Below are 115,343 nucleotides of genomic sequence, written 5' to 3'. Positions count from 1 at the left end.
GACCGACGCCGGTTTAGCCCGGGCCCGGGAATTGGTCCGCAAACACCGGATCTGGGAAGTGTTCTTAGCCGACAAACTGCACTACGCCATGGCGGATGTGCATCAGGCCGCAGATATTTTGGAACATGCGACCGACGACCGGTTGGCAGATCGGTTGAACGAGTTTCTGGGCCGGCCCAAACGCTGCCCCCATGGCGGCATTATTCCTGGCAATTCGGGCATCGAAGATGACTCGGATATCACCCTGGGCACGCTGGCCCCGGAAGATAGTGCCACCCTGCAGCGGGTGATCGACAATCACGATTTTCTTAAATACTTTGAGGATTTGCAGTTGCGGTTGGGCGAGCGGCTGACCGTCGTGAAGAAAGAACCGTTCAGCGGACCTTTTATTGTGCAAACGAGCGACCGGGCCACCGTGGCGATTTCTGAAAACGCGGCGGGCTACATGTTCGTCACCGACGTGCACTATCACACCAAGACACCAGACCAAAAGACAGAATAATCATTGTGCTAAGGGGGATTACTGCTGATGTCAGAAAAACCAGATCATATTGCTGTTCGCGGGGGCCGGGTGCACAACCTGCGGAATATTGATGTGGACATTCCCTTGAATGCCTTCACCGCCATCGCTGGACTCTCCGGGTCCGGCAAATCGTCGCTGGCCATGGGCATTCTATATGCTGAGGGCTCGCGGCGTTATTTAGACGCCCTGTCAACGTATACCCGCCGGCGAATCAGCCAGGTGGGCCGGGCCGACGTCACCGCTGTGCACCATATCCCAGCAGCCATTGCCCTGCGTCAACGGCCCAACGTGCCTAACGAACGCTCCACCGTGGGCACCATGAGCGAAAGCCTGAACGTGCTGCGGTTGATGTTTTCCCGGATCGCGTCCCATCGCTGTCCCAACGGCCATCAGCTGCCGCCGAGTATTAAGATTGCCCAGGCGGCCGCAGTGACCGGTGAACACATGGGCGAGATCACCTGTCCCATTTGCGGCGTCACGTTTCGGCCGCCTTCCGCCGAGGACTTCGCCTTCAATTCAACGGGCGCTTGTCCCACTTGCGGCGGCACTGGGGTGCTGCGCCAGCTGGTGCCGGAGCGGCTGATTCCGGATCCGACCAAGACCATTGATGAAGGCGCTGTGGCCTCTTGGCGCTTGCCCGGCCGCAACTTTATGCCGGACGTCGCCCGGGCCATCGGCGTGCGCACCGATGTTCCGTTTGATCATTTGACGAAGAAAGAACAGCACACCGTTCTCCATGGGGCGAAAAAAGGCTATCCAGTGGATCTGCCCAGCGCCAACGGACGGGTGTTCCACATGAACAATGCCTTGTTCGAAAACGCCTACAATGCGGTGGAAGACACTGCAGCGAAGGCCACCAACGAGCGTACCTTGGCCCGCTTGGACCGGTTTTACGCAATGACCGTATGCCCGACCTGTCACGGCAGCCGTTTCAATCCCAAGTTGTTCACCGCTTTGATCAACGGCCAAAATATTGCTCAGATCAGTCATCTCACCCTGAGCCAGCTGCAACACTGGAACGATGAACTCGCGGATACATACGATACCGAAATGCGGGCGCTGGTCAAAAATCTCAGCCGAGAGCTGCGCGGATCTTTAAAACCCTTGCTGGATCTCGGTCTGGATTACCTCACCCTGGACCGGGCGGGCAACACCCTGTCGACTGGGGAATTGCAACGGCTCCAGCTGGGCCGCACCCTGCGCAGCGAAACCAACGGCGTCCTCTACGTCTTGGACGAACCCAGTGTTGGCCTGCACCCCGCCAACGTGGCCGGGCTGGTGGGCATCATTCAGAAACTGATTGCCCTGGGCAACACCGTGGTGGTGGTCGATCACGACACGAATCTGCTCAATGCAGCTGACTACATGGTGGAAATGGGCCCCGGGGCCGGCCAAGACGGCGGCACGGTGATCGCCCATGGGTCGCTGAACCAAGTGGCGGCGAGCAAAGCGTCTCATATCGCGCCCTTCTTAACGGGCCAAGCACCGGTGATCGTGCGCCAGCAGACCGCCCCGGACCAGTTAACGGTCCACGGCACGATCCACTTGGCGATCAACGACTACAACAATCTCCATGGGGTCACCATTGATCTGCCTAAGCGCCGGCTGATCGGCATCTCCGGTTTCTCCGGGGCCGGCAAGACGTCGCTGATCCTGGATAGTCTGATCCCCGCGATCAAAGCCCAGCGCAAGCACGAGCCGCTGCCCCGCCAAGTTACGGCATTGACAGCCAAGGGCATCCGCCGTGTCGTCAGCGTGAACTCCGTACCCGTAGGCAAGAATGCCCGCTCCACTGTGGCCACCTATTCCGGTATCTTCGACCATATCCGAGCGCTCTTTGCGCAAACACCCGCGGCCCAGGCCAAGGGCTGGGATGCGGGCCACTTCTCCTACAACACAGAGGGCGGCGTTTGTCCCAACTGCGGCGGTACAGGGACGATTTCTTTGGATATCCAGTACCTGCCGGATATGGTTGAAACCTGCCCAGTTTGCCACGGTAAACGCTATAATCCAGAAACCTTGGCGGTGCAGTGGCATGGCCTGAGCATCGCCGATGTGCTGGATCTGTCGATCCGCGACGCGCTGCCCCTGTTTCAAGACGATCCGGCGATCGCCGCGATTCTGCAGCATCTGGCCGATATGGGACTGGGCTATCTGGTCTTAGGCGAAAGCACCCCGGCCATCTCCGGCGGCGAAGCCCAGCGGCTGAAGCTGGTCACCGAAATGGGCCGCAACCAAAAGAGCAGCCTCTTTGTCTTCGACGAACCCAGTGTCGGCTTGCATCCAGAGGACGTTCGGACCCTGCTCAAAGTATTCGAATCATTGCGGGAACAAGGTGCGACGATTATTTACATCGAACATGATCTGGATATGCTGGCCAACGCCGACTATCTGGTGGATCTTGGTCCCCGGGGCGGCGATGCAGGCGGTAAAATCATCGCGGCCGGCACCCCACAGCAGGTCGCCAAGACGCCAGCCAGTATCACCGGCCGGTATCTCGCGAAGCACCTGCATTAAACTCGGCTATAACCTAAAAGGCACTGCCCACCTGGAATTAATTAATTCCAAGCAGGCAGTGCCTTTTGTATATCTGACTTTATTCGCCCTTGCGGCCGCCGGAATACAGGCTGTCCAAGTGCTGCTGGTACCAATCCAGCCACTGGGCCTCATCGCTGGAATTCGGTGCCCCGTGCTGGTCGATCAAGGTATTGATCAATTCTTCCAGTTCCGCCCGCTTCTCACGAATCAGCGCGGTCTTCTTATCTTCGTGGTTAAAGTAGCTGCTCAGCTGCAGCACTTCATTGATGCTGGCCATGACATAATGGTCATCCCATTGGCTGATCTGATCCAACTCTTCGTTCTGCTGTTCTGCCAGGTAGAAATCCACAAACGCATTCAGTACTTTATCGCTGACTGCCTGTTGTTCCCCATTGTCACTCATCAATTAGGTCCTCCTTAAAATATTCCGAGACGCTCCTAACTTCAGTGTAGGGCGAAAAATGACAGAATTCAAGCGCCCGCACGTGCGCGTCGGTGATCGATCCACGCACCGACGGCAAAGCCGAGGACAGCAGGCAATACCCAGCCGAAACCGGCCTGATACAGCGGCAAAATTTCGCCCCAGTGCAGCAGGACCGCCAACACGGACCAATGCTGCAAGCTCGCCGGCAGCCCCGTGATGACGTTCAGCAGCGCCGGAATCAGGCCGAACATCATTGCCCAGGTATAGGTCCAGCGCTGGGCAGGCAGGAGCGTGCTGGCCAGCGCGGTAAGGATCAGGATGATGGCTAACGGATAGAGCAGGTTCAGCACTGGCATGGACAACGCAATGATGCCATCCAAACCTACGTTAGCAAACACTGCCGGCAGCCCCGCGGCAATGATGGCCCATACACTATAGGAAATCCGGGGAAACAGCTTATGCATGGATTCGCCAAAGGCTGTCACCAGCCCTACCCCAGTCTTCAAACAGGCTAAGGTGATGATGATCGCCAGCAGCCAGCTGCCCAAGCGGCCGAAATAATGTTCGGCCAATTGGGCCAGAATCATCCCGCCGTTGGCTGCCGGGGAGAACGCCCCCCGGGATTGGGCGCCGATGATCGCCAAACCAGCATAGATCACCCCCATCAGGACCATACTGATCACACCGGCGCGAATCGTATTCGCTGCGATCTGCTTCGGTTCCTTGACGCCCAATCCGCGCAGGGTGTCGATGACGACGATACCGAAGGCCAGCGAAGCCAGGGCATCCATGGTGTTATAGCCCTCCACGAAGCCGGTGTTCAACGGATGGCTGACGTATGTCCCCACCGCGGCATGGCCTAACCCGCCCAACGGCCGCAGCAGCGCCGTGAGCATCAAGACGCCTAAAAGGATCAAGAACGTCGGCGTCAGGATCTTACCGACGTACTCCATGATCCGCGACGGCTTGCGGGAGAACCACCAGACGGTGAAGAAGAAGATGACCGAAAAAACGGCCAAAACCAAAGTCTGCTGCCCCGGGGAAACAAAGCGGCGAATGCCCACTTCATAAGAAACCGTTGCCAATCGTGGGGTAGATAATAGCGGCCCAATGACCAAATACAATAATACCGTGAACAAATAGGCAAACGGCCGATTGACGGCCTTCGCCAAACCAAATACCCCATCCGTGCGGGTGATGCCAATGGCCACCACACCCAGCAAGGGCAGCCCGACCCCGGTCAGCAAAAAGCCGAGAACAGCCATTCCCACGTGCGATCCGGCTTGCTGCCCCATAAAGATGGGGAAAATCAAATTGCCCGCGCCAAAAAACATCCCAAACAGCATAATGCCGACAAATCCTAAGTCCCGTCCCCGTAATCTTGGTTTCTCCATACGTTTAACCTCCAATGTTTGGTGATAACTCATTCTACGAAGATGAGCCCTTTTTGACAACTTTTTTGCCGAGTTCGTGGCATAATAGCAGAGTTCACTTTTATTTCAGAAAGGAAGCCTCTGCCCAATGGCTCAGCACCCTAACCACCCGCCCGTTTTCCCGCTCCATGAACAGCTTCCCGCCGCCATGATCCTCGCCGGCGTGGGCGGCTACATGGATGCTTTTTCATACTTATTACATGGCAATGTCTTCTCCAGCCTGCAATCAGGGAACGTCATTTTGCTCGGCATCCACCTTGCCCGGGGGCAATGGGCCAGCAGCGGCCACTATCTGCTGCCCTTAGCCGCTTTCTACCTGGGGGCGTTTTTCATCACCCTGCTCGCCCCCTACGTGCATAAACCCGGGCAGCGGCGCACCCACATCATCGGGGTCAGTATTGAAATCATCATTCTCCTGCTCACTGCCCTGTTTGGCGCCCGCTTGCCGGACACCGTGGTCATCGCGATGATGTCGTTCACCGCCGCGATTCAGCTGAGTGTCTTCCGTAAGATGAAAGGCCAGCCGTATACGACCACCATGACCACCGGCAATATCCAGGCCAGCGCGGCTTATTTGGCTAATGCGGCACTGGGCACCTCCACCTTGGCCGGCCACCGCAGCTGGGACCGGATCGCTGTCGCGCTGGGCTTCGGCCTCGGGGCCTTCCTGTCGGCCAGCTTGGTGCCGCTGCTGGGCCAGCACGCCATCATTGGCGGGGCGGGATTGCTGGTTATCGTGCTGATTCTGCTGCTGCGGGAGAAACCTGAATTGACCGCCTAACGCAAAGAGCGGCCTGCCCAGCCAATATCAATTGGCTGAGCAGGCCGCTTTTGGTATTCCTGAAGCACTTAGGACAAGCCAGCCGCTGTCGCCGGCTGTACCACCGCCTGCGCCAAAGCTGCACTTAACCGAGCCGCACCGGTTTGAATGGCTGCCACGTCTTCACCGGTGAAGTTCAACCGGGCAGCATTTACGACACTCTTCGACGGATACAAATTGCGGGACGGAATATAGGCAATATTTTCATGGGGCAAAACCTCATCTTTAAGCAATTGGCCCATATCCACGTCTGCTGGCCCAGTCAACCAAACGAAGAACCCGCCCTGGGGATCGTTGACCTTGAAGCCCGCCGGCAAATTGCAGCGCAGGGCGTTGACCATCGCGTCTTTCTTCATCTGGTACGTCCGGCGCAGCTGGACCAAGTGGTCATCCAGACTGTTCTCGGCCAGATAATCAGAAACGGCCACCATGGTCATGAAGGGACTCTCTAAGTCCGCCCCATTCTTCAAGTTGGCAATGGCGTCGATCCAACGCTTACCGCCGGATGCCCAGCCCAGGCGCAGCCCCGGAGCCAGGATCTTCGAGAAACTGCCTAAAGAAATGACCCGGTCGTCGGTATCCAGGGATTGCAGCGTTGGCAGCTGTTCGCCGGTGAAACGCAGCCAGCGGTACGGAGAGTCTTCCAAAATGACCACGTCGTACTGCTTAGCTAAGCGCAGCAGTTCCTGCCGCTTCTTCAAGGACATGACGATACCAGTGGGATTCTGAAAATCCGGGATCGTGTAGATCATCTTGACGGGATGGGCCATCAAGACCTTTTGCAACGCATGCATGTCCATACCGTCAGATTGCATCGGAACCTCATAGTAGGTCGGGTCATAGTTATCAAAGGCCCCCAAGGCACCAAAGTAAGTCGGCGCTTCAACGACTAAGCCGTCGCCGGGGTTGATCAGCATCCGGGCCACCAAATCGATGGCTTGCTGCGCGCCCTGGGTCAAAATAATATCATCGGCCTGAGTCGGCGTACCGTCGTCCGTCAAGCGTGCCGCCAGTTGTTCCCGTAATTTTAAGTAACCCCGGTTGTCGTGGTATTGCAATATGTTTTGGGACCCGTCGGTGAAAGCGTGCTGGAAAGCTGCGCCCATGGCCGCGTTGGGGAACAGCGCGGCATCCGGGAACCCGCCGGCAAAGGAGATCAGATTGGCATCGTTGCTGGCCGCAAAGGCGTCGGCGATCCCAGCTTCTCCAGCCTTGATTGTCCGTTCTGCAAATAATTTTGTCATAATCAATGACCTCCTCTAGCGATGGGCTCCGCGGCTCATCTCAATCTCTATGAATAGCATACGGCCAGTGCTATGATTAGTAAAACTCAACTTATTCAATCTTAGATGAATTAAATTCATCATCGGAGGTCATCATGGCAGATTTTGCCTATCAAGTCTTTACCGAAGTTGTTCAACAAAAAACCTTCGTGGCCGCTGCCGCGCGGCTGAACGTCACCCCCAGCGCGGTGAGCCACTCCATTGCCCAGTTGGAAGCGACCCTGGGCTTTCCCCTATTTATCCGGCACCGGACCGGCGTCGAACTGACTCCGGATGGGGCGACCATTCTTCCCGTGATCCAGGATATTTTGAACAAAGAAGCCCAACTGCAGCAAGTCGCGGACAGCATTCAAGGGCTGAATTCCGGACTCGTGCGGTTGGGCGCATTTAGTAGTGTGTGCATCAATTGGCTGCCGGGGATCATTCAAAACTTCAAGAAACGCTATCCCCAGGTCGAGGTCGAAATCTGGCAGGGCACCTTTCCCGAAATTGCCCAGCAGGTGCGCCTAGGCAGTATCGATATCGGCTTCTCCACCCTGCCGGTGGAAGAAAACGTCCAAGTCGAACCGGTGGCGGCGGATACGATCCGGTGTGTCACCCCCGCCGACTTTCAACCCGCCAATGGCCAATTCGTCACCGGCGCGGATATCGCCCACCAGCGCTTCATCCTGCAGCAGGCCGACTACGACGGTGATACGAAGAAAGCCCTGGATCGCTACAACGTTACGCCAAACTCGCTGGCCTATTCCATCGATGACCAGTCGATCCTGTCGATGGTGGAAAGCGGCCTGGGCTTCGGCATTCTGCCGGATCTGGCGTTGCAGAAGCTGGTGGGGAACGTCAATGTGTTTCCGTTCTCCGAAACCTTCCGCCGGACGATCTGCGTGCTGACCCGGAAGGAAACGCCGGCTCCGTCGACTAAGAACTTTCTGACTGCGATCCATACGTACTTAGTGGGGGCATACGGCCAAGATTACTTAGGCCGGGACTAGGACAGATCCTTGGCGGTGGCGGCTTGCCGGCTCATCAGGAAGTAGAACGGGATGGCGACGATCAAAGCGCCTAAGCCGAGCACGGCTTGCAACGCGGTGACTTGGAACAGCAGCCAGATACTGACGGCGACAGCGACGACCGGAATCACCGGTCCCAGCGGCAGCTGGAAACGATCCGCGGCCGTCGCCCGGGTGCGGCGGAAGACCAGCACCGCCAAGCAGGTGGGAATGTATTGGGCAAACCGGGACACGGCACTGATCTGGGCCAGATAACCGAATTGTCCAGACCAGGCGATCAGAATACTGATGCCGATGGAAATGAGAATGGCCACGTACGGCGCATGCTTACTGTTGCGCTTGGCAATCATGCTGGGCATCATGTGGTGTTCGGCCAGCGCCACCCCGGAACGCGGGGTGACGTAGCTGGAAGCCACCAAGAAACCGCCCGTGGACAGCAGCGTACCCGCCGCGACCAAAGAATTACCGAAGCCGCCGGCAAACTTGGCAAAAGCGGTTTGAATCGGCGCAGTCGTGTGCCCCAAGGCGCTGGCGCCCAGGACACCCGTGCAGACGGTTTGAATTAATAAGTAGAACGCCAAGACGATTCCGACCATGATCAGCAGGGCCCGGGGCAGGTTCTTCTTTGGATTCTTCATATCCCCTGCGGCCACAACGACCCGTTCAAATCCGGCAAAGGCGTAGAACATCGTGACGGCTGCAGCTCCGAAATGACCAGCGGTATAGTGACCGTGGGGGAAAAGCGGTGTGAAGTTGCCGCCGTGAATGAAGAAAATGCCCATGGTGACAAATAGCAGCAGCGGGATCAGTTTGGACAGCGTGACGATATTGTTCACGATTTTGGACACTTTGACCCCGGCGATGTTCATCAGCGCCATCAGCCCCAGCAGCACCGTCACGGTGATATTCTTCGCCCAGATATTGGCCAGCGCCGGGAACGTCGCCCCCAATGCGGTGGCGAAGGCCACCGCCATCGTGGCTTCCGCGATGATCTGGATCGCCCAAGTGACGAAGCCGACTTCGAATCCCACGAAGTCGCCAAAGGCATCCTTGGCATATAAGTACGGCCCGCCATCCTCATCATAATAGGTGGCGGCTTGCGCAAAACACATGGCAATACTGATTGCCAGCAGCGCATCAAAGATGAGAGAAAAGATACCGGCCGTGCCCATCAGTGACGCAACCTGATTAGGGAGCAGAAAAATACCAGAACCAATAATGCCATTGATGCCTAAGAGAATGATGCTAATGAGCCCCAACTGGGCACCTTTTTCGCCATGCGTTTCCATACTGCCAACCGCCTTCTTATCAGCTATTTGTCATACGGATTTAATAGTACGGTATGGCGTGCCGGCAGTCAATAAACAAATGCGAATAAACGGCATGATTTTGTTTGTAAATCAGTTAATGTTCGGTTTTGGCAATTACAGTTTCTGGGTTTCGTCTATCCCGCTGCCAAGGTATAATGAAGACAAGCAGTTTTATAGGGAGAGGGGCATATACCCATGTGGGCATCATGGAACTGGCTGGGCGTCGCATGCTGGACGCTGGCCGTCATCATCTTGATTTTCGCTGTACACAATATCCGTAAACGCCGATTAAAAATGCTGGTTACCCAACGGCGGCATTTTTCGGCCGCTAATTTCGGTCTGGACTTGCTGCTGATCGTCATCGTCGCCGCCAGTTTCGGCACGATGATCTACGCGACTTTCTTACACACCGACACCATTGCGGACAGCAGTGCCATTCAGTTGGACTACCGCTACCGGCCGCTGGTGATGCAAACCAGAGGCGACCAGGGCTACCTGGTGCGGGTGCACAACGGCAGCGGCCATACCCCGATCCAAACGTATACGTATTGGACGGAAGGCTCCAAGTACCAGATCAACAGCCGAGATGCAACGATCTCCACGGGGAAGAAAATCGTGCCAGCAGAAGCCGCCGCATATCCTTGGCCGACGAAGTCCATGGAGCGGATGGAAAATAACACGCGGTCATCCTTTGTCGCGGTAATCAAAGCAACGTACAAGAACACGCCATTCAACGGCCTGGGCATGCACGCCGGCCGGGCAGCAAGCTACCACGAAATTATCCGGATCCCGAGCGATTTGTTCGTTTATATTGATAATCCGGCGACGAAGTAACGCCTTCGGTGCCACAACGACTCGTTTCGGCGGGTCGTTTTTTTGGCCTAATATTTTTTCCCAAACCGGCCTACCCCCTGTTCTCATTTTCAACCGGCCAGCGTGCCAACTCAGCTCGCAAGTACCGCAGTATGTCTTGCTTGTCGGTCCACCCATCTCTATGTTGTGTGCTATAAAAAAGTAAGCACAACATGTTGTACTTTCGACCCGGACGGCCTATACTTAAAAGTACGCAAACAAAGAACTGCTTGGAGGGATTCACATGAGTGAAGTCGTAATTTATACCCGTAACGGCTGTATGCAATGCCGGATGACTGAACGCTACTTAAAGGAACATAACGTACCTTTTGAAGAACGAAACATTAACGACGAGCCCCAATATATTGATCAATTGAAGGCTCAAGGCTTCCGTTCCCTGCCCGTCGTCATGGCCAAAGATGCTGACCCCATCATGGGTTTCCGGCCGGACTCCTTGAAGGCGCTGGTCGGCTAATCGGTGTACAATGGATGGATGCGCCTCATCCGGAGACAACATCAAGGTGCAGTTGCATCTTGGTGTTTTTTTTCGCCAATTTTTCCCTAAGCACTCGTAGAAAGGACAGTGGTGGCCCATGTCACTTAAGGACTTGGACATTAAAGAGGTTTCGTATTTCAAACTGAACAACGAGGTGAACCGGCCGGTGGACGGCAAGATTCCCTTGAACAAGGATAAGGAAGCCTTGGCGGCGTTTCTTGACGAAAACGTCAAACCGAACTTGAAGCACTTTGACTCGATTTTGGCTAAAATCGACTACTTAGTGGCCAATGACTACTTAGAAGAAGGCTTCATCGACAAGTATCCCCGCCAATTCATCAGCGACTTGTACCAACGGCTGGTGGATAACCACTTCCAGTTCCAGTCCTTCATGGCCGCTTACAAGTTCTACAACCAGTATGCGATGAAGACCAACGACAGTGCCGAATACTTGGAAAACATCGAGGAACGGGTCCTGTTTAACGCCCTTTATTTCGCCGATGGCGACCAGACACTGGCGACGAACATCGCCGACGAAGTCATTAATCAGCGCTACCAACCGGCGACCCCTTCTTTCTTGAATGCGGGCCGCGCGCGGCGGGGTGAATTTGTGTCCTGTTTCTTGATCCAGCTCACCGACGATATGAACAGTATCGGCCGGGGCATTAACTCCGCCCTGCAACTATCCCGGATCGGCGGCGGGGTCGGTATCGCCCTCTCCAACCTGCGGGAAGCCGGCGCGCCGATCAAGGGTATCGAGGGGGCTTCCAGCGGTGTCTTGCCGGTTATGAAGCTGCTGGAAGACAGCTTTTCTTACAGCAATCAGCTGGGCCAGCGGCAGGGCGCCGGGGCGGTCTATTTGAATGTCTTCCATCCCGACATCATCCGCTTCCTGTCGGCGAAGAAGGAAAATGCTGACGAAAAGATTCGGGTCAAGACCCTGAGTCTGGGCGTGGTCGTCCCGGATAAGTACTACGAACTGGTGCGCAACAACGAGCCGATGTATCTCTTCTCCCCATATTCTGTGGAACGTTACTACGGCAAGCCGTTTGCTTACGTGGATATCACCAAGGAATATGACAACATGGTAGCCAATCCCGACATCAAGAAGTACAAGATCCAAGCCCGGGACCTGGAGAACGAGATTTCTAAGCTGCAACAGGAGTCCGGCTATCCGTATATCTTGAATGTCGATACCGCCAACCGGGACAATCCCATTGACGGTAAGATCGTGATGTCCAACCTCTGCTCCGAGATTCAGCAGGTGCAAGTTCCGGCGCAGATCGGCGACGACCAAGAATATACCAAGATGGGCGTCGACGTCAGCTGCAATCTGGGCTCCACCAATATCTTGAACTTGATGCACTCCCCGGATTTTGGCCACTCCGTGCGGGTAATGACCCGGGCCTTGACGTATATCACCGACCACTCCAACATCGTGGCCGTCCCGACCGTGGCCCACGGCAATAAGCTGAGCCACTCCATCGGTCTTGGGGCCATGGGGCTGCATACCTTCTTGGCTGTCAACCACATGCACTACGGTTCTAAGGAAGCCCTGGATTTTGTCAGCACCTACTTCATGCTGCTGAACTACTGGACCTTGGTAGAATCCAACAACATCGCCAAGGAACACCACGAATCCTTCCACAACTTTGAGAAATCCAAGTACGCTGACGGCACCTACTTCGATAAGTACATCGACCACAGCTTTGCCCCCAAGACGGCGAAGGTGCAGGCGTTATTCAAGGATATTTTCGTCCCGGCGACAGCTGATTGGGCCGCGCTGCGGGACAATATTCAAAAATACGGTCTGTACCACCAGAACCGGCTGGCCGTTGCCCCCACTGGCTCGATTTCGTACATCAACGATACCAGCGCGTCCTTGCATCCGATCACCCGCTTAGTCGAGGAACGGACCGAGAAGAAGAACGGCAAGCTCTACTTCCCGGCGCCGCATTTGAGCAACGATACGATGCCTTATTACACGTCGGCCTATGATACCGACATGCGCAAAGTCATTGACACGTATGCCGCGGCGCAGCAGCATGTCGACCAGGGGATGAGCTTGACCTTGTTCCTGCGCTCGACCATGCCCGAGGGGTTGTACGACTGGAAGCACGAGCCGGAACAAACCACCCGGGACTTGAGCATTCTGCGCAACTACGCGTATTATAAGGGTATCAAGTCGCTGTACTACGTCCGTACGTTCACGGACAATTCGCAAGAGATTGGCAGCAATGACTGCGAATCGTGCATTATCTAAAGGAGCCCGAAATGTCTGACACAAGCACTCACTACTACAAAGCCATTAACTGGAACGCTGTTGAGGATCAGATCGATAAATCGACCTGGGAGAAATTAACCGAGCAGTTCTGGCTCGATACCCGGATCCCCTTGTCCAACGATCTGGACGATTGGCGCACCTTGTCACCCATGGAGCACACCCTGGTGGGTCACGTCTTTGGCGGACTGACCTTGCTGGATACGCTGCAATCCCAAGACGGGATCGACCAGCTGCGCAAGGATATCCGTACCCCCCAAGAACTCGCGGTGTTCAACAACATCCAGTTCATGGAGTCCGTCCACGCCAAGAGTTATTCTTCCATTTTCAGCACGCTGAATACGGCGGAAGAAATTGACGAGATCTTCACTTGGACCAACGGCAATCCATATCTGCAAAAAAAGGCCCGCACGGTCAACGAAATCTACCAAAACGGCACGCCGCTGGAGAAAAAGGTCGCCAGTGTTTTCTTGGAAACCTTCCTGTTCTATTCAGGTTTCTACACCCCCCTGTATTACCTGGGGAACAACAAACTGGCTAACGTCGCCGAAATCATCAAGCTGATCATCCGGGACGAATCCGTCCACGGCACTTATATCGGCTACAAGTTCCAGCTGGCCTTCAATGAGCTGAGCGAGGACGAACAGGGCCGCTTCAAGGACTGGATGTACGATCTGCTCTACGACCTGTACGACAACGAAGAGAAATACACCGAGATGCTGTACGGCGACATTGGCTGGGTGGACGAAGTGGAGACCTTCCTGCGCTACAACGCCAACAAAGCGCTGATGAACCTGGGCCAAGAACCCCTCTTCCCCGACACCGCCGACGACGTGAACCCCATCGTCATGAATGGTATCTCCACCGGAACCGCCAACCATGATTTCTTCTCCCAGGTTGGGAATGGGTACCTGTTGGGCCATGTGGAAGCAATGAGTGATTCAGACTATGATATCGGTCGGCCGAAGAAGGACGACAAGAAGTAGACTTTAGCAAGAAATGGAAACCGGGTACTGCCGCTGTGAATTGGCTGCGGTATCCGGTTTTTGTTTTTCATGAGCGTGACATGTTGAATCGTAATTCTTCTGCCAAATTTCCCCCGAATTACTGAAGCGTACTTCAATTAAATCCAGAATTACCAATTGAGGGAAGTATGTTTCATCAACTGGCTATTTTAAAAAAATTTGAAGTACACTTCACTAAATTATCAAAAGAGAAACAAAATCGGGTATCACGACGAACAAAACGCCGCGATACCCGATTATTCAATCCCTTGCTAAAAGTCCAGATAGAAATAGATGTCCTGTTTCCCCTCCTGCTGCGTGTGGCCATACCCGCGGGTATTCAACCCGCCGATCTGGAACCCGGCAGCGAGATAGAACCGGCAAGCGTCGATATTGTTGTCTTGACCAACCGTGTAGATCCCCGCGTACCCGCGCTGTTTAGCCGCGGGCGCAGCCTCCTGAATCAGCCGGCGGGCAATACCTTGGTGGCGATAGGCGGCATTCACCTTCAAGTCGTCCAAGTACAGATACTTGAAGAACGCCTCTTGATAGGTGGCCAGACCGACGGGTTTGTTTTGGTCGAAGGCGCCCAGCGCAAAGCCGTTCTTGGCAATCTCCGCAAACTGGTAATGTTCATCGGGAAAGGTTTGCGTGGCGGCCGAGTCAGTTTCTTCAAACCGAGCATGCCAGGCCGCGGCATCCCGCGTGACGATCATCCGCCCGTGCAAAGCAAAGGGCTCATTGGGCAGTTGCAGCGCTGGTGTGTCTTGGGCGGTCAACTGACGAATTTCTATTTTCTTATTTTCCGGCATAACCAATCACCATCGCAATCACTAGAATAATCAACACGATCGTCGTGATTGCGACATACAAAGTGTCACGCTCCACGGCGAACGCGTAAATCGACACCACGACCCGCAGAACGGGGGTCAGGATCAGCAGGAACAACCCCAGCATAATAATAGCAAAGGGCTTGAACTGCATCACGCCAGCAAACATCGCCCGGAAACCCAAGGGTACCGTATCACCGGGATAGCCGCTGCCGCCTTCAATGAACAGCGCGGCTAAGCCGATGACGATCACGATGGCGGAGACGATGACCCCGATGCGCAGAATCTGCCCGATGAGGCGTTCGACCTCGTTCATTTCTTTTTTGCGTTCTGCCATCAGATGGTCACCCCGAATCCTTTAAGCGCCATTTGCAGACCCATATAGATCAAAATGGGGATAAAAATCATCCGAATGACCCGCGGCCGCAAGTGCTGCATGATTCGCGTGCCAATCGTGGCCCCCACAAGAATACCGATCGCTAAAGGCGCAGCAATCTGGGGTTGAATCGATCCATTGAAGAAATAGACCGTTGCACTGGCCGCGGCGGTGACCCCCATCATCAGATTGGAAGTGGCGCTGGACGGTTTCAAGGGCATCTTCATGATCGTATCCATGGCAATGACTTTGAACGCCCCGCTGCCGATGCCCAGCAGACCCGAAGCAACGCCGGCCCCGTACATCATGGCGAACCCGCCGGGAACGTTTTTCACTTCATAATCCACATTCTTATGCTCGATAATGTCCCGATAGCTGCCGTTCAAGTTTAGTCTTTCTGACCACTTGTCCGGCTGAACCGGCTGATACCGCTCATCGGCCGTCCCCCGCAATTTGCGGATCATGTTCGTGCTGGAATAAATCAGCAGTAAACCGAAGAATACGTACAGCAGCGCATGGGGAATGACCCCGGTAAGCAGCGCGCCGGTGATCGCCCCAATGGTCGTGGCAATTTCTAGAAACATGGCGACCCGCAAATTGAGCAGATCATCCTTGATATACGCGATCGTTGCCCCAGAACTGGTGGCGATGACCGCGATGATACTGGCCCCAATGGCGTACTTAATGTCGATGCCCATCATGATCGTCAAAACCGGGGTGATGATCATCCCGCCGCCGATCCCGAGGATGGCCCCAAAAATACCAGCGAGCAGGCCGACGGCGGCCAATTCAATGACTTGTTGGACAACCATCGGCTAATCCTCCGTGGTCTTCTTGGCACGCGTCCGGGCAGCCGGCGTCTTTTTGGCGGTGGTTGTCTTTTTCGCTGGAGCCTTCTTCGCCGCGGTGGTACTGCGGGTCGTGGTCTTCTTGGCTGGCGCTTTCTTCGCCGCGGTGGTACTGCGGGTCGCGGCCTTTTTGGCTGGCGCCTTCTTGCGTGCGGTCGTCTTCTTCGCCGGACTCTTCCGGGTTGTCGTTCGCCGCTTCGGCGCCGGCTTCGCGGCTGCCTGTTTCGCCGCTTCGGCCTTCTCCGCCGCGGCTTTTTCTTCTGGCGTCGGGTGCTCAACTGTTTGTAAGAAATCCCACTTTTCCTGGGCCGCTTGAATGATTTGGGCCCGCACCTGATCCTGGTCACTCAAGAAGGTATCCACCGGCGCAATTTCATCGATGCGCAAATGGGAGACATTAATATCCTCCGACTCCACGATCAGGTAGACATTCACCGCCGCCGTCGCGTCCAAATCGAAGAACTGATAGAGCTTGTTGCTGTCAGCCAAGGGCAAGTTAATGACGTTCGTCTCCAAGCGAAAAGCCACTGGCACCTCCGTAGCGATATCGAGATTGGCTTGGGTCATTTCATTCGCCGCCACACTCGCCTCGAAGTTGTCAAGCAGCTCACCGAGGGCCGCGGCCAAACCGTCCTTCTTGATCTCCGCCGGCGTCTTCGTCAGCGTGATGGTGCGAATCTGTTCAGCGGGCACCATGTCCACGATTTTTTGTACTTGAATTTCCACGAGAAGTTCTCCTTTGCTTTCTACTTATTCCCCCATGGTACCACAGGGAGAAAGGCAAGAGAAAAGCGCCTGAGCAAACCAAATAATCACACAGGCACCAAATCCATAATGGCTTGGCTGACCAGCGTCGGCTTTTCCCAGTGAATATAGTGATAACTGCCGCCAGTAATCACCCGGGAACGCGGATTAGCCGTCATATATTCCGATCGAGCCATCTCAGCTGCCCGGTAGGCTTCAGTCACGATAACCGTCGGGATAGTGACCGGCAGTGTCAATGATGTTCGCGACCAAGAAAAACTATTCATTGCCTGGGTCAGCCGTTGGATATCAACCGGCTTCAGCCGGGCAATACTGTGGGTGTAGGATTGCCAAAGACGCTGTGCGGCTTCGTCTGGAAACTCCCGTTGACTATGCCCGCGCAGCCACGCTTCCATTTGGTCTTGGGTCCAATTAGCTTGGGCCGTTGCGGCCTGCTGATAGGGTGCTGTCTGGGGCGGATTCAAAACAATCTCTCGCGTTGTCGGCTCAATACCAACAAACCCAGCAACATTTTTCAGCTGTTCCGCCATCACCAACGCATAAACACCGCCAAGACTATGGGCGACGAGAATGACGCCCGCTGCCGCCTGAGTATGTATAATGTCAGCGATTGCCCGGGCTTCGTCGGTCAAGGTATAGTCCTTCACGGCTGTCCCGCTGTATCCCGTGTTCAGATAATCCACAGTCAGCCAATTGACGCTGGCCGGCAGCTGGGTAATCACATTATGATAGGTCGCCAAGGTGTCGAACTGCCCAGCGCCGCTGAGAAAGACCACCAACGGCCCGTCATCACTGATGTTGGTAGAAATCTGAAAACGTCCTAGTGCTGTCTCAATCATCTTGTTGATCGCCATGCGCATCCATCTCCACTACTCGTTAGTATGCTCTCAGTGTACCGTAAACGCGGTTGACGTTGGGAATAAATTCTAACATACTGAATAGCATCCCTAAGAAAGCTGAGTATTTCTCATGTCACCAAAAATCATCCCCATCACCAGTGACGACTTTGAATTCGTCGAAGATCAGCTGGACGACTACAATATTAAAAGCAAACCGCTCACCCAGCCCAAGCCGTTTGTCGGCTGGCGTTACGCGATCAAAGACGGCGACCAGATCATCGCCGGCATTATGGGCTATTCGTCCTACTACCGGATTGGCTACCTGGATACGCTGTGGGTTGATCCGCGCTATCGCCGGCAGGGTCTGGGGCGGGCTTTGCTGCAACAAATCGAACACGATCTGCACGACTATGGCTGCCAGGTCATCCATCTGGAAACATTTGATTTCCAAGGACCAGAGTTTTACGAAGCCAATGGCTATACCCAGTTTGGCGACTTGTACTACCCGAACGCTGACCTGCACGAGTTGTATTTTCAAAAGACCTTTGCTGAGTAGCCAAAAATCCGCCCGACAATTCCGTTTAGGTGAAATTGTCGGGCGGATTTTTGATTGCCTGGATAACTCAGCGAATGCCTGAATGCCGCCGCAAAATAGTAATGCGAATTTCATCCACAATAATCACGCCGATGGTGATGACTTCAACAAGGCAAAAGAGCAATAAGAGATAATAGATCGAACCAATACACTCCAAAACAAAGATGGTGATGCCCAAAACGATAGCAATCACAATACGCAACCGTAATTGAAACGCCCGTTGCCGTAAAATGCGCAAGGTTGCGGCCGAAATGGGAGCGGCCTGCCAATGCGCCAGGTCATTGCGCAGCTTAGCCGTTGTTTCTGCTTCACTCACGCCCGGCTTAGTCTTCGGGATACTCTGCTGAATGAGTTGTACATGAGATTCTGCTTCCTGGATCATGATAGTCCCTCCCCGTTTGCCCTTGAGATTACCACGGTCTTGGCCGCCAGTCCAGTTTTTATGCCAGCGTTACCACTTGATCAAATAGGTCTTTATTTTGCGCATGCAGCTGATGGGTAACGAAAATCACCGTCAGCCCTTGTTGTTTAAGGAAGCTGTCCTCAACCTTCAATGCACTAGCGGTATCCAAGCTGCTGGTGCCCTCGTCGATCAGCATGATGTGCCGCTGGCGCAGAATTCCCCGGGCCAGCGCCAACCGCTGCCGCTGACCGCCGGAGAATAATCGGCCGTCTTCGCCCACCGGGGTCGCCAAGCCTTGGGGCAGCTGCTGGACAAAATCGCCTAAGTCAGCCTGGCGTAATGCCGTCATGATCTGCTCATCGGAGAAAGTTTGGCCTAATGCCAAGTTGTCGCGCACGGTTCCGTTGAAGACGTAGGGCGACTGGTCAATATACAGCACATTATCGCGCAGCGACCGGCCGGCAATTTGCTTCAGCGGGACGCCGGCGACTGTCACTGTGCCTTGATAATCCGGCAGTTTGCCGTTCAGAATGTTCAGCAGTGTGGATTTGCCGACTCCGGAGGGCCCGGTAATGGCCACTTTGGTCCCGGGTGCCACCGTGAGCGAAAGGGGCTGTAAGGCCGGCTTGCTGGTGTGGGGATACTGATAACTCAACTGGGCAAGGGCAATCGATTGGGCCTGGTCGGCGGGAATAGTTCTCTTTTCTGCCGATTGATTGTCTGCTTGGGCCGCATACTTGGCGAATAACGGCTGGACAGCCTTCATTTGGGCGGCCAGCGGACCAAGGTTAGCCATACTGTTCAGAAGATTGAAGGATAGATTCCCCGTGGCCATGATTGCCCCGACTGAGGTGAGCCGCCACAGGACCAAGAGGCCAGTCCAAGCACTGATTCCCACTTGACTCACAATACTGGCCAAACCGGCGATCGACCCCATCCCGGCCTTCACCGTGTTCTGTTTCACCCGCAGTCCGGCGATTTTCCGCGCACTACCGGCAATCTGATCAACCAATCGTTGCTGCAGATTCAGAGCGAACAACGTATCGAAGCCTTGGAGAAACGACTGCACCTGGTTGAGAAAGTTTTCGTTGCCGTGGGTCACCGCCATATTGGTCTGCTTCATCGGTTTGGCCAATAATTGCGGGGCACTATACGTGATCAATCCCAACAGAATAGAGACAATGACCAGCGACCAATGGAACTGAATAAGCGCCGCCACGGTGAACCCAGTGTCGCAAACAAACTGCACAATATAGAAATAACCTTGAAAGCCCTGGTCTTCAATCATTGTAATATCATTGGTCAGCCACGACCCATAGGTGCCGGTATCGTGCCGGTGAAAATATGCATAATCACCATGAGTGATATTACGGGTGATCGTCAACCGCAGGTCCAAACTCATTTTCTGCACCAATACCCCTTCCAGGTACATCGTGCCGAATAAGAAAATGGACAAAACGAGAAATAACCCAATATCGATGCCGGTCCAAAATAGAAATCGTGACATACTCTTGGCGACCAAACCGTCAAGCACATAGGCATTAACTACCCCGTGAAAAACACGCAGCGCAGAACAGATAATGAGTAAAACCGTAACCGATAGTGTTAATCCGGTATGTTTCAAAAAGTATTGACGCATTGCCGTCCCCTTCTTTCCTTTGATCAATCACACTGTACCAAGGAGGCGGCAGCTCTTCTCAGCCGCTTGCATATCTGCAAGTCAGCTTGCTATACTGGGGCCAATATCAGGAAAGGCGGCGGCAGCGATGCCTTATGGGACTTTGATTCGCCAAATTCGCCAAGCCAAACACATTCGATTGGCCGATCTCGCCGATGAGCAGCTTTCTGAAGCACTGCTCTCCCGCTTCGAACGGGGTCAGACCGACATCACGCTGACCAAGTTTTTACACCTGCTGCATCGGCTGCATGTGACCCCGGAAGAATTCGTCTTGCTGGCTGATCAACCCCGGCGTATTGGACCAGATTTTTTTGGCCATTTTTCTGACTTCTACTTCCGGATCGATGCCAGCGGTCACATGGAAAATAAAGAAAAAGCGCTGCTGCGGGCGCAAAATCTCGTCACCGTGACTGCTCAAGACTATCGGACGGCGCCCACCCGCTGGCACCTGCTCAACTGGCGCGGCGCGCAGATCCATTTGCAGCGCGCGAAACACAACTTGGATATGCCCGATACCGCCGTGATCGATCTGACGCCCGTACAGGAGTATTTGTTGAATCTGGACATGTGGACGGCGGTGGATATGCAGGTTTATGCCTTCTTTCTCAGCGAATTGGCGGATGACGCCAACCATCTGATCCTGCAAGCGGCAGCGAAGCACATTCCAGAGCGGATGCTGGATTCGTCCTGGCAAAGAATTTTATTTCCTGCGGGTGAAAGCCAATTCATGGCGTTTATGGTGCATGGCAAGATGGCCTATGCGCGGGATACCTTGGCAATTTTAGAGCAGATCACGGCTAGATCACCCAACGCCATGGACGGTCAGGTCCACCTCATCTTTCTCACCGGCTGGCTGGCCTTCGTGACTGGTTCTGACCAGACCGCGGGCCGGCAGAAAATGGATCAAGCCATTTCGATCTTCACCATCTTAGACCACAGACTCGAAGCCAGCCGGTACCGGCAGCTCAAAGAACAGATCACCGGCGCTGACCCAACGCCTATCCTGCCGGATATCTGGCTATAGAAAAGGACCGGCCGTCCCGCGATTGCGGAACGCCGGCCCTTTTTGGCTAGGACGCGTTAAATCGAATTACTTATTTTCTTGAATGGTTTTTTCCGTCTTCGTCTGCAAATCCTTCAACCCAGCTGTGGGGTCGGACTTGTTGGTAACTGTGCGGTCGACGAATTCCAACAAGTTGTTCCGGAATTCACCGTAACCGGCAAAGATGGTGGAAGCGAATGAATAATCATTGGCTTCCGCAGCGGCCTTGAACTGCGGTACTTTCTTCAAGTAGTTCTGGTAAATGTCGCTCTTGACGCCGCTCTTGGTGACTGGCGTGTAGCCGGAATCAACGGCCCATTGGGCGGTGTTGTCCGTCTTCATCAAGAACTTCATGAACGCCCAAGCGCCATCTTGCTGGGCCTTGGATGCACCCTTGAAGACAACGTTGACGTTGCCGGCCAGCGCCGACGTGGACTTGCCGTTATAGGTGGGCACCAGCGCGGTGTTCCAGTGCAGCGTCTTGGGGGCCTGCTGCAACAGGGCTGGGATGGTGGCAGAAGAACCGATACCGAAGACGGTCTTGCTGGCTGCGAATGGATAGGAGAAGTACTTGTCTTCCTGGGCCGTGCGGGCGTAACCCTTGTTGATCAGGTCCATGATCGTATTCTCCGCGGCCACGGTCTTCGGGTTGTCCATATTGACCTTCAGCTTCGGGGTGACGAACTGGCTGCCGGCGGCATAGGCCATACCTTCCAGTTCCATATCGTAACTGCTGTCGAAGATCAAGGTGTAGAGCTTGTCTTTCTTCAGCGTATCGCCGTAGGAAGCCAATTGTTCCCACGTCTTCGGTACTTGCAGGTTATATTTCTTTAACAGGTCTTCATTGTAAAAAAGTACCCGGGTGGACAGGGAGTACGGGGTCGCATATTGCTTACCCTGATACGTCCCAGTGGCCCAGAAAGCGGGCACAATATCCTTCTTCTCAGACGCGGACAGCTTGTTGGGGCCAGAATTGACCTCGCTGTCCAGCGGCAGAAGAAGATCACTCTTAACATAATCACCAATGTTCGTGTACGGGGCCTGGGCCATGGTCGGCAAGGTCTTGGACTTGGCGGCGGCCATGATCTTTTGCTGCAGGGCATCGTAGGAGCCCTGGGAGGTCGCGACGACTTTATACTTGGTCTGCGACTTGTTGAACTTATCAATGAGCTTTTGCTGTGCCTTATCCCAGCTGCCGGTCATCCGGTGCCAGTATGTGATCGTAATCGGCTTGCTGCTCTTTGCACTGCTGCTACTGCTGGAATTACTATTGCTGGTACTGCAGCCGCCTAATACAAGAATTGCGGCCAGCGCGAGTGTCGTGACAAGCGCAAGAAGCTTAGTTTTCTTCATAATGTATGTCCCTCATTTTCCTTTTGCTGACGAATGCCAATGAACGACAATGGAAGCCATTCGCCGTTGATTTGTCCCTAGCCAAGACATCTTCATTATGCAATACATTCCAGAAAGCGTCAACGAAACTGTCCGGTAATATCCGAACATTACAGGTGGGATAGCCATGTAAGCGCTGGCAATGTTCGGATTTTACCTGCCCACTTCCTGATCTAGCCAACTTTCGCTCAAATCAGCTTGGGGGCCTGGGGATTATGGTATCCCTCAATAATAATGTCCCGCCACATCAGGAAGCGTTCGACTACCACTGGCTGATCCAAAATACGAAAAATACTGATTGCCTGATCGCACATTTCTTTACCCTGGTCGTAATCTTCCGCGTACATCACGTACCAGCCCCGCTGGAAGCGCAGTGTGGTGGCTTCCATCAATTCGCCCGTGTTGCGCACCAAGTCAGCCTGCTGGTCCAGACATTCCTTAGCCCAGGGCCGGTGACCAAATTGGATAAAGGTGCGAAAGGCGCTGGCTAAAATATTCAGCCGCAGTTTATACACCAGGGGCAGCGGCGCCTCCTTGGCGGATGCCGCCAGCGCAGTGCCCAGAAGTTGATGGGTAGTGGCCGGTTCTAAGAAGCCTTGGAATAGTTGGAAAATCACCAGCTCAAAACTGCCCCAGTTCTCAATCCCGTACAGATAACTGACCACCGGCCGGGTCATTTGGCGAAACTGCGTCATCAGCGTCGCGGTGTCATCGGTTCTACCTTGGATGTTGCTTTCGACATTCGCCCGGCTGATCGCGACAAAAATGGCCAACAGCTGGCCCCAGCGAGTGGTCTGGTCCAAGCTGGCAGCGAGTTTATCCAGCGCCGCCAAGTCGGCGGCCGTCTCCTGCCCCTCGTGGCCGGCAATCACTTGCCAGACTTGATTCAACGGTAGTGGATAATCCGCCGTGATATAGAATCCCCGCAACATATCCATCTTAACCGCTGGCACTACGCCGCGCTTGGTGGCCCGCAAGAAGAGGAATTCTTCAAACGGCACATTGATCCGGCTGAGCAGATGCTCCAGCCGGTCGAAACTGATCCGCGTCTCGCCCCGTTCAAACTTGCCGATGAACGCCACGCTGTTCATCTTATCCGCCAGCTGCTGCAGTGTGATTCCCCGATCCTGCCGCAGTTGGCGAAATAATGTCCCTTCCAGAGCCATTGTGGTCACCTTTTTTCTCATATAGTGTCATTTCAGCCACTGCCCATTCTCTCACCGGTACGCTGAAGGTACAAGATGCACCGAGAAAGGATATGAGCCCTATGCACGAATATCGCATCAACCGCGGCTACCGGGCGCTGATCAATGCCAGCTTGTTGAACGGCATCGGCAACGCCCTTTACAACATCGTTTTTGTCATCTATGCCAGCACCTTGCCCTTCAAGACCTTGGCTGTTTCCCTGGCCAGCTTTGCCACGCTGATTCCCACCTTATTGATGCTGGTCACCGGCTTCTGGGCGGACCGGGCGGCGCAAAAAACCGGGCGGATGATCATCGCCCGGGTCTTGCAATTTGGTCTCTTTCTGCTGTTAGCGCTGCTGATTCAGCAACCGGGCAGCCTCCTGATTTTTCTGATACTGCTAGCCATCAACGTGGTATCCGATATTCTTGGCCAATACGCCAACAGCCTGGAGCTGCCAATCTTCCGTCACCTCATCGCAGATACTGAGCTGAATAGTGCGATGGGCTTCCAAAGTGCTACGCAAACCACGATTGCCCTGATCTTCCAAGGCGTCGGGGCTTGGGCGATCGTGCTCCTGCAGCATAACTTTGCGTTGTTCGGAGTGATCAACGCCGTCACCTTCCTCGCCGCCGCCTTGGTCATTGCCCAGCACCGCCAGCTGCTGCGGTCCGCCGAGCCCAAACCCAGTACTGCCCGGGCGCAAACGTTCCACGCCAGTTGGCAGGTCCTGCGGGAGACAGTCCGCACCAGCCCGTTCATCGGCTTGAGCCTGATCCTCGCCTTCCTCGCTAACGGCCTGGCGACCAGCATCGACGGTTTGCAAAACGTCACCCTCCTGCGCCAGCCGCACTATTGGCTGGGCAACTACGGCAATACGATCGCGCTGCTCAGCATCGTCTTTTCCCTGGGCCTGATTGCCGGTGCACTCTTCAGTCAGGATTTTTGTCAGCACCTCAGCCTGCTCACACTGATCAGCCTGGTCCTCTTGGGGGCGGTCCTGCTGGGCGTCAGCTTCCTGCTCAACTGGGGTATCTGGGCGGCGCTGTTCCTGAATTTTGCCATGGCCTACCTGCTGGGCAAAATCAATCCCCGCTTCAGCAGCATCATGCTGTTGACGGTCGATGCCGACCATCTTGGCGCCGCCATGGGGGCCATGGTCACCGTCGTGATGCTCGGCGCACCCCTGGGTCAAGCCGTTTTTCTCGGTATTGCCAACGCGGCCGGCCCGGCACTGAGTTGGGCGATCTTCGCCCTCTGCTCTGGGCTGGTGAGTATCGTGGCTCTTATTTTCAGCCGGCGGGTGAGTGATCCGTCACTGACCATGCAGCCCGATACACTTTAGGTAAGAAAGGCCAATGGCCCGCCGTGCGATTTTCTGCACGCCAGGCCATTATTGGCGTTTCTTCCGCCAGCGGCCAACGGTACTGATGATTTCATCAATGACTACGAAGATGATTGCTATTGCGCCAACAAGACCCCCCAACAGCAAGATGCCGTAAAGTTGGACGGTTAGCTCTAACCAGAGCGTAATTGGCGCCAGTATGCAGACCGCGGCAATCTGTAGCCGTAGTTGAAAGTTGCGCGTCTGGATAATTTTTGCGGTTTTCGCTGAAACAACCGGGGCGGCGGCATGTTTCAAGTCAGCGCGCAGCTTAGCCGTCGTGTGATCGAGTTGTGCCTCATCGGCAGGCAGCAGCTGGCGGCGGTGAAACTGGTTTGATCGTCGCACCATCACCATCTCCTCCATAACCTATATTGACTGCAGTGTACCGTCTTGTGTGATTCACTGCCGCGTGATATGACTATATGCATATACTGACTGAATGGAGGATTAGAATGATTGCTGATTAAAGGATCAAATGTAAGCATCGATAATCAAGGGCCATCAAGATCCTGGGCGTTTTTTATCACGTAATACAGCTTCTCTGGATGAATCTTGATTCGAAGCAGCTGAGCACGGAAGGAGACAAACACACATTCGATTCGGTATCCTTGAAATATGAGGAGGTGAATCGAATGCCAATCAAAACACACAAGATCCGGATCTATCCCAACGCCGAGATGACTACGGTCATTGCCGAGTTGATGGACTACAACCGCTTTTGCTGGAACAAAGGCTTGGAGGCATGGAATGACATGTATGACGCGTCATTAGCCGTGGTGGACAAGAAACTGCGGCCTAGCGAGTACAAAGTCCGAGACGAGCTGGTGAAGAACAAAACCGACTGGCAGCATCAGTTTTCAGCCCGAGTGCTCCAAACTGCTGTCCATCGGCTGCATCAGGCTTGGCAGAACTTCTTCAATCCTGCTATGCCGGATGCCAACAAGCCTAAGTTCCATCATAAGCGGGATCCTAAACAAAGCTTTACAACGGATCGGGCGGTCATTACCGGCAAGCACTTGACCTTGGATCGGCCGCATGCGGCCAGCCATCGGTTCAGTACCATCAAAATGGCGGAGACTTTACGTTTTACTGGCGAGATCAAAACCGTGACGATAACCAAGCGCGGAAAGAAGTTCTACGCCAGTGTCAACGTATTGGTTGAAGACACTCCACGACTGGCTTTCTATGACTCCTGGGATATCGTCGGTATTGATGTGAACGTGGGCCATATCCGCTGGAACGGCGGAGACGTCAACACCTTCACACCACGCATGGCGGCGCTGCATCAACGCATCAAATATTACCAAAAGTGCCTGAACCGAAAACGACGGAGAAATCCCAGCGATTACCGGTCCAAGACCTATCAGCGGATTAAAGCGAAGATGAACCGCACTTACGAGCAGGTGCACGCGTTGCAGGATGATCTGATCCACAAGTTCAGCCACAAAATCATCAAAAATTATCCCGTTCCTTGTTTAGAGGATCTGGATGTCCACGCGATGATGATGGACGGGAAGAAAGTCAAAGGTCTTCAGCGCGGGCTCTTTCGCCGCTTACGCACGGCAATTGAGTACAAGGCAGCCTGGCATCACCGTCATCTGGTGATCGCCAATCGTTTCTTTCCGTCGACGCAGCGCTGCTCGAACTGCGGCTACATCAAAACCAAGGAAAGCTATGGCGGCAAGATGACGCTCCAAGGCGACAGCATTTATCACCAGCATGACGTGTATCGCTGTTACGAGTGCGGTCTTGTCATTGACCGAGACGATAACGCTGTGCAAAATTTGATTCAGTATGCGGCGGGGCTTACGCCGGAATGGGAAACCGTTCAGAGATGATTTCTAGTCGGCACTATTATGCTCCATACTCGTCTGATCCCAATCAGACGGGGGTGTCGGCAATTACGGAATTGACTAAACACACTGTACTCTCAATGGTCTAAATCTAAAGTGCCACCATAGATCAGATGTGTATACATTTGAGTACGTTTTAGAAAGCAGGTCCTGCCAGATGGACACTGGCCAAGCACTGAAAGCATTTCGCACCGCTAAACACATTAAAATGACCGACATTGCCGACGATGCCGTATCCCAGTCCTTATTATCCCGTGTTGAACGCGGCGAGACGGATATCAGCCTCAACCGATTCAATCATTTATTGCAGCAGCTCCACGTCACCCCAACGGAGTACTTTGCGGCTGTTAATTCAGCAGCACCGGCGGCAGATCCGGAAGACCGATATCTGGGCTATTTCCCCCAGTTTTCGCTCGATACAGAAACTGTTCAGAATAAGACTCGGTTAACCGCCCGATTGACCGTTGCGCAGTCCCTGGCCGCCCAGACCAAAGCAGAATACACCAACCATCCCAGTCAGTGGCGGCTCATCACCTGGCGAGCGGCGGAACTTTTTGTCAATCGCATCACTGCCCATTTAGACCCAACGCAGGTGGTCCCGGTGGACAGCACCCCGGCCCAGTCTTACTTATTGAATTTAGAACACTGGTCCTTGATGGACGTGATCCTCTTTTCTTATTTTGCCGACCAGTTAACCCCAACGATTAAATTGCGGTTGTTGCAATCCCTGTTGCACCATATCCCGAATACTGGGCTCGTCCAGTCTTGGGCATCCCTGTTAACCGACATTGTATTTGGGCTGTTTCAACAGTTCATGGTGGCCAGCCAGCTGGTCCATGCCCAAATTACACTGACCATCATGGGCCAACTTGAAAAGCGGTTCAACCAGACCGATGATGCGATTCTGCTGCTCTTTATGCAGGGGTGGCTGACGTATGTGCAAGCCAAAATCAACCAGCCGGCTGGCAAGCTGCAAATGGATGATGCCATCTCTATTCTGTCGATTCTGAACTATCCTCAAACAGCCAAAAAATACCGGCAATTAGCAGACAGAATTACCGGTATTGATTCAACGCCAATTGTTGGCGACATTACATTCAATCATTAGATTCTAGGGAAGCTGTTTTCTTCACCCTAGTCAGCATCAGCACGATCCCGCAGCATAATCGCAGTACTTGTTGAAATATGATATTTGCCGCGGATCAACCGCAGTTGCGCAGTGACGTCTGGGGTACTGTGCCTAATCTTTTCAATCTCTTGACGCACTGCCTCTTGGGCGAGCAACCGTTGAAGGGTCTGCTTCTGACGTCGTTCGTGCAAAATATAAATTGCCAAACTAGCGCCGGCTAACATCGCAAAAATCACTAAAAACATGAAATCGCCCTCTCCGCTGGTGTCTGTTGCAGTCGTCACCAGGTTAAACAAAGGCTTGCCATCTCTTCTTGCTCATCCACGAACGTGTCTCCTGTACTGTCATCATAGCGAGAGTTTCTGCCTGCTGCTATTTTAAAAATCGTAAAATTATATCAAAATATCCGTGAAACCGGCCTCCTGATAATGGTTCTCCCACTTTTGCAGGCGCTTCGTCAGCAGGTCGATCACCGGATCCTCGTCAAAAATCCGGGCAACTCTGATTGCTTCTGTGCATTTTTGCCGCCCCGCGGCTGGTTGATCCTGCTTAAACAGGAGCAGCCCCTGATTGAAAATATAAAAGATCCGCGGTGCGACGATGCCGCTTCCTTCATCCGCCAGAAAGTCTTCAGTCATGCGCAATGTCGCGGTGGCTAAATCCAAGCGATTATGGGAGACGAAAATAGAAAAATTGGTGTTGAGGATAAAGGGCACGATCTTAAAATACTCATACAGGCCAATATACGATTTGCCCCGACTCAACGCGGGCTTCATCAACGTGAACAAATCATCATCGGCCAGCGTTGGGCTGTACAGATTGTACAAGCTCAATTCCGTGACCCCCCACGTCTCAACACGACCTAAATAGCCTTGCGCCTCGGCCACCAAACGGCGGCGACTGTCCGCTGGTATGGCGGGCTGGATACCGTAGCTTTCCGTCAGATAGATCCATAGGGCGCCGGCCACCAGCCGCTCCAGTCTGCGGGTCGGGTCATGGGCATACTTTTGCAGATCAACCTGAGCAGCCATAGCCCACCCTGCTGGTGATTTGCCTTGGGTCTTTAACTGGGCCACCAGCCGGTCAACGGCAATATCGGATTCGCCGGCCAGCTGGACGTGGCGCATCTCTGTGATATTGCTGTTGATGTTGGTTAACACCTGCAGGAGTACATTAATTCCCAAATCCTGGCGGTCAGTTTCAAAGCGCGATAATTGCGCCACTGAAATGGCCTCGCCCGCCGCTTCCCGCAGAGCCATGTGCTTATCCAACCGAATCCGCCGCACGGCCTGTCCCGCCGTCATCATCATCGCCAACTCCTTTTGCATATTTGCAAATATTTACTTGATTGTATTGTACCGCCCTTATCCTATAGTCAGCAAAGAAAAGGAGATGGGCGTCATGTTCCATTACTTTAAGAAATTCTGGTTCCGTAATCTGGTGTATCTGGTGATCGCCGCGGTCCAGGCCGGCTTAACGATCGTTACAGCCCTCTTGGCCGTTGCGGAATTGAATGCCCTGATTAAATTTGATTTCAACGGTTTTCTCAAATGGACCTTGCTGGATATCGGCGCGTTCGCCCTGCTGCTTGGGATGAACTATGTGGGCGGTGTACTGCAGGCCAAGACGATTCAAAAAATGGCGAATGCCCTGCGCCGCGATATTGGGACGAAATTGAGTCAGCTGACCTACAGCGCATACCATGCCCACCAGGCCAGCGACTATAGTTCTTGGCTCAGCAACGACATCAACCAAATCGAAACGCAAGGCTTTGCCAACGTTTACGAAATGGCGGGCAGTATTCTGACCGCGGTTTTCTCCATGATCACTTTGGTCGCCCTGCACTGGGCCCTCGCCATCGCCACAGTGGGCTTCGCCGGTTTAATGATTGCCGTCCCGCTGCTGGTCCAAAAGGCCATGGCTCATGCCAGCTTAGCCGTGACGGAAAAGAACGCGGCGTTTTTGCAAAAAGTCAACGATCATCTGAATGGTTTTGACACATTATTGGCCTTGAATCACCGGCACCGTTTAGTCGACGCCATCACCACCGCCCAGCAGCCGCTGGCGGCGGCCAAAGTAAAACAAGCTAAAGTCCAAGTGATTGCCGGCATCTTGGGCGGCATCACCAATATTCTGGCCCAGGTCGGGATCATCTTTATTACCGGCCTGCTGGCTTTGCAGCATATTGTCCCCGTGGGCATGATCATTTCCACCGGCAATCTGTCTTTCCGGGTCTTCGGCACCCTGGCTGAGTTGTCCACCATGATTGCCATGGTCCGGGGAACCAATGCCATCTTTGCCAAGTACAACGACCTGCCAGCGCCGGTAGAACCAGCCAAGACAACACTAACGGCGCTGCACAGCGGCATTGTCTTGACGGATCTGACCGTAGCCTACGGTCAGGCTCAACCGGTCATCCAGGATCTGCAGCAAACCTTCCGGCTCGGCGGTAAATATGCCATCGTCGGTCCCAGCGGCAGCGGTAAATCCACGCTATTCAACCTGCTGGCCGGCAAACTCACCGCGTATCGCGGTTCATTAACGCTGAACGGGCAGGAATACCACGATTTGGACCCCACGGCGATTCGCGATCACGTCATGTATTTGGACCAAACCCCTTATATTTTCTCCGGCAGCGTGCGGGACAACCTGACGTTGGGCGATGACTATAGCGATGCCGAGTTGATTGCTGCCTTGCAGCGGGCGGCGTTGTGGGACCAAGTCCAGGCCCTGCCAGCAGGGTTAGACAATAGCGTGGGGGAAAACGGCCGCAACTTTTCTGGTGGTCAAAAGCAGCGGCTAGCCTTAGCCCGGGGTTTTCTGCGGCACAAGCAGATCATTCTGATGGACGAAGGTACGGCGAGTTTGGATAAGGATCAAGCCTTGAAGATTGAAGAAACGCTGCTGAATGATCCCAGTTTAACGGTGCTGATGATCACCCACCAACTCTATCCCGAAATCACCAAGCAGCTGACAGCAGTGCTTGAATTGCAGCCGGCAGCGCCGGCGGTCACCGCTGCGCCAACACTGGCGACGGCTTAACAAATGCGGCACACTTTCTCTGATTCTAGAGAAAGTGTGCCGTTTTTCATCCAATTATTCCTGTTCCGGTTGAATCACATACAACGTCGACCCATAATCCCCCAGCATCCGCACCTGATCACTATACCCTGACAGCATAAACTGATTATTCAGCATCACGCCAGTGGCCAGCAGCGCACCGGTCCCCGTGTAGTGCTCCTGGGCATCCGGAATGCTTGTGCGGCCCTGGGCAGCCGGGAGATGATCCAATAATCCGGCATACTGACTCAGCATGATGCGCTGAGGCTTGCTCGCCATGGTATACATCGTTTCCGGGGCCAAGCCGGTCACGGGCAGGAAGTCATACCCGTGGGCCGCACTGATATGCTGCTGGAAAAAGCCGGCAATTGCCGTATCCCCGGCCTGGACCTGCCAGCGGAACTGTTGCGGCTGGGCGGCCGGATGGCGGGTGAACGTCCCAAATTGCAGCAGATGGCGATGCTGTTTATAGAAAGCCGTCTGTTCCCGAATCTCATCCCGTTCTTCAGGAGTTAGCTCATTCAGGTCCATTTCGTACCCTAGCACTCCGAAGCTGGCCACATTGCCCCGGGTGGACAACGGCACGACGCGCAGGGTCTGCTGGTTCGGCGAAGCGGACACGTGGGCGGAAATGGCCGACTGGGGATAAAGATAGCTTAACCCCTGCTGGATAGTCAGTCGTTCAATGGGATCGGTGTCGTCGGAAGACCAGATTTGGGGGCCAAAAGTGAGCATCCCCAGGTCGAACCGATTGCCGCCGGAGGAACAGGTTTCTAACAGCACCTGCGGCCGCGGCCGGAAAATCCGGCGCAAGACCGCGTACAAGCCCAGGATATAGCGGTGGTTGAACTCAGCGTTGTCCGCCAGCGCTGGCGAGTACATGTCGGTGATGTGCCGGTTCATGTCCCATTTAACGTAATCAATACCTGTGGTGTCAATGACGTGACTGACCTGCTGGACAATGTAGTCCTGCACGGCTGGCTGGGTCAGATCCAGCACCAGCTGATGGCGGCCCAAGACTGGCGCCCGGCCGGGCACATGCACCGCCCACTCCGGGTGCGCCCGGTAGAGGTCGCTGTTTTCGTTAACCATTTCCGGCTCAAACCACAGGCCGACTTTCAACCCTAACCCATGGACCCGCTGGACAAACGCTGGTAAGCCATGGGGAAACTTGCGGGCGTTGACCGTGTAATCCCCCAGTCCCTGGGTATCATCGTCCCGGGTACCGAACCAGCCATCGTCGATCACGAAGAGCTCCACACCGAGATCCTTGGCCTGCTGGGCCAGCGCAAACAGCTTATCTTCATTGAAGTTAAAATACGTCGCTTCCCAGTTGTTGTACACGATGGGCCGGTCTTGATGTTGAAAAGCGGGCGGCACGACATTATCATTAATGAACTTGTGAAAGTGCTGGGAAACACCGTTCAAGCCGCGATCAGAAAACGTCAGGGCCGCACTGGGGGTTTCGAATGCTTCCCCAGGCGCGACCGACCAGTGGAAGCCTTGACTGTTGATGCCGGTCATCAGCCGCACAAAATTCTGGTTCGTGTGCTGGATGCGGCTTTCATGATTGCCGCTGTACAGCAGATTGACGCCATACGCCCAGCCGGTATCTTCCGTGGTCTCCGCGGCGCTGAGCAGGAAGCCGGGGTTTTGCTTGTTGGAACTGCCGCCAGTGAGACTGTTCAACACGATCGTGCCGTCGGTGACCGGCTGCACATGGTGCTGCATCTCGCTGGCCCACGCCCCGGCGAAGGAGTGGAGCGCGTAGCCGCGATTGGGCATGTCCCACTGGGCACTCATGATGCGGTCGATCACCAGCGGCTTGGCCGTATTGTTATGCAGGACCACCCGCCGGGTAATCACATCGCTATCGGGCAAAACCGTATAGGCTAGTTCTAACGTGATGGCTTGCAGTTTATCCCGCAGCGTAACATACAGCGTCTGACTGCCGGTATCAGGCTGATCCGTCGCCTGGGGCAGGATTTTTGACGGCGCAACACCGCTGTAAATGTGGTGCTCTTGATAGATAAAATCCGACACATAGCTGCCATCAGCCATCTTCAAAATCAGCGGGCTGTCCCGGAAATCACCCCGGCCAAAGCCGGCGTATTCCTGGGGCAAAGTGTCCAGACTATACGTCCAATCCTGCTCGTCATAGGCCACGGTACTACCCAGGCCGCTGGTATGTTTGAAGGCCACGGCGGTGGGTCCTGGGGCGTTAGGCGCGGGCCATAATACAAGTGCTCCAGCTGACCGTGGGCGGTGACCCGGAACCAATACGACGTGTGGGCGGTGGTGATATAGAATACGTGCTGTCTTTCTTCAATCATGGGCAAGGTGGTCCTTTCTTGTTTTCTTCCTTCAGTGTATCCGATTGCACCAAGCAATGCATCCCTTCCCTCGCGCGAACATTCATTCTATAATAAAACTATTAACGATTCGAGGGAGGGCACATGATGGCGCAGCGCATTGGCGTACGGGAACTGGTGGAATTTGAATGCAAGTCCGGCGACCTGGACGCCAGTCAGAGCAGCACCAATACGGCTCTAGAAGGCGCCCGCATTCACCGGATGCTGCAAAAGCAGGCCGGGCCCAACTATGAGAAAGAGGTCACGCTGAAGGCCGCGGTGACGCTGGCCGGGGAGGACTACACGATTGACGGCCGGGCCGACGGGGTGGATAAAGACGACGCTTCCGGCCTGACCATCGTGGATGAAATCAAGACCAGCGCCCTGGACTTCGCTGAACTCAGCGATGACGCTCTGGGCCGCTACTGGGCGCAGGCTGCCGTCTACGGCCATTTTTTGTGTACCGCGCGCCAGCTGGACCGGATCATCCTTCAGCTGACCTACTACCAGACCACGACGAAGCAGATCACCCGCCAGCAATGGCCCTTGCCCGCCGCCGACTTGGCCGAGTATTATCAGGCTCTGCTTCACGATTACGCGGGCTGGGTCATTTTTCGGCACCAGCTCAAACAGGAGCGGGATGCCTCTTTGACACCGTTGACCTTTCCCTTTGGCGACTTTCGTCCGCAGCAGCGGGAATTTGCGGTGGCGGTGTACAAGACGATCCATACCCAGCAGCGGTTGTTTGTTCAAGCCCCCACGGGCACCGGCAAAACCATGGCGACGCTGTTCCCCGCCGTGAAGGCGATGCCCGCCGAAGGATTGAACCGGTTGTTTTATTTAACCGCGAAAGAAGCGACCCGGCAAAGTGCCGAGGACGGGTGCCGCTTGCTGATCGACCAGGGGGCGCAACTCCGGTGCATTACGCTGACGGCGAAGGATAAGATCAGTTTTTGTCCGCCGGAAAAGCGGACGCCGGAATTATGTCCTTATTATCGGGGTTACTATGACCGGAACAAGGATGCCGTGAAGGATATCATCAGCCACGAACGACTGCTGGACCGGGCGACGATCGAGCGCTACGCCAAGAAGCACACGGTGGATCCCTTTGAACTGTCCTTAGACGCCGCCCGCTTCGCCGACGTGGTGATTTGCGATTACAACTATCTCTTTGACCCGCTGGTTTTTTTGCAGCGGTTCTTCGCCCAACCGGATTCCAGCCAGTTTTTCTTGATCGATGAAGCCCATAATCTGATCCATCGGGCCCGGGATATGTATTCAGCGACGCTGACCAGTGCCGGCTTAAGTCCGCTGGCCGCCACGCTGCGCCAGCACCACCAGCGGGAAGCCAGCAACGCCCTGCGTCAATTGCGGACTGCTTTTACCGCCGTGGGTAAAGCGTTGACCGCTAAGGAACAGAATGAGTGGGTCAGCGTTGAGGCGTTGACCGAATTTAATCAGAAAGTCGCCCGGTTCGTGGAGCGGATCCATGAATGGCTGCCCGGTCAGCCGGCAGATGAGGATATCCAGGCTGTACTGCCAGTGTATTTTGACTGTATCAGTTACAGCCGGATCGCGGAACTCTATGGGGAGCAGTACCGAACGGTGGTGGAACGCGAGCACCAGCAGGTCCGGATCACCCAGCTGTGCCTTGATCCAGAACCATTCGTTGATGCCTGTCTGCATAAAGGCCGCGGGGCGGTGCTGTTTTCAGCCACCCTGTCGCCGCTGACCTACTACCAGGAACTCTTAGCCGATCCCGCCGACAGTTTGGTTTACCAGCTGCCCTCCCCATTTCCGGCAGGCCATCAGCTGGTGGTCATTCGGGACGATATCGCCACCACGTATCAGCGGCGGGCGGCGAACGAAGCACGGATCGTCGCCGCCTTGGCGGCCTTTGCTCAAGCCCGAACGGGGAATTACCTGGTGTTTTTGCCTTCGTATCATTATTTGGAACAAGTTTACATGGCCTTCTCTGCGGCATACCCGGAAATCACCGTTTTCAGCCAAACCGGCGGGATGGCGGCGACCGATCGAGCGGCCTTCTTGGCCCACTTTCAACCCCACCCCACGGCCACCAGCGTCGGTTTCGCGGTGCTGGGCGGGTCCTTTGGCGAGGGCATTGATCTGCCCGCTGACCGCTTGATCGGCGTCGCGGTGGTGGGCGTGGGCCTGCCTGGGTTGTCGCTGCGCAATAATTTACTGAAAGCATACTTCAACGCCCGCAACGGCCAAGGGTTCACCTATGCCTATCAACTGCCGGGCCTGAACAATGTCCTCCAAGCCGGTGGCCGGCTGATTCGGGGCATGCACGACCGGGGCGTGATCCTGCTGCTGGACGAGCGTTTCGCCCAGCCCCGCTATCAGCACTATCTGCCCCTGTCCTGGACCCGCAATCTCCGCCTGGCCCACACGGATGACCAGCTGACGACCCTGCTGACTGACTTTTGGAAGGAAGATCACGATGACGAAAACCGCCCTCACCCTGGATCTTGAACATACCCTGTACGGTTACTGCCGCGACGCCGGAGCGGCGGTCGTGGAAGAGGTGACCATGCCGGACAACAAAGGCATCGTCGACACCCTAGCCTGCCAGCTGCTGGCACCGGGACAATTCGAATGGCGTTGTTATGAGTTAAAGGTCACCAAATCTGACTTCCATTCCAGCGCCCAGCTGTCTTTTGTCGGTCACTATAATTATTTTGTGCTGCCCCTGGCCCTTTATGAGGAGGTGGCCGCCGAAATTCCCGCCCACGTCGGCGTGCTTGTGTATCGGCCTTATGAGAAAGCGGACCCAACGCAGGTGGCCACGCCTTATCCTGGGTATTTGACCATTGTCAAAACCGCCCGCCAGCAGGAATTGCAGGTGCCCGCCGACGAGCTGCTGGACCGCTTTCTCCATTCCCTGACTCGGGAAGTGGATAAGGCCAAGCGGATGGATCAGGGGCTGCAGGGCTTTGGCACCGACCAGCTGTACCGGGAACTCAAACGCCGGGCCAAGCTCACTGATCCGCTCTACCCCACACCCCATTATTACAACCGGTTCCTGCAGGATCTGAATCAAGAGGCGATCACGGATCTGACGGATCAGGCCACAGCGCTGAAGGCCGACAATGCCCGCTTGCGCCGGGAAGCCAGTTATTGGCGCTGGCGTGCGGGTCAGGGGCGGCTGCCATGAGCGGATTAACGTATTGGCCGCTGCTGCGCGGCCGCCAATTCGACCTGTTGGCGCTGCAGTTATTGACGCAGAAAAACCTGCTCACGGACCGGATCGTGCCGATTATTGAACCGATCCGTGATGCTGCGATCCTGCCCCGGCTATTGAAACTGCGCAATCGCGCCGGGCTGCCCACGGTCGTGATTCAGAACCCCAGCGTCGGCACTTACGGCTTGGATAATCAAAAACGGTACCCGCTGACCGCCGCACTTGCCGATCCCCAGATTCTGCAAGGCTGGTGGTGGCGGCCAGAGTTGGCGGTCCCACCAAATCAGGTGCTCTTGCTGGATGACCCGCAACTGCTGCCGCCCGCGGCCATTATCCGGCAGGCCCGGTACCTGGTAGTGCCCAGTGATCCTCGGATTTTACATGCTGTTCAGCATCCCCGGCGTATCTTTCTCCACGATCCTTGGCCCCGGGTCTGGCGCACCCAAGAATTCGGCCAATACGCCGATACCCCGCTGCTGGCCGAACAGCATTGGGCAGCGGCCCACGGTTTCATCGGCATCAGCGACTATTCCCTGAGCGGCGCGCCCTATTTTGACAAAGGCTGGGCCCAGGGCACGATTGCCCTGCACATCGCCTACTTCCGGGACGGCGGCGTCTGGCTCCATCATTTCCTGCCCCCCGCCGCCAGCGGACCGCAGGCGGTACAATTTCAACGGCTCCAGGCCGAACTGCGCCGCTGGCTGGCTTCCCACCGGCACAGCATTCTCTGGGATGCGCCGCTGCGGGAATTGCTGCATTACGGCGACATTGACCACTATCCCGGATTGGGCGTCATCAAAAAGCTCAGCGTCGCGCACCAGATTCTATCGGTGCAGCACACGCTGAGCTGAGTGGTTTGCTTATTTTGCCTTGGCCCGACTGTGCACATAGCGCCACAGATTGATCAGCGTGGCCGCCAAACAGATAAAGAACGCGACAATCAATGTCGTATGCATCCCCGCCAGGAAAATATCTGGACGGCCGTTAATGTAGGTCGTTGTCGGTTTGCCGTACGCCTGACTCATGGCGGAAAACAGGACCGTGGTGGACGCCGAAATGCCGACCACCATCCCCAGATTCCGAGCTAACGCATTCATCCCGCCGGCCACACCGAGATCCCGCTGAGAGACGGTGGACATGACGATGGTGTTATTCGGCGACTGGAAGACCCCATTGCCAAAGCCCATGACGCCAACCAACGAACCAAACAGCCATAACGGCGTGGATAAAGTCGCGGTGATGTAGCCGACTTGACTCAAGGTCAAAATAACCAGCCCTACTGTCGTCAGCAGTTCCGGGGCGAAACGGTTTTGCAGCGATCCGGAAATGGGCGATACGATCACCTGCACGATCGGGAACAGCATCAGCAGATACCCCGCCATATTCGGCGCCAAGCCCCGGGCGTTTTGCAGATAAAACGGGGCAATGACGTTGAAGAAAAAATTAGCGACGAAGATCAAAAAGCCGGTGAACAAACTCATTGAAAAATCTAGATTCTTGAAGAGGTGGAAACTGAGCAAGGGGTCGATGGCCTTTTTCTGCTCGATCCAAGCAAACAGACCAAACACCAGAATAGCCCCGGCAAACAACGCTAAAACCAGCCCATTCGCGAAGCCCACGGCCTGGCCCATGAAGATTGCCAGAAACAAGCTGACGATCGCGATGGCAAAGGTGATCGCGCCGGGCCAATCAATTGGCCGATTTTCTCGGGCAATGTCTTTTGGCAAAATAAAATGGCCCAGCAGAATCGTCAACAGACCGAGGGGAACGTTGATCCAAAAAATATAAGCCCAGGGCAGCTGCGCCAACAGCAACCCGCCGATCCCCGGCCCGGCAATTGCCCCCAGGGAGACGAAGGAGCCGATCAGCCCCAGTGCCTTGCCCCGCTCACGCATGGGAAAGACTTCGGTAATGATGCCGTTATTGGTACTCATGGTCATGCTGGCCCCCAGGGCTTGAACAACCCGCGCGCCCAGTAAGAACAGCAGCGAATGATTAAAGCCGCAGAGCAGCGACCCAATGGTAAACAGGACCGTGCCGACGCGGAAGACTCGAATTTTGCCGAAACTATCCCCAATTTTACCGAATAAGAGCAAAAGCGCACAGATCGTCAACAGATAGATGGAGACGATCCATTCCGCTTGGTTGGTCATGATATGCATATCGTTACTGATAACAGGCAGCGCGATATTGACGATACTGCCATCGAGAGTAGCCATGAAGGTGAATAGTCCCACGGCCGTCAGAATCCACCAGCGATGTTTTTGCACCGTGGGGTTGTCTACGTAATTTGTTGTTGCCAAAAGCCAAGCTCCTTCCCAGATTATTGTATTTTTGCACGAAAAAAGGACTGAGACACATTTCGTTTTGAAGCGCACCGAGTGCCAATGCGGAGCAAGCGGAGGCAAAATGGGCTCAGCCGTGCAACCACACGGCGGCTTGCCGCCGATGTGGTTAGGCGTGTTTGAGACGGCGCTTTTGCCGGCTCAAACCGCCGTCACAGCGTTCCAGCCCATTTTGCCGTAGCTTGCGTAGCATTAGCACGGCGTACGAAGAACGAACTAATCCCAGTCCTATTAGTATACGCTGATTTTCTGAAAAATATTCGAAACTACTGCGCGACCGCGGCGTTCAAAGCCACGTGCATCATGTCGCCGAAGGTATGGGCCCGTTCCTCCGCGGTGGTTTCTTCACCGGTCAGGATGTTATTAGAAATGGTCAAAATGCCCAGGGCCCGGCGGTTGTATTTAGCCGCGATCAGGTACAGGGCGGCACATTCCATTTCCAACGCCTTAATGCCGTATTCCTGCCACAGCGGGAAATCCTTGCCCTCCGCATAGAACTGGTCCTCGCTGAGCACGTTGCCCACGTGGATGCTGTAGCCGGCATCCTTCGCCACGTGGTACGCCTTATCCAGCAAATCAAAGTCTGCCAGCGGGGCATAGTGGATCCGGTCACTGAAGGTATGGTCAACCACGGCTGAATCCGTCGATGCCCCCTGGGCCAGCACGATATCCCGCACGTTGACATCAGGGTCGATGCTGCCGGCCGTCCCCACGCGGATCAGAGTGTGGACGTTGTAGTCGTTGATCAATTCATTGACGTAAATACTGATAGACGGCATGCCCATCCCGGTGGCCTGGACCGAGATTCGAGTTCCCTGGTAAGTCCCGGTAAAGCCCCAGGCGTTGCGCACGGTATTATAGCGCGTCGCGTCAGTCAGGAAGTTCTGGGCAATATACTCGGCCCGAATCGGGTCGCCGGGGAGTAGAACGATGTCGGCGATTTCGCCGGGTTTCGCAGCAATATGCGTACTCATGAATGAATAACCTGCTTTCTTATAATCGTGAATTTTAGTGAAGGAGATCCAAGAAACTATGGCCGATGCCGTTCCCGGGCACACTGAAGTTGTCGAGGATGGTGGCGCCCAGGTCGGCAAACGGGGAACGGATGCCCAGACTGCCAAAGCTGGTCATGCTGGGGGAATAGGCCAGCAGCGGCACAAATTCCCGAGTGTGGTCGGTGCCCTTGAAGGTGGGATCATTGCCATGGTCCGCGGTGATCATCAACAGATCTGTGGCCCGCAATTCCGGCAAGATCTCGCCCAGCCGGGCATCGAAGGCCTCTAAGGCTTCCCCATCCCCCTGAGCATTGCGCCGGTGGCCGTACATCGCGTCGAAGTCCACCAAATTGGCAAAGGCGAAGCCGGTGAAGTCTTCATTCGTCACGACGTGCTGGACGTGATCCATGCCATCCATGTTCGACGCGTTGTGCCAGCCCTTGGTGATGCCTTGGCCGGAGAAGATATCGTTGATTTTACCGATACCCAGCGTGGTGTAGCCGGCCTGCTGCAAGCGATCCAGGTCGGTTTCTCCTGTGGGCGGCAGGGCATAGTCATGGCGATCGCTGCTGCGGACGAAATGGTCCTTATCCGGACCGCTGTATGGCCGGGCAATCACCCGCCCGATGCGATACGGCTGGTCAATCGTAATGCTGCGGGCGTATTCACAGATCCGATAGAGTTCCTTGAGGGGAATGATATCGGTATGGGCCGCGATCTGAAGGACCGAGTCGCCGGAGGTATAGACGATCAAGTCGCCGGTTCTCATCTGTTCTTCCCCATAATCGTGGATCACGTCAGTCCCGGAATAGGGCTTGTTGACGATCACCTTGCGGTGGGAGAAATCCTCGATCTTTTTGATCAATTCTGCCGGAAAGCCATTGGGAAAGAAACCAAGCGGTTCAGTCACCGGCAGACCCATCATTTCCCAGTGGCCGTCCATGCTGTCTTTACCAGCGGAAACTTCGGCCATCTTGCCGAAATACCCCAGCGGCCGGGCTTGCACCGGCACGCCGGCAATCGGCTTATCCGGCCGGATATTGCTCAGACCCAGTGCCGCCAACGTGGAAAGCGCTAAGTGGCCCTGGAAAAATTCGCCAATATGCCCCAGCGTGTCGGACCCGACATCATCGAACTTGGCTGCATCGGGGGCTTCCCCGATACCAATAGAATCCAATACAATGACAAAGACCCGTTGATACTTTTTAACTCCCGTCATGAGATCGTTCTCCTTTTTGTCCATGATTAATCCTTGGCCGTGACAATCGCTACCGAAGCACTGGCCCCGATCCGGGACGCCCCGGCATTGATCATTGCCAAGGCATCCGCCTTGGTGTGGATCCCGCCGGCCGCCTTGACCCCTAGGCGCTCGCCCACCGTTTGACGCATCAGCTGCATGTCATGGACGGTGGCGCCGCCGCTGGCAAAACCGGTGGACGTCTTCACGTAATCTGCCCCCGCGGCTTCGGCTAACCGGCAAGCAGTAACTTTCTCATCATCTGTCAGCAGCACTGCTTCAATGATCACTTTCAACAGGCCATGACCGGCATGGGTCGCTTCAGCGACCGCCTGGATGTCCGCTTGCACCGCTGCGGTGTGCCCCGCTTTCAATTCCCCGATATTGATCACCATGTCCAGCTCGTCGGCGCCATCCACCAAAGCTTGCTGGCTCTCGGCCACCTTGCTGGCCGTCGTGGTTGCCCCCAGGGGGAAACCGATCACGGTGCAGGTATTGACGTCAGTACCGCTCAATTCCTGGTGGGTCAATTTGACCCAATACGGGTTGATACAGACCGATGCAAAGTCATACTGCTTGGCCTCGGCGATAGCGGTGCGCACCTGATCCTCGGTGGCCTCCGGCTTCAGGATCGTGTGGTCCAGGTACTTATTCAGTGGTTTCGTCACGATTTTTCTTCCTTTCCCAGCGATGACACCGAAAAGTCATACAATGGTCAAGACTTTCGTTGTCAATTATTTCCGCAAAAACAGTACAATAGAGCCAAGGAGATGCATTGCCATGATTCACTTCACCACACCGCAATACGCCGCATTCACCGCCCTGAGCGAGGGTGGTCAGCGTCTGTGCGGACTGATTCTAGCTTACCAGAACAACGAGCACGAATTCACCCTGCCCCAGAACTGGCTTTGGCCGCAATTAGGGCTAGACCCTCAGCATCAGTCGGGGGTCGAAATCACCCAGCAGCTGCGCACCTGGAGCCAAGAATTGCGTCCTCTTTTCCCCCATTTTACCATGCGGGTGGGGGATAACGATATTCCTTCGGGCGATACCGTCGTGACGATTACTTATTAATTTGCAGAAAGGAGTGGACGCCTATGTTCAGTCCACTAGAAAACTGGCTGGCGGCCCGCTATTTACACATTCAGACTGTGATTCGTAAGAAAAAAGTCTATATCGCCGTGACGCACACTTTGGGCAGTCTGCTGCCCTTTGTGATCATCGGCTCTATGCTGCAAGCGGTAAGCCGCAGCATTTTTATGCAAAACGGCTTTTTTTACAGTATCTACCATATTGGCGAATGGCTGCCTGCCGCCCGGAGTATCGGCCAGGTGATGAACGCCCTCAGTGACATCACCATCAATTTCAGCCTGTTCCTCGGTGCCTTTCTTTTCGCCAAATACTTAGCCCGTCTCTATAATTTGAATGACGGCATCGTCGGCTGGGTGGCCATGCTGGCGGCGATGATTCTCCAGGTGAATCTTCTGGCTGGCGTCAGCCGGATCAATATCGGCAGTTCGCTGACGAACAACGGCGGCGGGGTACACAATATCTTTGTCGGCCTGCTCGTCGGCCTCGCCGCTACCCAGGCTTACCGCGGCTGCGCTTGGATTGCCAGTCACTGGCAGCATGCTCCCGCGACATGGCAGGAAGAAACTTTTGTTACCCGCGGTTTGCACGCGGTATTCCCCGTGAGTGTCGTGCTGGCCGTGGCAGTGGGGTTGTCCCTGCTAATCAGCCTCACTGGACAAAACGGCTTTGCCGGCTTGCTATTGTATTCCATCGCCCTGCCGCGCTGGGCCTTTTCCCACGCCATCGTGACCATCATGCTGATTACGTTGTGGAATAATGTACTGAACGTGGTGGGTCTTTCTGGGCCATTATCGCCCTTCTCGCAGCTGACGGTTGATTCCACCCAATCGTCAAAGAATCTAACGGTGGCCCTGAAGACCGGTTCGCTGAACAACCTGCCTTACCGGGTCACGTTCCATACCGTCTATGACGTATACGGCGCCATGGGCGGCAATGGTATGACCTTGGCCTTGGTGGTGGCGATCATTCTGCTGTCCCGCCAACCAGATCGGCGCAAAGTCGGCTGGTGGGCGTTGTTCCCCACGCTGATGAACTTCAATGATATTGCGCTGGTGGGGTTCCCAATCCTTTTTAACCCGATCTACATCGTGCCCTATCTGCTGGCGCCCCTCGTCAGCATGACCGTAGGCTGGATTCCCCTGCACTTCGGCTGGGTCCCGCCAGTGGTCTATAATACATTCAACACTGGCCCGGGCTTTCTCACAGCATTCTTAGGGACCAATGGTAACTGGGCCACGCTGCTCACCAGTGTTCTGGCCTTCCTGGCCGGCTTGCTGGTCTATGTGCCATTCTTCGTATCGATAATCTAGCGTGGCTGCAAACCTTGACCGGCGAGCTGCCTACCCAACAACAAGAGGAGGCGAAGCTCAGTGGCGAAGAACTTATCCCCGCAAGACCGCACCCGGCTATTAAAAAGACCGAGTCGTATTAAACGTATCGCTGGCGTACTGGTCGGCCTGATCCTGCTGGTGATCATCAGCATTCCCGCTTACGATTATCAAAAAGGCGTCGTGGCTAACGCCCGGGTGATCCATAATTCCCGAATGGCGCCGGTCATCTTCATTCCCGGGTCCAGCGCGACCCAAAACCGGTTCGATTCGCTGATCAAAGAACTGAACAGCCGCTCCACGGGCCATAGTTACCTGAAACTCACGGTGGACACCGATGATTCCATCACAACCACCGGCGGGGTCAAGGCGGGTGATAACGAACCATTCATCGTCGTCGGCTTCGAAAACAACAAAGACGGTTACGCCAATATCAAGAAGCAGGCCCGCTGGTTCAGCATCGCCATGAAGTTCCTGCAAAACCGCTACCGCTTCAACAACTTTGTTGGAATCGGCCACTCCAACGGCGGTTTGATCTACACTTTGTATTTGGAAGAATACCTGAACCAGGATGACTTGACGATCAATAAGCTGATGACGATTGGGACCCCGTACAACCTGTCTGAAAAGAATATCGCCAACCGGACCGAAATTTTGTCCGATATGATCAAGTTGAAGTCTTATCTGCCAAAAAACATCCAGATGTGGTCCATCGCTGGCACGGAGAACTATTCCGACGACGGTATCGTTCCTGTTGAATCGGTGGAAGCCGGTAAATATGTCTATCAGGATCAGGTACGCCAGTATACCCTGATCAACGTCACTGGGAGCGACAGTCAGCATTCCGATCTGCCCCAGAACCAAGAGATCGTGGGGTACATCCAGCAATACATGCTGACCAATCCTAACCAGAATCGGCTTGGCGGCAACCGGGGCAACCCCACTCAGCCGAGCAGCAGCAGTAGCAGCAGTAAGAAATAACAGACGCGCCTGGCCCTAGTCGGCCAGGCGTTTTCTCATTATTTGACCCCTGGTAGTGGGATTTTTGGTGTTGACAGCGAATTCAACCGGCGCAATACTTAGTGTGTAGTTAATCACAAGGGAGTGTGCATTTTGAAAATTAAAGCAGCTGTTGTTGATCACCAGAACGGTGATTTTGAAATTCGCGATGATATTGATTTAGCACCGATGGGCGCTGATGATTTGCAGATTCATATGGTCGCTACGGGGATTTGTCACTCTGATGAAGCCCTGCGGATTGGTGACGCCGTCATTGGCTACCCAATCATCCTGGGCCACGAAGGCTCTGGCATCGTAGAAAAAGTTGGCCCAGAAGTCACCCAATTCAAGCCCGGCGACCACGTTGTCCTCAGCTTCTACGCCTGCGGGAATTGTGAGAACTGCCTCAAGGGGATTCCCACCCAATGCTTGAACTATGCCCACAATAACCTGTCCGGCACCCGGCCGGACGGCAGCGCCCACTTTACCGAAAACGGTAAGCCAGTAGCGGATATGTTTGACCAAAGCTCCTTTACGACGACCACCGTTGTGCGGGAACGCAATGCCGTGAAGGTTCCCAAAGATATGGACTTGCGCGAACTGGGGCCGCTGGGCTGCGGCTATGTCACTGGATCCGGCACCGTACTGAATACCTTGAAGCCCAAGCCAGGCGACACCATTGCTGTCTTCGGCACCGGCGCTGTTGGTTTAGCAGCAATGATGGCCGGCCGGATTTCTGGCTGTACGAAAGTCATCGGTGTGGATATCGTTGATTCCCGGCTGGCATTGGCGAAAGAACTCGGGGCCACAGACGTCATCAACAGCAAGAACGGTGATGTCGTCAAAGCAATCCAAGACTTGACCGATGGCCGCGGCGTGAACTGGGCCGTGGATACCACCGGGGTGACCGCAGTGATGGAAGACTCCATCAAGGCCCTGGCTCAAGGCGGGACCACTGCCACGATCGCCGTCACCAAGCACCACATCGACGTAGATACATGGAACGATCTGTGCGTTGACGACAAGAAGATCGTCGGTGTCAACATGGGCGACTCCATCCCGCAAATCGATATTCCGCGCCTGATCAAATTCTATCAGATGGGCATGTTTGATTTCGATAAGACGGAGAAATTCTACAAGTTCGATCAGATCAATGAAGCCAACGCTGATTCTCGGTCTGGGAAGACGATCAAGCCAGTTTTAATCATTGATGAGGATTATGTACCGGGCAAGTAATTGCTGAACGGCAATAACTTGATCATTACCCTGCTGCTGCGCCCGCCTAGGCGAACGCAGCAGTTTTTTTGCAAAAAAAAGAAGCATCACCCAGCAGGCTCACCTACGGGGTAATGCTTATGACCAGTACTATGCATGACGCACAATAACCAGCGGACTCCACAATCCAACTGGAGATATCCTGCAAATCCGGCAGTGCCCGTTCAGGGGCAGATATCCTGGCAGTATTGGCGCATTACTGCGCCGCTACTCGACTCATCGCATACGACAACACTAACACGCCGAGCCGCGACTTTCAAGTCCGGCGCCGCCGACGCCAGCGGGCACGGAGATAGCGACTGTAAAATTCGCCCAGCAGTTGAGCCAGCATGAAGCCTACGGCGATGGACCCGGCCACCAGCGACACCCGCACTACCAAGCGCATGGATTCATCGATGTGGCCTAAGACCAGCTCACGGACCGCTTGATACGCTGTCGCACCCGGGACCAGGGGGAAAAGACCCGGAATATTAAAGATGATTGCCGGCATTTTATAATGACGGGCAAACAGGACACCTGAGAACGCCAGCACGACGGCGCCAGCGGCATTTGCCAGCATCCGGCCGGTGCCCAGCTGCCACAGGACCCAATAGACCATCCAACCCAGCAAGCCAGACCAGCCGCAGGGAATCAGCGCCCGGCGAGGCACGTTGATACAGAGGGCAAAGGCCATGGTAGCAAAGAAACTCAGCGCAGCCTGCGCAAAAAACTGTAACCAAAGCGGCATGACGATTTCCTTTCTATTTCAGCCTACATCAGGAAGCGGAAGATGAGTGCGATCCCCACACCGATGGCAATGGCGCTGAGAATGGCCTCTACGCCGCGGGCGATCCCGCTGAGCAGATCCCCCGCGAGCAGGTCCCGGATGGATGTGGTCAACGCCACCCCAGGTACCAGGGGCATGACCCCGCCCAGGATAATATTATCAATGCTGTGGCCGAGGCCCAACCGGACCCCCAAATAGGCAACGATTCCGCAAGCCAGAGCGGCCACTGTTTGGGTAATAAAGTAGACTTTCGTAAAGCGGCCCAGATAGTAGGCCACCAGGTACCCAGCCGTGCCGGACACCGCCGCCAAAGGCATATCCAGCCAATCGTACTGACCAGCAAAGATGATCATCAACAACGCGCTGGCCACCGCGGCACCGATACATTGCAGCCACAACGGGAAGGTCGGCGTCGCCCGATCCACATCCCTTAGCGCCGCATAAAGCTGGTAGAAATCAATCTGCCCCGCCGCAAATTCCCGGCTGAGATTATTCACCCGGCTGATCTTCTCAATGTTCAAGACCCGCTGAGTCACTGTCCCCAAAGAAGTCAGCGGCCGATCCTGCAAGCCGACAAAAATACCCGTCGGCGTCGTGAAAATGACCGGCTCCTTCAGCCCGGCATTCTGCGCGATCCGGCGCATGGTGTCCTCCACCCGGTACATTTCGGAACCATTGGCAATCATCAGCCGCCCAGCAAGGATACAAGCATCCATCACCTGTTCCATATAATTGGCGACCTGTCGTTGAATCTCCATCGTTATCCTACCTTCTTGTGCTGTCGCGTCATTCCCTTTAGAATACGGTGTTCCCCGTAGGTTGTAAAGAGCCGCCGCAGCAGGGGAAGGAATGTTTTAAATGAGCAATCTTTTTGCTTGCTTTTAATCTTACAGGCTGGTAATATCATCTCAACATCATTTTGCTCGGTAGTGCAATGGTAGAACGTCTGACTGTTAATCAGAAGGTTGCAGGTTCGAGTCCTGCCCGGGCAGCTGATCGGCACCATCCCAATGCGGGGTGGTGCTTTTTTTCGTCTGCAATATTAATTCCGTTTGCGTAATGTAATATGTACGACTTTTGAAAAAAAATTCGCATTTACTCAGTTAAAGGAGTGATCCCGTTTGAGTTACCTCATCGCAGATCAAGTCGGCCGGCTGGCGCTATTAAGCCCCGATGACTTAGTGAATAAAATGCTGCCACCCGACAGCACCCATAACTTCGAGGAACAACGATCTTGGCGCGAGTCGTTGTATCGGCTTATCCAAATCGTCAACACCAGCGGCTTGTCAGATCTGTGGCTGATTGCCGAGTATTCGCTCATTGGCACGCATCGAATTGACGCAATTATTTGCGGATTCAGTAGATTATTCGGCCGGCCGCTTGCCCTGATCGTTGAATCAAAACAGTGGAACAAGATTGGTGATGGCGGTGCACAGCACGCTGACCAAGTCAAAATGAACTTCGCGAACGAATACCGGATGCACCCAGTCGCCCAAATGTTTCAGTACGAGCATCAGCTGGAGGCCAACCACAGTGTTGTGAAAGCGGATAACATTCAGCTTGCTGTGCTGGCCTTTATGCATAATCTGCCAGAATCCCAAAAACCGAAACTGTTTACCGATGAATATCGCGCGTTTGCTCAATACGCTCATCTGGTTTTTGTTAAGGATGATGAAGCTAGGCTGACACACTATCTCGGTTCTCTCTTTAAGAAATGCTCCGGCGAACAAACGGCCAAACAATTTCTCGCTGGCCATTACGAGTTGAGCAGAGCCGACTTTTTCGGTATCACCAAGATATTACAGCGAAAGGACAACGCGGTGATGCTAGCTGATCAAATCGAAGTATCACTCGCATTCGACCAGCTGTGTGCGGAGTTCAAGAAAAATCCCAGGCACATGGCTATGATCGTTCAAGGCAGCGCTGGCACGGGAAAGACTATTGTGGGACTGCATCTGGAATATTTGGCGGTCCAGCGCCATCTTATCCCTCTTCGAAGGACTATTTTTACATTCGCTAAAAGCAGGATGCTGCACAACATCTTAGGCCAAGCAATGAGTGCCAGCGGCGACCCGCGGCAATTGCCTTATCTGGACATGTTGAGTGAGCACGACTACAGCTTGGTCATCATTGATGAGGCACATCGGATGAGCGACGTACCGCAACACATTTATACCCTCGTCGGCCCTAACACGCGGCCGAAGATTCTTGTATTTCTAGTGGATGACCACCAGTGTGTGCACGTTAAAGAATGCGGTACAGAGTTTGTCTTGAAGTGTGCCCTGCTTACCGCTGGGATAACACCGGTTTGCAAACGACTCACCGTGCAGAAGCGGTGCGGCTTCGAAAATCACTTCACCGCAGTGTTGCGCCACCTCTTTTTCGATGAACAAACACCGTCGCAGGAACCGGCTGCTAGTCAATTTCAAGTCACCATCACAGATTCACTCAGCGCCATCGACAAAAGGCTCAAGGCACACCAGGAACACGGTTTCTCCGCCAGATGGTTTGCTCCCATGGATTGGTTGCGCCGCCGTTCTCGTGAGTTTGGCGCTGATGACATCTTCATTCGGGATCATAACGGTCAAGAGTTCTCCAAAGAATGGCACCCCTACCCGCATCATCTTCTTTACGAGTGGTATAAAAGTCAATCGGCAAAGGTTGTAGACCAAGTGGGCTCAATTTACTGCGCCCAAGGGTTGGATTACGATTACACAGGATTTATCTGGAACGATAGCCTCCGCTGGGATACTCGCGCAAAGCGCTGGGTATACTGCGAAAAAGAACATCAGGACCTCTCATTCAAGCTAGGCATCACTGATGCCTTAAAGGTGAGAAACTTCAATTTTCCCAGCGGAGCGGTGACGACTCTGGTCATGAATCAATATTACATTCTATTGTCCCGCGCTCGCCGTGGGACTTATATCTGGTTCAAGGATGCCGCTACCAAACGGCATGTATACGACGTGCTGCATGCTGCGCATATCCTCTAATTAAAATTTGGAAAGGACGCTGTTTAGCTTAATAAGGTAAGCGGTCGTTGACATAGGTATCGTGACCCGGTGCAGGCCTCCTTGTAAACTTGGTTTATCAAGTAAACAAGGAGGCCTTTCATGGTTCAAATCAAAGATATCGTGCCGATCCAGGTGACCGACCGGTCGCCGAAGCCGCTGGTCAAACCGCAGGTTGCGGCACGAGTGAAGCTCAAGGACGCCGAGGTCGTGTTTTACACCGGTGTTGACCGGGCAATTCTGCACGTGGTGCTCCAGGAGTTGACAGGCAATGTTCCCCAATATCCAAGAGCTTAACATCTATATCATTTGCGGAAAAACGGACCTGCGCAAAGGAATCGACGGTTTGGCCGCTTCCTTGCGGGAGCTGTACGGCGAAGACGAAGTGCCTTATGATCACTCGCTGTTCTTATTCTGCGGCAGTCAGCGCGATCGGTTCAAGGCTCTGTACTGGGACCGCAGTGGGTTTGTTCTTTACTACAAACGGTACGAGAACGGCCACCTGCAGTGGCCGCGAACGCGCTCTGAGGTGCAGCATCTCAGTCATTACCAGCTGAAGCGATTGATTACTGGTCTAAGTATTCAAGAACGGAGTACCATTCATGATTTCAAGCCAGGATATACCAACTAATTGAGGAGGAGAAGCCATGATTTATTAGCATCTCCTCTTTCCTTCGCCGTATAAAACATGATATAATCCATTTATTATATTTATTGGAGGAACACCGATTGGTAGACACAAAAGATGCAGTGCGATTGGTGGACGCTTCGCCAGAACAATTACGCACCGCACTGCAGAATTCGATAAATGAAAATCAGGACCTCCGGGAACAGATCGCCGTCTTGAAGCGCATGTTGTTCGGTCGGCGCCGGGAATCAAGCGATAACCTGCCGCATGGCCAGACGAACCTGTTCAATGAGCACATCATCACCGGTGAAGAACAAAGCATCATCGACAAGCTCACCGGTGATGACCGCAAGGTCGCCAAGAAGAAGCTCAAGAAAGCGACACGGACCAAGAGCACCGACTTGAACAAGCTGCCGCTGGACGAGCAGGATTGCCTGCTCGAAGGTGAGGAGCGCAAGTGCCCGGTCTGTGGTGAAGAGATGCAGGATATCGGCCGGTCGAAAGTACGCGAAGAAGCAACCTTGATTCCGGCACAGCTCCTGCACACAATCGTCTATCGGCACACCTACGCGTGTCCTAACGGCTGCTTGAATCAGCGCGGCAACCAGTTCCTTAAGAAGTCCGATGTGCCTCGCCCAGCCATACCGCATAGTCCAGCTTCTTCAAGCGTCTTGACCGAATCCATCATGGCTAAGTTTGCCTACAAGATTCCGGACAACCGGCAAGAACGCTTGTGGCACAGTCGCGGGGTCGATTTCACCCGGCAATCAATTGCCAACTGGCACATCAAGGCGTCAGAAGGCTACCTGGAGTCCCTATACAAGCTGATGCACCGAGATCTGCTGACTCAAGACGTTATCCATGCGGACGAAACGCCCTACCGGGTGTTGGATCTAAAGAAGGCGCAGACCTATTACTGGGTCTACACGTCCAGCAAGCACAGCGCCCACCAGATCGTCATGTATGAGCACGGTAATAGCCGCGGTTACGAGGAAGCTGCCCGGTTCCTGGCCGGCTACGAAGGCTACCTGCAAAGTGATGCCTACGCCGTTTACCCTAATTTGCTTGGGGTCACCAATGTCTTCTGCTGGGCTCACGTGCGTCGTAAGTTTGACGAAGCCGTGACCGCCGGAGACAAGGGGCTGGCCCCAACGGGCCGCCAGTATTGCAATGATCTCTTCCAATGGGAAAAGAAATGGCAAGACTTGTCGGCTGATGAACGTCAAACCCAGCGCGAACAACGACTCAAACCTGTCATGGATGCGTTCTTCGCTTGGCTGGTCTCGTTGGACGGCAGCTATCTGCCAAAATCCAAGGTGGGCAAAGCCATCACCTATGCGTTGAAGCATGAGGCTGGCTTGCGGGCAGTCCTGTTGGACGGCCGACTTGAACTATCGAACAACCGGGCCGAACGCGCCGTCAAAGAACTGGTCATCGGTCGTAAAAATTGGCTGTTTTCGCAGAGCAAACGCGGCGCGACGGCTGCGGGGGTCATTCTTAGTCTGCTCACGACAGCACGGGCTAATCACCTCGATCCGAGTAAATATTTCAACTATCTATTCGACACAGTGCCTAATTTGCCGGCTCCCGGCGACATGGTCGCCTTGCAGGACTATTTGCCGTGGGCGCCGAAGGTGCAGGCGTTCTGTCACGAATAACAGCGGGTAAAGCAATGGTGCAATCTTCATGATAGAGGATTGCACCATTTTTGTCTTCACACCTATTTCAACGACCGCTTACTTAATAAGCGTTCTTTTCCTTATACCAAAAAAAGGACATCCACATCTCTGTGAATGTCCTTTACTCATTAAGAACAGCAGCGTCCTACCCTCGCAGGCAGTTTCCCACCAACTACTATCGGCGCTGAGAAGCTTGACTTCTGTGTTCGGCATGGGAACAGGTAGTTCCTTCTCGCTATCGCCACTGTACTTAAATTTGAGAGTTTGTTCTCTCAAAACTGGACATCATGAAGTGTCTTTCTTCGAATCACCAATGTGACTCTTTGAGGTGCGTACCTTCCGGTACGCTCTTGGTTAAGTCCTCGACCGATTAGTACTGGTCCGCTCCACCCCTCACGGGGCTGCTACTCCCAGCCTATCTACCTGATCATCTCTCAGGGGTCTTACTTCCTTAAAGGAATGGGAAATCTCATCTCGAAGGGGGCTTCACACTTAGATGCTTTCAGCGCTTATCCCTGCCATACATAGCTACCCAGCTCTGCGCCTGGCGGCACAACTGGTACACCAGCGGTATGTCCACCCCGGTCCTCTCGTACTAAGGGCAGCTCTTCTCAAATTTCCTACGCCCGCGACGGATAGGGACCGAACTGTCTCACGACGTTCTGAACCCAGCTCGCGTACCGCTTTAATGGGCGAACAGCCCAACCCTTGGGACCAACTTCAGCCCCAGGATGCGATGAGCCGACATCGAGGTGCCAAACCTCCCCGTCGATGTGGACTCTTGGGGGAGATAAGCCTGTTATCCCCAGGGTAGCTTTTGTCCGTTGAGCGATGGCCTTTCCATACAGAACCACCGGATCACTAAGCCCGACTTTCGTCCCTGCTCGACCTGTCTGTCTCGCAGTCAAGCTCCCTTATGCCTTTACACTCTGTGAATGATTTCCAACCATTCTGAGGGAACCTTTGGGCGCCTCCGTTACACTTTAGGAGGCGACCGCCCCAGTCAAACTGCCTGCCTGACACTGTCTCCCGCCACGCTGAGTGGCGCGGGTTAGAGTGGCCGCACTGCAAGGGTAGTATCCCACCAATGCCTCCACCGAGACTAGCGTCCCGGTTTCTACGGCTCCTACCTATCCTGTACATGCGGTACAGACACTCAATATCAAGCTACAGTAAAGCTCCATGGGGTCTTTCCGTCCTGTCGCGGGTAACCCGCATCTTCACGGGTAATATAATTTCACCGAGTCCCTCGTTGAGACAGTGCCCAAATCATTACACCTTTCGTGCGGGTCGGAACTTACCCGACAAGGAATTTCGCTACCTTAGGACCGTTATAGTTACGGCCGCCGTTTACTGGGGCTTCAATTCTCTGCTTCGCTTACGCTAACAGATCCTCTTAACCTTCCAGCACCGGGCAGGTGTCAGCCCCTATACGTCATCTTTCGATTTAGCAGAGACCTGTGTTTTTGATAAACAGTTGTTTGGGCCTATTCACTGCGGCTGACCTTCCGGTCAGCACCCCTTCTTCCGAAGTTACGGGGTTATTTTGCCGAGTTCCTTAACGAGGGTTCTCTCGCGCGCCTGAGGATACTCTCCTCGACTACCTGTGTCGGTTTGCGGTACGGGCGATCTGTTACTCACTAGAAACTTTTCTCGGCAGTGTGACATCAGGTGCTTCGCTACTTAATTTCGCTCCCCATCACACCTTGTCCTTAGGAACAAGCATTTGACTCGCTCCCAGACTCAGTGCTTGGACACGCTTTTCCAGCTGCGTGCTCACCTTAGCCTCCTGCGTCCTTCCTTCGCTCAAACATAACAGATCGGTACAGGAATCTCCACCTGTTGGCCATCGATTACGCCTTTCGGCCTCATCTTAGGTCCCGACTAACCCTGGGCGGACGAACCTTCCCCAGGAAACCTTAGTCTTGCGGCGGGCAGGATTCTCACCTGCCTTTTCGTTACTCATGCCGGCATTCTCACTTCTAAGCGCTCCAGCAGTCTTCACAGTCTGCCTTCACCGCCCTTAGAACGCTCTCCTATCGCACGACCTTGCGGTCGCACCCACAGTTTCGGTACCATGCTTAGCCCCGGTACATTTTCGGCGCAGAGTCACTCGACTAGTGAGCTATTACGCACTCTTTAAATGGTGGCTGCTTCTGAGCCAACATCCTAGTTGTCTGTGCAACTTCACATCCTTTTCCACTTAGCATGGATTTAGGGACCTTAACTGGTGATCTGGGCTGTTCCCCTTTCGACTACGGATCTTATCACTCGCAGTCTGACTCCCGGAAACAAATATCTGGCATTCGGAGTTTATCTGCATTCAGTATCCCGAGACGGGACCATCATCCAAACAGTGCTCTACCTCCAGTATCCGCTTTTCCGAGGCTAGCCCTAAAGCTATTTCGGAGAGAACCAGCTATCTCCAAGTTCGATTGGAATTTCACCGCTACCCACAACTCATCCCCTCATTTTTCAACATAAGTGGGTTCGGTCCTCCAGTGCGTTTTACCGCACCTTCAACCTGGTCATGGGTAGGTCACTTGGTTTCGGGTCTACATCAGCTAACTCACTCGCCCTATTCAGACTCGCTTTCGCTCCGGCTCCGGCTTTTCTGCCTTAACCTCGCTAGCTAACGTAACTCGCCGGTTCATTCTACAAAAGGCACGCCATTACCCATTAACGGGCTTTGACTACTTGTAGGCACACGGTTTCAGGTACTGTTTCACTCCCCTTCCGGGGTGCTTTTCACCTTTCCCTCACGGTACTGGTTCGCTATCGGTCACTAGGGAGTATTTAGCCTTGGGAGATGGTCCTCCCAGATTCCGACGGAATTTCACGTGTTCCGCCGTACTCAGGATCCCGATTGGAGAGAAGCAACTTTCGGCTACGGGGCTGTCACCCGCTCTGGCCGGCCTTCCCAGGCCGTTCGCCTAATTCCTTCTTTTATCACTCACTACATCGGTCCTACAACCCCAGCATGCAAGCACGCTGGTTTGGGCTCTTTCCTGTTCGCTCGCCGCTACTTGGGAAATCGAAATTTCTTTCTCTTCCTGTGGCTACTGAGATGTTTCAGTTCACCACGTCTGCCGATCAGCCGCTATGTATTCACGACTGATCAACCACCTTCTCAGATGGCTGGGTTCCCCCATTCGGAAATCTTCGGATCAAAGCTTACGTGCAGCTCCCCGAAGCATATCGGTGTTTGTCCCGTCCTTCATCGGCTCCTAGTGCCAAGGCATCCGCCGTGCGCCCTTCTTCACTTAACCTAAGTGAAACGCTGTAAACAGCGCTTGATTCGGCGGACTTAGTCCGCCTGAACTCAAAAAAATCACAGTGGTGTTTCTCGGTGTGGTCAGCTCTGACGAGCTGACCTTCACTTCATGATATCCAGTTTTCAAAGAACAAACAAAATCTTGAGAGGCAGGCCTCTCAAAACTGAACAAAGTTTTGACTGTATCGGTTTCCGTTGCCTGTGACCGGGGGGCACAGGACTTTTTCCTTAGAAAGGAGGTGATCCAGCCGCAGGTTCTCCTACGGCTACCTTGTTACGACTTCACCCTAATCATTTGTCCCACCTTAGACGGCTGACTCCTTGCGGTTGTCTCACCGGCTTTGGGTGTTACAAACTCTCATGGTGTGACGGGCGGTGTGTACAAGGCCCGGGAACGTATTCACCGCGGCGTGCTGATCCGCGATTACTAGCGATTCCAGCTTCATGCAGGCGAGTTGCAGCCTGCAATCCGAACTGAGGATGGTTTTTAGAGATTCGCTTGACCTCGCGGTCTCGCTGCTCGTTGTACCACCCATTGTAGCACGTGTGTAGCCCAGGTCATAAGGGGCATGATGATTTGACGTCATCCCCGCCTTCCTCCGGTTTGTCACCGGCAGTCTGACCAGAGTGCCCAACTGAATGCTGGCAACTGATCATAAGGGTTGCGCTCGTTGCGGGACTTAACCCAACATCTCACGACACGAGCTGACGACAACCATGCACCACCTGTCATTCTGTCCCCGAAGGGAACAGCTGATCTCTCAGCCTGGCAGAAGATGTCAAGACCTGGTAAGGTTCTTCGCGTTGCTTCGAATTAAACCACATGCTCCACCGCTTGTGCGGGCCCCCGTCAATTCCTTTGAGTTTCAACCTTGCGGTCGTACTCCCCAGGCGGAATACTTAATGCGTTAGCTGCAGCACTGAAGGGCGGAAACCCTCCAACACTTAGTATTCATCGTTTACGGCGTGGACTACCAGGGTATCTAATCCTGTTTGCTACCCACGCTTTCGAGCCTCAGCGTCAGTTACAGACCAGAGAGCCGCCTTCGCCACTGGTGTTCTTCCATATATCTACGCATTTCACCGCTACACATGGAGTTCCACTCTCCTCTTCTGCACTCAAGTCTCCCAGTTTCCGATGCCCTTCTTCGGTTAAGCCGAAGGCTTTCACATCAGACTTAAAAGACCGCCTGCACTCGCTTTACGCCCAATAAATCCGGACAACGCTTGCCACCTACGTATTACCGCGGCTGCTGGCACGTAGTTAGCCGTGACTTTCTGATTGAATACCGTCACTGCATGACCAGTTACTGTCATACACGTTCTTCTTCAATAACAGAGTTTTACGACCCGAAAGCCTTCTTCACTCACGCGGCGTTGCTCCATCAGACTTGCGTCCATTGTGGAAGATTCCCTACTGCTGCCTCCCGTAGGAGTTTGGGCCGTGTCTCAGTCCCAATGTGGCCGATTACCCTCTCAGGTCGGCTACGTATCATTGCTTTGGTAGGCCGTTACCCCACCAACTGGCTAATACGCCGCGGGTCCATCCTTCAGTGATAGCTTGCGCCATCTTTTACCCGAAGACCATGCGGTCTCCGTGGTTATACGGTATTAGCATCTGTTTCCAAATGTTATCCCCTGCTGAAGGGCAGGTTACCCACGTGTTACTCACCCGTCCGCCACTCGGTTTGATCGGTAATTGGTGATGCAAGCACCACCGCAAACTGACCAAACCTCGTTCGACTTGCATGTATTAGGCACGCCGCCAGCGTTCGTCCTGAGCCAGGATCAAACTCTCATTTAAAAGTTTGCGGCTCAATAAATTTACTTGCTTGCGAAATTGACATTCGCAAATGTTGCCTCAGCCGAAGCTGAGTACCGATACATTTGCGGGATTGCTTATCTTCCCGAAGGAAGATATGTGATCCGTTCGTCAAAACTTTGTTCAGTTTTCAAAGGCCTGCGTTGCTTTGTTGTCTCAAGCGACAACTCATATAATATATCATGGCGAGCAACCCATGTCAACATCTTTTTTTCAATCAACATTGCGTCGCTCATATGGGTTGTTGCTGTCTTGGAAAATGACAACGAAAAATATCATACCAGCTGAGCCATACAGCGTCAACTGTTTTTCGAAAAAAGTTGAAAAAAGGCGCCCAGAAGTGAGCACATTAATTGACCGGCAGCCCCCGCGAAGCCTATAGTGCGGGTGTTCAACGAGTTGAAAGGGGAAATGATTATGGCGATGCTTGATGTTAAAAATTCCATTGATCGGCTGCAATGGACGGTCGATCATCACTTTCTGCACATTCATGCGCAACACGATTTCATGCGGGCATGGGCGGTGCAATTCGAATTAGCCTACACAGATTTTCGAGTAATCCAAATGGCGCTGCAAATGAGCGGCCCGGAAAATCATGCGCTGCTGGCAAAGCTGGCAAAGAACTACGAAGCGATCTTCCAATACGAGTACGAATTCGCAGCCAATGGCTTGGCGGGATTCAATGCCAAGTATGGCGACCAAATCGATCAATACAAGACATTGGTCACTGAGTTTGACGGAATCATCAAAGAAGTCCAAGCCTTGCAGGCTTAAACCGAAAACGGCTGTCTCCCAGCAACGGAAGACAGCCGTTTTTTGATCCCTTATTTTCTTAACGACGCAATATCCAACACCTTGTCCACCCAAGAATCATCATAGAAGCCCTCTTCATGGGTAACCAGAATGACCCCGCCGGAGAATGCCTGAATGGCGGTGCGCAGAGCGTCCTTAGTGGCCTCGTCCAGGTGGTTCGTCGGTTCATCCAGCAGGAGAAGATTGCTGGGCGTCAGCAGCAGCTTGGCCAATTTGACCTTCGATTGTTCGCCGCCGCTGAGCTCGTGAATGGGGCTCATCGCCTGCTGGGCAGTCAGGCCGGTCCGGGCCAGGGCCTGGCGCAGTGTCCGAGGCTGGGCTTTAGTAAAAATGCCCTGGAGGTATTGCAAAGGTGACGCCAGCGGTGCCTGCCAGTGCAGTTCCTGATCATAATAGCCAGGAATCATGGTCGACGACTTATCGACTTCACCGCCCAGGGCCGGCAGCTCGCCAAGAATCGTCCGCAGCAGGGTCGTCTTCCCGACCCCATTGAAGCCGGCGAAGACCACGACTTCGCCGCGGCCAACAGAGAAATTCAACGGTTCTTTCAATAACGGCTGGTCGTACCCGATCAGCAGATCGCTGACCGTGACCAAAATCTCGCTGGCAGTATCCACATAGGGAAAATCCAGCACCGGCCGTTTAGTGTTGCCTGGCGGAGTGAGCCGGTCAACGTGGGCCAGCTGTTTCTCCCGGGATCGGGCGCTCTTGGAGCGTGATCCGGCCTTGTACTTGCGGATATAGGCCTCTGCCTTGTTGATCTTCTCCTGCTGCTTATTGAACTCCCGCATATAGCTCTCATGAGCCAGGTCCCGCAACTTCAAGGCTTGCTTCAGGTTGCCGGTATATCGCGTAATTTTGCCGAATTCAACATCACAAATTACATTTGTCACTTGATCCAAGAAATCATAATCATGGGAAACCACAATATAGGCCCCGTTAAAGGCCTGCAGGAAGTTGATCAGCCAATCGATATGGTCCTTGTCTAAGAAGTTGGTCGGTTCGTCCAAGAGCAGGACATCCGGCTGACTTAGCAGCAGCTTGGCCAAAATCAGCTTCGAGCGCTGACCGCCGGACAGCTTGGTGACGTCCCGATCCGCGCCTAATTCAGCCAATCCCAGCCCAGTGGCTACTTGATCCACCCGGGTATCGATGTTATAGAAATCCGCGGCTTCCAGTTCCTCTTGGATCGTCCCCGCTTTGGCCAACACATCTGCATCGCCATTACTGGCATAGTCCGTATAATAATCGTTCATCCGTTTTTCATCAGCATACAGATCAGCGAAGGCAGAGTGCAAAAAACCATTGATGGTCACGCCCGGGCTTAGCTTGGCATACTGGTCTAAATAGCCGTAACGAACCCGTTTTTGCCAATCCACCCGGCCTTCATCCGGGATGAGCTGACCGGTAATAATATGAATCAGGGTACTTTTACCCACCCCGTTTTGCCCAATGATACCCATCCGATCATGGGGGTTGAGCACCAGCTCAGCATCCATATAAAGTTGTTTATCCATAAATTGATGACTGAGATGGGTGACAGACAATAGGGCCATCGGCGGCGCCTCCTTCTTTCAGAAAATACTGCTATCCAGTATGCCACGGAAAGAAATTGAACGCAAAAAAAACAGGATTCAAGCCTTCTCTTACTTGAATCCTGCTAATCAGGAACGGAGGAACAACCATTGTTTGCGTTACTCGCCAAAATGGTAATTACTTTCCACCTCGTGATACTTTATTCAGTTGTCCATCAATTGCCGACACCACCACGTTGACTATAAACCAGTCAGTTAGGTTTGGCGGTGGTGCACCGCACTCTCGCGATGCAACGATCTACGCCCTTATTGTCTCTATATGGCGGTACAATCTGCAATGATGCTTGGAACGTGTTGTTGTTCTGTGATAGAACAGACACCTCCGACAATTATTTGGATCGGTTGATGCATGGTGTTGCACTTGTTCATTTGTTGCTGCTGAAACTCGCGTACCGGAAACTCGTGTTGCGTGATGCGTTACTGTATCTGGAACCGTGTTTCTGATGCGGTGTTCCAATGTTGCTTTCTGGTGCTTGTGGGCCATTTCTTGAACGCCTGCTGCGCCCGAAGCTTTGACCACAATCCTTCTGTGACGATACAACGACCCAACGTCTTTCGACGTCTTATCTGGCTCTCACCTGGGCGGAGTGCAGTCGCACTCTCCGCCGTTAGTGCTGAACTCTGGAAAGACCACTCTGGCATTCCTAACTCGACACTTGGTGCTGGCTGGATCCGACATCGTCTCGGTCAGACCCAAGACGCGGAGTCTTACCGGCATTTCCGGGATGCTCCAGTTGGTACGTGGACCATGATTCTTGCTACGATGATGCATGTTGCTTGATTCTTGATCCGATGTTGCCAATTGTTGCTGTGCTGCTTGAGAAGTTCTGAGGTTGTTCCCTCTTCCATTCCACAACTATAATATAGCATGTACTGGAATCGGTTGCAACCCTTGCCTACAAATAATGTAAGCCTTTACTTTTTCTTAATATTTGGCCGGGGATTTTCAGCCGCCCAGGTTTGGAGCTTCTTCTCGATCAGGCCCCAGCGCCGCTTCGGCACGATCAGAGATAGATCGCCATGATAAATGGGAAAATCAGTACTCCGTTCCCCGGTGATCCGTGCCAAATCATCACTGGTCAACCGATATTCCTGGACAATGGCTTTGATGTTGGCCCGCTGCCGCAAATGATAGTACTCCGCATAAGCCACTGCGCCGCCGCCCAAAATACCGCCGATTACGGCGACCCAGAGGGGATAGTGACCGATTCGGGACAGCAGGATGGCAAAAGCCACGAAGCCAGTAATGAAGGCCATCAGAGCCATGATAATGGTGGAAATCATATTCTTGCGCACGCCGAAATTCAGCTCCTCTACGTTTCGATAGCCCTACTTTACAGCAATCTCAATGTTGGAGCAAAGCCGGTTACAGCTTCTCAGTAATCTCGTGGCGCCGGGCAATGATTGGCAACAACAGGCCTAAAGCCAGCAAGCCAATGGGGGTAATGATGTTCAGCCCCAGTTGGAACCACCAGCCGGTAACATCATGGACAAAACCGGCCTTGGGGATCATCCCGAGAATACAACCGAACGCAGTGAAGAGGAAGCACCACAGACCAACGATAAAGCCCACTGTCTTGCTCTTCGTAAAGGTATAGTCGGAATGGAATTTCTTCAGTTGGCGGCTGAGCATCATGTAGGCCAAGAAAACAAAGAGATAGCGAATCGGCATGACGATGGCGTTCAGGTTCAGCAGCCAGCCATACAAATCATTCATCCCCTTGATACCGAAGGCGGGCAGAACAATGATGATCCCGACCAAAATTGCCGTCATCACATAGCCGTTGATGTAAACGCCATGCTTGTTCTTCTTGCTCAATGCTTGGGGGACAAAATGCGGATCGGCATCCGCCAGCAGCATCCGCAGCGGTGCATCAATGGATACGGCTAATGCCGCCATGGAAGCCATGGCGTTAGTCACCGCATAGACCCACATAAACAGATTGCCGACATGGTAAAAATCACCCAACCGCTGGAACGCCATGTAGGCACCGTTGGCATACAAGTCGGCAGGTAAATGATGGGCGTCAAAAATCATACCCATGGCAAAAGAGCCTAATACAGCAGAAATAGCGACCATAATGGCCAGGGCAATCATCCCTTTAGGGAACTCCTTGGCCGGATCATGGGTTTTATTGACGTAGGGCGAAATCTTTTCCGCCCCGCCCACAGCGAAGATCAGCATTCCGATGGTGGTCAAATAATTCAAGTCAAACTTCGGAATATAGCTGGAAAGCTGATCCATATGGGCCGTCGCGATGGTGGAACCGGTCATCATCGGTGCGGACACGCCCAACAAAATGAAGAGAATCGACAAGATGAACATGGCCGACCCGGCAATACTGCCCAACCGGTTCAGCGTCGTGATCCCCCGGGACGACATCCACATGAAGAAGAGGAAGAGGACCAAACACAGCAGCTGGACCATCATCCCTTTGTTGGAGTTAACGAAACTGCCGTTGCTTTGGAAAAGCCACGAAAAGGCAATCAAAATAGCTTGGGGCTTTTGCGCTAAATACGGTACGTGGACGACCCAATAAGTCCAGGCCGCGAAGAAGGCCAGTTTTTTTCCGGACAATTTCTCAATCCAGGAGGTCACCCCGCCCCCTTCAGCGGGGAAGGTCGCCCCCAGCTGACCGACCATTAAGGTGTAGGGGACAAAGTACAAGATCATGATCAAAATCCAGGAAACGATGACCGTCAATCCTTGGTTATAGAAGTTGTTGACGACGTTCCCGAGGCCCCAGACGGCCACGAATGCTAAGAGCGCAATGTTATACCAGCGCAATTGTTTCTGTTCTGCTGCCACAAATATTCCCGCTTTCTTGTGATTTTTGAGCACGATAAAAAGACAGAAACCGATTATAGTGGAAATAACAGGTTTCTGTCTTGTGAACGGTGTAAGTATTCAGTGAGTGGAAAAGGGGTGTTCCCGTGAAAGCGGTATGAGAATTGGCCTAGACCAGAGTCATCAAGGAATGTAGTACTCCCCGCCCACCTGGAAGTTCGGGTTCTGGGCATTCAAGCGGATGTTCTCATTATTCAGTGTCTCTTTTTCTAAGCCCAGGGCGGTCCGGATATTGTCCGACACCTTCTGCAATTCTGCACTGGTGGGTACTTGATAGGCACCGTCGCCAATCCAGGCATCCTGACCTTGCAGCGTGGCACTGACCATATTCTTCGCCGTATCGCGGTAATTGCTGAAAATACTCATCATATCATCAGTAGTCAGGTTAGTACGCATGTTGCTGGACACTGAATCCAGCAATGTCTGCAACCGGGTCAACGTCCCGATTGAAAGAGCATTCTTGACGATCGACTTAATGACTTGCTGCTGCCGTTTTTGCCGACCATAGTCGCCGGTGGTATCTTCATGCCGCATTCGGGCGTAAGCCAGGGCCATTGACCCGTTTAAATGTTGTTCGCCCTTTGGAAAATGCTGACCGCCAGTATACGACGACGTGAAAGCAAACGGATTATCCACGTCCACCCCGCCGACCGCGTCGACGATTTTCTCCAAACCACCCATATTAATTGTTAAATAGTAATCAATTGGGACATTGACGAGCTTAGACACGCTGTTGATCGCCATTTTTTCGCCGCCATAGTTATACGCCGCATTGATCTTTTCAATATCCTGCTGCGGCCGACCGACGATCTCTGCAACGGTATCCCGGGGAATACTGGTCATCGTGACTTTATTTTGGTCGGGATTCACGGTGGCGATAATAATGGTATCCGAATTCGCATCGCCCTGGTTGGTCGACCCCTGATCGATTCGGCCCTCAGCCCCCGTGTCGACGCCCAACAGCAGGATCGAGAATGGTTTCTTATCCTGAATCGTCGTCGAGACCTTTTTATCATCAATGGGGTTATACGTCTTATCAATGGCGCTCTTCGTCTGATAGAACACCCGCGCGGCGTAGGCGCCGCCAGCGGCGAGGACAATGAAGAGAAACAGAAAGAAAATCTTGAAGCCCCGATGACGCACTGGGGGCCGTTTACGACTGCGTGAATCCACGATGTAACCTCGATTCCAGTAAAATTCTGGTATTTATCATACTATAACGCCAGCTAAATGCAAAAGCGATAGCGCTGGCTTTAGCAGGTCTTAAAGAAACAGAATACACTATAGCATACACGTGCGTCCCGGGATATGAACAGGTATACTAGGCATATCTTAATCTTTGGAGGGATCAATGTGAGTACAATCACCAAACAACCCACCCGGGACCAAGTACCTGAGGACTTAACCTGGGATTTGACCAAGGTTTTCGCCACCGATGCAGAGTGGGAAAAGACCTTTGCCCAAGTGAAAACGGCGGCAGCTGATCTGACGCAGTACGTCGGCACGCTGGGCCAAAGCGGGGCAGCACTGCTCAAGGGTATCCAGGCCATTCTGAGTGTCTACCGGACTTTTGAAAAAGTCTACGTCTACGCCAGCATGCGCAGTGATCAGGACACCGGCAATGCCCATTACCAGAGCTACGATGCCCAAGCCTCGGCGCTAGCCGCTCAGGTGTCCGCCGCAACAGCCTTCATGGAACCGGAGATCCTGGCCATCCCAGAGGCCAAGCTAGAGCAATTCTTCATCGATACCCCCCAGCTGGCTGATTATCGCCACTTCATTGAAGTGATCACGGTCAAACGGGCCCACGTGCTGCCCGCTGACCAAGAGGCGCTGCTGGCGGCCGCGGAGGATGTCTTTTCTTCCTCTGCCCAGACTTTCAACGTCCTGAGCAACTCCGATCTGAAGCTGCCCATGGTCAAAGATGAGGACGGCAATGACGTTCAGTTGACCAACGGCGTCTACAGCACCTTGCTGCAATCACCTAATCGGGACGTGCGCAAAGGCGTCTTCCAGGGCCTGTATGCCGCGTATGGCCAATATCAGCACACGTTTGCCAGCACGCTGGCCGGCCAGATCAAGGCCGATAACTATACCGCCCAAGTCCGCCACTACAGCAGCGCCCGGGAAGCAGCCATGGCTCGCAACCATATTCCGGCCAGTGTGTATGACACCTTAATCGAACAAGTCAACGCCCACCTGCCCCTGCTCCACCGCTATGTGGCACTGCGCAAGCGGCTGCTGAAGCTCGACACCGTACACATGTATGACATGTATACTCCGATCACCGGCACGCCCCAGCTCAGCTACACCTTTGCTGAGGCCAAGCAGGAGGCCCGCCGCGCCTTGAGTGTTTTGGGAGAGGACTACTTGAGCCATGTCGACGAGATTTTCAACAATCGCTACATTGACGTGGTCGAAAATAAGGGCAAGCGCTCTGGAGCCTATTCCGGCGGGGCCTACGACACGCCGCCTTATGAACTGCTCAATTGGCAGGACGATCTGGAGAACCTGTACACCCTGGTCCACGAAACTGGCCACAGTGTTCATTCCTGGTATACGCGGCACAACCAGCCTTATCAGTACGGTGATTATCCAATCTTCGTCGCAGAAATTGCCTCCACTACAAACGAAAACATTCTGACGGATTACTTATTGAAGACACAAAAGGATCCCGCCGTTCAAGCCTATGTCCTGAACCACTATTTGGACGGCTTCAAGGGCACCGTCTTCCGCCAGACCCAGTTTGCAGAATTCGAACACCATATCCACGAATCCCAGCAGCAGGGCACGCCGCTGACTGCCGACAGTATGAGTCAGTTCTACGGCGACCTGAATGCCCGCTACTACGGCCCTGAGACCGCCAAGGATCCCGAAATTGCCTTGGAGTGGAGCCGAATCCCCCACTTCTACTACAATTACTACGTCTATCAATACTCAACCGGCTTCGCGGCGGCATCCACTCTGGCCGCCAAGATCACCAGCGGCGCTGATGGCGCGGTGGATCGCTACATCAACAACTTCTTGAAGAGCGGTTCCTCCCGCTATGCCATCGACACGATGCAAAGCGCCGGCGTCGATATGACCCAGGCCGACTACCTGGAGAACGCCTTCCGCGTCTTCGCTGACCGGCTGAATGCTTTGGAGAAATTAGTCTAACATTCGTTATTTTTGAACAGATAGAAAAGCGCTGATTCCTCGAATGATGAAAAATCATCACAGGAATCAGCGTTTTTTGCGTGCTTATTGAGATATCACTGGCCCGGGGGATTCCGTACAATGGAATAAAGAACATGATGAGGAGGCGTCTCCGATGATGTCCAGCCCTGTTGAACAAAGCCCGCCGCGCCTGTTGACCCCAGGCATTCAAGAGCAAACTCCGGCCTATTTTTGCCGCCTGCTCTGGCACTATATTGATGCGCTGCCCATGGAAGGGGTGGCGGTGAGTCATGAACTGCATTTCTTCATTCGCCAAGAAGCCTGCCACTGCCGGCTAGCTTGCGTCCAAGACGGCCCGCGCTACCATCACCGCTGGGACATGCAATTATTTAGTGCCACGGACCTGCTGCCGACTGAGATTATCGTGTACACCGTGGGGGAACGGCAAATCATGTGCCTGCCGGAGGAACTGCCCGCCCTGCAAGCTCACTACGGCGACTAATCGCCCTGGGCGACTCGGGCATACAACAGTGTGCCTAAATAAATGACGACTTCAATCGTCGCGATGAAGAACGTCACCGGCCAGTTGGTATAGTAGCCCAGCACCAGTCCGCCCCAGACGCCCAGCAACGCCAAAGCAACCGAAATCAGCAGCATCTTCGGCACGGTGTGGACCAAATAACGGGCACTGGAGGCCGGCAGCGTCAGCAGGACGAAGACCAGCAGCGAGCCAACGATCTGGGCACTGATACTGACACTGATCGCCAGCATCAGCAGAAACAGAATAGATAAGAAATGCTTGGGCAAATGCTGCACCCGGGCGCCGATGCTGTCGAAGGAATCAAACACCAGATAGCGGTAGGCAAAGAACATGACCACCAGCATAAACAGCGACAGCACGACCAGCTGCCACACTTCGTGGACACTGATTCCGATAATACTGCCGAACAAAATATTGGTCGCGTAGCTGGCGCTCTTGTTAGCGAGCGAAAGAAACAGGATACCCAGCCCCATGAACAGAGAAGAAATGGCCGCGATCGCCGCCTCCCGGCGGGATTGCTCCGTGGACATCTCACCCACCGCCACGGCGGAGATCATGGTGAACAGGAGCATCCCGTCCAGCGGCGCCAATCCTGTGAAGACCCCGAAACTCGCCCCGGCAAAACCGATTTCGGATAATGTATGGGCCAAAAACGACAGGTTCCGGGCGATCACGAAGACCCCGATGATCCCGCAAGTCAGGGCAATAAAGGTGCTGGCAACAAAGGCATTGCGCATAAATTCGAGTTGAAACATCTAATCGTCCCTCCCTAATCCGAAATCATGTCGTCTGTGATGGCCTGGGCCGACCCAGTACTCATGCGGCCGTTTTGCAGCAGCAGATACTGATCCGTAAACTCTTTGGCCAAAGGCAGATCATGGGTGACAAACAACACGGTCAAGCCATTGGTCTGGTTCAACTGGCGGACCAAACCGATCAGTTCATGCTTGACCGCCACGTCCAAACTGGCGGTGGGTTCGTCCAGAATCAGCAAATCCGGCTGGTTCACCAGTGCCTGGGCCAAATATGCCCGCTGCTTCTCGCCGCCGGACGTCATCCCTAAGGGGGTGGCTGCCAGCTTAAGCAAATTGGTCTCGGTCAATACGTGATTCAGCCCCTGCTTTTCAGCCGCCGTGTGCCATGGCCAGGGCCGGCCCAGCTGATTCAGCTGGACAAAACTGCGGACCGATAACGGATAGTCCCGGTCTAAGTTACGAAACTGCGGCACATAACCCACCTGTAAATGACCATCACCGGCTGTAGTGACCTGACCGCTGGTAGGTTTCAAGATGTCCAACAAGATGCGCGTCAGCGTTGTCTTACCCGACCCGTTCGCCCCGACTAAACTGATCATTGCCCCACGGGGAATGGTGAAATTGATGTGGGAGAAAATGGTTCGATCGCCAAAGGCTTGGCTCAAATCTGCCGCTTGAATTAATGGCTGTCCCATCAAGTTTTATTGCTCCTTTGCTTACAATTAATCAGTATTTTCTAGTATAGCATGGTCCCCTAACAGGATATATGAGCCGTCGTGCATGTCTGAGCGATAAGTCATATTAATAGCGTTTGCATTCCCACCACGGTACAATGTAGTCAGAATCACGATATTGGTATGACTGTTGGAAAACATGGAAGGAAGCAATGCATATGCCTAAACTAGCAAATATTATTTTGATTGGCGACGGGGCAATCGGTTCCAGCTTTGCCTTCAACTGTCTGACCTCGGGAGTCGGTCAGAGTCTGGGGATCATCGACATCAATATGGAACGGGTTCAAGGCGACGTAGAAGACTTGAATGACGCCCTGCCCTATGCAGCCCAAAAAAACATTTATGCCGCCAATTACCACGACTGTCAGTATGCCGACCTGATCGTCATCACTGCCGGCATTGCCCAACGGCCGGGGCAAACCCGCTTGGAACTGCTGCAAAAGAATGCCCAGATCCTGACGGATATCTCCCACCAGATCATGTCGTCAGGTTTCAACGGCATCATTCTCATCGCCAGCAACCCGGTGGATATCCTCACCGAACTCGTGCTGCGTATCACCGGTCTGCCCCGTAATCAAGTGATTGGTTCCGGCACAGCTCTGGATTCCGCCCGCTTGCGGTCCGAGATTGGCCAGCGCTTCAACATTGACGCCCGGGCCGTCCACGGTTATATCCTGGGCGAACACGGCGATTCGGAATTCCCAACCTGGGATTACGTCAGTATCGGCGGCAAACCAATCAAGGATTGGCTGCCAGCGGACAAGCAGGAGGAAACCTTAGACGATATCGCCAACACCGTTAAGACTGCCGCCTACTCAATCATCGATAAGAAAGGGGCCACGTTCTACGGCATCGCCGCTAGTCTGACCCGGATCACTGCCGCCATTCTTGGCGATCAGCGCTCTGCCTTCGCTATGTCGGTGCACTTGGACGGCGAATACGGTTTGCATGACGTCTCCATTGGGGTGCCCTGCATTATTGGAGAAAATGGGTTGGAACGGGTCATTGAGTTGGATCTGAATCCGACTGATATGAAACGGCTCACCGAATCGGCCGGGATTTTGAAACAGAATCTGGCTGACGTCATGGCCGCCAAGTAAACAGGACCACAAAAAAAGTTTCGCATCGCGCAAACGGTGCGAAACTTTTTTAATACTCACAAATCACTTTGCAGCACTCGCCTGACCAGGCTTCTTCGGCTTAGCCATACCAGCACCGGCAACATCTTCGTCGGTGTAGCCCCAGAACCAGGTAACGAGCATCGAAACGATGATCGCGGCCGCACTGGATAACAGGAAGGCGTAGAAACTCGTCAGATTACCAGGATTCTTCGGATCGAAGAATGACGGGAAGCCAATGAGTGCGCCAGTAAAGCCGTACATATTGCCGCCCATTAAGCCGGTAATGAAACCACCAACGGCGGACCCAGCTAAGCCGGAAATGAAGACTTTCCGGTACCGCAGGTTAACACCATAAATGGCGGGCTCAGTGACCCCACAGAATGCGGAGATCGTCGCGGCAAAACCAATTTCCTTCAGGTTGGCTTTCTTACTCTTTAAGGCAACGGCCAGAACAGCGGCCCCTTGGGCAACCATGGTGGACGAAATAATAGCGTTCAACGGTGAAGCACCTTGGTTGGTAATTTGCTGGGTGACCAGCGGAACAACCCCCCAATGCAGGCCGAAGATGACTAGAATCTGGTAGAAGCCGCCAATGACTAAGCCGCCAATGGCACCAGATGCACTCACCAACCAGTTAACGAAGGAACCGATCCCATTGGCGATACCTTGGATAATCGGCCCAGTAACAACAATTGTCACAGTGCCGACAGCGAGAATCGTAATCAACGGTATGAAGATCATGTGCAAGTAATTGGGTAAGACCTTATGCAGCCAGTCTTCCAGTTTCTTAGCCATGTAAGCGGCTAAAATCATCGGGAAGATGGAATAAGTGTAGTTAACCAGTTGGAATTTCCAGCCGCCAATGGCAAACATTTGCGTGAACTTAGCCCCATAAGCAACCATGTCCGGCAAGGTTAAAAAAGCACCAATCGTAGCAGCTGTGATCACGTCACCGCCCAATCGGCGGGCTGCTGAATAACCAACTAATACTGGCAGGAAGTAAAACCCGGCGTTGGCCATGTCCGCTATCAATGTATAGGGCAACGTGGTAACAACTGTCTTACTAGTTAGGCCAAAGATCTTCCACAATCCGTTAAACCAAGGCAATGTGAAGAATGCCATCAACCCTTTAATAATACCAGAAGCGGCAATGACGCCAATGACTGGGCTCATGGCCCCGGTGATGACACCAATCAAGTTATTGAACCCATCAACAATCATTTGCCACAAATTCCGATCCGGCTTCGTCGCTGCGGCCGCTCCCGCCGCAGCGGAAGTCTCCGCCACCGCTTGCGCCGTGGCTTCCGGATCCGCGTATTCATTACCCAGTTGGGCGATGACTGCGTTATACACGTCAGTGACCGCTGGGCCAATGACGACTTGATACTGCCCTTGAGCCTTGCGGACGTCAATGACGCCATCCAAGGCCTTGATCTTGGCGGTCTCTTCATCGGAAGGATCCTTCTTCAGATAGAACCGCAGACGGGTGATACAGTGAATCAGACTATCGACGTTCTGTTTCCCGCCGATGTCCTTGATAATGTCGGTGGCTAAATCTGTGTAGTCTTTATCCGCCATAACAATATCCCCCTTGTTTTACTTTTGAAACCAATGATACTGTGTAATAATTGACTAACTCTTAACTTCCGTGGTGCCGACAAAATCGCCAGCGCGGTGGTCGCCCGTTTCGACATCCAGCTTGGCCAGCTTGTCTTTACTGTTGGTGATCACCACAATGATAACGTTGTCGAGTCCGGCGGCCTTGATCTGGTCCAAGTCCATGGTGGCAATTTCTTGTCCGCCGCTGACCTTGTCTTGGGGCTTGACGGAGATGGTGAAAGGTTTGCCCTTCAAGTCCACGGTATCAACGCCCATATGGATCAAAACCTCAAGCCCGTTATCCATCGTGAAACCGAGGGCATGCTTGGTGTTGGCCACCATCGTTACTGTCCCTGTGACCGGTGAAAGAATATTGCCATCACTGGGGGTGACGCCGAAGCCTTCACCCATTACGCCGCTGGAAAATACCGGATCAGATACATTCTTCAGCGGAATCACCGTACCAGTCACCGGCGAATACATCCGATTGTCGGCCTCCTTATGACGGCCAAATAACTTTTTGAACATACTGTTCATCCCTTTCTATGTTGACATCTCCATCATACAACATCCCACCGGAACTAGGTCAGATGACGGCGGACAAACTCCCGGTAGTGAAACTGGCGCGGATCCAAACGTGATTCAGACAAAAGGGCCAGACGGGTATCCGTTAAGTAGACCTTTTGCCGGATCACCACGACACTGGTACCGAGTTGAACTTCCAGAAATTGATGGTCGTCCCAATCGGCCTGGGTCATGGTGATTTCCCGTTCGGCGTAACTGATGGGCGCTACCGTTTCTTCAACGTGGGCGTACAGCGAGGTCTCTGCTGGATCGTCCGGCAGGGTCGGCACGATATCTGTTAAAACGTAATCGCGATCAAGCGACACCGGCTGATGCCGCACCTCCCGCAGGCGGCCAATCAATACAGCAGGCTGAGCGCCTGGCGCATTGGCGCGCACGATCGTCTCTTCTCGCCCGAAGAACCGCTCCGGGTCTACGTACACGCTGTCATTTTGGACCAGCCGACTATTGGTCGGATCATCCAAACTCGCCGCAATTTCAGTAAACCCTTTCAATTCCGGCGACGTGAGGGCCGGGCGCGTGCCCAATACCACAGAACCTTTGCCGTGAATCTTTTGAATCTTGCCTTCATTGCGCAGGGCCAGCAAGGCCTTGCGAATTGTCTCCCGGGAGACTGCATATTGCCGCCGCAGATCATTCTCGCTGGGCAGATAATTGCCCACGGCGAAAATTCCCGTGGCAATCTTGTTTGCCAAATCGCGATAGATCAGTTCGTATTTATTATCATTCATGGTTTTCCTCACTTGGTGAATACGGCTGTCTAAAACGCTTACTTTATTTGACACCATTATGTTAGCACTTGTCTAGACAAGCTGTCAAACGAAACACTGAGAAACTTGGTATAATGGGTCTGGAAAATTCTGCACAAGGAAAGGTGCTGCAAAAACTGATGACTTATCGCCTGTTTGCCGCCGATATGGACGGTACTCTGCTCACGGATAAAAAGACTTTTGATATAGCTCTGCTACGCCGACTGATTGCGTTCATGACCCCGCGGGATATGTTCTTTGCCGCCGCCAGCGGCAACCAGTATCAGCACCTGCAAACCACGTTCGCCGATCTTCATGACAAAATTGATTATGTCGCCGAAAATGGTGCGGTAGTCGTGGCTCGGGGCCAGATCATTTACGAAAGTCTGCTGCCCAAGACCACGATCGATCAGTTACTGGCGGCCCTGACCAGCGATCCCATTTTTGCCGGGGCGCAAATCATTCTGTCCGGGCGGGACCATGCCTACATGAACCGGGTTGCCCCCGAAGACGTGACGATGGCAAAATTCTATTACGACAGTCTGGTCGTTCCGCCGAATCTGCGCGCCGTGGCGGCGAATACACCAATCTATAAAATAGCCCTGTCTTGGCGCGGCCAGGATATCAATCAGCAGCTCGACCGGATCAACCATGCCTTTCCCGGCGTGCGGGGGACCAGTTCCGGCCGAGGCGGGATCGACGTCATTGCTAAACACATCAGTAAAGCTACTGGCCTGATGAAACTGGAAGAAGCCCGCCAGCTGATGCCGGTGGACGTGATGGCCTTTGGCGACAACGGCAACGATTTAGAAATGCTGCGCCATGCCGGGTGCGGCGTGGCGGTGCAAAATGCCATTGCCCCGGTGAAAAGCGCGGCGGATGTGGTTTTAGAAGAGACCAATAACCAGGATGCGGTGCTGCGTTATATTCAGCGGTATTTGGAAGAGACGTATCAAACGACGATTGACTAGGCGGTTCCGTTATTGAGGGACTGGGACAAAACCCCGTCTGACGCGCCGTGCCAATGCTCCGCAACCTCCGGCAAAATTGGGCTGGAACGTGGTGACGGCGCTTTGAGCCCGCAAAAGCCGCGGTCTCAAAGTCGCCTAACCACATCGACGGCAAAGCCGTCGTGTGGTTTCCACCACTGAGCCCATTTTGCCTCCGGTTGCTACGCATTGGCACTCGGTACGTTTGAAATCGGAGTTTTGTCCCAGTCCCTTCCTACTAATCGCCGTGCAGTCTCCGCCGCCGCGACACCGATCACCGCCGCCCCGTATACCAGATAGCTGACCAGCCGGTCCATCTCTGCCACACTGTCGTCGCTATAAGTCAGCAGTGCCGTCCCCAACATAAAAACGACGAAAACCATTCGACTGCTGACCCCCAGCGCTACCCGCCGAATCGTGGCCGCACCGTCAATACCTAAGCGTTTCATGGCCAGTCACCCGTCCTTTCTGATCAACACGAAATCATGACCAGCATATCCTTATTTTTCCATAGACCAATCTAAAAAACAACAAAAACGCCGCAACCCGTTCTGTCAAAGCAGAACACTGTCGCGGCGCTTCTTATTGCCTAATTACTTCGTTAACTTCACCGTCGTTGCTTCTGTCGCAGGCACCTGGACCGGCTGACCCTGAACTTGGATCGTTAGTGCCCGGTCGGCGGTAACTGTCACCGCCTCAGGAGTAATGACGAAGTCTAGCTGAGCACCCTTGTACAGCCGCTTGAAGTGGAGCGACTGCCAGTGGGCTGGCAAATGCGGCGTAATCGTCAGAACATCGCCGCGGTCATCGACCCCGGCGTAGTCCCGCTGAATAATCGTTTCCGTGGCCCCCATCACACCGAGATGGATTCCTTCGGCCGTCGTACCGCCCTGGATGTCGTAGTAATCCGAGGACAGGGCCTCTGAGAATAATTGCCAAGACAAGGCTGCATTATGATCCTGGGCCGCCAATTCACTGTAAACCACCCGAGACAAAGTCGAGCCATGGGTCGTCCGAGCGAGCCAGAACTTCAAGTTCTTCGCCATGAAGTCCGGCGGCAAGTCGTAACCCAGATCGCTGAAGACGTTGACCACTGTGGCGGGCGTCAGGTTCCAAAAGGCCATTAAGGCATCGGCTTGTTTCGCCACTTGATACGCATCCGGCGACTTGCCCTCGGCTTTCAGAATCCGGTCCATCCGGGAGATATTGCCATATTTCTGACGATATGCGTCTAAGTCGATCGTGGCCAGTTTGAAGTAGCCCTGATATTGGGAAATGATGCCCTCCTGGGAAATTTCCAGCGCCAGTTTTGTTTCGACTTTGTTCAGCTGCTGCCAGTCACTATCGGCAAACTCGGCCTTTTTCGCACTATTGGCCCATAGATCGGCTGGCAGAATATCTTGGAATTTCTGCAACTGGGCAAACAGCCAAACAACCATAATATTCGTGTACGTATTATTGGTCACGCCCTTGTCTTCACCGGGATACCCCTCATGGAATTCATCGGGTCCCATGACGCCGGCAATATCGTATCGGCCGGTCTTTTCATTATACTGGGCCATACTCAGCCAGAATTTGGCAATGGACAGCAGCATCTCCAGCCCGTAGTCCTTCATGAAGACCACGTCCTGGGTGTTGTGGTAGTAGTACCAAACGTTGTAGGCCACAGCCAACGAGACATGGCGCTGACGGCGGGAATTGTCCGGATCCCACTGGTTGGTAATTGGGTTCAAGTGCACGAACTGAGACTGTTCATCGCCGTACATTGCCGACTGCCAAGGGAACATGGCCCCTTCATGGCCCTCGCTGGCCGCGTACTGGCGGGCCGCCGGCAAACGCCGGTAGCGGTATTTCAACAGACTCTTAGCCAAGTCCGGATAATGCTGGGTATAAAACGGAATATTGAATAACTCATCCCAGAACACGTGGCCCCGGTAAGCTTCGCCGTGCAGGCCGCGGGCGCCGACGGAGGCATCCAGATGCGGATTGGCAATGGGCGAAGCGGAGACGTAAGCGTGGAAAATGTTTAAGCGGGCCAGTTTCTGACTGGTCACATCCCCTTCAATCTCGATGTCAGACGTCTGCCAAATCTTGCGCCAGACCGTGGCGGCGTTGTCCCGGGCCGTATCGTAGGAAACCACCGGCAGCAAAGCCGCTGCTTGGGCATCCAAATCGGCACTTTCCAGACTGGTGAACAGCACGACATCCTTCGTCACTGTCCAGGATTGGCCGCTGGCCAACTCTTTGGCTGCCGTTTGTTCAACGACATCGTCCTGGGCCGTGCCGGCCCAGTCCTCGGCGCCGGCGAGCTTAGTTGCAATAACGAACGCCACGTGAGAATTCTTGGTCTCCGCCCGCAAAGTTGCCGTGGCGCCCTGGGCCGCCAATTTTTGCACGTCGAAGTGCCGGGAATTGAAGGCCCGGTAGCGTTCTACGTTGCTGTTCTCAACACTGCCGTCCAGTTTGCTGGTTACCGTGATCGTCCCGCCGAAATCCAACGGGGTGATGGTCATACGTACAGCGTAGTGGTGCCATTCCTTCATGTCGACGACTTTTTCTGCCCGCACGACCACGTGCTTATCCGGCGCTAAAGCAATCACCGTTGCCAAGGTCAAGCGGCCGTTTTGCATATCCAAGTCCCGATAGGCATCAACGATTTTAGCGTGCTGCGGATCGATCGGCGTGCCGTCCACGCTGACTTGCAGAAATTGGGCGTTGGGCAGATTGACCAAGTCTTCATTGACGACATCGTGCCCCGCCACTGGCGTAGTCAGCTGATTGAACAGCCCCGCCGCATAGAAACCAGGGTAATTATCGTCGCTGGCGTCAACGCTTAAGTAAGCCCCGCGCAGGCCGAAGAAGCCGTTGCCCAAGGTCAGCAGGGCCTCTTGGCCGTAATTCTTTTTACCGCCGTAGACCCCATAATAAGTCAGATGGCGGCTGGCCAGGTCAACGGCCTCCGCTGCGCTGGTCACCCCACTCTCTTTACCGTACACCGGAATATTCGTCCGATCCGTGACCAGCGTGGCCAGATCGACCCGCCGACCGGCGAGGTCCACCACTGTGGCACTGAAGCGCGACGCACTGGGGGTCGCCAATTTCAATTCCGTAGCGCCCATATCAGTCAGCTCTTGGTTCAATCGCTGGCCAATGGCCGTCAGTTCCTGATCGCCGCTGAAGGGCACGCTCTTTTCACCACGGGTACTTTGCAGCAGCAGCGCGTTAGGCTGGACTGTTAACGAAATAGTTGCCATAGAAAAACACCTTTCCCAATTACATTCTTAGTGACGCATAGACAAACGTATCCAGCTCAATCTTAAGGCATGCCCCCCGGCGCCGCAACTGGCCGGCGCGGTATAATGCAAGGGAGAAAGGCGGCGGGACGGTAATGGGCAGTAAGCAGATCAAGATTTGGCTGATCGTCATGACGGCATTATTCGGTTACTTTTCATTCGGCGGCCCGGCTGCCAACCTGACCCGCTATGCCTGTGTCGTGCTCGCCGCCGGGCTGAGCGGCTGGTTGTGGGCCCATCAGCACCGGCCGGACCAGCGCTGGCTGACTGCTGGCTTAGTGTTGTCCCTGATCACCGACGCGGTACTGCTTTTTGCGCCGGCCAGTCAGTGGGTGCCGCTGGCGGTAGGCCTGTTTGCCTGGGTGCACTGGTGCTATTTGCGGCGCTTCAACACGGCGCTGCCCGGACCGACAACACTGGCCAGCGCCGCTTTGATTACTGGCGCTTTGGGCTGGCTGCTGCCCGCAGCTATTTTTTACACGGCCATGCTGCTGCTGGATACCGCCGGTACGTGGCGCCGCCGGTTGCCGACAAGCCGCGCTACTTGGCTCGCCCGTGCCGGCATTACCGCATTTGCAGCCTGCGATATCATTGTCGCCCTAGGCCAGACCGGTCGGATTGACCCAGCCTGGTCGTGGCTGTTTTACTGGCCGGCATTAACCCTGCTCACTTTGAGTGCAAACTAAAAGCGGCCGCTCGCCAGTGACCGCCTTAAAAACTTATTGATTATCCTTTTTATCCTCCGGCGCCGCTTCAGGATGCTCCGTCGCCGCCTCAGACTCCGCGTCCGGTTTCTTCCCCGGCGTCACGGTAAACCAGTTCACGAAGCCGTGTTCAATATCAGCGACCGTGAAGGTGAAGTGATCGATCGTAATTTGCTGGTTCAATTCCAAATTCGGATGATGGTCGATGATATAACCGGCCACCGTGATCACATCGGAACTCTTGAATTCCGGCACATCGGTTCGGAAGTACCGTTCAAAATCATACAGCGTGGTCTTCCCACTGACCCGGTAAGTACCATCGGCTTGCTTGATGATGTATTCGTCCGACACATCGTCGATTTCATCCTTCACGGTACCGAACAGTTCCTCATAAATATCTTTGTCCGTGACAATTCCGCTGGTGCCGCCGTATTCGTCGACAACAACCACGATAGGGGTCTGCTTCTGAATCATTTGCATTAAAATGTCATGGATCGGCATGGATTCCGGCACACTGATGATTGACCGTAAAATCCGAGACAGCGGCAAATCACCGTCCACCTGATCCTGACGAATAATGTCGTAAATGTAAATATAGCCGAGGATCTTATCCTTATCGTTGTCGGCCACCACCGGAAAGCGGGAATAGCCTTCTTCTAAATACGCCCGCAATGCTTCCTTGACCGTGCTGGTGACATCAATGACCGTCAGACTGGTCCGATCAACCATGATGTCCTTGGCGACCTTGTCGTTCAGCTCGAACGCTCGGCGCATGTACAACACATCGTTTTGATCCATTTGCCCGCTGAGTACCGCCGACTGGGACAACCGAAGAATTTCCGATTGCGAAAAGACCTGATTTTCCTCATCCGCCGGCGCCATCCCCATCAGTTTCACGATGCCGATGGCCGACGTATTCAGCAGCCACACAAACGGATAAGCAATCGTATGGAAGATGTGCAGCGGCGTTACCAGGCGCATGAGCATCTTCAGAGGCATATCAATACTGATGTTTTTCGGAACAATTTCGGTCAAGACAACTTCCAGGTACGTCAGCACCAGCACCCCAACGATCGCCCCCAGAATTTGGGTGGTATGCCCATTGGTGAGGTGGGTCCAACCGAAGAAGGTGATCAAAATTGCTTCCAAGGTACCTTCCCCGATCCAGCCTAACAGGATGCCGGTAACCGAGGTCCCCACTTGCGTGGTCGATAAGTATTCGTTTAAATTCTGAACCATATGCAGGCCGCGCTTCAATTTCTTGACGTTGCCCTGTCCTTTTTTGATCGCGTCTTCCAGCTGACTGGGCCGGGTCTGGACCAACGCGAACTCCGCGGCAACGAAGAAGAACGCCGCAATGAACGTCACCAAAATGATGAGTAAATTCTGAGCTAACTGGCCACTGGCCACAAGTCATTCCTCCAATAATCAACTACCTATACTGCCTTAATTCTAGCACAGAAACCCCTTCATTAAAGGCTGGCCGCCCATTTTGTACCGGGGTTAGTGGCGCCGGGCATTGGCCGCCTTGACGGCCGCGGCAATATCCACCGGCCGGCCGGCTTTCTTCTCGTCATGGTATTCGGCCACAGCCGTAAACAGCAGATCACTAGCCGAATTGACAGCCGTTTCCACGGCATCTTGGATCACACCGATAATGAAGCCGACCCCCACGACTTGGATGGCAATATCGTTGCTGATGCCGAACAGACTGGCGGCCATCGGGATCAGCAGCAGGGATCCCCCGGCGATCCCAGACGCCCCCGTGGCTGAGATCGCCGTCAGCAGGCAGAGAATAAAAGCCAACGGGAAGGATACCGAAATACCCAGCGTGTGGGTTGCCGCCAGCGTCATGACCGTAATGGTGACAGCCGCCCCGCCGCTGTTGGCCGAGCCGCCCAGGGGAATGGATACGCCATAGGAACTTTCGTCCAGACCGAGATCGGCACTGGCTTGCATGTTAATCGGAATATTCACCGCTGACGAACGGGTGAAGAAAGCTGGAATGCCGCTGACCTTCAGGGTCCAAAAAATCAGCGGATAGGGATTCTGCCCAGTCATGATCCAGGCCATCCCGGCATAAACCACTAAATAAACGAAGGCCATCGTACCGACCAGCAGAACCACCAATTGGCCGTAACGGACCACCCCAGCCAATCCGGTTTGGGAAACGGCGTTGAAGACCAAGCCGACGATCCCAAACGGGGCAAATTCAATGATGAATTGCGCGACGGAAGAAATCGTATTAGCAATTTCCTGCACACTGTGGCGAATCGTAGGCCCAGTCTTGCGGATCGTCACGCCGAACAACAAGGACCAGAAAAGAATGGCGAGATAATTGGCATCCGTGATCGCCTTCAAAGGATTACTAACGGCGTTGGTCAATAAGTTTTGAATGATCGGTCCTAGTCCCTTGGGAATCGCGTTAGTCACGTGCGTCCCCTTAGGGAAAACAATCGATACTGGGAATATGTAGGACACGGCCACGGCGGTCAAGGCTGCGATGAACGTAGCCGCCATGTACAAGACAATGACAGTGCTGAAGTGATTCTTACTGCCCGTCTCATATTGGGCCAGTGCCGACATGATAATAAAAAAGACCATGAGCGGAGCGATGGCCTTCAGTGCCCCCACAAACAGGTCGCCCAAAATGCTGATAAACGACCACTGCGGCACGATGAGCGCCAAGGTCGTGCCAATGACGATCCCAATAAGAATGCGAATAATGAGAGAAATCGAACGATACCGTTTGAACATGATGCGCCCTCCTCCAAAATTTGTATATCCTCACATTCTAACGTATTTCTGCGTAACGCGATAGTCGAAAGCATATTTCTTCTCAGGATAATCGCCGGATGCTAAAATACTCAGCATCCGGATATTGGTATGCCGGTATATCGGAAATTGAGCGAGTGCCGATTAGGGGATCGATCAATTGTCACTATTGGGGTGAAAACAGCTTTGTGGAGGGGGATCACCAATGGGATTTTTTTACATTGCACCGCAATTAGGTCGCTGTATTCTGCTGATTTTGTGTTTCTTTGTGGGAATTGGACTACTCTTAATTCCCACCTTTTGGATGGTCGGCCAAGCCCGGGCGGCCGCAGATATTCCTGTGTCATCATCACTATTGCCGCTGAGTCAACTCGCACTGCCCGGCAGCAATCCGGACTCGACACGGATCTATATTGGCGCCGAGCAAACCCAGGATTTCTTTACGCCCCAAGGTTTCGCCACGGTGAAAACCGACGACGCCGGCCGCTGGAGCAAAATCAGCTTGACCAACGATGTCATTAACCAGTACGAAACCGGCGTGGTCACCTTGAACACCCGTATCGACATGTCCCATGATTTTTCCTTTTCGTGGCAGGTGCAGATGCAAAAGGGGGCCGGCGCGATCGCTATGGCGGACGGCATCGGCTTTGCCCTGCATCCTATTTATGCCGCCAACAGCGGCGCCGACCAACCCGGCAAACAGGATATGACGGCGTACGGCCGGACCGGAGGCAACTTAGGAACGGCGGATCTGATGAACGCGTTCGGCTTCAAACTGGATTCTTTTTACAACAGTGCCCGTCCGACCGGGCCAGTGGCGAACACCGGCTTTGGCAGTGCACTCCACAAAGGCGACGCTTACGCTGCTCCAGACGACATTATCGCCGGTCAGTTGGTGCCCGCCTTAGCCAAGGTGGACCCAAACAAAGGCCAATGGGGCCCATTTGGCGTATTCACCCAAACCGACGCTACGGGATACATGACCTATCCGGCCGCCGCCCCCGATCCAGTGAGCGGCGGCCAGCCGGAACAAGTACCATTGACTGGTCAGACTCGCAACGCGGTGAACCTGGTCAGCGGCCAATGGGCGGCGCTGACGATCGTGTATACCGCCGCCAGCCACCAATTGCAGGTCAGCCTAGCTGACCCCGCCGATACTGCCCGTCAGCTCACTTGGACCCGTACCTTAACCGCCCAAGAACAGGCCTTAATTCATACCCCTGGGGACAAATACCGCTACTACGCCTTCAGCATTCTCGGGTCCACTGGGCAGTGGGCGGCGACGCAAAATATTCAGCGGCTAAGCGGCTACTTCACGCCGGAAAGTCCGACGTTGATCGTCCGGCAAGCAACCGCCAACGGCACCGCACTGGCCCCGCCAGTGACAACGATCGTCTCAACCGGCACGGCTTACTCCGCTGCCCCAATTCATACGGTACCGTCCGCGGCCAATGGTCAGTTCAAGGGCGTCCTGTCCCACATTTTGCTTACTTATTACGTCAATGGCCAGCCGGTCACGCAACGGGTCCCGGCCAGTAATTACCGTGGAGATGGACCGAACAGTAATAAATGGTATTACTACCCAACCCCTTCGGCCCAGCCGCCGCTGACTGTCGTTACTTATGTTTATCGAAGCATGGACCCGGCTCCGACCCCCGTATTCAGTTTTAGTGACCAGTCAGAGCACCCAGGCACAGCAGCACCGTTTACGCTGCAGCCCAAGAAGACGGTGTACGTCACCGCTCAATTGACTAATCCAGCGAATGGGCCGACGGAATGGGTCAAGCCGTTTGCCCTCATCACTGTGCCGGCATTATTACAAAGCGTAAACAAGGCGACCAGCAACCAATCGGGCCAGCAGCTGCAGGTGCAATTTCCCACCATCAGCCGCGGCAGCACCGGTACCGTCACTTTTCCGCTCACCTATATTGGCCAAGTACCAGCGGTCCTTTACCCCGATAAGCTGCCCGCCGGCAACGGGCTCAATTTAGCGCTGCACGGTTATCTTTATGACCAATCACCCTTGAATCTGGCCCGGCAAACGGTTCTCACGGCAGCAACGGCCGGGCCGCGGACGGATAGTTCTTATTTCTATGATTTCAAAACCTTGGACGCGCCCCAGGCTAATCCGCCGCTGCGCTTTGCCCCCGACCCGGATTTCAATGCCACCGATCTGGATCCCGGCAACTTCGTCCCGCAATTCGGCAGCCGGCCGCTTAGCGCCACGGCGACCTTCCATTATTGGGATATCGCCGATACGACAAGCACCAGTGTGGACCCCATTAAGGCGGGGCTCCCTGTGCAAGATATTTCTGGCACAACACCGGGAACTTTCACTGGTTTGGCGGGGGAGACGATTGCTAATGCACCGCGGCCATTACCTTTGCCGGGGTATGACTACATCGGCTATTACGAATATGGTGCCTTCGGTCAGCCCAGTATTTGGCATCAAGCTAAGGATACTCCGGCCAACTTTTATTACACTCTGCCCACGACCGTCACCAAGGGAGCGGTGCCCCAAACAATCGCCTATATTTACCGACCAAACAGCACCCATTTCCTCGCACTGACCATTCCGGATCTGGATTTTGGTCAGCAAAGTGCGGCGACCGCGGGGCAAACCGATCTTAATTTACCGCTGCAAGCGCCCGTTCAAACGGCGATTCGCGACCAGCGGCCCCGGGGTAAAGGGCTGCCTGCCGCTTCAGGGGCATGGCAAGTAAGTGTCGCAGCCACCGGTCCGCTCACCGGGGCGGCCACTAAAGCCGCCGTGACCGGGGCTCAATTGGTCTTCAACACACCCACGGTCACGGGTATCAACCCAATTCTCGGAGATCCCGGGATCACTGCCGCCACCGGTCGGCTGCCGCTGGCGGCGGATGGCGGCGAGTTGACCCTCGCGCAGGCCGCCGCCTATGGCTCCGGCAGCCTGCGCTGGGACCCAGCCGGTATTCAGCTGGCCATCCCCCAGCAGCCGATCCAGCCGGATAAGTATCAAACCACGATTACTTGGACAGTGAAAGACGGCTTATGATAGCTAACCAAAAGGGCCCCCCGCGGGGTGCCCTTTTGGTGATCTTAATTAGTCGTTGCTTAAGTCAGTGCCGTTGCTGGCGATCACTTTCTTATACCAATAGAAGCTCTTCTTCGGTGAACGGCTATAGTCGCCCTCCTGCTTGTCGTTACGGTTCACGTAAACAAACCCGTAGCGCTTGTCCATTTGACCGGTACCGGCTGAGGCCAAATCAATGCAGCCCCAAGTGGTGTAGCCGATCAAATCAACGCCGTCGGCAATGGCTTCGCCCATGGCCTGGATGTGGCCTTGGAGATAGGCGATACGGTAGTCATCATTAATACTGCCGTCAGCTTCCACCTTATCGAAGGCACCCAAGCCGTTTTCGACTACCATCAGCGGAATATCATACCGGCCGTAAATCCGGTTCAGCGTGATGCGCAGGCCCAGCGGATCCATCGCCCAGCCCCAGTCGTTGTACTTAAGATAAGGATTCTTGTTGGTCTTCGTCTGGTTGCTTTCGGTCTGCTCGCCCTCATTCGTCGTCGTTTGCACGCCGGAAGAATAGTAGCTGAAACTGTAGAAGTCCACCGTACCCATAGCAATCGCCTGACGGTCTTCATCCGTAATATCCAAATGGATATCGTTGTCATCGAAGAAGCGCTTAGCAAAGGCCGGATATTCGCCCCGGACTTGGACATCCCCGCAGAAGTAGTTGCGCATGTTATTGCTCATGTCAGCCTTGAAGGTATCCTCCGGCTTCGAAGTCAGTGGATAGTCGACGCCGGCTGCAATCATGCAGCCGATCATGTTGTCTGGATCCACGGCATGACCGATTTGGACTGCCTTCGCACTGGCCACGAACTGGTTGTGCAGCGCCTGATACTGGGCCTGCAGCTGATCGCCGCCGGCGCGTACGCCCACCGGCGCGGTCAGCGGCGCACCATCAGCCAGCGGCAGCGCCCCGGCCATGTATGCCCCGAACGGGGATTGCAGCATATTGATTTCATTGAACGTCAGCCAATAATGAACCAAGCCTTTATATTCCCGGAATACAGTCTGGGCATAGTTCACGAAGAAATCGATCACCCGCCGATCCTGCCAGCCGCCATAAGCTTCGGTCAGATGGTAGGGCGCCTCGTAGTGGGACAACGTCACCAGCGGCTCAATGCCGTATTCCTGACAGCGTTTGAACACCTGGCGGTAAAAGTCCAGGCCCTTCTGATTCGGTTGGGCGTCATCCCCATTGGGGAAGATCCGGGTCCAGGCAATGGACAACCGGTACGTCTTGAAGCCCATCCGGTGCAGGTACTCCAGGTCTTCCTCCCAATGATGGTAGAAATCGCTGCCCGTGTGGGAAGGATAGTAAGTATCCGGTTCAATCGTTTTCGTAAAGTGACGCGGGTGATCCACGTCGCCGCCCGTCAGCATGTCCGCGGTGCTCGGCCCTTTGCCGTCCACGTTCCATGCCCCTTCATACTGATTCGCGGCGGTCGCGCCGCCCCATAAGAAACCCTCTGGAAACTGTGCCAAAATAATCCGTCCTTTCTTAAATCGCTTACCCTACCATTGTAACCGAAAAAGGTAACGCTTCCGCAACAGTTCTGTCACATCTTCCAAAATATGTTCCAGTGCGTTAGACTACTTATAGATAGTAAGTACATACAGAAAGAAGTGGTATCTGTGGCAGACATTAATGCAAAGAACGCTGGGCAATTCAAGTTTAGTGATCAGTTCACCGTCAACCGCCTCGGCTTTGGCACCATGCAGCTCACAGGCAAGGGGGTCTGGGGTCCGTACGCAGACCCGGACCGCGCTATTGCCGTGATTCACCGGGCCATTGACTTGGGCGTCAATTTCTTCGACACCGCTGATTCCTATGGTCCGTGGTACGCCGATCGGTATCTGGCCGCCGGCTTGAAAGGCGCGGCCAATCGCGACCAGCTCTTCATTTCAGACAAAGTCGGCCAAACCCGTCAAGGCCCCGGTCTCTGGGTCCCGCTGGGCGCACCCCACTACCTGCGGCAGCAAGTTGAAGTGTCTCTAATGACTTTGGGCATCGATCACGAAGATCTGCTCTTCCTGCACCGCGTAGATTCCCACTATTCAATTGCCGAACAAGTCGGTGAATTGCAGAAAATGAAGGACGAGGGCAAAATTCGGCACATTGGTTTGTCCCAAGTTACTCTGGATCAAGTCAAGGAAGCCCAAAAGTACGCCCATATCGACGCCATCGAGAACATGTACAACGTGGCCGATCACCATGATGATCCGCTTGTCGACTACGCCGAAGATCAGCACATGGCCTTTGTCCCCTGGTTCCCGTTGAACACCGGCAAACTCACCGGCAGCGACAGCCCGCTGGAAAGCATTGCCCAGAAATACAATGTCTCGCCAGCCCAAATCGCATTGGCTTGGCTCCTGAAGCGTTCCCCGAACATTCTGCCCATTCCCGGCACCAGTTCCTTGGACCATTTGGCGGACAATATCGCCGCGGCAAATGTGCAGTTGAGTGATGAAGACTTCGATGCATTGAGTCATTTGAGCAAATAATAAGGGGCTCGACTGCCGTGCCAAGTGCTCCGCAAGCTGCGGCAAAATTGGGCTGGAACGCTGTGACGGCGGTTTAAGCCGGCAAAAACCGCCGTCTTAAACACGCCTAACGACATCAGCGGCAAGCCGCTGTGTCGTTTCCACAGCTGAGCCCATTTTGCCTCCGCTTGCTACGCACTTGACACTAGATACGCTGAGCACGTCATCCCGTCCATGAGAAGCTCGATACCAGGCCCGTTTCGAGGGACAGTTTCACGGTTTACGCACACCCAGTGCCAATGCGGAGCAATCGGAGGCTGAGGGGGCTCAGTGGTGGAAACGGCAATAATCTCGCCCGCACTTGGCGAGATTATATGCCGTTAGGCGACTTTGAGACCGCGCTCCTCAGCGGGCTCAAAGCGCCGTCACCACGTTCCAGCCCCCTCAGCCGTAGATTGCGCAGCATTGGCACGGCAGGCAAAGCGGAATCTCTCGTTTTCTGAAAATACCCGAACAAAAATACCGTCCACCTAATTGACATTCGTAGTCTTCTTCGATACACTTTCCTCAATTACATGTGCGGGTCAGAACCAGTAACTAAGTCCCCTTGCGTCCAGAGAGTTGCGGGGACGCTGAAAACCGCGCCGCAAGCCTTGGCGAATGACTCTGACCAACCGCACGGCCCCGCTGGGCCTTAACCAGCGATTGAGAGGCTTCGACTGAAGCAAATCAGGTGGTACCGCGCCAAAAAGGGCGTCCTGTCTAATTTTTTTAGGCAGGGCGCCCTTTTTGACCATGGTGAAAGCAAAGGAGTGATCATTCATGGCAAAGTTAGTCTTGCAAACAGATTTTGGCTTGGTGGATGGGGCCGTGGCCGCCATGTACGGCGTCGCGTTCCAGGTCGATCCGCACTTGGGCATTTACAATTTGACCCACGAAATTCCGCCCTATGATATTTTCGCAGCCTCTTACCGTTTGTACCAAACCGTGAAATACTGGCCGGCCGGCACCGTCTTCGTCTCCGTCGTGGACCCCGGTGTGGGCAGCGATCGGCGCAGTATCGCCGCCGAGACCAATGACGGCCACTACATCATTACCCCGGACAATGGCACCCTGACCCATGTCGCGACATATATCGGTCTGAAGGGCGTGCGGCAGATTGACGAAGTAAAAAATGCTCTCCCTGGCAGCCAGGCCAGCCACACGTTCCATGGCCGGGATATCTATGCTTACAACGGCGCCAAGTTAGCCAGTAAAAAAATCAGTTTTGCCGATCTGGGCACGACCCTGCCGGTGGGCGACGTCGTCCGGCTCCCCTTGGGGAAAGTCACCCAGCAGCCCGGCGAGATTTCTGGCACCATCGACATCCTGGACATCCGCTTCGGCTCGCTGTGGACGAACATTTCGCTCCATGCCTTCCATGAATTGAACATTCACACCGGCGACCGGGTATTGGTGTCGATTTATCACCACGATCACTTGCGCTATCAGAACCAAATGCCCTTCACCCGCACCTTCGCCACCGTCCGTGTTGGTGAGCCGCTGGTCTATGTCAATTCCCTGATCAACATCGGCGTGGCCATCAATCAGGATTCTTTCTCCGACGTGTACCGCATCGGTACCGGGGTCAATTGGCACATCACTTTCGCTAAAGCACCCGCTGCCCCCGCCATTATTTCAGATTAATCACATAGAAAATGGGTTAAGTGTCCGCCTCGTCGTTGCCATTGGGATCGGCACCGCAGGAGCTGGCCTCCCGCGGTATGGCAATGGGGGGCCGGTTCTATAATCCGTTTCGCTAAAACACGTAATCCCAATATGGGGCATTTCACACTTCAATAGCGGGGTCGCGTGTTTTTAACCTAGGCCGTCACCCGCGTCAATTGCCCAGCGTTCAGCGCATAATGCGCGTCGAAGCGCCGGCTGAGGTCTGGTGCGATGTGGTGGTCGATTTCGACCACCGTCATGGGCGCGGTCAAGAGGATCTGCTGAATGGCGGCAGCGGTGGCCGGGTCCAGCGAGGCGGTGCCTTCGTCTACGACCAGGAAGCGGCGATTGTAGAGAAAGGCCCGGGCCAGTTCGATCCGTTTGCGTTCGCCGCCGGACAGGTTATTACCGCTTTCTGCAATCAGATTATCCAAACCGTGATCGGCAGCATAGGCGGCCAAACCGGCTTTCTGCAAAGCCGCCTGGATGGCGGCGGACGAAAAGTGGCGGCCCAAGGTCAAATTGAAGCGCAGGGTGTCATTAAAAATATTCGATTCCTGCAAAACCGTGGCAAACATCGTCGGGTCTGGGGCAAACGCTTTACCCGCGGCGGTCTGAAATTGCACCGTGCCGCTCGTTGGCTGCCGCATTCCGGTCAAGAGGCTGATCAGTGTCGATTTCCCGGCACCCGAAGGCCCTGTCAACAGGACTTTCTCACCTTGATGCACCCGTAAGTTGATCGTTTGCAAAATGGGCTGGGCAGCGTCATCAGCGTAGGCGAACGTCACCGCCGCCAGGTTCAGCGCCGTGAACTGGTCCAACCGATCCGTGGGCTGATCAAGCCGTAACAGGTTGGCCGGCAGGGCTTTGAACGCCGCCAGCTTGGCCAGCATCGGCCGGGTGGCATTCATCTGGTTGCGGGATTGGGCGATGCCGAGGAAGGTATTGACGATCCAGTTGCTGGCATACTGAACCGCGACAAAGGCGGCGATCGTCAATTGGCCGCGGACGACCATCATGACGCCAAAGCCAATGGGCAGGTACATGCAGACGTAGGCAACGACGGTGGCCACTAAATTACTGGCGGCCACGGTATTGTCCCGCCGCCGCTGGGCAGTAACTGATTGGCCGATGATGGTCCGGCCTTTTGCCAGAAAGAAGCCTAAGGCCGAATAATGCAGCACAGTGTCCGCATTTTTGAGCACATCCGCCATAAACGTCATATATCGCCCCACCCGGGCGCTCCACTGCTGAGCCCGATGCGCCGTCTTTTTCGCCAGCAGCTTCGGCGTGAACGGCGTAATACTGGCAAAGGCAATAAAGATCAGGGTCAGGCCGAAATTACTGCGCAGGGCAAAGGCCAGCGTGACCACGACCGTGACGACTGACCGAATAATGTTGAAAATCTGGCGTAAGTAGTTGTTTTCCACCACCGTCAAATCATTGGTCAGATAAGACAGCCGATCAGCCACCCCGGCCTGGTTGGTCTGGATGAAGTCGGCCGTCAATAGGTGCTCCCGGACTTTTTGGTTGAAAATCGCCACGTTCCGGTTGAGCGCCCGCTGATAAGCGTACTCGATCAGGGCAAACAGAATCACGATCCCGGCGATGGCGAAAATTTCCGGCCAGACCCGGTTCGGCTGGCGGCGGCCCATTAAGGCAAAAAACTCGGAATACGACCACGTGTTGAACGGAATGGAAAACCCAGCGAGTAATGCCAGAAAAATGCTCAAGGCGACCCAGCGCCCATTCAGATACTGTTTCAATATCAAGCCCCCATTTCTTCCTTGGTACAAGTTGGTTAACTGATACAGCGAGTGTACCAAGGGGGGCCTGACGGCCAAGGACTGTGTACTAAATGACACGGAGAAAAATAAATAAACTGCTGACTGCGTTGGTAGTACGGTGATTATCAATATAAATTAGCATGATGCGTTTCAAATATGACACGGAATACCTCAATGCTCTATAATTGACTCAATTCAAATCAAGGAGGGCATGACCGTGACTTTATCGTTTGGCGCAACATTCAAAGCATTTCGGTTGGAACAAAATCTAAGCCTCAGCCAAGCAGCGGGGGATATCGTGGGCAAATCATTTCTGTCAAAATTTGAGCGCGGCCAGTCGGCCATTTCTGCTGAAAAACTCTGGGCGCTGCTGCAACGGATGAACATCACTGTTAGTGAGTTCCAATATCGTGCGCTGGGCTATACCCGGACCACGAGCGAAGCGTTCTTTGCCCAGCTCCGGGAGGCCGTGGCAAATAATCGTCAAAACATCGCGGCCGTCGACAAGCTGATCAGTCAGGCCGAAATTTGCTTCACCCAGACCCGGCTGCCCACTGACCGGGTCAACGCCATTGCCGCCCGGGCGATCAAGTACACGATCCTGAACGGGCAGAAACTGCCCCAGGATCAAATCGACTATGTTGCCGATTATCTCTTTCGCGCAGAAGAATGGCGCAGCTACCACCTGCAAGTGATCAGTTACATGCTCATTTACCTGGCCGATGCCACCCGCCGACAGATCGCCCAGACGCTGATCACCCAGGCCAGTAAATTTCAAGCCATCGCCGGCAACCGGGAACAGGCCACGGAAATTCTGTTGAATATTTTGGCGTTGATGATTCGGGATCGGCATTTTCAAGAGGTGACTGAAATGCTGGGCCTGCTGGCTAAAAATCCCGGTATTCAGGCTTCACTAACTTCGTCAATCGCGTTTTACGCGCTGAAATCGGCCTATTGGTTTGTTTCCGGCGAGGAGGCCCGGGGCCGGTCGGAACTGCAGTGGGTCTTTCAGACACTGCACCATCTTGGTGAAGATGAGTATGCCCAAGCCCTCAGCCACCAGTGGTATCAGCTGACCCGCCAGCGCATCGACTACTCGCCGGACATGTTTGACCAGGATTGAACGCAAAAGATGCCCTGATCGGTTTTTGAACCGATCAGGGCATCTTGCTGTCTTTCAATTACGCAAACGTCGTCGTATCCGCCACCGGCAACCGGACACTTTCATAACCGTTCTCGGCAGCTTTACCAATGGCCACAATGATTTCTGGGTGCAACTCCTCGTTCGGGGCAAAGGCCTGTTTAACCCCCGCCCTGTTGAAGCCGCCGATGATGCAGGTGTCATAGCCGTGGGCCCGGGCCACGAGGGCCAGCTGCATCGTCACCAGCCCGGCATCCAAACTGATGGTTTTCTCCCGGGCCAGATCGCCCATGGTGTGGTAGTACGCGTCAATTTCGGCCACTTCTTCATCCCGGGTGGCGGGGGTCATGGTCCCTGCAGCCACGGCTGCGTCATAAATCTTGGCGTCATCGCGTTCGGGATGGTCTACGCCGAACACAATGATCATCGCACTGGCGGTGTCATTTTGCGGCGTATTCGTCATCACGAGATCGTGTAATTTGGTCTTTCCTGCAGTGCTGTCCACGACCACAAACCGCCACGGTTGTAAATTCATGGAGGACGGCGCCCGCCCGGCCTGGGTCAAAATTTCTTGCATCTCGGCCCGCGTGATCTTAAAGTCGCTGTCAAACTTGCGAATGGAGCGGCGGCCAAAGATATTCTGGGCAAAATCGTTCTTGGTTAAGGGCGTTACAGGTAATTCAGTCATCATGCTCTACTCTTTTCTTTGTGTAATCGCATTCAAGCTGCATACCCATCATAACCCGATTAGCTCTGACTGTCGACGTTTCGGCCCGCATGGACGTGGCGGCGGCCGTCGTTGATGTCCAAGTCAAACTGCCGCATGTCCGTGACCTGGGTCACCCGTTCGCCGTCCGCGGCGGAATACTGGGCGGCTACCGCCGCCGCCACTTGCGGTTTCAGTTCGTTCATCAGCACTGTTTCCACCGCCGTATTCAGGGCATCGCCGCGGCCGGCCCGTTTATTGGCCCGGTACTGCTGCCAAATACGGTGCAGCCAATCCTTGATGACCACCGGCAGATGGATCCGATACCGAGCGCGGCCCTGATCATCATGAATCGTCACCGTCACGTCGTCATAGGTACGCCGGCTCAGCGCCCAGACCACGGCGAGAATAATCAACGGCAAGCAAATCAGCACCAGCACCACGACCGCCAGCGCAAATAACAGAACTAAGCCCGCCCCGCCTAACACCGTGAGGAAGACCGCAGCGAGCACGATTCCCACTAATGGCAATACGATTGCGGCCACCAATACGCCGAATAGCCCCTTCACTATTTTTCCCATCCTGTGAACCTTCTTTCTGTAAGACTTGCACCTATCATACACTTCTCATCTTTTTCACACCAGTGCCAGCTAACATATTAGGCCGCATTTTCGGTATAATCGACAGTGAACAACCCAGGAGGTTTTCGTCATGGCCATTCAAATAACAAATTTACGCGTCAATTTACAATCTTTTCCCAGTGATGTCACTGATGACGCCCGCTTCAGCTGGTGGCTCGCCAGCGATCGCGATAACGACCGGCAGACGGCCTATCAGCTGCGGGTAGCCGCTAATGGTCAACCCAAACCACTCGCCGTCACTGCTTGGCAGCGCGGCCACCGCAACGCCGGTGTGCCCTGGCCGGACTTGGGACCGCTGCTGCAGCCCGGCCAATTATATTCGTGGCAGGTACGAATCAAGAACAGCCAGAAAGAAAAGAGTTCCTGGAGCACCCCGGCGTATTTCATTACTGCCCTGCCCCATTGGTCCGTACCCGGTATTTGGGCCGCGCCGGCCCAGGCTGGCGGTGACACCCTGCCGGCGACTCAGGCTTTTGCCTTCTTACAAAGTCCCATGATCGATCTGGATCCGGCCGGTTATACCAAGGTCGTCATCCGCCTCGCCAGCCGCGGCGCGGACAGTCTGCTCAGCCAAAACGTCGATCTCTTTCTTAACGGCCACGCTGTGGGAGTGGGGCCGGCCCGGCCTCAGGAAAACATCGACGGCAGCGGCGCCCGTGCCTATCACTACAATACATACGACGTTACCGCTGCGCTGGTCAAACACAATCAGCTGGCCCTGCTGGCCACCGCGGCGGATCCCCAGCCCAGCGTGCACCTCGCCGTCATCGGTTATACCGTCGCCGGCAGTATCGTGACGCTGGCCCAGACCGGCCCGGAGTGGACCGGCCTGGACGGGACCACCGCCTTTGGCGACGATGGCACCCGGCTGCGTACTGGTTATTTTGCCATGCCTGCCGAAAATATCGACATGGCCCATTACCCCCGCCACTGGTGGCACGGCACGGCTGCCAACTGGCCGGCGGCCGTGGTGACCCGGCCCAGTACGGTTCAGGACGACGAACGGATCATGCCCTACGCCGCGGAAAACAGTGAACGGCAACTGATCAAGAACCATACCAAGGTTGCTGAAATCACCCCCGGCAACTGGCTGATTGACTTGGGCCGGGAAATTATCGGCGGCCTGGCGGTCAAGCTGACCAGTCCCGCCGCCCAGCGGGTCGTGGTCTGGCAAGGAGAACAGCTCACCGCTGACGGCCACGTCCGCCACCACCTCGCTGCCGGGCCGGACTATATCAGCCAGTGGCATCTGGTCAGCGGGAAGAACCACTTTCTCACCGCCCAGATGAAGAACTTCCGGTATGTTGAACTGCGCGGCTTCCAAGGTACGCTGACGCCCGCGGACATCGCCGGCTGGCAGATCGCCCAGCCCTTCCCCGCTGACGACGGCCGCTTTCACAGCAACGTCCCGCTGCTCAATGCCGCCTACAAGCTGTCTCGGGACACGATCGCCATCACCAATCAGGATCTTTTCGTCGATTCCCAGGCCCGGGAACGCCGGGCGTATGAGGGCGATCTGCTAGTCAACAGCCTGACCAGCTACACCGTATCCCGCAATGACGCCCTGGCCCGCTATTCCATTGACTATCTGCTGGACCACCCCACCTGGCCGGAGGATTACAAGCTGTTCAACGTGGAAATGGTATGGTGGGATTATCTGTACACCGGTGATACCGCCTTGCTGACGAAGCGCTACGCGGTCTTAAAGGCCAAGCTGCACCGCGGGCCGAACAACACCGACAATTACGACCCGGCGATGCATCTGGTCCGGGGCACCGGCCTGATCGATTGGCCCGAACGGGAACGGGACGGCTATGTGGTCGGTACATACAATACCGCCTTCAACGCCATTTACGCCGGCGCCTACCGGATCATGGCCAAGATCGCCACGGTGCTGGGTGAGCAGACGGATATGGCCCACTACGAGAATCGGGCGCTGTTGGTGAAGAAAACTCTGATCGACCGTCTCTGGGATCCCGCCGCTGGGGCCTTCTACGATAGCCTGCAAGCCGACGGTACCGTTACTGCCCACCACGCCAAACACGCCACCGCGTATGCCCTGGCTTACGACGTGACCGATAGTCCGGCGATGACCGCCCAGATGGCCAAGACCGTGTACAACAACGGCGAATTCTTTGGCAGTATTTACTTCATTTACTTCATTCTGCGGGGCTTGATCGACCACGGGTATGGGGCACTGGCGGAAAACCTGCTGACAAATCCAGATGACCGGGCCGACCAAAAGACCTTCGCCGCGATCCTGCACACATTGCGGGCAACCGTGACCCCCGAAGCTTGGAGCAACCAGCACAAACCGAACCTGACGCTGTCCCACCCCTGGGGCGCGTCGCCAGGGCTGACGATCGTCCAGGGCCTGGCGGGTATTATGCCCTTGCAAGCCGGCGGCTACCGCTTCAGCGTCCGGGTGCAGGTCACGCCGGGCACCACGTTCCAGCTCACCACGCCGTCCAGTCAAGGCTTGATCCGGCTCAACTATCACGAAGAGGGCCGCACCGCCGTACTGGCACTGACCGTGCCGATGAATGCCGAAGCCGTCGTCCGCACGCCCAAGGGCCCCATCGCCGTCGACAGCGGGACCCACACCGTCAGCTATCTGCGGCCGGTGCCCCTTGACGGGGATTAGGCCAGCACCTATTCTGAACACAACCCACAATTGAAGGAGTTTTTTTATCATGGCTAAAGTCGAAAGCTTCACCTTGGACCACACCGCCGTCAAAGCCCCCTATGTCCGCTTGATCACCGAAGAAACCGGGCCCAAGGGCGATCTCATTTCTAACTATGACCTGCGTCTGGTGCAGCCCAACGCTGACGCCATCGGTACCGCCGGCCTGCACACGATTGAGCACCTGCTGGCCTCCTTGCTGCGCGACCGGCTCAGCGGCGTGATCGATTGCTCACCATTCGGCTGCCGCACCGGCTTCCACCTGATCACTTGGGGTGCACATTCCACCACCGAAGTGGCCCAGGCGCTGAAGTCCAGCCTGGCGGCGATTGCCGATGACATTCAATGGGCGGACGTACCTGGTACGACCATTGAAAGCTGCGGCAATTATAAGGATCATAGTCTGTTCTCGGCTAAGGAATGGGCGAAGAAAATTCTTACTGAAGGGATCTCTGATGATCCGTTTGAGAGACACGTTATCTAAAACATGACTCCAGTGCCACATAAAAATGCCATTCCAGGTTTCGGTCCGGAACGGGCATTTTGCATCTTGGCTATTTTTCAGCAATCAGACCACTGAGGAAAGCGCCTGTGATCAGAAACAGTAAAGGCAGCACCATATTCACAACTTGTCCAGATTGGATAATGCTCTCACGGGTGTAAATCAGCAACAGGACTAAACCAATAATGATGATACTGAATAACGGCAGCGAAAAACGGCGGGACCAGCGCTCAGCGTATGTCTTACCGGCAGCAAAGAGGGCTGGTGCACAAGTTAATCCTAACAGCAAGAGCATTTCACTGGTCGGATCGGCAAACGGTGAAACATTGACGAGATGGAGCACCAGCAAACAAGGCGTGGTAATAACCGCCACGTAAAAGCCGAATACCTTTGCCTTTTGCATGGTCAAGCACTCCCTTCTATACCAATCTCATCATGGCCCGGCTTTATTGCAAACGCTTTAGGCTTCTGATAAATGCAGCTCCCATTCGCTAGCCAGTTTTCTGATTGACCCTAATGATACTGCACTTCCGCCGCATTCTTCTGCGTCGCCAATTCAATGAACGCCCGGGCGATCACTGTCGGGTCCATATGCCCGGCCTTGCCTTGCCGAATATACGTATTGATCGTCACCATGCCGGCAAAGACGCCCCGGGCATGCAGTTCCTTATTCAAGGCGACAACGTAATCCCGCAGCCCGGCTTTGCCGATGGCCTGCTCCACATCGGTCGGACCCGGCTTGGCCGCCACCACACTGCCGGTATACAGAAACACGCCGTGACCGGTCTTTTCCACATACGGCAAGCTGAGATTGGTCACGGTGATGGCCCCCAGCAGGTTGCTGGCCAAGCTCTCCGTGACCAAAGCAGCCGTCAATTGACTGGGCTTGTTCGTCGTCCGCTGGGTGGCATTGTAGTGCACCAGCTGCAAGCTGCCCTGGGCGCTGATCGTTGCCAAAGCCTTGGTTACGCTGGTCGGATCCGCCGCATCGGCTGCCACAGGAAAAGCCGTGACACCCTCACCGGCCAAGATTTTGGCCAGCGCCGCCAATGGCTCCGCCTGCCGCCCCATAAGCGCAATCGTATACCCCTGGGCCCCCAACTGTTCCGCCATGGCCTGGCCTAAACCGGCGTGGCCTGGACCGACGATCAATGCAATTTTATTTTTCATTTGTACCCAACTCCTCTTTCTTGATGGCGGTTAGCATAGCACGACTGCTGGCCGTCGCAGTCAAAAATGCTCAATAAAAAAACCGATGCATTCCGCATCGGCTTTTTAGCACATTTACTTCTCTTCCCGGGCCGCGTGGTTCTTCGAGTCCGGATTATTCTGGCCATAATACGCATTGGCCCCATGCTTGCGATAGTAGTGCTTGTCCAGCAAATACTGGGGCACATGGATGTCCTTGTGCGTCAGCATCGTCGCATGGTAGGCAATATTGGCACAAACTTCCAGGACCTTGGCGTTGTAAACCGCCTTGTCCGGAGTCGCACCCCAGGTGAAAGGACCGTGCTGACCGACTAAGCAGCCGGGCGTCGCGTCGTAATCCAAGCCGCGGTCAGCGAAAGTCTTGACGATCACCTTGCCGGTATTTTCTTCGTAGGCATCCTTGATTTCGGCCTTGGTCAGCGGTTCAGTGACGGGAATATCGTTGTAGAAGGTATCGGCGTGGGTCGTGTTGACCGCCGGAATATCCAGGCGGGCACTGGCAAAGGCCACGGCCATTTCACTATGGGTGTGGACGATGCCGCCGATCTTCGGGAAGGCATTGTACAGCACGGTATGGGTCGGGGTATCACTGGACGGATTCATGTTGCCTTCGACGACTTTGCCGTTCAAGTCCACGACCACCATGTCGCTGGGCTTCAGATCGCCGTAATCAACGCCGGACGGCTTGATGACGAAGAGGCCTTTGTCCCGGTCGATCCCGGATACGTTGCCCCAGGTAAAGGTGACCAAGCCCAGTTTGGGCAGGCGCATATTGGCGTCGTAAACTTCGGTTTTTAACTTGTCTAACATCCGCGAATCTCTCCCTTGTATAATCTTACAAACCCATTGTACGAAATGGACCGGCCCAATTCAACAGTTTGTCCGTATCAATATAATATTATCGATATTTGTCCGGACTAATCAGTCAGCGGCTGGTCCAGCCACTGGTGAATTTGCGCCAGGGCCGGGGCTAATTCAATGAGCGGTGTCAGCCCGCCCAATCGGGTAATGGCAGTCGTTGTTTCGGTGTACAGGGCCAGTGTCTGGCGCAGGGCCGCGGTGATCGCCAGGGTGTTATGCAGGTCATACGTGGCCATGACTCGATCCCGGACGGCAGTGGGCAGCGCCGCCCACAGTCCCTTATGGCTTACGCCAGGGTCGAATTGACCGCTGCGTTCCAGAGTCACCTGCCATGACAATAACCGAAATAACTCCGGACGCAAATAATCATTGAATTGACCGGCCGCGTAAATCAAATTGTGCCGGGCCAGACCCTTCACCACATTGCCGGCGATCCAGAGCAGTTCGGCGCAGTGATCAGCAAACTCAGCCTGGGTGGGCGCCGCCAAATAAAAGCTGCTGGCATCCGTCGGCCGCGGGGGCACAGGCCCGATACCCCGCCGCCAGACGATTGCATTCAAGCTTTCCGCCGCTAAGTAATCGTCAATCACCGCCGCCGGCGCCAGCTTCAGATCCATCCGCTGACTGCCGGGATAGCGGGTGAGAAAAGTTTCCCAATAAACGCCGCCCTGACCCCACAGATCCTTTTCGTGAAAATGCCGGACGATCGTCGGAGTACCGAACAGCGCCAAATAAGGGGCCGCATATTTCGGCGCCGCGTCAGTCACAAACAGGGTGACATCCAAGTCCTGCCAGGCATCGCCCTTTTTCCCCGGGTCATTGAGCGATCCTTCTACCCCCACGGCTTGAACGTTGGTATCCCGTTCCACCAGCGCCAATACCTGGGCCAGCATTTCTCCCGGTGTCTCACTCATGTTTTTCTTCATCCCCGTGCACGATCGTCCGGAAATCCAGGAAGCCGGCGGCTAAGCCGCGCAACAGTACTTCCGCCGTGCCGGCATTGGTGGCAATGGGCACGTCGTAGACATCGGAGAGCCGCAGCAGCGCGTTTACATCCGGTTCGTGGGGCTGGGCGGTCAGCGGGTCGCGCAGAAAGATAATCAGATCCATTTGGTTTTCCGAAATCAAGGCGCCAACTTGCTGGTCGCCGCCCAGCGGGCCGGAATTAAACCGGTGAATTTTTAAACCAGTGGCGTCGCTGATCACTTGACCGGTATGGCCGGTGGCATACAGCTCGTGCTGGCGCAGAATTTCTTGATAGGCCGTGGCGATCCGGACAATTTCCGGCTTCTTGGCATCGTGGGCAATCAAAGCAATTTTCAAATGAAACGCTCCCTTCTTCTTAACACCGTCAGCATATCATACCGTCGGCCATTCGGTGAGGGTAATCGGGTGGTCAGCGATCGTTAACTGGTTGCCGGTCAACTGCACTGCCGGCACCTGGATATGGCCGTGGACCAGACTTTCTAACTCCCGGTCCCCCAGAAACAGGGTCACCAGGGTATGCGTCCCCGGGAGCAAAACGCCGGTCTGCATGGGGATCCGGGTCTTAGGAAAATCAATATTGGTGTTGGGTTCCGGCGTCGCCAGGGTCACCGTCAGATCCTTGGTGGGGGCGACGATGCCGACGATGCCGACCGGGGTCTGATAAAACACACTATTGGGAATCGGCGTTGCCAGCTCCTGCTCATCTGGAGTGCCGCTGTCCGGCGCAGCAAAGCCGCCCTCCGCCACATGCAGCGTGCGTGCTGTCTGAATCTGGTGTACCCGCACGTGCCACGGCATCGCCGGCACAACGAAGTTGGCGATCTGTACGTCCGGCCACGGCTGCCAGAGGGAATAGACGTAGTCGTCATGGATCGCGTAATCGGCGTAACCAAAGGCGGTCCGCCAGAAATGCTTACTCTCGCTGACGGCCAGGGTGCTGTCGAAGGCCCCCTGCTTCAGCAGCGTGGTGCCCTTGGGGACGGAAAAGCCGAAGGAGCTGGAATAGACATATTTCTCATACTTGGCCGCCGCGTGGGCGTGTTCAAAGCTGTGCTGGCCGGCAGTGAAGGCTTGCACCTCTGCTCCTGTCTTGGAGTGGACCACCAGCATGCGCGGCTCGGGCTGGGTCTTGACCGGCTCAAATTGGAACGTCTCCGCTTCCTTGGCGGACCAGAACGGATCATCCGCTGGCAGGGCCATGAAGATAAACACCTTCAACGCCCAATACGCCGATGCTGGCGCATTATAGCCTTCGGCAAAGTTCATGTTTGGATAAGCATAACCCACCGGCAGCAGGCCGTCGCTTTGGAACATATCCTGCTTGAACCACCAGCGCAGGTTATTCAACAGCAAATGTTTGACATCGGCCAGGGTATAGCCCGCCGGCAGGTCGACATGGGCAAAGGCGCAGGCTGCCCAAAACGCCGCCTGGGCAAACCGGTAGTCCAAGCTTCGGCCAAAGGGCAGCGCTGCCCCGTCCGCCGCGAACCAGTTGGCGTAGCTCTTAACAAACGCCGTGGCCCGTTCCCGGATCAAGGTTTCTTGCTGGTCACCGTACCCGGTGAACTGGATAAACAGCAGCGTGAAGAACTGGTAGGCAAACGGAATGTAGTTGTCGATCTGGTCCCGATAACCGTCGTAGGACCAGCCGTGGTCTAAATAATGACTATTGGTAATAGCCAGATCGGCGTCGATCAATGCTTTGTGCTCCGCGTGGCCGACGTGAACGAACCAGGCGTTGACCAGGGCCCGGAACAGCAGCCAGTTGGTCTTAGGAATCACGTGGTGGTTGACTTGTTCCAGCCAGTCTAAAATATTGGTTTGGTCTTTGGCCGCCAAGTGATCCCAAAAATCTGCCTGGGTCTCGAACAGAAAGGCGGTCAAGGCGCCCATTTCGACAAACAGCTGATCATAATCTGCTAAGGCTGGCGCGCCCCAGAAATCCGGCGACGCCGGGTTCGTGCAGGTGGTAATGCTGGTGGTCGTGAATTCCCACCAGTCCAGATGCGCCGTGATTTGTTCGGAATCAGTGAATAACGGACCCAGTCCCCAGAGCAGGCGCATAAACCCTTCGATTTCTGTCCGATCTTCGGTATAGACCGCGCCGGAATGGCTCAGTTTGAAGCGGCCAGGCCGCTTTTCCGTCAGCATCACCCGCATCGCGGGGGTGAGCAGATCCAGCAACGCCGCCAGCGCGTCTTGGCGGCTGCGCAACGGGTTCTTGGTCAATTGGGCATTAAATAAAGTCTCAGTCATTAGCACTTGCGCTCTCTTCTGTAATGAATTCCACGGCGTCCAAAGTATACGTCCCCCGGGCCACTTCGACGGTGACCTCGTGGCGGGCAGCCGGTAAACCAGGCACCACCAGGTTGGGCTGTTTTTCCGCTGTCGGCAGCGGGGTCGCTAATATTTGCACAGGCCCGCCGTCCACGTAAATGTTCAGCAGGGCGTCCCGGTTGCCGCCGCCAATCAGGACAAAGCCGGTGCCGGCGAAGGAGAATTGGACACTCGTCGGCGTCTGGGCGCTGGCTTGGCCCACAGATAACGACCGTTCCCAGTTCTTACTGTCTCGGTTGGCCTCGCGCTGCCAATTGCCAACAAAGGTCAGGCGGGGATCCAAATCATCCCAGCGGGTCGTGCTCATGGTCACTTGGCCTGGCACCTGCTGGACGATCAGATAGGTGATCGCCGTATGGTAATACCCCGTACCGACCTTCACCCGTCCGCTCAGCGCTGGCTGCTCGGTTGCCAAGTAACGGACGATCTCTTGGCCGTCCAGCTGGACCGTGATCAAGTTGGCATTGCCAGTGATCTGCAATTCGTGGTCCGTTGTCGGATCAAAGTCGCCCTGCCAGTGCTGCTGGACAATGCGGCCCTGATCCCAGAATTCGTAATGGCCCGCAGTCGTCAGGCGCAGGCCATAAGGGGCAGCCATGACATCGCCGTCAAAGTCGTTTTGTTCCCGGATCCCCAAGGCAATGAAGTTGCCATCGGTGGTGTTCTGCTGGGTGGTCAGGTCGAAAGCAAAGCCCAGCCGGACGCTGTAGTTTTCCCAGTGATCGTCACCGATCGTGAAGTTCGGCGGGCAGGAATATTCCCAATCCAGGGCCCTCTCCGTTTCTGTGATCTGCTGGACCAGCTTGCCGCCGGCCACTTCAAAAGCACCGCCAAGATCTGTGGTGTAGCGCGGAGCACCGCCCCGGTCGGCTAAATACGCCGCCGGCATGTCCGCGTAACTGTAGTCGTCTTGGAACAAAATACCATGGTGCGGGTCTTCATATAGGGGCGTATCCGCCGCGGCCGCGGTCAAGCGGTGATAAATCACGGCCGGATCCGCGCTGCGGTCCAAGGTAGTCACAGTCACCACCGCATGGGGCTTAATGGTCACGGTGTAGCGGCCGTCAGTCACGGGGGCGGTACCGATCAATTGTTTCACATGGGCATCATAGTCTTCCTCCGGGGCGTCTGCGCCCCGAGTTTCCCAAATATTGAACGGCTTATGTGCCGCTGGCAGATCAGTCAAGATCACCGTATAGGTCTGTTCCTGATCAGTATCGTTGACAAAAATCGTCGATACATCCGCACCGTCCGGCGCCGCCAAGGTCATGTAGCTGGGCGCGCCCGCAGGCTGGCTCAGGTTTTCGGTGCCTGCCGCGGCTGACGCTGTGGCGCTGGTGATGTACCGCCAGCTTTGACCATTGGTTTGCCGATTCCATCCGGCGACCGCGAAATCACTGAAGTGTTTCATCACCTGCAAACCGATATTGTCGACCTGATAATACCCGGACCACGGGGTCTGGGCGACGATCAATTCCTTATGAGCATAGCGCACGCCGGGATAGAAACCCGCCAAGGCCGGTTGAAAAATATACAATGACCGGCGGGATTGAGCGCAACTCTTGATCAAGCGGTTGGCAATATCCAGTGCGCTCTGGGTGCCGCCGATGCCGATCCCCCGGGTATCCTGCTGGCGCAGGCGGCCAGCCGTCATCGGCCCGACCCCTTCGCTGTACCAGACTTCGTGGTGGTAAGTATCCGCCAGCTGAGTAAAGGGCTGATTATCACCATCACTGGTGCGATAGTGATACCCCACCGCCGGCACCGCCGCCCGCAGCGCCGGATCGGCCAACATCATGTCGCCGAAATTCGTATCCGTATTTTGATCCGCCGCGATCAGCTTAATGGCCTGATACTGAGCGACGGGGAATCCTTCCGGAAAGCCCTCGTTATCCGTCCGCAATCGCTGGGCAAACCACTTGATGAAACGGACCATCGGATGGCGGGTCTCATTCCGATCCGGGTCGATGTAGTCAAACAAATAGCCGTAGGTTTGCCAAGCGGCAATGATCGTCTGTTTGTAGTATTGATACATCGGTTCAAAAGCCGCCTCCGGCACCCGGGCGTCCAGGTCATCCGTCCGGGCATTGCGCCAGTCCGCCTTCAGCCAGCCGGGCTCCGCCCAGCGCAGAATTGAAGTCATTAAGTCCGGCTGAATCTTCTTGGCGTCCGCAATCAGCTGGAAGCCCACGCCCCGCCGAACATCCGCCGGTTCAACGGCACTGCGCTTGGGACTGGGTTCCGTCCCCGACGAGGTGTTGGCGTCAGCCCCCAGTTCTACTTTCAGCATCCGCATCAACGGGTGCGGCCCGCCGAAGAGAATATGTAACAACGCCTGATAGGCCTCAGGCTGCTGCCATTTGTAATCCAACAGCAAGCGGGAGGAGTTATTGCAGTTCAGGTAGCCAAAGCCCTTGAAGGTATTGGCGTCGCCCTGGTCGGTGTGAATGTCCCGGCCATTGATCGTGAAGGTGGTGGTCATCGAATCGTCCTTTCTCAAATCCATGATAGCGTCATCATCAGTTTACCAACAAAAAGCCAGGCCAGGGCCCAGCTTTCTATTTAACGATTATTCGATCCCTTGCGCCCGCCGGCCAGCAAGTTCTGTTTGGTTCGCCAGTAATTGTTTCTTAGACAGCGGATACCAGAACAGCAGGATCAAGGCAATGATCAGGTACGTGATGGCCGGAATCACGGTGGAAGCCGTATAGATCCGGCTCAGCGTACCCGCTGTTTGGGCTACGCCGACCCCGTTTTGGGCCGCTTGGTAACCGGTCCAGGCCAAGGTCAAACCGCCCAAACTGGCGGCCGCCGCTTGGCCGATCTTCCGGGCAAAGGAATAGGCGGAATACACCGTACCGTCTTCCCGGGTATGGGTGCGCACTTGCTGGTCATCGATCACATCGGTGATGAACGACCAAACCATGAGATTGAACAGCCCAGAACCCAGTTGAGAGAAGAACAGGAAGACCACGAACACCCACGGATTGGTAATGTGCAGGAAGTACATGATCAAGTACAGGGCGGAGCTGCTCAGCAGAGCCACCCCGCAGGCCTCGCGCTTGCCGAAGCGGCGGGTGATGGCCGGAGCAAACGGGGCCAGCACGATGGAAGTCAGCGACCCCATCACTTGGGCATAGGCCAGCGTGACGTTATCCCGGAAGTAATCCGTGTACAGATACGTATTGATCGAGCCAGTCAGCACCGAGCTGAGGATCAGGATCAGCGCGGCTACGACGATGGCGGTCATCGCGCGACTGGTGAAGAGGGACTTGAGTAATTTCAGAAGATCAACTTTCGGCTGCTCGGACTTATCGACTCGAATCCGTTCTTTACAGAGCCGAATCGTAATTTCATACGCCGCCCAGGCCAGCACCGCGAATACGATGGCGATCCACATGAAATGCTGACCAGAAACGACCTTCACCGGCTTGCCGTCCCGAATGATCGTGGTATACGCCAGCAGCGGCAGAATATAGCCGACCAGCAACCCACCGATGGAAGAGCCTAAGCCCCGGGCATTAGACAACTTGTCCCGGTGAGCCACCACGGGCGTGGCCACCGAAGCCAGCGAACCGTAAGGAATGTTCACGGCTGAGTAAAAAATGTTCCAAGCAATGTAGAAAACGAATAAGTAGAGCGACCGGGCAATGATGCTCCAACTGCTGATGAACGGCAGGAAGAGCAAGACCATGGACAGCAGCAGCGGGTAGCGCCACTTGCGCATCCAGGGAATAAACCGGCCGTCTGCGTGCAGTGCGCCATTGTCCGCCATCCGGCCGACAAAAACATCGGAGAAGGCGCCGACCAATTTCGGTACCGGCAGCAGGATCGCCGTGATCCACGGGGCAATACCGATAGCGTTGGTGGCATAAATCATCAGGTAGTTGCTGACGAGTTGGAACCCGAAGCCGTTCCCAATGTCCCCCATGGCATAACCAAGCTGCTCTTTCCATGTGAAGGGATTATTGGCTTCCAAATCAGGTGCGGAATGATCCATTGTTCTTTAGCCTCCTAAGCTATTTCTTGCTCTTATAATCCAGCGGAATGTTAGTCCACCGCTTGTGGTAAAAGAACGCTGCCGCCTTAGGCTGGCGATCCCGGGTGAAGATCCCCTTCTTGTTGCCGTTGACCCGCATGTTGCCTTCCACCGTCTGGAAGTCGGCGAAGTTCCACACCTGCTCGCCCTTGATGAACGGGTAGCTGTCGAAGATCCGGCTGAACATTTCCAAGACTTCGACTTGATATTCTTCGCTCCACATCACGCTGGGCAGTTTGTGCAAACCCGCTTCCGTATCAGCGCCGAATTCAGTGAAGACGATGGGTTTATTAATGCCGCTGGCGGCCCACTTGTCCATTTCTTCCCGTAAACCCGCCTCGCCGTCAGAAATCTGGTAGCCGGCATAATGGTACCAACCCGGATACCGATTCAACAGATAGATATCAGGGAAATCCAAGTCCTTCGAGGTCTCAATCGTATCGTCCTCGCTCAGGCTGAATGTGCGCGGCCGGCTTTGGGGATCCAAGTCCTTGGTTTCCGCGAAAATCTGTTTGAAGTACGGGACCGATTCTTCGGTCACCGTATCCGGTTCATTCAGCAGGCTCCAGGCAAAGACGGAAGGGTGGTTCTTATCCCGCTTGATCATGTCGGTAATCTGGTCCAAGTGCTTGGCATGCAGCGGCTTGATCCAGGGACCCTTGAAGAAGGATTGATTCAACCCGCCCAGGAAGGATGCCGCGGCCATTTTGAAGCCGACCGCTGGCACTTCGTCGATGACCAGGAAACCTTCCCGGTCGGCCATTTGATAAACCTGTTCATCGTAGGGATAGTGGGAGGTCCGGAAAGAATTAGCCCCGCTCCACTGCATCAGGGAGAAATCCTTTTTTTCTACATTCAGGTCGAAAGCCCGTCCAGCAAAGGGCGAATCCTCGTGCCGGCCAAAGCCCTTTAAGTACACGGATTGGCCGTTGACTTGGATCTCTGTCCCGACGATCTTGATCGTCCGAATGCCGATTTCGGCACTGTATTCATCCACGATCGTTGTGTCGTTGGTGATTCGCAGCGTCAAAGTGTACAGATAAGCCGCGCGGACGTTCCACAGGTGGGCATCAGTCACGTGCAGCGTGCCTTGTTTGCCGATGTTTTCAGCCACGACTTGGCCGTCCGCATCCCGCAGAACGGCAACAACATCGTGTTCCCCCGTCGTGGTCACGGTATAGTGCACATCCGCGTCCGCACCAACCAGAGCAAAATCAGTCGTATAGTCCTCGATCCGTTCCTCGGGCAAGGTAATCAAATGGACAGAGCGGTTAATGCCGGAGTAGTTATAGAAGTCGAAGAAAGGCCGGACCATTTTCTTCCCATTCTTCAACGTGATCGTATCACCGGCCGGCAGGGCTTCCCGGGACAGTTCGTTGTTGCCCTGCACCACCACGGTATTTTCTTCCCCGTAATGCAGTGCATCGGTCACGTCCGCCACAAATGGCAGGAAGCCGCCCTCGTGGCTGCGGATCTTGACTCCATTGACATAGATCGTCGCCCGATGGGTCACCGCGTCAAAGCGCAGGCCCACGAAACGGCCCTGGTAATCCGCCGGCACGAAGAACTTTTTCTCATACCAGAAATCCCCAGTGTATTCCCGGGCATCTTTATCCGTGAAGAAATCATTAAAGCTGGCCGGTACCGGCATATCGACGGCCTTGGGCAAGTGCTTGGCCCAGCCCTCCTGTGGGCCAACGCCCACCGCATCAAAGGAGAAGCGCCAGAGCCCATCCAGTTTTTGATCGGTGCGGACGGCATTGACGACTGGGTATAATAAACTTTGTTCCATTTTTGAGTGACCTCCCGTAACTAATTCGCTTTCGAAAATTGCTTACAGGAAATAGCGTACTGAATTTTAGTAAAACTGTCAATAAAAGTTTTACCAATTTTATGTATTCGAACCGTATGTGCCTTATCAAAAAGCTTTTAATCGGCATTCGCGTTTTAGTAAAAATGGGCAAAGGCTACAAAAAAGAGACTGGAGAGCAATCGCTCGGCCCAGTCTCGCAAACGACTATCGGCTTAACTTATTTGCTGCTTTCCCGTAAAATCAACTTGGTCGCGTAATTGAATTGGCGTGCCACCCGCTTAGGATCCGAAATCCGTTCCTGCAACAGCTGGACCGCCCCGGCACCCATCAGATCCGTGTAGGCATGTACTGTCGATAACCGCGGGCTCGTATATTTAGCCACGGCCACGTCGTTAAAACTGATTAAACTGACCCGCTCCGGAATGGGCAGATCGTGTTCGTTCAGCGCCCGGATCACGCCCACGGCCATGGCATCGTTACCCACAATGAAGCCGTGGGGCAGTTTGTCGCCCAACTGGTCAATGGCTTCGTTCATTAACGCGTACCCGGATTCCGGAGTGAAGGCCCCCACGAAAACATGCTCCGGAGTATACACCCCGGCTGCTTGGCCAAAGGTCTCGAAAGCCTGCAAGCGGGTGTCCTTGATTTCTTGATGGCCGATGCTGGTCGCCTCTTGGCCGACGATCAGCCCAATGTCCTGGATGCCGGCAGCCAAGTAATGATCAATGATCCATTTCACGGGGCTGACATAATCGCTGGTCACACTATCAAAGCCGTCCGCCAAAGAATTTTGGCCGACGAAAACCACCGGCAGCTTCTTTGCTGCAATATCCAGCATCTCTTGATGACCGTACTTGCCTAGGGCAATGATCCCAGAGAACGTGCTGTTCACGGCTTCGTTGAAATTTTCCGTGGTCACGTATTGCAGCGCCGCCCCGCTGCTTTGGACAGTGTTCTCAATGGCATATTGGATCTGCAAATAATACAGGTCATTCAATTCCTGCTTCTCGCTATGCCATTGAATCACGGCGATCTTCGTCGTGGTCTTCGGAGTCTTCTTCCGCCGGGGTTTATATTCCATTTCTTCCGCCACATGCAGCACCCGGGCCCGGGTCGCGTCGGTGACAGACAGGGTGGTATCGAAATTCAAAATGCGTGACACAGTGGAAATCGAGACCCCTGCTTTATTGGCGATATCTTTGATGGTAGTCGTTTTCTTTTTCCTGCTTTCCGTGTAATAGGCGAAAGCCTTCACAATGGTGTTAATACAACTATCCTATCATGTTTTAGTAATCTTTTGGCCGGTAACGGCTCGTTTTTTCCTCGGTATCGGTACCATTTTTTCTGGCCTATGTGATAATGGAAGAAAATAGGTTGGCATGGCGCTCTTCGCAGACTGCCGTGCCAAAGCTGCGCAACCTCCGGCGGAATTGGGCTGGCGATGCGCAGCAAGTGCGTAGCCGGTCCTGCGAAGCTAGTGGTGACGGCGCTTTGAGCCCGCAAAAACCGCGGTCTCAAAGTCGCCTAACCACATCGGCGGCAAAGCCGCCGTGTGGTTTCCACCACTGAGCCCATTCCGCCTCCGGTTGCTCCGCATTGGCACTCGCGTATTAGTGAATAAATGCCATCCGCTCAAGAAAAGACAAAAAGGAGTTGGTTTTCATGGTCCAAGATCCGCAGGCCATTCAGCAAGAATCGTATCATGACGGAATATTCAGTATCGCCACCACCAAACTGCACGGACAGTTGAGCTGGGTGAATGACCATATTGTGCGGGTACAGGTCAGCCAGACTGACCACTTCCCAGATCGGCCGACTGTTCCAGCGGACGTCCAAGTGGATAAAAACGGCGACCACACCGTCGCCACCGGCGGCAGCGGGCAAACGGACGAGACACCGATCGTGATCAACAACGATCACTACACCCTGACCACCGCCGATGCCTACCAAGCCGATTGGGAAAAGGCCCATGGGACGCTGCACATTAGCGGGCCCCATGGTGCCATCGTCGATCTGCATTTGCCCAGTTGGGACGACGCGGGTAAGACGTGGACCGCTCGGCTGACCTTTTCTCCAGACGAGTACTTCTTCGGCGGCGGCACGCAAAACGGCCGCTTTGCCCTGCGCGGACAGCGGGTGACGATTGCCAATACCAATCTGTGGACCGCCGGCGGGGTTGCCTCGCCGGTGCCCTTCTATTGGTCCACCGCCGGTTACGGTGTGCTGGTCAACACCTTCACTCCGGGGCTTTATGATTTCAGTACCCCCGCCCACGGTGTCCAGTTATCCCACGATGACCCGTATTTTGATGTTTATATTATCCTAGGCCCAGATCCGACCCATCTGATCCACGGCTACCACGAATTGACCGGCAAGCCAGTACTGGCCCCGCGGTTCAGTTTCTATCCGGCCCATTTGAACGCCTATAACCGAGATTATTGGCTGCCGGTAACTAAGAATTCCGTCGGCGCGATCCTTTTTCCGAACGGTCAGTGGTACAAGGAATACCAGCCTGTGAGCGAAAAGACGTTTAACACCGGCTACCGGGCCGGCGCGATCACGGTTGCTGGGCAGACCCTGGTGCCCAACGTGGGCGCGGCGCCGGTGACTTTCACCAAACACGATGCACAAGGCAACCCCACCGGGGCGGTACATGAATCGCTGAATGGCGAGGGCGCCAGTGCTCAATTCTCGGCCCGGGCGGTGCTGGATCGGTATCTGCAAAACAAAATGCCGATTGGCTGGTTCCTGCCTAACGACGGTTACGGTGCCGGCTATGGCCAAACGGCCGATTTTGCCGGCGACTTAGCCAATCTGCGGGACTTCACGGCCTATGCCAATGATCAGGGCGTGGCTGTGGGCCTGTGGACCCAAGAAAAACTCCACCCCAATGATCCGGAGCACCCGCAAAAGGGTGAACGGGACATTGGCCAAGAAGTCAGCACGGCTGGCGTCGCCGCGGTGAAGACAGACGTGGCCTGGGTCGGTGAGGGGTATACCTTCGGCCTGCACGCCACCGCCGACGCGGCGGCCGCGATGACCAAAGCCGGCCACGGTCGCCGGCCGTTCATCATGAGTCTGGACGGCTGGGCTGGTTCCCAGCGCTACACCAGCATCTGGAGCGGCGATCAAGGCGGCGATGACTGGGAAAACATCCGCAGCCACATTGCCACGTATTTGAGTACCGGCCTGTCTGGCAACCCCAATGTCGGCAGCGATATCGACGGTATCTACGGCGGTCGCGACCCGCTGATTCAGACCCGGGATTTGCAGTGGAAATCCTTTACCCCCATCCAACTGAACATGGACGGCTGGGGCAGCCAGCCGAAAAACATGGGCTTAGTCTTTGGCCAGCCTTTTGTTGCGATCAACCGGGCCTATCTGCAATTCAAGACCACGCTGCTGCCTTATCTGTATACGCTGGCCCACACCGCCCGGGAAACGGGGGCGCCCATTGTCCGGCCGCTGTTCTGGCTGGAACCGGACGCCTATACCTACGGCAGTGACACCGATACTGAGTTCCTGCTGGGAGATGATCTGCTCGTGGCACCGGTCACCAGTCCGTATCGCCTCGCCCGGGACGGCAGTGCCCGGGTGCCGCATCTGTATCTGCCTGATCCCCACGCCACTTGGGAAGACTTGTTTACCGGGGAGCGGTATGCCGGCGGACAAACCTTAGCCGATTATCCGGCGCCCCTGGCCCAGACGCCGATTTTCGTCCGGGCTGGGGCCCTGCTGCCCCGGGTACCGGTCCACTTGACCCCCGGTCAATATCCCGCGGATACCCGCATCGTCACGTATTTCCCCGGGCCGCGGCCCAGTGAAACCACCGTTTACAGCGATGACGGCGCCACGTTGGCCTATCAAAATGGCGAATTCGCCACCACGGCGTTGCGTGCCACGGATGACGGCCGCCGAATCATTTTCACTCTGAACGCCACCCAAGGCACCTATACCGATCAGAACCAAGCCCCACTTGTGCTCCTGCAAGTGGCCACTGACGCCCGCCCGCACACGATTCAAGTCACCAGCAATGGCGAGACCCGCAAGCTCCGCGAAGCCCTCAAGCCGGTCACGGACGCGCCTAGTTGGCAGATGGGCCCGCTCACCGCCTGGCCGCTGGCCCCCATCGCCCCGCGCAGCGGCATCACCGTCGCCCTGCCGGCCCAAGCCATCGACACCGACGTAACAATTATCATTGATTATTAAGTGAGAAAGGAAGAGCGTATGTCCACACCAGTTATTATCAGTACCGATCCTGGCATCGACGACGCGGTCGCCATCGCCATTGCCCTGGCCGACCCGCAGCTTGACGTGCAACTCATTTGCCCGGTCGCCGGCAATGTCAGTCTGGTCCATACCACCGACAACACCCGGAAGCTGCTCACGCTCCTGCACCAAACCGTCCGGATCGTTCCCGGCAGTCAGCGGCCCCTGCTGCGGCTGCCAATCAACGCCGGCAACATCCATGGTGTCAGCGGGTTGGCCGGTTACGATTTTCCAGCGCCCACCGTCCCGGTGGATACCACGACTACTGCCGCAGCCGCCATGCACGCCGTCGTCAGCCAGCAGCGTGATAAGACCACCCTGGTGGCTATTGGTCCGCTCACCGACATTGCCCTCTACCTGCACCAATACCCCGCCGACCGGGCGCGCATCGATCAGCTCGTGCTGATGGGCGGCGCCATCGGCCGGGGCAATTGGGGCGTACTGTCCGAATTCAACTTCGCCGCCGACCCGGAAGCCGCCGACATCGTCTTCCGCTCCGGGGTCAAAATCAAAATGGCCCCGCTGGAAGTCGGCACGCAAGCCAAAATCATGCCCGCCGTGACCGCCCAAATCCGCCAACTTGGCACAGTCGGCGATATGTTTTATCACCTTTTCACCCACTACCGCGGCGGCAGCATCCAAACCGGGTTGAAAATCTACGACGCTCTGGCCATTGCGTTGTTGACCCAACCCGATCTGTTCACCCTGGCCGCCACCAATGTCACCATCGAAACCCAAGGCACCTATACCGCCGGCACCTCCTTAGTCGATCTCCAAGACCGGCTGCACGAACGGCCCAACGCCCAAGTCGCTACCGCGGTAAATGCATCCCGATTTACCGATTGGTTCGTAAGTGCCCTGACTCAAACAAAGTAAAATTATATTGTCATGTGACCAATACCGCTTTCACTGGAACATATTCCGGAAGGCGGTATTTTTTATCGAGAACTAAAGCAAAGTTGGAAATTAAAGCAGACCTAGTGCCAATGCGCAGCAAGCGGAGGCAAAATGGGCTCAGCTGTGGAAACCACACGGCGGCTTGCCGCCGATGTGGTTAGGCGACTTGGAGACCGTGCAGCGGGCTCCAAGCGCCGTCACAGCGTTCCAGCCCAATTTTGCCGCAGCTTGCGGAGCATTGGCACGGCGTACAAAGAAGAAACTTCTCCTCAGCCCGTCTCTCCCCAAATAATAACCACCGTTTTCAGTCAAACCCGAACATTAAACGAATATCTAATCGAAATTATCCTTTTATCGTTCGCTTTTTCGTGCTATCCTTAACTCAACATTTCTCAACCAGAAAGGATGGCATCATGCAAAAAGCCAACCGGTTCTTACTGTTGATACCGGCAGCATTAGGAATTATCGTGTTTGCCCTGTTTCCCTTGATTCAAATCGCGATTCCCACCGTCACCTCCGGGGCAAACCCGATTGCCCTGTATGCCCAGTTCTTGCAAAACAACTACGATCTGCAAGTCATATTCCGAACATTGACGATTGCCACGGTCACGACAGTGATCACCGTCCTGCTGGGCTTGCCCACCGCGCTATGGATCAGCCGGCAGAGCATGTCCTGGCGCCAGTTTCTCTCCGTGATCATTCTCTTCCCGATCCTGACTAACGCCGTAGTCCGCAACTTTGCCTGGATCATCATCCTGGGGAAAAACGGCGTCTTGAACAACATGCTTCAGGCCTTGCACCTGATCAGTGCGCCGCTCACTCTGTTGTATACGAATACGGCGATCGTCATCGGCTCCGTTTACCTCTTTCTGCCCATTATGATCACCACCCTCGTGGACAGTGCCAATGGGTTGAATCCGGAAATTGAGGAAGCCGCCGCTGTCTTGGGTGCCCGGCCATTCACCATTCTCCGGGAAATCATCCTGCCCCAGATGGCCCCGGCTATTCTCACCGGTGCCATCCTGGTCTTCTCCGGGGCCATGACTGCTTATACGACCCCGCAATTACTGGGCGGCAACCGCCACTTGGTGATGTCCACCTTGATTTATCAGCAAGCCATGACCCTGGGCAATTGGACCAACGCCAGCGTTGTCGCCATGGTCTTGATTGTTCTGTCCCTCATCGTCTTAGGCCTGCTTCGGTGGTACACCGGACGGCTAGATCGGCGGGTGGATCATGCTTGATCGGCACAATCACGTCCTCCAATTGATCGGCGTCATCGTCCTCGCCCTGCTGATCCTGCCCCTAGGCATCGTCGTCGTGACGTCCTTTGGCACCGAACCGACGATTTCGTTCCCCATTAAAGGGTTCACCCTCGCCTGGTACGCCAATATTTGGACCCAGCCGGCCTTCGTAGACGGCTTCCAGTCCAGTCTGACGATTGCGCTGCTGGCCAGTCTGCTGGCCCTGCTCATCGGGGTACCGGCGGTGTACGCCTTGACCCGGTTCGACATTCCTAAGAAGGCCTGGTTCCAGACCCTTTTTCTCAGCCCGACGCTGATCCCGGAAATCGTCATCGGCTTCGCCCTGTACCAAACTCTGGTCATCGCCTGGCGCCTGCCGCTGTGGCCCAGCCTGCTCATCGGCCACTTGCTGCTGTGCCTGCCCTACGTCATCCGGCTGGTCACCAGCAGCATGCTGCATCTGGACCCGCACATTGAAGAAGCCGCTTGGACCTTGGGAACCAGTCGGCCGCGGGCCTTTTTCACCATCGTCCTGCCGAATATTCGCACCAGTATCGTGGCGGCGTTCATGCTGTGCTCTATCAATTCGTTCAACAACATCCCGATTTCGCTCTTCTTGAACGGGCCCAGCCAGAACATGCTGCCGACAGCGATCCTGAATTATTTGCAAAACAACTACGACCCCACCGTCTCGGCACTGTCCGTTGTCTTAATGCTCTTCACCGCGGTACTGATGCTGCTGATGGAAAAACTGCTGGGCGTGGGCGCGTTGACCACGACCGAAACCAATTAGGAGGTTCTATTCTTGGCTCGTTTGACACTCGATTCTTTGGCCATGACATACGGTCACGGCGATCCCATTTTGCACGACTTATCCCTCGCCGTCGCCGACGGCCAGCTGGTCTCCCTGCTCGGACCCAGCGGCAGCGGTAAAACCACGACGCTGCGCATCATCGCCGGCCTGCTCCAGCAGACCAGCGGGACGATCAAGGTGGACGACGAAGACATCAGCCGCGTGCCGGTCTACAAGCGCGGGTTGAGCATGGTGTTCCAGAGTTACGCTCTGTTTCCCCACCTCACCGTCTTCGCCAATGTGGCTTACGGCTTGAAGCGGCAAAAGCTCAGCAAAGCCGATATTACCGCGAAGGTCACCGCCATTCTGCAAACTACTGGCTTGACCGACCTGGCGGAACGCTATCCCCAGGAACTCTCCGGCGGCCAGCAGCAGCGGGTCGCTTTAGCCCGGGCGCTGGTCGTTGACCCCCGCCTGCTTCTGCTGGATGAACCGCTCAGCAATCTGGACGCGAAGCTGCGGGTGGCGATGCGGGAAGAAATCCGCCGGCTGCAATTGCAGCTGCACACCACGACGATCTTTGTCACCCACGACCAGGAAGAATGTTTCGCCATTTCGGATAAAGTGGCCGTCTTGAATCAGGGCAAGATCGAACAATATGCCGCGCCCGAAGAGATTTATCACCATCCCCAGACGGAGTTTGTGGCCCGCTTTATCGGCTTCGAAAACTTTCTGCCGGTGAACGGTACCGTGGCGGATCATGCCTATCGGGTGGGGGATCAAACCGTCGCCGTGACGGGGCCCACAAAACCGGATGCCAAGGTCCTGACGATTCGGCCCAATCAGATTCAACTGAGTCCGGATGATCAGGGGCTCAGCGGTCAGGTCACCATCCGCACGTATCTGGGCAGTGCCTACCGCTACACCGTCGATAGTCCTCTGGGTACCCTGCAGATCGACGGCCCCACCGAGACCCCCGTGGCCATCGGTGCCCCGCTGCACTTCACCTTGCCCGCTGACCAATTGCTGCCGTTAGAAGCCTAGTCAATCACAATAGGAGTGTTCAATAAAATGAAGAAATTTTCCCGTGCTGCCCTATCTGTTGCTGTCCTCGCTGTCGCTGTGCTCTTTGCCGGCTGCGGCAGCAAGGCCGCCGCTTCCGGCGGCAGTCTGTCTGTTTCCACCTTTGGCCTGTCTACAAAACAAATGACCAGCGATATCTTCGATCCTTTCAGCAAACAGTCCGGCACCAAAGTCCAGAGCCAATTCGGCGACAGCAGCCAGCGTTTCACCCAGGTAGCCCATAATCCCAACGCCGCCGTGGATGTGATCGAGCTTTCCCAAAATAACGCTTTGTCGGGCAATAAGAAAAACCTGTTCAAGAAACTCGACTTTTCTAAAATCAAGAACTTCAACACCTTGAGCAGCGCCCAGCAGAAGCTGGCCAAAGAAACGAACAGCGTGCCGTATACCGTGAACAGCATCGGCATCATTTACGACCCCAGCAAGACTGGCAAGATCACATCCTGGGATCAGCTCTGGAGCGGCAAGCTGAAGGGCAAGATCGCGATTCCCGACATCACCACCACCTTTGGTCCGGCAATGCTTTATGTGGCAGGCGACCACGCCGGCACACCGGTGACCAAGGATAACGGCAAGGCGGCTTTCAAAGCCCTAGCCGATTTGAAGCCCAACGTCGTCAAGACCTATACCCAATCTTCCGATCTGGCTAATATGTTCAAATCCGGTGAAATCACCGCCGCTGTCGTCGGCGACTTCGCGGTGGGCATGATTCAAGCCGCCGACAGCAACGCTGTCTACACTGTACCGGCCAGCGGAACTTACGCTAACTATGATACAGCCAGCATTTTGAAGAGCAGCAAGAACACCAAGGCGGCTTATGCGTACCTGAGCTACCGGTTGAGCAAGACGGCGCAGGCGAAGGCAGCGGAACCCAAGTCCTTGAATAATGCACCGGTGAACGATACGGTTAAATTGTCTGCGGCAAATGCAAAGAATAAGACGTATGGGGCCATTGCCAAGCGGGCGAAGACGATTGATTTTGATTATGTGAACAGCCATTTGAGCGGTTGGATCAAGACGTGGAATTCGTTGATGAATAAGTAGTCGCTTGCTACGCATTGGCACTCGGTCTGTTGATGAAATTAGTTCCACTCAGATAGAAAGGGTTCGAAATGACAACTGTCGATTTATTACTCACGAACGGGCACGTCTTCAGCAGCGCGCTGCATCGGTTTATTGAGACCGATGTGACGGTGCTGGACGGTAAATTTTACTGGCTGCCGGCACCGGGAACGTTTACCGGGGAGGCGAAGAAAACCATTGATCTCGCCGGGACGTATATGATCCCCGGAATGGTGGATTCGCACATGCACATTGAAAGCTCCATGACCACCCCGACCCGGTTCGGCCGGGCGGTGGCGGCGCACGGGACGACGACGGTGATCGCGGACGCCCATGAAATTACCAACGTGGCCGGTTTGAAGGGGCTGCAGGAGTTCATGGCCCAGCCCAGCGACATTGATGTGTTCTACGCCA

92 protein-coding genes, 1 tRNA gene, 3 rRNA genes and 1 pseudogene (2 of these 97 only partly in view) are annotated in these 115,343 nt (G+C 54.7%); 45 read left to right on the top strand and 52 right to left on the bottom strand.

The window, feature by feature from the left end; translation table 11 throughout:
• A protein-coding gene (locus FMM01_RS15725; protein WP_150393149.1) for a metal-dependent transcriptional regulator crosses the window boundary here: on the top strand, nt 1-502 show its 3' portion. It extends 182 nt beyond the left edge of the window; only the last 502 of its 684 coding nucleotides appear in the window; the start codon falls outside the window, past its left edge; its stop codon occupies nt 500-502.
• Between the two features lie 27 nt (nt 503-529).
• A complete protein-coding gene (locus FMM01_RS15720; protein WP_150393148.1) occupies nt 530-3,040 on the top strand; it encodes an excinuclease ABC subunit UvrA in 2,511 nt (836 codons plus the stop codon).
• 79 nt (nt 3,041-3,119) lie between these two features.
• Here FMM01_RS15720 and FMM01_RS15715 read toward each other — a convergent pair whose 3' ends face one another.
• Together FMM01_RS15715 and brnQ are read right to left on the bottom strand one after the other, a co-directional pair.
• A complete protein-coding gene (locus tag FMM01_RS15715; RefSeq protein ID WP_150393147.1) occupies nt 3,120-3,464 on the bottom strand; it encodes a hypothetical protein in 345 nt (114 codons plus the stop codon).
• Nucleotides 3,465-3,532: 68 nt separating this feature from the next.
• A complete protein-coding gene (gene brnQ, locus FMM01_RS15710) occupies nt 3,533-4,879 on the bottom strand; it encodes a branched-chain amino acid transport system II carrier protein (RefSeq protein ID WP_190973409.1) in 1,347 nt (448 codons plus the stop codon).
• A gap of 127 nt (nt 4,880-5,006) precedes the next feature.
• On the opposite strand from brnQ, the gene FMM01_RS15705 reads away from it, so the two are divergent.
• On the top strand, nt 5,007-5,699 hold the full coding sequence (locus tag FMM01_RS15705) for a YoaK family protein (RefSeq protein ID WP_150393146.1): 693 nt from the start codon (nt 5,007-5,009) through the stop codon (nt 5,697-5,699).
• Nucleotides 5,700-5,767: 68 nt separating this feature from the next.
• Here FMM01_RS15705 and FMM01_RS15700 read toward each other — a convergent pair whose 3' ends face one another.
• Complete coding sequence (locus FMM01_RS15700) at nt 5,768-6,982, bottom strand: aminotransferase-like domain-containing protein (protein ID WP_150393145.1); 1,215 nt, start codon at nt 6,980-6,982, stop codon at nt 5,768-5,770.
• Between the two features lie 134 nt (nt 6,983-7,116).
• Here FMM01_RS15700 and FMM01_RS15695 point away from each other — a divergent pair, with 134 nt between their 5' ends.
• The gene (locus FMM01_RS15695) at nt 7,117-8,013 is read left to right on the top strand and encodes a LysR family transcriptional regulator (protein ID WP_150393144.1); all 897 of its coding nucleotides are present in this window, start codon (nt 7,117-7,119) and stop codon (nt 8,011-8,013) included.
• On the opposite strand, the gene FMM01_RS15690 is transcribed toward FMM01_RS15695, so the two are convergent.
• Complete coding sequence (locus tag FMM01_RS15690; RefSeq protein ID WP_027828520.1) at nt 8,010-9,320, bottom strand: APC family permease; 1,311 nt, start codon at nt 9,318-9,320, stop codon at nt 8,010-8,012. The two genes, FMM01_RS15695 and FMM01_RS15690, sit on opposite strands and share 4 nt — an antisense overlap.
• Nucleotides 9,321-9,536: 216 nt before the next feature.
• On the opposite strand from FMM01_RS15690, the gene FMM01_RS15685 reads away from it, so the two are divergent.
• The 4 genes from FMM01_RS15685 to nrdF all read left to right on the top strand — a co-directional run bounded on the left by FMM01_RS15685 (nt 9,537) and on the right by nrdF (nt 13,956).
• Complete coding sequence (locus tag FMM01_RS15685) at nt 9,537-10,175, top strand: LVIS_2131 family protein (protein ID WP_035440334.1); 639 nt, start codon at nt 9,537-9,539, stop codon at nt 10,173-10,175.
• A gap of 262 nt (nt 10,176-10,437) precedes the next feature.
• Nucleotides 10,438-10,668, top strand: a complete 231-nt coding sequence (nrdH, locus tag FMM01_RS15680; RefSeq protein WP_027828523.1) for a glutaredoxin-like protein NrdH — start codon at nt 10,438-10,440, stop codon at nt 10,666-10,668.
• A gap of 118 nt (nt 10,669-10,786) precedes the next feature.
• On the top strand, nt 10,787-12,952 hold the full coding sequence (gene nrdE, locus FMM01_RS15675; protein ID WP_150393143.1) for a class 1b ribonucleoside-diphosphate reductase subunit alpha: 2,166 nt from the start codon (nt 10,787-10,789) through the stop codon (nt 12,950-12,952).
• 11 nt (nt 12,953-12,963) lie between these two features.
• Entirely contained in the window at nt 12,964-13,956 is a 993-nt protein-coding gene (nrdF, locus tag FMM01_RS15670; protein ID WP_027828525.1) for a class 1b ribonucleoside-diphosphate reductase subunit beta, read from the top strand.
• Between the two features lie 290 nt (nt 13,957-14,246).
• Here nrdF and FMM01_RS15665 read toward each other — a convergent pair whose 3' ends face one another.
• From FMM01_RS15665 to FMM01_RS15645, 5 genes are all read right to left on the bottom strand, one after another.
• Nucleotides 14,247-14,786 carry a GNAT family N-acetyltransferase gene (locus FMM01_RS15665; protein ID WP_150393142.1) on the bottom strand — a complete coding sequence of 180 codons (540 nt, stop codon included), beginning with the start codon at nt 14,784-14,786 and terminating at the stop codon, nt 14,247-14,249.
• Nucleotides 14,773-15,141 (bottom strand): DUF1634 domain-containing protein, encoded by a 369-nt coding sequence (locus FMM01_RS15660; RefSeq protein WP_027828527.1) that lies wholly within the window; start codon nt 15,139-15,141, stop codon nt 14,773-14,775. The genes FMM01_RS15665 and FMM01_RS15660 overlap by 14 nt, the downstream gene beginning before the upstream one ends.
• Nucleotides 15,141-15,992: a sulfite exporter TauE/SafE family protein gene (locus tag FMM01_RS15655; RefSeq protein ID WP_027828528.1), complete on the bottom strand. Its 852-nt coding sequence runs from the start codon at nt 15,990-15,992 to the stop codon at nt 15,141-15,143. The genes FMM01_RS15660 and FMM01_RS15655 overlap by 1 nt, the downstream gene beginning before the upstream one ends.
• Nucleotides 15,993-15,995: 3 nt before the next feature.
• A complete protein-coding gene (locus FMM01_RS15650; RefSeq protein ID WP_150393141.1) occupies nt 15,996-16,754 on the bottom strand; it encodes a hypothetical protein in 759 nt (252 codons plus the stop codon).
• Nucleotides 16,755-16,840: 86 nt separating this feature from the next.
• Nucleotides 16,841-17,647, bottom strand: coding sequence for an alpha/beta fold hydrolase (locus tag FMM01_RS15645; protein ID WP_190973408.1), 807 nt, complete (start codon nt 17,645-17,647; stop codon nt 16,841-16,843).
• A 115-nt stretch (nt 17,648-17,762) separates the two neighbouring features.
• On the opposite strand from FMM01_RS15645, the gene FMM01_RS15640 reads away from it, so the two are divergent.
• Entirely contained in the window at nt 17,763-18,188 is a 426-nt protein-coding gene (locus tag FMM01_RS15640) for a GNAT family N-acetyltransferase (protein ID WP_150393139.1), read from the top strand.
• A 67-nt stretch (nt 18,189-18,255) separates the two neighbouring features.
• Here the strand turns inward: FMM01_RS15640 and FMM01_RS15635 are convergent, their stop codons facing one another.
• Nucleotides 18,256-18,609 (bottom strand): hypothetical protein, encoded by a 354-nt coding sequence (locus tag FMM01_RS15635; protein ID WP_150393138.1) that lies wholly within the window; start codon nt 18,607-18,609, stop codon nt 18,256-18,258.
• Between the two features lie 58 nt (nt 18,610-18,667).
• Entirely contained in the window at nt 18,668-20,269 is a 1,602-nt protein-coding gene (locus tag FMM01_RS15630) for an ABC transporter ATP-binding protein (RefSeq protein WP_150393137.1), read from the bottom strand.
• 127 nt (nt 20,270-20,396) lie between these two features.
• On the opposite strand from FMM01_RS15630, the gene FMM01_RS15625 reads away from it, so the two are divergent.
• Entirely contained in the window at nt 20,397-21,332 is a 936-nt protein-coding gene (locus FMM01_RS15625) for a helix-turn-helix domain-containing protein (protein ID WP_150393136.1), read from the top strand.
• Nucleotides 21,333-21,398: 66 nt separating this feature from the next.
• On the opposite strand, the gene FMM01_RS15620 is transcribed toward FMM01_RS15625, so the two are convergent.
• Both FMM01_RS15620 and FMM01_RS15615 read right to left on the bottom strand, forming a co-directional pair.
• Nucleotides 21,399-22,703, bottom strand: coding sequence for an ABC transporter substrate-binding protein (locus FMM01_RS15620; RefSeq protein WP_035440339.1), 1,305 nt, complete (start codon nt 22,701-22,703; stop codon nt 21,399-21,401).
• Nucleotides 22,704-22,930: 227 nt separating this feature from the next.
• A complete protein-coding gene (locus tag FMM01_RS15615) occupies nt 22,931-23,908 on the bottom strand; it encodes a helix-turn-helix domain-containing protein (RefSeq protein ID WP_190973407.1) in 978 nt (325 codons plus the stop codon).
• A 101-nt stretch (nt 23,909-24,009) separates the two neighbouring features.
• Between FMM01_RS15615 and FMM01_RS15610 the strand changes: the two genes are divergently transcribed.
• Nucleotides 24,010-25,272, top strand: a complete 1,263-nt coding sequence (locus FMM01_RS15610; protein WP_190973406.1) for an MFS transporter — start codon at nt 24,010-24,012, stop codon at nt 25,270-25,272.
• Between the two features lie 48 nt (nt 25,273-25,320).
• Here FMM01_RS15610 and FMM01_RS15605 read toward each other — a convergent pair whose 3' ends face one another.
• Nucleotides 25,321-25,662, bottom strand: a complete 342-nt coding sequence (locus FMM01_RS15605; protein ID WP_150393133.1) for a hypothetical protein — start codon at nt 25,660-25,662, stop codon at nt 25,321-25,323.
• A gap of 284 nt (nt 25,663-25,946) precedes the next feature.
• Here FMM01_RS15605 and FMM01_RS15600 point away from each other — a divergent pair, with 284 nt between their 5' ends.
• Nucleotides 25,947-27,152: an RNA-guided endonuclease InsQ/TnpB family protein gene (locus tag FMM01_RS15600; protein WP_190973405.1), complete on the top strand. Its 1,206-nt coding sequence runs from the start codon at nt 25,947-25,949 to the stop codon at nt 27,150-27,152.
• A gap of 172 nt (nt 27,153-27,324) precedes the next feature.
• Entirely contained in the window at nt 27,325-28,275 is a 951-nt protein-coding gene (locus tag FMM01_RS15595; RefSeq protein ID WP_150393131.1) for an Rgg/GadR/MutR family transcriptional regulator, read from the top strand.
• Between the two features lie 26 nt (nt 28,276-28,301).
• On the opposite strand, the gene FMM01_RS15590 is transcribed toward FMM01_RS15595, so the two are convergent.
• Together FMM01_RS15590 and FMM01_RS15585 are read right to left on the bottom strand one after the other, a co-directional pair.
• Nucleotides 28,302-28,541 (bottom strand): hypothetical protein, encoded by a 240-nt coding sequence (locus tag FMM01_RS15590; protein WP_150393130.1) that lies wholly within the window; start codon nt 28,539-28,541, stop codon nt 28,302-28,304.
• Nucleotides 28,542-28,688: 147 nt separating this feature from the next.
• Nucleotides 28,689-29,603, bottom strand: coding sequence for an Rgg family transcriptional regulator (locus FMM01_RS15585; RefSeq protein ID WP_190973404.1), 915 nt, complete (start codon nt 29,601-29,603; stop codon nt 28,689-28,691).
• A gap of 94 nt (nt 29,604-29,697) precedes the next feature.
• On the opposite strand from FMM01_RS15585, the gene FMM01_RS15580 reads away from it, so the two are divergent.
• A complete protein-coding gene (locus FMM01_RS15580) occupies nt 29,698-31,338 on the top strand; it encodes an ABC transporter ATP-binding protein (protein WP_190973403.1) in 1,641 nt (546 codons plus the stop codon).
• 54 nt (nt 31,339-31,392) lie between these two features.
• Here the strand turns inward: FMM01_RS15580 and FMM01_RS15575 are convergent, their stop codons facing one another.
• Entirely contained in the window at nt 31,393-33,558 is a 2,166-nt protein-coding gene (locus FMM01_RS15575; protein WP_223849980.1) for an alpha-galactosidase, read from the bottom strand.
• A gap of 257 nt (nt 33,559-33,815) precedes the next feature.
• On the opposite strand from FMM01_RS15575, the gene FMM01_RS15570 reads away from it, so the two are divergent.
• Genes FMM01_RS15570 through FMM01_RS15560 form a run of 3 tightly spaced genes read left to right on the top strand, consistent with a single transcriptional unit; the run spans nt 33,816 to nt 37,763 of the window.
• On the top strand, nt 33,816-36,203 hold the full coding sequence (locus tag FMM01_RS15570; protein WP_190973402.1) for an ATP-dependent DNA helicase: 2,388 nt from the start codon (nt 33,816-33,818) through the stop codon (nt 36,201-36,203).
• A complete protein-coding gene (locus FMM01_RS15565) occupies nt 36,172-36,885 on the top strand; it encodes a hypothetical protein (RefSeq protein ID WP_035441037.1) in 714 nt (237 codons plus the stop codon). The genes FMM01_RS15570 and FMM01_RS15565 overlap by 32 nt, the downstream gene beginning before the upstream one ends.
• Complete coding sequence (locus FMM01_RS15560) at nt 36,882-37,763, top strand: sce7725 family protein (protein ID WP_150393126.1); 882 nt, start codon at nt 36,882-36,884, stop codon at nt 37,761-37,763. Before FMM01_RS15565 ends, FMM01_RS15560 begins: the two co-directional genes overlap by 4 nt.
• Nucleotides 37,764-37,772: 9 nt before the next feature.
• Here FMM01_RS15560 and FMM01_RS15555 read toward each other — a convergent pair whose 3' ends face one another.
• The 4 genes from FMM01_RS15555 to deoC all read right to left on the bottom strand — a co-directional run bounded on the left by FMM01_RS15555 (nt 37,773) and on the right by deoC (nt 42,157).
• Entirely contained in the window at nt 37,773-39,215 is a 1,443-nt protein-coding gene (locus FMM01_RS15555; RefSeq protein WP_223849979.1) for an MFS transporter, read from the bottom strand.
• A 308-nt stretch (nt 39,216-39,523) separates the two neighbouring features.
• The gene (deoD, locus tag FMM01_RS15550) at nt 39,524-40,231 is read right to left on the bottom strand and encodes a purine-nucleoside phosphorylase (RefSeq protein ID WP_027829272.1); all 708 of its coding nucleotides are present in this window, start codon (nt 40,229-40,231) and stop codon (nt 39,524-39,526) included.
• 34 nt (nt 40,232-40,265) lie between these two features.
• A complete protein-coding gene (locus FMM01_RS15545) occupies nt 40,266-41,471 on the bottom strand; it encodes a phosphopentomutase (protein WP_150393125.1) in 1,206 nt (401 codons plus the stop codon).
• Nucleotides 41,472-41,497: 26 nt separating this feature from the next.
• Nucleotides 41,498-42,157 (bottom strand): deoxyribose-phosphate aldolase, encoded by a 660-nt coding sequence (gene deoC, locus FMM01_RS15540; RefSeq protein WP_150393124.1) that lies wholly within the window; start codon nt 42,155-42,157, stop codon nt 41,498-41,500.
• Nucleotides 42,158-42,269: 112 nt separating this feature from the next.
• On the opposite strand from deoC, the gene FMM01_RS15535 reads away from it, so the two are divergent.
• The 4 genes from FMM01_RS15535 (at nt 42,270) to FMM01_RS15520 (ending at nt 46,144) form a co-directional block, all read left to right on the top strand.
• Complete coding sequence (locus tag FMM01_RS15535) at nt 42,270-42,563, top strand: hypothetical protein (RefSeq protein ID WP_027829269.1); 294 nt, start codon at nt 42,270-42,272, stop codon at nt 42,561-42,563.
• Between the two features lie 23 nt (nt 42,564-42,586).
• Nucleotides 42,587-43,891: a PTS transporter subunit EIIC gene (locus FMM01_RS15530; protein WP_150393123.1), complete on the top strand. Its 1,305-nt coding sequence runs from the start codon at nt 42,587-42,589 to the stop codon at nt 43,889-43,891.
• 117 nt (nt 43,892-44,008) lie between these two features.
• Entirely contained in the window at nt 44,009-44,890 is an 882-nt protein-coding gene (locus tag FMM01_RS15525; protein ID WP_419555035.1) for an alpha/beta hydrolase, read from the top strand.
• Nucleotides 44,891-45,022: 132 nt separating this feature from the next.
• Nucleotides 45,023-46,144, top strand: coding sequence for an NAD(P)-dependent alcohol dehydrogenase (locus FMM01_RS15520; protein WP_150393122.1), 1,122 nt, complete (start codon nt 45,023-45,025; stop codon nt 46,142-46,144).
• A 295-nt stretch (nt 46,145-46,439) separates the two neighbouring features.
• Here the strand turns inward: FMM01_RS15520 and FMM01_RS15515 are convergent, their stop codons facing one another.
• Both FMM01_RS15515 and FMM01_RS15510 read right to left on the bottom strand, forming a co-directional pair.
• The gene (locus FMM01_RS15515) at nt 46,440-46,910 is read right to left on the bottom strand and encodes a threonine/serine exporter family protein (protein WP_063516357.1); all 471 of its coding nucleotides are present in this window, start codon (nt 46,908-46,910) and stop codon (nt 46,440-46,442) included.
• 23 nt (nt 46,911-46,933) lie between these two features.
• On the bottom strand, nt 46,934-47,713 hold the full coding sequence (locus FMM01_RS15510) for a threonine/serine exporter family protein (protein ID WP_063516356.1): 780 nt from the start codon (nt 47,711-47,713) through the stop codon (nt 46,934-46,936).
• 156 nt (nt 47,714-47,869) lie between these two features.
• On the opposite strand from FMM01_RS15510, the gene FMM01_RS15505 reads away from it, so the two are divergent.
• The 5 genes from FMM01_RS15505 to tnpC all read left to right on the top strand — a co-directional run bounded on the left by FMM01_RS15505 (nt 47,870) and on the right by tnpC (nt 52,246).
• Nucleotides 47,870-47,941: transfer RNA gene (locus FMM01_RS15505), tRNA-Asn, on the top strand.
• Between the two features lie 198 nt (nt 47,942-48,139).
• Entirely contained in the window at nt 48,140-49,942 is a 1,803-nt protein-coding gene (locus FMM01_RS15500; RefSeq protein WP_223850085.1) for a DNA/RNA helicase domain-containing protein, read from the top strand.
• 120 nt (nt 49,943-50,062) lie between these two features.
• The gene (locus tag FMM01_RS15495; protein ID WP_027827606.1) at nt 50,063-50,257 is read left to right on the top strand and encodes a hypothetical protein; all 195 of its coding nucleotides are present in this window, start codon (nt 50,063-50,065) and stop codon (nt 50,255-50,257) included.
• Nucleotides 50,232-50,591, top strand: coding sequence for an IS66 family insertion sequence element accessory protein TnpB (gene tnpB, locus FMM01_RS15490; protein WP_150391429.1), 360 nt, complete (start codon nt 50,232-50,234; stop codon nt 50,589-50,591). The genes FMM01_RS15495 and tnpB overlap by 26 nt, the downstream gene beginning before the upstream one ends.
• A 98-nt stretch (nt 50,592-50,689) precedes the next feature.
• Nucleotides 50,690-52,246, top strand: a complete 1,557-nt coding sequence (tnpC, locus tag FMM01_RS15485; RefSeq protein WP_150391428.1) for an IS66 family transposase — start codon at nt 50,690-50,692, stop codon at nt 52,244-52,246.
• Nucleotides 52,247-52,399: 153 nt separating this feature from the next.
• Here tnpC and rrf read toward each other — a convergent pair.
• From rrf to FMM01_RS15470, 3 genes are all read right to left on the bottom strand, one after another.
• Nucleotides 52,400-52,516 (bottom strand): 5S ribosomal RNA (gene rrf / locus FMM01_RS15480).
• A 101-nt stretch (nt 52,517-52,617) separates the two neighbouring features.
• Nucleotides 52,618-55,536 (bottom strand): 23S ribosomal RNA (locus tag FMM01_RS15475).
• A 237-nt stretch (nt 55,537-55,773) separates the two neighbouring features.
• Nucleotides 55,774-57,345: ribosomal RNA gene (locus FMM01_RS15470) — 16S ribosomal RNA — on the bottom strand.
• The 16S, 23S and 5S rRNA genes sit together here, the layout of an rRNA operon.
• 441 nt (nt 57,346-57,786) lie before the next feature.
• Between FMM01_RS15470 and FMM01_RS15465 the strand changes: the two genes are divergently transcribed.
• Nucleotides 57,787-58,137, top strand: a complete 351-nt coding sequence (locus FMM01_RS15465; RefSeq protein ID WP_150393327.1) for a glycoside hydrolase domain-containing protein — start codon at nt 57,787-57,789, stop codon at nt 58,135-58,137.
• 50 nt (nt 58,138-58,187) lie between these two features.
• Here FMM01_RS15465 and FMM01_RS15460 read toward each other — a convergent pair whose 3' ends face one another.
• From FMM01_RS15460 to FMM01_RS15445, 4 genes are all read right to left on the bottom strand, one after another.
• On the bottom strand, nt 58,188-59,732 hold the full coding sequence (locus FMM01_RS15460; RefSeq protein WP_027828115.1) for an ABC-F family ATP-binding cassette domain-containing protein: 1,545 nt from the start codon (nt 59,730-59,732) through the stop codon (nt 58,188-58,190).
• A 954-nt stretch (nt 59,733-60,686) separates the two neighbouring features.
• Nucleotides 60,687-61,067 (bottom strand): hypothetical protein, encoded by a 381-nt coding sequence (locus FMM01_RS15455; protein ID WP_150393120.1) that lies wholly within the window; start codon nt 61,065-61,067, stop codon nt 60,687-60,689.
• Between the two features lie 70 nt (nt 61,068-61,137).
• Nucleotides 61,138-62,586, bottom strand: coding sequence for an amino acid permease (locus FMM01_RS15450; RefSeq protein ID WP_150393326.1), 1,449 nt, complete (start codon nt 62,584-62,586; stop codon nt 61,138-61,140).
• A gap of 156 nt (nt 62,587-62,742) precedes the next feature.
• Nucleotides 62,743-63,792, bottom strand: coding sequence for an LCP family protein (locus FMM01_RS15445; protein ID WP_027828117.1), 1,050 nt, complete (start codon nt 63,790-63,792; stop codon nt 62,743-62,745).
• A 189-nt stretch (nt 63,793-63,981) separates the two neighbouring features.
• On the opposite strand from FMM01_RS15445, the gene pepF reads away from it, so the two are divergent.
• Together pepF and FMM01_RS15435 are read left to right on the top strand one after the other, a co-directional pair.
• Entirely contained in the window at nt 63,982-65,778 is a 1,797-nt protein-coding gene (pepF, locus tag FMM01_RS15440; RefSeq protein ID WP_190973498.1) for an oligoendopeptidase F, read from the top strand.
• Between the two features lie 154 nt (nt 65,779-65,932).
• Nucleotides 65,933-66,280 carry a DUF960 family protein gene (locus FMM01_RS15435; RefSeq protein WP_063515714.1) on the top strand — a complete coding sequence of 116 codons (348 nt, stop codon included), beginning with the start codon at nt 65,933-65,935 and terminating at the stop codon, nt 66,278-66,280.
• Here the strand turns inward: FMM01_RS15435 and FMM01_RS15430 are convergent.
• The gene (locus FMM01_RS15430; protein ID WP_027828120.1) at nt 66,277-67,074 is read right to left on the bottom strand and encodes a metal ABC transporter permease; all 798 of its coding nucleotides are present in this window, start codon (nt 67,072-67,074) and stop codon (nt 66,277-66,279) included. The genes FMM01_RS15435 and FMM01_RS15430 overlap by 4 nt on opposite strands.
• 14 nt (nt 67,075-67,088) lie before the next feature.
• Nucleotides 67,089-67,769 (bottom strand): metal ABC transporter ATP-binding protein, encoded by a 681-nt coding sequence (locus FMM01_RS15425; RefSeq protein ID WP_150393118.1) that lies wholly within the window; start codon nt 67,767-67,769, stop codon nt 67,089-67,091.
• Nucleotides 67,770-67,966: 197 nt separating this feature from the next.
• Between FMM01_RS15425 and FMM01_RS15420 the strand changes: the two genes are divergently transcribed.
• Nucleotides 67,967-68,908 carry an L-lactate dehydrogenase gene (locus tag FMM01_RS15420; protein WP_150393117.1) on the top strand — a complete coding sequence of 314 codons (942 nt, stop codon included), beginning with the start codon at nt 67,967-67,969 and terminating at the stop codon, nt 68,906-68,908.
• Nucleotides 68,909-68,971: 63 nt separating this feature from the next.
• Here the strand turns inward: FMM01_RS15420 and FMM01_RS15415 are convergent.
• Together FMM01_RS15415 and FMM01_RS15410 are read right to left on the bottom strand one after the other, a co-directional pair.
• Nucleotides 68,972-71,011 (bottom strand): annotated as a pseudogene (locus FMM01_RS15415) (PTS sugar transporter subunit IIABC).
• 98 nt (nt 71,012-71,109) lie between these two features.
• The gene (locus FMM01_RS15410) at nt 71,110-71,844 is read right to left on the bottom strand and encodes a UTRA domain-containing protein (protein WP_027828124.1); all 735 of its coding nucleotides are present in this window, start codon (nt 71,842-71,844) and stop codon (nt 71,110-71,112) included.
• A 113-nt stretch (nt 71,845-71,957) separates the two neighbouring features.
• Between FMM01_RS15410 and FMM01_RS15405 the strand changes: the two genes are divergently transcribed.
• On the top strand, nt 71,958-72,833 hold the full coding sequence (locus tag FMM01_RS15405; RefSeq protein WP_150393116.1) for an HAD family hydrolase: 876 nt from the start codon (nt 71,958-71,960) through the stop codon (nt 72,831-72,833).
• 200 nt (nt 72,834-73,033) lie between these two features.
• On the opposite strand, the gene FMM01_RS15400 is transcribed toward FMM01_RS15405, so the two are convergent.
• Nucleotides 73,034-73,300: a hypothetical protein gene (locus tag FMM01_RS15400; protein ID WP_150393115.1), complete on the bottom strand. Its 267-nt coding sequence runs from the start codon at nt 73,298-73,300 to the stop codon at nt 73,034-73,036.
• Nucleotides 73,301-73,444: 144 nt separating this feature from the next.
• The gene (locus FMM01_RS15395; protein WP_150393114.1) at nt 73,445-76,105 is read right to left on the bottom strand and encodes a glycoside hydrolase family 65 protein; all 2,661 of its coding nucleotides are present in this window, start codon (nt 76,103-76,105) and stop codon (nt 73,445-73,447) included.
• A gap of 134 nt (nt 76,106-76,239) precedes the next feature.
• Here FMM01_RS15395 and FMM01_RS15390 point away from each other — a divergent pair, with 134 nt between their 5' ends.
• A complete protein-coding gene (locus FMM01_RS15390) occupies nt 76,240-76,830 on the top strand; it encodes a lysoplasmalogenase family protein (protein WP_150393113.1) in 591 nt (196 codons plus the stop codon).
• A 33-nt stretch (nt 76,831-76,863) separates the two neighbouring features.
• Here the strand turns inward: FMM01_RS15390 and FMM01_RS15385 are convergent, their stop codons facing one another.
• Nucleotides 76,864-78,258 carry a hemolysin family protein gene (locus FMM01_RS15385; RefSeq protein ID WP_063515719.1) on the bottom strand — a complete coding sequence of 465 codons (1,395 nt, stop codon included), beginning with the start codon at nt 78,256-78,258 and terminating at the stop codon, nt 76,864-76,866.
• Nucleotides 78,259-78,351: 93 nt separating this feature from the next.
• Complete coding sequence (gene sstT, locus FMM01_RS15380) at nt 78,352-79,605, bottom strand: serine/threonine transporter SstT (protein ID WP_027828128.1); 1,254 nt, start codon at nt 79,603-79,605, stop codon at nt 78,352-78,354.
• Nucleotides 79,606-79,828: 223 nt separating this feature from the next.
• Between sstT and FMM01_RS15375 the strand changes: the two genes are divergently transcribed.
• Complete coding sequence (locus tag FMM01_RS15375) at nt 79,829-82,657, top strand: lectin-like domain-containing protein (RefSeq protein ID WP_150393112.1); 2,829 nt, start codon at nt 79,829-79,831, stop codon at nt 82,655-82,657.
• 48 nt (nt 82,658-82,705) lie between these two features.
• Here FMM01_RS15375 and FMM01_RS15370 read toward each other — a convergent pair whose 3' ends face one another.
• Nucleotides 82,706-84,169 (bottom strand): glycoside hydrolase family 1 protein, encoded by a 1,464-nt coding sequence (locus tag FMM01_RS15370; RefSeq protein ID WP_150393111.1) that lies wholly within the window; start codon nt 84,167-84,169, stop codon nt 82,706-82,708.
• A gap of 150 nt (nt 84,170-84,319) precedes the next feature.
• Between FMM01_RS15370 and FMM01_RS15365 the strand changes: the two genes are divergently transcribed.
• Nucleotides 84,320-85,189, top strand: coding sequence for an aldo/keto reductase (locus FMM01_RS15365; RefSeq protein WP_150393110.1), 870 nt, complete (start codon nt 84,320-84,322; stop codon nt 85,187-85,189).
• An 801-nt stretch (nt 85,190-85,990) separates the two neighbouring features.
• A complete protein-coding gene (locus FMM01_RS15360; RefSeq protein ID WP_027828130.1) occupies nt 85,991-86,854 on the top strand; it encodes an SAM hydrolase/SAM-dependent halogenase family protein in 864 nt (287 codons plus the stop codon).
• A 176-nt stretch (nt 86,855-87,030) separates the two neighbouring features.
• Here the strand turns inward: FMM01_RS15360 and FMM01_RS15355 are convergent, their stop codons facing one another.
• Entirely contained in the window at nt 87,031-88,641 is a 1,611-nt protein-coding gene (locus tag FMM01_RS15355) for an ATP-binding cassette domain-containing protein (RefSeq protein ID WP_150393109.1), read from the bottom strand.
• Nucleotides 88,642-88,879: 238 nt separating this feature from the next.
• Here FMM01_RS15355 and FMM01_RS15350 point away from each other — a divergent pair, with 238 nt between their 5' ends.
• A complete protein-coding gene (locus FMM01_RS15350; RefSeq protein WP_190973398.1) occupies nt 88,880-89,785 on the top strand; it encodes an Rgg/GadR/MutR family transcriptional regulator in 906 nt (301 codons plus the stop codon).
• Nucleotides 89,786-89,843: 58 nt separating this feature from the next.
• Here the strand turns inward: FMM01_RS15350 and FMM01_RS15345 are convergent, their stop codons facing one another.
• Together FMM01_RS15345 and FMM01_RS15340 are read right to left on the bottom strand one after the other, a co-directional pair.
• A complete protein-coding gene (locus FMM01_RS15345) occupies nt 89,844-90,491 on the bottom strand; it encodes a nitroreductase family protein (protein WP_150393107.1) in 648 nt (215 codons plus the stop codon).
• Between the two features lie 59 nt (nt 90,492-90,550).
• Nucleotides 90,551-91,090, bottom strand: coding sequence for a hypothetical protein (locus tag FMM01_RS15340; RefSeq protein WP_027828134.1), 540 nt, complete (start codon nt 91,088-91,090; stop codon nt 90,551-90,553).
• Between the two features lie 130 nt (nt 91,091-91,220).
• Here FMM01_RS15340 and FMM01_RS15335 point away from each other — a divergent pair, with 130 nt between their 5' ends.
• Both FMM01_RS15335 and FMM01_RS15330 read left to right on the top strand, forming a co-directional pair.
• The gene (locus FMM01_RS15335) at nt 91,221-93,794 is read left to right on the top strand and encodes a family 78 glycoside hydrolase catalytic domain (protein WP_150393106.1); all 2,574 of its coding nucleotides are present in this window, start codon (nt 91,221-91,223) and stop codon (nt 93,792-93,794) included.
• A gap of 49 nt (nt 93,795-93,843) precedes the next feature.
• On the top strand, nt 93,844-94,317 hold the full coding sequence (locus FMM01_RS15330) for an S-ribosylhomocysteine lyase (protein ID WP_027828135.1): 474 nt from the start codon (nt 93,844-93,846) through the stop codon (nt 94,315-94,317).
• A gap of 70 nt (nt 94,318-94,387) precedes the next feature.
• On the opposite strand, the gene FMM01_RS15325 is transcribed toward FMM01_RS15330, so the two are convergent.
• The 10 genes from FMM01_RS15325 to FMM01_RS15280 all read right to left on the bottom strand — a co-directional run bounded on the left by FMM01_RS15325 (nt 94,388) and on the right by FMM01_RS15280 (nt 106,836).
• Nucleotides 94,388-94,738: a hypothetical protein gene (locus FMM01_RS15325; RefSeq protein ID WP_150393105.1), complete on the bottom strand. Its 351-nt coding sequence runs from the start codon at nt 94,736-94,738 to the stop codon at nt 94,388-94,390.
• Nucleotides 94,739-94,848: 110 nt separating this feature from the next.
• A complete protein-coding gene (locus FMM01_RS15320) occupies nt 94,849-95,505 on the bottom strand; it encodes an SDR family NAD(P)-dependent oxidoreductase (protein WP_150393104.1) in 657 nt (218 codons plus the stop codon).
• Between the two features lie 114 nt (nt 95,506-95,619).
• Nucleotides 95,620-96,354, bottom strand: a complete 735-nt coding sequence (locus FMM01_RS15315) for an L-ribulose-5-phosphate 4-epimerase (protein ID WP_150393103.1) — start codon at nt 96,352-96,354, stop codon at nt 95,620-95,622.
• A 107-nt stretch (nt 96,355-96,461) separates the two neighbouring features.
• Nucleotides 96,462-97,319, bottom strand: coding sequence for an aminoglycoside 6-adenylyltransferase (locus FMM01_RS15310; protein WP_190973397.1), 858 nt, complete (start codon nt 97,317-97,319; stop codon nt 96,462-96,464).
• Nucleotides 97,312-97,728, bottom strand: a complete 417-nt coding sequence (gene mgsA / locus FMM01_RS15305; RefSeq protein WP_027828140.1) for a methylglyoxal synthase — start codon at nt 97,726-97,728, stop codon at nt 97,312-97,314. Before mgsA ends, FMM01_RS15310 begins: the two co-directional genes overlap by 8 nt.
• Nucleotides 97,729-97,764: 36 nt before the next feature.
• A complete protein-coding gene (locus FMM01_RS15300; RefSeq protein ID WP_150393101.1) occupies nt 97,765-99,648 on the bottom strand; it encodes a DUF2264 domain-containing protein in 1,884 nt (627 codons plus the stop codon).
• Nucleotides 99,641-102,235 carry a glycoside hydrolase family 30 protein gene (locus FMM01_RS15295; protein WP_223849978.1) on the bottom strand — a complete coding sequence of 865 codons (2,595 nt, stop codon included), beginning with the start codon at nt 102,233-102,235 and terminating at the stop codon, nt 99,641-99,643. The genes FMM01_RS15300 and FMM01_RS15295 overlap by 8 nt, the downstream gene beginning before the upstream one ends.
• A 63-nt stretch (nt 102,236-102,298) precedes the next feature.
• Complete coding sequence (locus FMM01_RS15290) at nt 102,299-103,729, bottom strand: MFS transporter (protein WP_150393100.1); 1,431 nt, start codon at nt 103,727-103,729, stop codon at nt 102,299-102,301.
• Nucleotides 103,730-103,748: 19 nt separating this feature from the next.
• Nucleotides 103,749-105,560 carry a beta-glucuronidase gene (gene uidA / locus FMM01_RS15285; protein WP_150393099.1) on the bottom strand — a complete coding sequence of 604 codons (1,812 nt, stop codon included), beginning with the start codon at nt 105,558-105,560 and terminating at the stop codon, nt 103,749-103,751.
• Nucleotides 105,561-105,798: 238 nt separating this feature from the next.
• Complete coding sequence (locus FMM01_RS15280) at nt 105,799-106,836, bottom strand: LacI family DNA-binding transcriptional regulator (RefSeq protein WP_150393098.1); 1,038 nt, start codon at nt 106,834-106,836, stop codon at nt 105,799-105,801.
• Between the two features lie 407 nt (nt 106,837-107,243).
• Between FMM01_RS15280 and FMM01_RS15275 the strand changes: the two genes are divergently transcribed.
• From FMM01_RS15275 to FMM01_RS15245, 7 genes are all read left to right on the top strand, one after another.
• Nucleotides 107,244-109,790, top strand: a complete 2,547-nt coding sequence (locus FMM01_RS15275) for a TIM-barrel domain-containing protein (protein ID WP_150393097.1) — start codon at nt 107,244-107,246, stop codon at nt 109,788-109,790.
• Nucleotides 109,791-109,808: 18 nt separating this feature from the next.
• On the top strand, nt 109,809-110,726 hold the full coding sequence (locus tag FMM01_RS15270; protein WP_150393096.1) for a nucleoside hydrolase: 918 nt from the start codon (nt 109,809-109,811) through the stop codon (nt 110,724-110,726).
• 434 nt (nt 110,727-111,160) lie between these two features.
• A complete protein-coding gene (locus FMM01_RS15265; protein ID WP_150393095.1) occupies nt 111,161-111,991 on the top strand; it encodes an ABC transporter permease in 831 nt (276 codons plus the stop codon).
• A complete protein-coding gene (locus tag FMM01_RS15260; protein ID WP_150393094.1) occupies nt 111,984-112,784 on the top strand; it encodes an ABC transporter permease in 801 nt (266 codons plus the stop codon). Before FMM01_RS15265 ends, FMM01_RS15260 begins: the two co-directional genes overlap by 8 nt.
• Before the next feature lie 12 nt (nt 112,785-112,796).
• Nucleotides 112,797-113,828, top strand: coding sequence for an ABC transporter ATP-binding protein (locus FMM01_RS15255; RefSeq protein ID WP_223849977.1), 1,032 nt, complete (start codon nt 112,797-112,799; stop codon nt 113,826-113,828).
• A gap of 27 nt (nt 113,829-113,855) precedes the next feature.
• Complete coding sequence (locus tag FMM01_RS15250) at nt 113,856-114,911, top strand: ABC transporter substrate-binding protein (protein WP_063515742.1); 1,056 nt, start codon at nt 113,856-113,858, stop codon at nt 114,909-114,911.
• Between the two features lie 68 nt (nt 114,912-114,979).
• Nucleotides 114,980-115,343: the beginning of an adenine deaminase C-terminal domain-containing protein gene (locus FMM01_RS15245; protein ID WP_150393093.1), read on the top strand. It continues 1,340 nt past the right edge of the window; 364 of the gene's 1,704 nt are visible here — the first part of the coding sequence; it begins with the start codon at nt 114,980-114,982; its stop codon lies beyond the right edge, outside the window.

The sequence above is a fragment of the Schleiferilactobacillus harbinensis genome (assembly GCF_008694105.1).
GTDB lineage: Bacteria > Bacillota > Bacilli > Lactobacillales > Lactobacillaceae > Schleiferilactobacillus > Schleiferilactobacillus harbinensis.
Note: the sequence above shows the minus strand (reverse complement) of the source record. Positions and strands in the feature narration are given on the sequence as shown.

Bases quoted from the DNA above. Each gene is read 5' to 3' on its own strand.
- FMM01_RS15665 (WP_150393142.1), bottom strand. From the start codon at position 14,786: ATGCCGGAAAATAAGAAAATAGAAATTCGTCAGTTGACCGCCCAAGAC.
- brnQ (WP_190973409.1), bottom strand. From the start codon at position 4,879: ATGGAGAAACCAAGATTACGGGGACGGGACTTAGGATTTGTCGGCATT.
- FMM01_RS15405 (WP_150393116.1), top strand. From the start codon at position 71,958: ATGGGTCTGGAAAATTCTGCACAAGGAAAGGTGCTGCAAAAACTGATG.
- FMM01_RS15620 (WP_035440339.1), bottom strand. From the start codon at position 22,703: ATGAAGAAAACTAAGCTTCTTGCGCTTGTCACGACACTCGCGCTGGCC.
- nrdF (WP_027828525.1), top strand. From the start codon at position 12,964: ATGTCTGACACAAGCACTCACTACTACAAAGCCATTAACTGGAACGCT.
- tnpB (WP_150391429.1), top strand. From the start codon at position 50,232: ATGTTCCCCAATATCCAAGAGCTTAACATCTATATCATTTGCGGAAAA.
- FMM01_RS15500 (WP_223850085.1), top strand. From the start codon at position 48,140: ATGCTGCCACCCGACAGCACCCATAACTTCGAGGAACAACGATCTTGG.
- FMM01_RS15310 (WP_190973397.1), bottom strand. From the start codon at position 97,319: ATGAGTGAGACACCGGGAGAAATGCTGGCCCAGGTATTGGCGCTGGTG.
- FMM01_RS15270 (WP_150393096.1), top strand. From the start codon at position 109,809: ATGTCCACACCAGTTATTATCAGTACCGATCCTGGCATCGACGACGCG.
- FMM01_RS15260 (WP_150393094.1), top strand. From the start codon at position 111,984: ATGCTTGATCGGCACAATCACGTCCTCCAATTGATCGGCGTCATCGTC.
- FMM01_RS15595 (WP_150393131.1), top strand. From the start codon at position 27,325: ATGGACACTGGCCAAGCACTGAAAGCATTTCGCACCGCTAAACACATT.
- FMM01_RS15290 (WP_150393100.1), bottom strand. From the start codon at position 103,729: ATGGATCATTCCGCACCTGATTTGGAAGCCAATAATCCCTTCACATGG.
- FMM01_RS15295 (WP_223849978.1), bottom strand. From the start codon at position 102,235: ATGGATTTGAGAAAGGACGATTCGATGACCACCACCTTCACGATCAAT.
- FMM01_RS15360 (WP_027828130.1), top strand. From the start codon at position 85,991: ATGGCAAAGTTAGTCTTGCAAACAGATTTTGGCTTGGTGGATGGGGCC.
- FMM01_RS15435 (WP_063515714.1), top strand. From the start codon at position 65,933: ATGATGTCCAGCCCTGTTGAACAAAGCCCGCCGCGCCTGTTGACCCCA.
- FMM01_RS15420 (WP_150393117.1), top strand. From the start codon at position 67,967: ATGCCTAAACTAGCAAATATTATTTTGATTGGCGACGGGGCAATCGGT.
- FMM01_RS15515 (WP_063516357.1), bottom strand. From the start codon at position 46,910: ATGCCGCTTTGGTTACAGTTTTTTGCGCAGGCTGCGCTGAGTTTCTTT.
- nrdE (WP_150393143.1), top strand. From the start codon at position 10,787: ATGTCACTTAAGGACTTGGACATTAAAGAGGTTTCGTATTTCAAACTG.
- FMM01_RS15530 (WP_150393123.1), top strand. From the start codon at position 42,587: ATGTTCAGTCCACTAGAAAACTGGCTGGCGGCCCGCTATTTACACATT.
- FMM01_RS15700 (WP_150393145.1), bottom strand. From the start codon at position 6,982: ATGACAAAATTATTTGCAGAACGGACAATCAAGGCTGGAGAAGCTGGG.
- FMM01_RS15570 (WP_190973402.1), top strand. From the start codon at position 33,816: ATGGCGCAGCGCATTGGCGTACGGGAACTGGTGGAATTTGAATGCAAG.
- FMM01_RS15430 (WP_027828120.1), bottom strand. From the start codon at position 67,074: ATGTTTCAACTCGAATTTATGCGCAATGCCTTTGTTGCCAGCACCTTT.
- FMM01_RS15635 (WP_150393138.1), bottom strand. From the start codon at position 18,609: ATGATCCAGGAAGCAGAATCTCATGTACAACTCATTCAGCAGAGTATC.
- FMM01_RS15560 (WP_150393126.1), top strand. From the start codon at position 36,882: ATGAGCGGATTAACGTATTGGCCGCTGCTGCGCGGCCGCCAATTCGAC.
- FMM01_RS15425 (WP_150393118.1), bottom strand. From the start codon at position 67,769: ATGGGACAGCCATTAATTCAAGCGGCAGATTTGAGCCAAGCCTTTGGC.
- FMM01_RS15580 (WP_190973403.1), top strand. From the start codon at position 29,698: ATGTTCCATTACTTTAAGAAATTCTGGTTCCGTAATCTGGTGTATCTG.
- FMM01_RS15720 (WP_150393148.1), top strand. From the start codon at position 530: ATGTCAGAAAAACCAGATCATATTGCTGTTCGCGGGGGCCGGGTGCAC.
- FMM01_RS15495 (WP_027827606.1), top strand. From the start codon at position 50,063: ATGGTTCAAATCAAAGATATCGTGCCGATCCAGGTGACCGACCGGTCG.
- uidA (WP_150393099.1), bottom strand. From the start codon at position 105,560: ATGGAACAAAGTTTATTATACCCAGTCGTCAATGCCGTCCGCACCGAT.
- FMM01_RS15655 (WP_027828528.1), bottom strand. From the start codon at position 15,992: ATGGTTGTCCAACAAGTCATTGAATTGGCCGCCGTCGGCCTGCTCGCT.
- FMM01_RS15315 (WP_150393103.1), bottom strand. From the start codon at position 96,354: ATGTTAGACAAGTTAAAAACCGAAGTTTACGACGCCAATATGCGCCTG.
- FMM01_RS15645 (WP_190973408.1), bottom strand. From the start codon at position 17,647: ATGGCGATCAACAAGATGATTGAGACAGCACTAGGACGTTTTCAGATT.
- FMM01_RS15605 (WP_150393133.1), bottom strand. From the start codon at position 25,662: ATGGTGCGACGATCAAACCAGTTTCACCGCCGCCAGCTGCTGCCTGCC.
- FMM01_RS15375 (WP_150393112.1), top strand. From the start codon at position 79,829: ATGGGATTTTTTTACATTGCACCGCAATTAGGTCGCTGTATTCTGCTG.
- FMM01_RS15465 (WP_150393327.1), top strand. From the start codon at position 57,787: ATGCTTGATGTTAAAAATTCCATTGATCGGCTGCAATGGACGGTCGAT.
- FMM01_RS15610 (WP_190973406.1), top strand. From the start codon at position 24,010: ATGCACGAATATCGCATCAACCGCGGCTACCGGGCGCTGATCAATGCC.
- FMM01_RS15265 (WP_150393095.1), top strand. From the start codon at position 111,161: ATGCAAAAAGCCAACCGGTTCTTACTGTTGATACCGGCAGCATTAGGA.
- nrdH (WP_027828523.1), top strand. From the start codon at position 10,438: ATGAGTGAAGTCGTAATTTATACCCGTAACGGCTGTATGCAATGCCGG.
- FMM01_RS15600 (WP_190973405.1), top strand. From the start codon at position 25,947: ATGCCAATCAAAACACACAAGATCCGGATCTATCCCAACGCCGAGATG.
- FMM01_RS15660 (WP_027828527.1), bottom strand. From the start codon at position 15,141: ATGGCAGAACGCAAAAAAGAAATGAACGAGGTCGAACGCCTCATCGGG.
- FMM01_RS15715 (WP_150393147.1), bottom strand. From the start codon at position 3,464: ATGAGTGACAATGGGGAACAACAGGCAGTCAGCGATAAAGTACTGAAT.
- FMM01_RS15330 (WP_027828135.1), top strand. From the start codon at position 93,844: ATGGCTAAAGTCGAAAGCTTCACCTTGGACCACACCGCCGTCAAAGCC.
- FMM01_RS15565 (WP_035441037.1), top strand. From the start codon at position 36,172: ATGACGAAAACCGCCCTCACCCTGGATCTTGAACATACCCTGTACGGT.
- FMM01_RS15590 (WP_150393130.1), bottom strand. From the start codon at position 28,541: ATGTTTTTAGTGATTTTTGCGATGTTAGCCGGCGCTAGTTTGGCAATT.
- FMM01_RS15640 (WP_150393139.1), top strand. From the start codon at position 17,763: ATGTCACCAAAAATCATCCCCATCACCAGTGACGACTTTGAATTCGTC.
- FMM01_RS15545 (WP_150393125.1), bottom strand. From the start codon at position 41,471: ATGACGGGAGTTAAAAAGTATCAACGGGTCTTTGTCATTGTATTGGAT.
- FMM01_RS15320 (WP_150393104.1), bottom strand. From the start codon at position 95,505: ATGAAAAATAAAATTGCATTGATCGTCGGTCCAGGCCACGCCGGTTTA.
- FMM01_RS15535 (WP_027829269.1), top strand. From the start codon at position 42,270: ATGATTCACTTCACCACACCGCAATACGCCGCATTCACCGCCCTGAGC.
- FMM01_RS15625 (WP_150393136.1), top strand. From the start codon at position 20,397: ATGCCTTATGGGACTTTGATTCGCCAAATTCGCCAAGCCAAACACATT.
- FMM01_RS15390 (WP_150393113.1), top strand. From the start codon at position 76,240: ATGGGCAGTAAGCAGATCAAGATTTGGCTGATCGTCATGACGGCATTA.
- FMM01_RS15695 (WP_150393144.1), top strand. From the start codon at position 7,117: ATGGCAGATTTTGCCTATCAAGTCTTTACCGAAGTTGTTCAACAAAAA.
- FMM01_RS15410 (WP_027828124.1), bottom strand. From the start codon at position 71,844: ATGAATGATAATAAATACGAACTGATCTATCGCGATTTGGCAAACAAG.
- FMM01_RS15345 (WP_150393107.1), bottom strand. From the start codon at position 90,491: ATGACTGAATTACCTGTAACGCCCTTAACCAAGAACGATTTTGCCCAG.
- FMM01_RS15340 (WP_027828134.1), bottom strand. From the start codon at position 91,090: ATGGGAAAAATAGTGAAGGGGCTATTCGGCGTATTGGTGGCCGCAATC.
- deoD (WP_027829272.1), bottom strand. From the start codon at position 40,231: ATGAGTACGCATATTGCTGCGAAACCCGGCGAAATCGCCGACATCGTT.
- FMM01_RS15325 (WP_150393105.1), bottom strand. From the start codon at position 94,738: ATGCAAAAGGCAAAGGTATTCGGCTTTTACGTGGCGGTTATTACCACG.
- FMM01_RS15630 (WP_150393137.1), bottom strand. From the start codon at position 20,269: ATGCGTCAATACTTTTTGAAACATACCGGATTAACACTATCGGTTACG.
- FMM01_RS15690 (WP_027828520.1), bottom strand. From the start codon at position 9,320: ATGGAAACGCATGGCGAAAAAGGTGCCCAGTTGGGGCTCATTAGCATC.
- FMM01_RS15395 (WP_150393114.1), bottom strand. From the start codon at position 76,105: ATGGCAACTATTTCGTTAACAGTCCAGCCTAACGCGCTGCTGCTGCAA.
- FMM01_RS15335 (WP_150393106.1), top strand. From the start codon at position 91,221: ATGGCCATTCAAATAACAAATTTACGCGTCAATTTACAATCTTTTCCC.
- FMM01_RS15585 (WP_190973404.1), bottom strand. From the start codon at position 29,603: ATGATGACGGCGGGACAGGCCGTGCGGCGGATTCGGTTGGATAAGCAC.
- FMM01_RS15250 (WP_063515742.1), top strand. From the start codon at position 113,856: ATGAAGAAATTTTCCCGTGCTGCCCTATCTGTTGCTGTCCTCGCTGTC.
- FMM01_RS15275 (WP_150393097.1), top strand. From the start codon at position 107,244: ATGGTCCAAGATCCGCAGGCCATTCAGCAAGAATCGTATCATGACGGA.
- FMM01_RS15460 (WP_027828115.1), bottom strand. From the start codon at position 59,732: ATGGCCCTATTGTCTGTCACCCATCTCAGTCATCAATTTATGGATAAA.
- sstT (WP_027828128.1), bottom strand. From the start codon at position 79,605: ATGTTCAAACGGTATCGTTCGATTTCTCTCATTATTCGCATTCTTATT.
- FMM01_RS15400 (WP_150393115.1), bottom strand. From the start codon at position 73,300: ATGAAACGCTTAGGTATTGACGGTGCGGCCACGATTCGGCGGGTAGCG.
- FMM01_RS15705 (WP_150393146.1), top strand. From the start codon at position 5,007: ATGGCTCAGCACCCTAACCACCCGCCCGTTTTCCCGCTCCATGAACAG.
- FMM01_RS15685 (WP_035440334.1), top strand. From the start codon at position 9,537: ATGTGGGCATCATGGAACTGGCTGGGCGTCGCATGCTGGACGCTGGCC.
- FMM01_RS15615 (WP_190973407.1), bottom strand. From the start codon at position 23,908: ATGGCTCTGGAAGGGACATTATTTCGCCAACTGCGGCAGGATCGGGGA.
- FMM01_RS15300 (WP_150393101.1), bottom strand. From the start codon at position 99,648: ATGACTGAGACTTTATTTAATGCCCAATTGACCAAGAACCCGTTGCGC.